The sequence below is a fragment of the Zobellia uliginosa genome, from assembly GCF_900156625.1.
Classification (GTDB): Bacteria; Bacteroidota; Bacteroidia; order Flavobacteriales; family Flavobacteriaceae; genus Zobellia; species Zobellia uliginosa.
Map to the genome: position 1 here is coordinate 1 of NZ_FTOB01000001.1, position 115343 is coordinate 115343.

A 115343-nucleotide genomic window follows, 5' to 3' on the forward strand; every position below is an offset into this window, starting at 1 on the left:
TTTGGCTATAGATGATAGTGAATCTGAAAGCATTTAACTTTTTGGATTCAAAGATCGGCCAATTTTAACCTCTCCACAACTTTTTGTGTTGAGCCATTGTTACCTGTCTACTAATGCATTATCGTAAAGCCCCATCAACTTTTACACACCTTGTCCGTCAGCAATGGAATTACATTTAATACCAGTATCTAAATACGGAAGGAGGTCAGAATGACGTACCATTATGAGAATCCCAATAAAGTAAGCTAAAATAATCATTGTTTAGCAACACAGGCACTTTTGGCTTCCTAACCAAAACGCTTCTTCAAAATAAAAAAGAACTTCACCCCTTTAGTTAGCCTAGTAAGGTTTAGTCAGAAAAACACGTTGAATGCTTGATTTTACAATCTGAACAATACCTGAACATATCTATAAATCCGATAAACTTTGCTAAGGGTTAAGAAGGTTTCCGATTTCGCATAACCTTATTAAAATACAGGAATAGCTATGCATATAGCAAACCTTCGTCATGTTGAAATTCCAAATTCTCAAATTTTAAGAAAGCACATCCCCGAACCAACTTAATATTTACTGCTTTTTGGTTAAAACTGACCAACGACTAAAAATAGAAAAGCTATGTCCAGTTTTTATTGAGGCCATATTTTACAACCCACATTTATAATCTGATAAATTTATCCCATGATTTTTTTCAATAATTAAATACTTAATCCATTTCAATGACATATTACTACTGTCATTTAAATGCCAACTACCTAATTCATTATTATGAAAGGACAAAAACCAAGATTTATGAAAATGAACGCCCTCCTGTTCTACTTCCTATTAGGAATCAGCTGGGCGCACGCACAAGAAACCATTTCAGGTGTTGTAACAGATCAACAAAGAACTCCCTTACCAGGAGTCTCTATTGTTGTAGAGGGCACTAACAAGGGTGCAGTAACAGATTTTGACGGTAAATATTCGATTACCGCCTCGGCGGGTGAAATATTGGTATTCTCTTACTTAGGCTTTAAAACTGAAAAACGTTCGGTTTCTGCCAACAACAACACCATAAGCCTATCTATGGAAGAGGACTCTCAACTTCTAGAGGAAGTTGTTGTTGTAGGTTATGGAACACAAAAGAAAAAAGAGGTAACCGGGGCCGTTGCACAAGTTGCGTCTGAAGAATTGGTTAAAATTCCAGTATCCGATATTGGAGCTGCCATTCAAGGGAAAGTCTCCGGAGTAAACATTCAAGCTGTTAGTGGGCGGCCAGGAGAAGCTGCCAACGTTCAAATTAGAGGTTTGGTATCCATAAATGGCGGAGAGCCCCTTTATGTGGTAGATAATATTCCTCAAGAAGGAAATCCTAACCTTGCTCCAGAACAAATAGAATCCATAGATATCTTAAAAGATGGCGCTTCAGCTTCTGTTTATGGAGTTCGCGCCGCTGGTGGAGTAATCCTGATTACAACCAAAAGAGGTAAAAAGGGTAAAATGAAAATAGACCTAAATACCTTTACTGGCATTCAAAACATTACTTCAGGAACACCTTTATCGAATACGGTAGATTTTCTTTACAACAGAGAAACTACTGCAGAAGTAGGAGGAGATGAGCCACAGACATTTTTATTGGATGCAAACGCACTTGACTGGGATACGAATTTTGTCGATGAAGTCCAAAATGACAATGCCATAATTCAAAATGTATCTTTTAACTTATCTGGCGGGGCAGAAAATTTAACCTATAATTTCAATACCACTTACTACAAACAAGAAGGGGTTTTAATAAGTTCCGATTTTGATCGATTAACAAATAGAATTACCGGACAATTTACTAAAGGTAAATTTAAAGCTTTTGCTTCCGCTAGCTTAACTACCGAAAACAGAAAACAAGAACCATGGAATTTATTCGGTTTTGCCATACAAAATGTACCACATAGTGCCCCTTTTGATCAAATAAATAAAACCGGAGAAAATACCGTACTCATATCTGCTGCCAACGAAATCTTCTATGGTTTTCTTTCAAGGCAATTGGATAATGTTGATGAAAGAGAAAATAAGAGTAATAGTATATCTCTTAATTTAGAATATGAGGTTTTAGATGGTTTAAGTTATAAATTAAATTTAGGTCGTAATGAAGGACAGTATTTTAGAAAGTTCTTTCAGCCACAATACCTTGCTTTAGATAGAAATGGAAATTTAAGTCCTGCAGCCTCTACCCTTAATGCAGAATTAGACTATAACTATTGGTTCTCCAAAAGAGAAACCATTGAACATATTTTGAACTACAAAAAATCTTTTGGGCTACACAACTTTGATCTTTTAGGAGCTGCTTCTTATGAAAAATATAGGTGGCGAAGTCTAAACGTAGGAACTGTATTTGCCGATGATGCGTCTAACGATGTTCAAGTATTAAATGCAGGAGCAGACCCTAAATCCCCTAATGAATTCCAAAACGGTTATACGCTTGCCGGTAAATTGGCCAGATTACAGTACAACTATGATGGAAAATACTTATTATCGGCAAGTTTTAGACGTGACGGTTCTTCTAAATTTTCCCCAGAGACAAGATATGGTAACTTTTATGGGTTTTCTGCCGGGTGGAATGTTACTGATGAAAAATGGTTTAATGTAGACGCCATTAATAATCTAAAAATTAGAGGAAGCTGGGCTCAAACAGGCTTTAACGGAATACCGGATTATGCCTTTATTCCATCTATAGAAGCTGGTGTCAATTATCCCTTTGGTACAGACGAAAATCTTGTAAATGGTCAAATACAACGTAGGTATGCCAACCCAAATGTGGCATGGGAAACTACCATTTCTAGAAACATCGGTTTTGAACTGGGGCTATTTAACAACAAGTTGAACATTACTGCAGACGTTTACCAGAACGATAAAGAAGACATGTTGATCAACGAGCAGACCGCACCTTCTGCAGGTTTATGGCAACCACGTGCCCAGAGCACATATGGTAGCGTAGCCCTTAATGCCGGTAACATGGTAAATAAAGGTGTAGAGTTTGCTGCCAACTACAAAGGAAAAATAGGAGACAAGCTAAACTTTGGCATATCAGGAACATGGACTCTTAACGATAACAAAATTACCAATTTAAATGGCAAGACGCTTGGGCAATCCGGGGGGACTATTAATAGAGATAATACAACCTTCTTAGCCCTAAACAATCCGGCCGGTTCTTTCTTCTTATTACAAAACGATGGTGTAATTAAAACTGAAGAAGAATTAACGGAATACCAACAGTTAGACTTAAGTGCTATAAGCTCTCCACAATTAGGTGATTTACGTTTTAAAGATATAAACGGAGATGGTGCTATCAATGACAAAGACCGTATATTCTCCGGTTCTGGTATTCCTCAATGGGAAGCGGGTCTAAATCTAAATCTAGATTATAATAATTGGGATTTATCCGTACAAAGCTATATGGCTTACGGTACTGAAGTGTACAATGGCAATAAAAATCTAGCCTATATAGGTGGGCGTCACCAAGATCAAGTTTTCCAATGGACACCACAAAACCCAGACTCGGACATTCCTACATTTAGACAAAATGAAGGACATTCCAATGTAAGAGGGTTTTCAGATTGGTTCTTAGAAGACGGAACTTATCTACGAATCCGGTCAATGTCCTTAGGGTATACGATTCCAAACACCCAAGACTACGGAGTTGACAGAATAAGACTCTATTTAAACTCTGTAAACCCTTTCACTTTTACGAATTATACGGGGTATGATCCTGAAGTAGGTGGTGACAGTCTATTTAACAGAGGTGTAGATAATGGCAACTATCCTATTGCTCGCCAGTTTATGCTAGGAGTTCAATTAAGTTTTTAAAAAATCAACTATGAAATCAATGAACAAAATAATAACAAAGAGTCTTGTACTTCTTGCACTAATTATTGCCAGCTGTAATGAAAGTACATTTTTAGACGAAGAAAATCCAAATGCTCTTACTGAGACAAACTTTTGGAAAAACGAAGGACATTTCAACGCTGCGCTCGCAGCCGTTTATGGCGCTTTACAATATCGTTCCGTTAGCGGTGCCGAATTAGTGCAGGAATTTGTGTTAGGAGATATTGCCGGCACAGAATCTTGGTATAGGCCTTATCCGTTTAGAAATTTAACCTATACAAATGGACAAATTCACTTAACGAACAAATGGGAAGAACTGTATGTTGGCATCTTTAGGGCAAATACTATAATTTCTCAACTCGAGGTAGTAGATGAAGAAACTCTTGATGATGAAGCCAGAGCGCAAATAGAGGGCCAAGCTCGTTTTTTAAGGGCTTTCTTTTACTTCCAAGTTGTTCATACTTATGGAGGGGCTATGATACATGATGGTGTAGCGCAATCCATTGAAGAATTGAGTAAACCTATCTCTAGTATAGAAGAAGTAAATACTCAAATAATCATTCCAGATTTAGAGTTTGCCATGAATAATTTACCAGAATCTTGGGAAGCTAACGATGTAGGTAGAGCCACTTGGGGTGCTGCTACTTCATTATTAGGCAAAACATATCTCTATGATGAACAATGGGGGCAAGCAGCCAATTTGTTTAAAGAAGTAATTGATTCTGGAATATATAGCTTGACCAGAAATATTGAAGATAATTTTTGGCATGAAAATGAGTTTAATGAAGAATCAATTTTCGAGGTAAACTATTCTTTCGATATAAAACCTGGCAATAGCGGTTTTGCAGAAGATGATACCACTGTTGGCGGAGCAGGGGCCGAATCCACTACACTTAGCACCGAAGTTGGGCACCTACAATACGGAGCATTTAATACAGTAATAGCTTCTTACAACTTGCACGAAATGTTGGTATACGATGAAGTAGACCCTAACAACCCTATAAACGATACGAACTTAGAGTCTAGAAGAATGAATGCGACCATCGCACCTAGAAATGGTGAAGGTGACTGGTACCTTGCCCCTTTTGCAGAAGCTAAAGCCAGTTGGGGGGGCGGACAAAGTGCCTATCTAAAAAAACACTCCAACTGGTACCATCTAGATGCAGAACCTCCAAGGGGCCGTAGTGGTATTAATTTTAGGCACATACGTTATGCAGATATTTTATTAATGTATGCAGAAGCTATTATAAATGATAGCGGAGATTTTATGACTGCCATAGAATATATAGACATGGTAAGAAGTAGAGCCGGTGTTTATACATTACAACAATATATGGATATGAACGGTGGTATGTTTCCACAGCTCCACGTAAGTAAACAAGTTCATGGAAACCATCCTTTGGTCGCAGCAAATGCACAAACCGTATTAACGCATATTCAACGTGTGGAGCGCGCAATAGAATTATGTTTTGAAGGGCACCGCTATAAAGACTTAGTACGTTGGGGCATTGTTAAAGAAGTTTTTGATGAATTACGTGCCGATGAAATTTGGCGTGAAGCTAATTTGGACGTGACCGGACAAGGTGAAGCCCCACTATTTATATCAGGAAGGGTTAGACCAGATTTCATTCAATCCTCACAAAATTATCGCTCGGCGCAACATGACTACTTTCCAATTCCTACTGGAGAAGTATTAAACAACCCTAATTTAAACAACTAAAACCGCTAGACATGAAAAAATATAATATCCTAAGTGTACTCTTCATCCTAGCTCTGCTTGTCTTCAGTTGCGAAAAAGAAGAGGAGCTGAACATAAGTGATGTGAACCATAGAATTATCGTAACATCCGAAATGGATTTCCAAAATAAAGTAATCGTTGGAGGTCATATAGATTTTGGCGATATCTCTAGAGGAGTTAAAACTAGAACATGGACTTTCCCCGAAAACTCCCGTATTTCAGGAGAAAAAGGTAATACCTCTTCCAAAGAGGTAATAAAAGGTTTTTTTAATAAAGCCGGGGTATATGATGTTAAACTAAGCCAGACTTTTAAGGGCAATGTTTTTCGAAATGACGATAGTACAGTTCCAAGCGACTCTAAGCAGTTAGACACCACCATCGTGGTTACGGTAATTGATTCTATCAAATCTGTCTTAAAGGCTTATCATATAAATACAGATGGGAGTATAGGAGCTGAATTGGATTTGTCCAATGGAGCTGAAAATGAAATAGAAGCCAGTAACTCCATTCGATTAACCTACACCGCAATAGGCGAACCAGAAGCCATTACATGGTCTTCGGAAGGAGGAAAACCTGCCACTATAAATTCTGGGGCAGAAGAAGAGGTAGACATGCGGTTCAATAGGCTAGGGTCTTGGGATCTTGAATTTATTGCCTCAAGGTTTAGACCCACCGATGCGGACACCCTTTCCTTTGAGAAAGTAATAAAAGTAATACCATCTTCCGCTCCGGTAACTCTGGACAGAGTGGCCGAACGTGAAGATAAGGTTGCTTTGGAATTCAGCCGTGAAATTGACGGAAGCACGGTAAATCCAGCCGATTTTACCGTTAGAATAGAAAATAACAGAGATGCAATGAATCCTATCCTGATCAATCCTGTTATATCGGCAGCAACCATAGACAAGAACGAAGCCAATATTGTTATTCTTGATTTAAGTGGAGAACAACTTTACAATGATGATCAAGTTTATGTAAGCTATACTCCCGGAAAACTTACAACCGTAGATGAAGTGGAGTCAGAAGCATTTACCGATGTTCTATTGACAGATTTTGACCAGCTCGCCAACCTTTACCCTTCTACCTCATATGATTATGGATTAGAAACATCAACTACTGATAATTGGGCTTACCTAGGCTGGGGAGGCCATTGGGGCGAATATGATTTGGATATTGGCGTGGTTAACACACGCACCGGAACCAAGAGCCTCGATATCAATTTTAGACCCAACGGTGGTATGATTGTTGAACATAGAGATGCCGGGGGAAACCCTGTTGTTATAACCCTTGAGGAAGGTAAAAGATATGAGTTTGGCTACTGGATATATGTAGAAAGTGACTTATCAGGCGTTCCTTCAGGCACTGAATCCTCTGATATTAGGATATATCCTTCAAACTGGGCTTTTGAACTGATTCCTACCGTATTCACTCCTGACCTACCTACCGGAGAATGGGTATATCAAAAACAAGAATTTGATGCTGGTTTTACAGGTGAAGTTAGTTGGTTCGTCAGAGGATATAATGAGTTTAACCCACAAGCTATTAAATTTTATATAGATGATATGTTCTTAGCAGAAGTACCTGTTAGACCATAAGCCCTCCCCCGAGTCTTAGCCTTTTTTTAATTGTAAAATGGGCAGTCTTTAAATAGGCTGCCCATTTTTAATTAGAAGCTATATATTATTTCTTTTAGGTATTATTTATGGTTCATATTCGATATAGTGTTTTTATATTGTGGACATAAAATCAATAAGATTTTCTCCTTTTTCTAATCCAAGTTTCTTTCTTAACCTATATCTCGACGTATGTACACTTTCTATTGTGATACCCAATAACGAAGACATTTCTTTGCTAGAAAATCCTAACTTTACTAGAGCGCAAAGCTTTAGGTCTGTTTGTCCCAAGTCTGGATATTTACTCCTAATTTTCTTGTAAAAATCCTGATTTATAGATGTAAATCTAGCCTCAAATTCCTTCCAATTTCCACCTGGGGAATTTTGAAAACCTTTGAGCATATTATGAATGGCCTTTGCATCTATCGCATCACTTTTAGAAATATTCTGCTTTAATTTGGAAATAAACTCTTCTTTTTCAATCAATTGAAGAGCAGACGCCGTTAGCTCTCGATTTTTTAACATCATAACCTCATTGGTCTTTTGTTTTTCCAGTTTGTGTTTTCTCCTTAGGTTTCTAAAAAGAAGAACCCCGTACAAAAACATAAAAACCACTACTACGCCCATTAAGATATTTTGTAAGAAGCCAATTCTCTTTTGATCTTCCAACTTCGCTATACGGACCTCTTTAAGTAGCGCCTTTTCCTTTTCTTTTTGAAGTCTATAACGATCCTTTATTTCAAATAAATGCTTATGATTTTTACTTTTTCTTCCAAATATATTTTCGTTTAATTCTTGCGCTTTATTTTTATAAAAAAATGCTTCTTTGAAGTTGTTTTGATTATAGTACAACTCGGACAAAACCTCATAGTTGAATAGCTTGTAACCTAAATGCTTATTGTACATTTCCGAAAACCTAAGCGATTCTTTATAATACCCTAAGCTCTCTTCAAAATCTCCCTTTAGTTTGTGCACCTCCCCTATTAAAAAATAGACAATTGTAAGGTATGAAGGGCTCTTCTTTTCAAAAAAGAGTCTAGACTCGTTTAAGGTGTTCAAGGCGTTTTCATAATTTCCTGCAATGGCATCAAGATAACCCTTCTCCGTTTCAACGTAATACGATTTTTTATTGGGGTCAATTTTTTTTAAGGACAGTTCACAACTATCTAGATAGGTCTTTGCCATTATATAATTATGGTTTACCCTATAACAATTTACAATAGCAAAGTAGTTACTGACCAGATAATCCCGACTTATTTTTTTCTCTTTAAAAAGCTGTTTTTTGAGCTTAAGGGACATATTAAAATAACGCAATGATTCTTCTTCCCTTCTATAAGCCGTATACAGCCAACCTAACTCTTGATAAATACGGGATTTTGAAATATCATCATTGGATAGATCGGCTAAAATCAATGCTTCCCAATATCCATCATAAGATTTTCCATAATCCAATACATTATCATATACCGCAGATAACTGGCACAGATTGTTAATTAAATTTATGGTATCCTTTTGTTCTGCATAATAGTCAATTCCCGCTTTCAGGTAATAGATAGCACTATCTAATTTTTTTGCGGTGAGTTGGTTTGCCTTCTCTATATACTTATTTGTTCCATAAGGTTCTTGGGCCTTGGCATACAAACTGATAAAAAGAAAAACCGTAATAAGCATTAGTGGCAATCTCGAACGCTTCATCATATCTAAATATTCTTATTCCCTAATAAAAATCAACTAAACACCATGAAAGACAAGACTGAACATGTCTTTTGGTGCCGTAGTCCAACTCAATATAATATTTGATGAGTTGTAATTCATGAAAATTGGGTCGGTTTTTAAGAATGTTCAGTTTTTATTCATTAGAAAATAGAAGTTTTTACCCGCTATTAACCAATATTTGTCAAAATACTTGAACGAAAATTATTGATACGTCAATTTTACATCAGGATTCCCCAAACGGAAAAAGTAGAACCAAAATACATGAATTGAAGAGAGAAGGTGAAATAAGCACATCAAAAACCTAAAAAAGATAAATAGACCAACTGGTAAAGGATGCGCTAATTTCAAAACAAATGATGAAAAGCAACATTACCAAACAAAACAACGCGAAAAATTAAAAAACTATTAACGCCTATAATGAAGCTGTTTTTTGCAAAGAAAAACAGGCAACCATTATGCCCCCCGACTTCGAATTAAACCACAAAATCCATATAAATTAAATAACACCCAATACAATGATTTCCAAAACCAAAACAATCTTATATCCGTTTCTTTTTTTCGCTATGCTATCATACCATAGCTATGCCCAGGATACTACATATGACCAGAAGACACTAGACTCACTAGGAGTGACCCAATCTCAAATAGACCATTTGGGTATTACGGATATAAATCACTTAAGCGCCGCTTCTAAAAGGGCCTTAAAATGGCCTACCGATCTTGGCAACGAATGGTTTATTCAGTTTTCAAACTTAAAACCGCTAAAAGGAGATTTAGCCTATGAAGAAGGTGTTGTTCGTAGGGATCCCAGTGCCGTAATAAAGGAAAATGGCAAATATTACGTATGGTATTCCAAAAGTACGGGACCAACGCAAGGGTTTGGAGGCGATGTTGAAAATGACAAGGTCTTTCCGTGGGACCGTTGCGACATTTGGTATGCAACTTCAAAAGACGGCGAAACTTGGAAAGAAGAAGGACTAGCCGTACCTAGAGGCAAAGCTGGGGAATATGATGACAGATCTGTCTTTACCGTTGAAATCATGAAACATGAAGATAAGTATTATTTGAGCTACCAAACCGTTAAATCTCCCTATACCGTACGTGTCAAAAATCAAATTGGCCTAGCTTGGTCCAATTCTCCAGACGGTCCTTGGACAAAAAGTAAGGAACCTATATTAAGTCCTGCCGATAATGGTATTTGGAAAGGCGAAGAACAAGATAGGTTTGCCGTTGAGCGAAAAGGTGACTTTGATAGCCATAAGGTACATGACCCTTGTATTATTCCTTTTAACGGCAAGTTTTATCTGTATTACAAAGGAGAACAAATGGGAGAAGAAATTACATTTGGCGGAAGACAAATACGTCATGGTCTTGCCATTGCAGACAAACCTGAAGGACCTTACATAAAATCACCTTACAACCCAATTAGCAATAGTGGCCATGAAATTTGTGTTTGGCCATACAACGGCGGAATTGCGGCTCTCATAACTACAGACGGGCCAGAAAAAAACACCATTCAATGGGCACCTGATGGTATTAACTTTGAAATAATGTCGGTCATTCCCGGAGTTAGCGCACATGCCATTGGCTTAAACAGAACCGCGGACAATGAAAAAGAACCTACGGAAATATTACGTTGGGGACTATCTCATATGTACAATAGCTGGGATTACCAAAGTATTATGAGCTTTACCTCGGAAAGAAAAACCCAACATAGGGCCAAAGGAGAATAAAATACGAGTTGAGTTTAATTAGGCAAGGACAGTATGTTACATGTAGCTACTGTCCTTTTTAATAAGTTAAATGTCCTTTAAACCTCATATTTACAAAAATGTAACACCCATTTGAACAAAAGATATCCCTAAGAAAATAATAAACCCCACTGTTTTATGACAGCAAAGGCCATAATTATAACTGGAACAAAGATTGTTTTAGCACTGATAATAGTAAGTTTATCCTCATGCCAGCCCAGAGAACCAGAAACCTACGAAAGCGCTTCTTATAAACGTTTTCGAGAAAATCAGATTTCTTACGAAAAGTACAACGAATTCAATACTCAATTTACATTTAAAAAACTGCAAGGATTTGAAGACGGCGCAGAACGCTATTACCCGTCCAGTGTAATAGAAGCTGATAGTAAATATTACATGTGGTATTCAAAGCCCCAATCTAACAGTAAAGTGGTAGGCCCCAATGACGCTACCGATTCACTAAGGGCTTTTCACTGGGATTTGTGCGATGTTTGGTATGCAACCTCTACCGATGGCTTAAATTGGGAAGAACGGGGACTGGCAATTTCGCGTGGCACAGCTGGGCGTTACGACCACCGTAGCGTATTTAATCCTGATATTTTGTTCGTCAATGGCAAGTATTATCTAGTTTATCAAGCTGCAAAAAGTATTGATGATGCACGTTGGTCAAAACAGTTCAAAACATCCGGAGATTTTACGCCCAACGTAATTGGCATGTCCGTAGCCAGCACTCCGGCAGGACCTTGGAAAGCATTGGACGAACCGATTCTAAAACCAGGTCCTGAAGAAAGTTGGGATGCCGAGGTTATACACGAACCCACCTTTTTTGTTAAAGGAGGACAATATTTTCTATACTACAAAAGTCATGGCCGCTTACCATGGACCCCCAATGTATCACCGGGTAAGTTTAATAAAGAGCACGCCGATATACCCTTAGCCACAGGGGTTGCAACAGCCAATGACCCCGAAGGCCCATACATTAAATCTAAATACAACCCTGTTTTAATGGGCGGACATGGTAGCATGATATGGCCATATCGCAACGGTGTATGCGCTACCTTACCAGAAGGACCTGAAAGAAATAGCATCTTATTTTCTGAAGACGGAATAAATTTTTACCCAAGAATCCAAGGTTTGACCATTCCCAAAGGTGGTGGAGCTTACCGCCCTGGAAATTTTACCGATGTAAACACAAGCCCTGGTCTGGGGATAACATGGGGAATTAGCCACGAATTGTACCCCAATTATCATTTTGTGCGTTTTGAATGCGACTTGTCCTTAGAAAAAGGGAATAGGGTACGCGAAGAATATCAAATGGTCAAAGACTACATGGAAAATGACACCTATGACTATAATCCCAAATTGAATACCAGCACCAAATAGGCACCCAACCACTTATTGCGTCCCTAACACTACACCTACTGTTTTATGCCCAATAAGCGGAATATTCAAAGCTTGAACCCTTACCTCTATTCTAAATGAAAAATGAATTTCCCTTAAGTCATTAGGAATATGGTGAACCCGTTTTCCCAGAAGGTATCAAACAAGAACAACAAAGGACGTGCAAAACATAGCTACAAAAAGTAATTAGAAAAGGAAGGGGCCTGGTTTTACCACGCCCCTGATCCATACTAAACTAACTGAAAACTAACTCAAATTAAACAAACTTTTTGCACATTATATTTAACATAGTCCTATACCCATAGGTGGTTAAGCTTACTATTTTTCTTCAAGTTTCCAAGTACGCACCCAATCTACACGCATGGTATTCTTAGAATCGTCATTTAACTCTTCTTTTTGTGGCAAACCTCCTAGGTAACATTCTTCGGACGTCCATAAATCAAATATCAACTCTAGCTCTCTTGTAAAGTCTTGGTTAGTGGTAACGACACCAGCTGGTTCTCCGTTCAAATAAAATTGGACCGTTCTAGCATCTTTCCACCAGGCACCAACAATATGATAGGTTTCATCCCACGTTTTTCCTTTATTGGGATTTGCATCCGATAACATTCTAGTATCAAAATTATCCTCATGTCTTTCCGTAACACCATTTTTAGCAATAAAATACTGTGAGTTCATTTGGGTCGGAAAGTCCCACGGAGTCCATGGGTAGTTACTTGGTTTCGTAGTTTGGTCACTACACTCAGGAGTTGGGTTTGCATTGCTCTCTACAATGTCAATCTCATCCCTATCATTAATATCGCCATTGTTCAGCCAAAAGGTATTGAACGCAGAAATACTTGAGGTTTTCATACTACACTCCGTATACATAGGATAACTTATTTTAGTTTTAGAGTGAACCCTAGCCGTTTGAAACCATTGGGAACTATCCTCATCCAAGGTGGCCTGAATATTTAGTTTGCCATCTACCACGCTAGAGTTTTCACTTCGCATAGACACCGGAGTGTTTCCGTAATTCCAAAAAGAATTAAACCACTTTTCCTCATTCCATGTATCAAACTCATCGGATAGGGCTTCCACCTTTACCCACTCCATTCCCTCCGGGGTATCATCAACTACAGAAACAAACGAAGGTAAATCAGGGTCCAAATCGGAAAGTTGAAAAGGTTCTATCTTGTCTTCCTCCTTATCGTCTCCCTGCACGGGATTTTCAAGATCCTCATCCATTTTCTCTTCATCGGGTGAATTTGACGAACATGCAATAAACGCACTTATAATACTACAAACCAGAAACACATTAATCTTCATATGATACTACCTTTATAATTAGTCTTAATTTAGAAAAGTGCTTTTTGTTGCGTTGTCAGCGAATCAATCTGTCTTATCTTGATATCTTTAAAAAACACCTCTGCAGCTTCACTTTGTAATTGAATTTTCCCTTGGATCAGCGGCACTTCCTTGCCATTTTCATCAATATATCTTGAGTTCTTCAAAATCATAACAACCTCTCCGTTCACGATATGAAGACTCTTACCCTCATAACAGATTAGATCTAGCGTATTCCACTCGTCATGGGGTTTTTCATAATTTCCGCTTCGTAAACAATAGTTGTTATACGGACTACCCATACCAATTGGTAAATACTCTTGCGACTCATGGGCCAATGGATCCATAACAGATTCCGGTTTGTACGCCCTGATGTCTATAGCAGAGTTAGCCTGACTCCAAAAATCTCCCGTATGTCCCTCCATAATTTGGAACTCTTGGGAAAGCATCCATGAACGCCAGTACTCAACGGCCATTGGTCCCACAGAATGGTATAATATTCCTGAGTCTTTCAGTAAATCTTTTCGGTAGGCCCATTTTTTATCACCCCACTTGTACTTTAACTGAAAGTGATAATTTTTATACTCCTTTTTAGTTATAAGACAACCATAGTACTCTCCCGTATTCTTGATAATGGTTTCCTCGCCCTCTTTCACCGTCGAAAAAACGGTGTACTCGCTATTATTTAAACCTATCGGGGCTATTTCTTCCCCATTTTCATCTAGTGGCACGGAACCGTCGTAACCGGGTTGGTGCTGATAACTCAAATAAGTGTCCCACTGGGTTAAATCCTCATCTATTAATTCTTCCCACTCGTATGTTTCGTCAAGATTTTTTTGCTCCTCATTTTTTACCTCAGAACAGGAAATCACTAGAAAGAAAAGTGGTAAATAAAGTGTAAAATGTTTCATAGTATTCATTGTTGGTTATTGCTGTTCGACCCATCACGTTTTCATCTGATTTCAAACGGTTAAAACCATTCTAACAAGTAGGATCTAGGCCTACACAAAGCATGTAAGTATTGTAATTTTACAAAGAAATGTTTGCCCCAACCCATGAATTTCCGACCAATAGTTAATTGTTCAGTTTTTATTGAAGCGCGGTGCAAAATGTCAAAGGTTGCGGTTCTTGAACATTGTAAATGTTCAGTTTTTGTTAAGCTATATTGAGCTTAAGATTATCCTATAATATCATAGTTTTAACAAAACGATATTTATTATGAAAGTTATTATGAAGGCCACTACTAATCACGGAACAAAAAAAAACCACAGTTCACTAAATCCACTTTATAAAATCTGCTTCCTAGTAGCTTTTGTATTAGCAAGCACTAATTATAGCTTTGCCCAAACCTCGGATTCGTCCCCTAAAAGTATTGAGGCTGCCGGTACGGAAGAAGCAAGGGTTACAGGTTTAAAGTACATTAGTGTACACGTATTGGAGCTAGAAAAGACCCTAAAGTTATATCGTGAAATATTGGGTTTTAAAATGGCCGATGCAGAAGTACTTCACGGACCCGGACTTGAAGGAATGCTCGTAATGAAACTAAAAGCCGATGATTTGACCATTGGACTTTCGCTAACGGCTCCTGAATTTATAGACACCATAGGTCCAATAGGAAACACCAACCACAACCACTTTATGCTAAAAGTAAATGACATTGTACCAATTGGAGATAAGCTAAAAGAAGAAGGTTACGAACTGGAAAATGAAAACTACGCTCGTGACAAATACACTTTTTTTGTAGGGCCAAATGGCGAAATTATAGGCCTTTCCGGTTGGGATTGATTTCAATTCGATTGGATGCAATGTGGTAAGTTGAGCACCTGAACAAGGTAGTTTCTATGTCACCCTATACTCATTTTTTAAGTGGGGTAAGATGTATTTCCGACGAATTCAATAGAACCTTCAAATATTTCTATGCGGTTTGTGAAACACTTTATCATTATGGTAGGAAATGATATCCGCTAAGATAAATTCGCTTTTCTTAACGTCGCCTAGGTATTTAAAGTAAACTTAATCAAGAACGAAAGCCAAATCACTCTTACCGTTTATTAAGCAGATTAAAATAAACAATTACAAAATATGGAGACATATGAAACCATGTTGACCATTTCTGAACTGATCAGAATGATATCATAAGCTACCATTTGAAAGCTAAAAAATAATAAAACATTGATAATCGAAATACTATATAGCGTATAGCATCCGTTTGTAAGTCAAAAAGTGACCTCGGCAAGAATCGAACTTGCATCTAAAGTTTAGGAAACTTCTATTCTATCCATTGAACTACGAGGCCAATTTAATAAGAGTGCAAAAATAAATTTTTTTTGCGTGTGCCGAAAAAACTGGGCAACTAATTTTACATTGTTTTTAGATAAAATTGTTGACTTACCATTCTGATTTTTTCCTTTACAAAATTTACGGGCAAAGGCAATGCCGGATAAACCATAAGGTGACCATAGAGAAGGCACAAAAAATAAGATTTCTAATTGTCTTCATAAGGAAATCGGTTTAATCCATGAATAAATTGGGTAAAACCAAGGAAAACCAAGGGAACAAGGTCACCAAGGTCAACACCATAAAACTGACCACCAAAAAGGGCAGTCCCGCCTTACTTACTTCCCCGATAGAGATCTTACCAATGCTTGAGGCTACAAACAGGCATACCCCAACGGGCGGAGTGGTCAAACCGATAATCAGGTTCAGCACGGCAATGACCGCAAAGTGAATGGGATCTACATCTACGGCCAAGGCTACTTTTAATAGGATGGGAAACAGGATCAAAAGAGCGGCAACGGTCTCCATAAAAGTACCCACCACAATCAAGAGAATATTGATCAACAGCAGCACCACATACTTATTATCGGTAAAGCCCAATATTTCACTAGATATGCTTTGCGGAATCTGCTCCGTGATCAAAATATAGCCGAATAAGTTGGCAAAGCCCACCAACACCATAAGTGAGGCCGAGGTTTTCATACTGTCGAGAAAAACAACCTGAATGTTTTTAAGGTTCAAGCGCTTATAGACGAACTTCCCGATAACCAAGGCGTAGACCACAGCGATGATCGAGGCTTCGGTGGGAGTAAAAATCCCCCCAATAATACCGTACAAAATAATGAAAGTCATTAAAAGCGACCAAAAGGTATCTACAAAACCACGTGCCACTTGCTTAAAACTGCTTCGGGCATGTTTAGGATAATTTTTCTTTTTTGATATGAAATAAGCGGTCAACAATAATCCTATTCCTAAAAGTAATCCTGGCAGCGCGCCGGCAAGGAACAATTTGCCAACGGAAAGTCCGCTTAAAGTAGCGGCAATAATCATAGGCACACTAGGTGGTATAATCGGACCAATAGTCGAGGAAGCCGCCGTAACCGCACATGAAAAACCAGTATCATAACCTTCCTTTTTCATTGCAGGGATCATAATAGACCCCATGCTTGCCGTATCTGAAATAGCCGTACCGGAAATACCGGCAAAGAGCATTGAAGCCCCAATATTCACTAAGGAAAGTCCACCTCTAATATGTCCCAACAAATGGTTACAAAAAGTGATGATTTTTTCCGTTAGCCCTCCCTGGTTCATAAGATTTCCTGCCATAATGAAGCCAGGAACACTTAAAAGCACGAACACATCTATGCCTGCATACATTTTCATAGGAATGATAATCAATGGAATACCTTTCACCAAAATATAGCTTAAACATGAAAGTCCCAGCGCAAAGGCTATTGGAAAACGCAGCACAAGACACACGATAAATACAATAACAAGAACCCAAATCATACTTTAGTATTTTTATAATTTTTTTGAATCCTTTTCCACAGGTAATAACTAATAGAAGCAGACATAATGAACATACTAAAAAACGCGATGCCCATATTAAATCCCATACTGGGGGACTTCTCAGGAATACCCAACACTACAAATTGTATAGAATAAATAGCCATGAGCACAAACAAAAGCAAGACTATTACGGGAATAACCTTAACCAACGTACGCTGCATACGTACGGGAAACCTGCTAAAGAACATATCTAAATGCACATAATATTCGCTCTTCATGGCCAGACCGGCACCAAAAGATGTAGCATAGATAAAAAAGAGCCTTGAGGCTTCTTCCGTCCAAGAAGGAGTTGCAAGCGGGGTAAACCTGCAAAAGATTTGTAATAACACCGTGGCAATCAGCCCCCATGTACTTAATAACGCACCCACTTTTAGAATACGTCCGATAGCTTTATGAAGCATCTTTCTCTGTTTTCAGTTGATCGTAAATTTTTTGCATTTCAGGCGAAAGGCTGTTGTAAATGGCTTCCTCACATTTTTGTTGAAAGGCTTCCTTGTCCACTTCTATAAATTCCATACCCTTGGCCTTTAGTTCTTTCTGAACACTTTTTTCGTTCTCCAAAAAAAGATGGTGTTCATAGGCCTGCATATCTTTGGCAGCTTCCATAAAAATTTTCTTTAAGTCAGGAGGCAATCTTTGAAACTGCTTTTCTCCTACTACGGGATATACCCAACTTACGACGTGGCTCGTTAGGTTCAAGTACTTTTGTACTTCGGAAAAGCCTGCATTGTTAATTAATGCAAAAGGGTTTTCCTGTGCCTCTATAGTACCTTGTTGTAAAGAGGTAAAAACTTCGGAAAAGGCCATGGGCGTGGGTTTTGCCCCAAGGGCTTTCCATAGCGTAACAAAAGAAGGAACATTGGGAATTCTTACGATGAGCCCGTTCAAATCGTCCGGATGCCGGATCGGACGGTTTGACGTTAAATGCCTAGGACCACGTTCAAAATGACCCAATGACCGTAGGCCGGCCTTGTTAATCATTTCTTCTTCCATCAATTTACCTATGGGGCCATTGATATACCGGTTCATATCGGTAGAATCTTGCATCAAAAAAGGAAGCTCACAGAAAGTGGCCACCTCAAACCAATTGGTTAGGATAGAACCCGTGGTGGTCATATCGATAACATCGGCCTGAATAAGCCTAATGGCCTCAACCTCTTTGGCCAACTGTTCGGAAGGGTATATCTCTACCTTGATTCGTCCTTCGGTTCGTTCTTCTAGAATCTGCCCGAAATACACAAAAGCTTTGTACCAGGTATGTTCTTCGTTTACCAAAAGGGCCGTTCGCAACAAAAATTCAGGTTCGGGTTTATCGGGTTTGCAGCTATTGAAACACAATAGGGCAAAAAAACATAGCACCGTCTTCTTTAAAATACAACTTAACACTCCTTGATTACGCATAATTTAATCTTCTACCTCAACCACCATTTCTACTTCCACGGCAATATTACCGGGTAAGGAGCCCATGCCCACGGCGGCACGTGCATGTTTTCCCCTTTCACCAAAGACCGCTACCATTAAATCTGAATATCCGTTGATGACTTTGGGTTGATCGGTAAAATCGGGAACGGCGTTTACCATACCGCGCACCTTGACGATACGCTTTACTTTTTTCAGGTCGCCCAACTCCGATTTTAAGACCGAAATTTGATTGATGCCCGTTACCCTAGCCGCCTCATAACCTTCTTCTATACTAAGGTCGGCCCCTAACTTTCCCGTAATATTTTTGCCATCGGTTTTGGTGGGACCTTTTCCGGACAAAAAGATAAGATTTCCGGTACGTACCGCATTTACATAATTGGCCATAGGTGCGGAAGGCTCCGATAGCTCTATACCAAGTTCCAAAAGTCTTGCTTCCGGATCATACCCGGTCTCATTTTGGGCCAATGCGCTGAATGTAGTAAAAACTAAAATCGAGGCAATTAAAGAAAGGGCTTTCATGTCGTCTAAATTCTATCTTAAAGGCACAAGATAAGCATTTCTTACTTTCCCTAACCACCTAAAAAACAGAAAGCAAACGATAAGCCGACTGCTTCCAGTTTCAAATATGAAACCAGTTTCTAAACTCGATGTAACTTATAAGGGTAGACTCCACCGGCGTTCCATTGGCATACGTAAAGGTTTTTATCCCCATCGACACATACGTCATGGCAGTGTTTAAACACGGGACGATCTTGGAGCATTAGCTTCAATTTTCCGTTCTCGTAAGTGGGTTCCGTGCCGCCAGGATTTGAGACCACTTTGTTGTCTTTGTCCAAGACCGTGACAAAGCCTTTGTTCGCCTGTAAATTATAATTGCCCTCTTCCATTCCGAAGCAAACCCCTGAATATACGTTATCTCCATCGATAACGGGCCGACTCACAAAAAGTCCCGGCATATAATAATCTTCAAGGAATTCCCCTTCAAGGGAAAAGCGTTTGAACGAGTTTTTTATGCGGGCCGTACACAGCAAGGTCGGGTTTGAAGGGTCTCTATTATCTAGGGCCACCCCATGCGCTTGTTTGAATTTTTCCTTGGAGAGAAAGCTATCTCCCCCAAATTTGCGAATGAAATTGCCCTTGGAATCGTACTGTAAAATATATTGCGAACCGTAGCCATCGGCCACATAGATATCCCCATTGGGACCTATGGCGGTTTCCGTTGGCCTGAACGGCGCGTGCTCTCCGTAAATTCCCGTCGATACGGGCGATGCCACCTCTAGTACTACCCTACCCTCTAAATCGGTCTTTACGACCCTCCCTAAAGAGGGGTCGGTGATGTATAAAAATTCCGCGCCACCTTCTTCGTGTATGCCCAGACCATGTGCACCCGGCAAATTGAGGGTCCAACTGTGCAACAACTCCCCCGATTTATTATAGACCAACACATTGTTCTTGGCATGGTCGGTAAGCATAAAAACCCTGCCCTTTTTGTCTATTACCATTTCATGGCAATTATTGACAGGATGTTTTTTCGGATCTAGATCGCCCCAACCGACCTCTACCCTATACCTAAAATCTCCATGGCCAATAATTTCCTTGCTCAGGTCTGCCTTCGGATTGTTGATGTAGAATGGTACTGAAGACATGGCCAAAACGCCTCCCGTACCCATACCTGTCTTTTTTATAAAGTCTCTTCTCGTTGTCATACGCATTATGCTAATATATCTTTCACTACATGACCATGAACGTCGGTCAGGCGGTATCTTCTTCCTTGGTGCTTAAAAGTAAGCTTTTCATGGTCTACCCCTAACAAATGCAACAAAGTAGCCTGAAAATCATGTACGTGTACCCCATTTTGGGCAACGTTATAACTAAAATCATCGGTCTCGCCATAGACCATGCCCGCTTTAACCCCGGCACCGGCCATCCACATGGTAAAACAGCCTGGGTGGTGGTCCCTTCCGTAATTATCGGCCGTAAGCCTACCTTGGGAGAAGCTGGTTCTACCGAATTCCCCTCCCCAGACCACTAGGGTATCTTCTAAGAGTCCACGTTGTTTTAGATCGGTAATCAAACCAGCGGTGGCCTGGTCGGTACCCAGTGCCTGTCTTTTTATACCGTTGGGAAGTCCGCCATGCTGGTCCCATCCCATATGGTACAGTTGTATAAACTTCACATCTTTTTCGGCCAGACGTCTTGCCTGCAGGCAATTGGCCGCATAGGTCCCCGGAATTCTGGCATCTTCACCATATAACTCGTAAATATGATCGGGTTCATCAGAGGTATCTACGGCATCAGGCACCGAACTTTGCATACGGTAGGCCATTTCATACTGATTAATTTTAGATTGGATTTCGGGATCTTTCCAGATATCATATTGCTGATTGTTCAATTCCGAAATATGGTCCAATGCCCGTCTACGGTCGTGTTCGTGTACCCCATGTGGATTGTTTAAATACAATACCGGATCCTTTCCGGAGCGAAACTGGACCCCTTGGTGATGGGAAGCCAGAAAGCCATTACCCCAGGCTGCCGAACTCAAGGGCTGGGCACCTCCTCCCTTAGAGAGCATCACAACAAAATTGGGCAGGTCTTTATTGTCGCTACCAAGCCCATAGCTCAACCAAGATCCGATTGAAGGCCTCCCGCTCAACTGTGATCCCGTTTGCATAAACATTACGGCGGGTTCATGGTTGATAGCCTCGGTATACATTGATTTAATGATACAAAGTTCGTCTACCACCCCGGCGGTATGCGGAAAAAGCTCGCTCACCCAAGCCCCCGATTCACCGTATTGCTTAAAATCGAAAATAGATTTCACCAGAGGAAAGGTACTTTGTGAAGTCACCATACCCGAATTACGTTGCATTCCCCTTACGGAATCGGGAATTTCCTGACCGTGCCATTTTTCCAAGGCCGGTTTGTAATCAAACGTCTCGATTTGGGAAGGCCCGCCGCTTTGAAACAAATAAATAATCCGTTTTGCCTTGGCCGGAAAATGGGTTCCGCCCAATGCGCCCCCATTGGCGTTGACCAGTGGTGGGGTTTTGGCCATCAATAAATCATTGGCAAAGGATTCGGTAGGCCCCAATAGACTTGACAGGGCAATGGAACCAAAACCCAAGGACGCCTTCTTTAAAAAGCCCCTGCGGGTATCTTCAAACTTCTTTTGTTCTTGAAAATCTCTCATAAGTTCGTCTTATCGTATGGTAAACCCTTCGGCTGTATTCATAATTCCGTTAATGACCGTGGCCAATGCGGCCACCTTGACCGGGTCAGAGCCACTCTTGATCTTGGTCTCACCCATATTCAAATAGGCTATGGCATCTTCCTTTTTCCCTGAAAACCGTTCCAGCTCTTCATCTAGAAATTTTTTCAATACGGCCATTTCCTTTTGTCGCGCCTTTCTTCCGGTACTCAACTGAAACGCCTTCTGCAACTGTATATCGGCATTGCCGTTGTTTTCCTCCAAAAGATGCTCGGCAAGTATATATGACGCCTCTATAAATTGGGGGTCGTTCAGTAAGACCAAGGCCTGTAAAGGCGTGCTGGTCTCCCTTCTTTTAACGGTACACACACTTCTATCGCCAGCATCAAAAATTTGCATTGATGGCGGCGCGGAGGTTCGCTTCCAGATGGTATAAAGGCTCCTTCGGTACAAGCCTTCACCCGGTTCTTGCTTGTAGCGGTAGCGCCAAGGTTTGTTACTGATTTCATCCCACAGTCCTTCAGGTTGGTAGGGATAGGTACTCGGTCCTCCGATTTTAGGGACCAACAGTCCGCTAATGGCCAAGGCATTGTCCCTTACCATTTCTGCGGTCATACGTCTACTCGGCCCTCGGGCCAACCAAGTATTGTCCGTATCCATTTCCAACAATTCAGGAGTAAGTTCCGAGCTTTGTTGGTAGGTAGCGGACATCACCATCAGCTTGTGCATTTTTTTAATATCCCAACCCGACTCCATAAATTCTACGGCCAACCAATCCAATAATTCGGGGTGCGAAGGTAAATTGCCTTGGTTTCCAAAATCATCGGAAGTGGACACCAAGCCTTGACCGAAGTGCATTTGCCATAAACGGTTTACAAAGACCCGTGCCGTTAAAGGATTGTTTTTATCGAACAACCATTGGGTCAGTCCCAGCCTGTTTCGGGGCAAATCTTTATTAAAGGGCATAACCACTTCCGGCACATCGGGCTGTACTTCTTCCGTAGGGGCATCGTACATACCACGATCAAGTATATAAGTGGGCCTGGGCTCCGGTAAATCGCCCAACACCATAATCTCCTTTATGGGCTCCAACTCATCGAGCTGCTTTTTACGCAGTTCCTGTATTTTTTTTCGTGTAGTTTCCGCATCCTTATCGATGCTTTGAAAATAGAAATCGGTCAATAAGGCTTCATTTTTTTTCTTTACCTCCTCCATGGCCTTATGAGGGGAAAGGCTGTAAAGTACTTCTAGATCGGATAATTGTCGCTCGTATATTTTAAGATTATCGACCCCACCGTCTTTAAAGGATTTAAACTTGCCACTTACTCCTAGCCTGAAACCTCCGAATGCGTAATTATGTAAATTTTTCTTAAACAGGATGGATTTGTACAAGTTGTCTATTTCAATCGCTACCGGTACTTTTCTTCCATCAATATAGATATGCACCCCTTCCGCTTTACCCAGCCCATCATAGGAAACGGTTACGGTATGCCATTCCTTTTCGGGAACGGGATCCTTGGTTCTTAGTTGTATGGAATTAAAGGGCCAAGAACGGGCAATGATAAACTTGAGATGGTTATCCTCCAAGTGCATGGAATAGCCTTTCAACCCCTGTCTAGATTCTTCGCAATGCGTAAAGATGGAGGCCTCTTCATAATTTCTACCCGGTTTAATGGCAACGGAAACCGTAAAGGGATCGGACTGGTCGAACCAACCTATTTTATCGGGCATCCTCAGTGTAGTATAATCTCCCAAGAAAACAGCTTTTCCTTCCAGTCCATCTTCTATTATAGGTTCCCTCACCGCAACCGTTTGCCTATTTCCTCCGCTGTTTTGAACGTTGTACGACTTTTCATCCCGTGCCGCAAACGAATCAAAATTTAAACTGGCCTGCAGTCCCTTCCCTAACACCTTTTGTATTTCGGCCTCTACCACCGAAGGATGGTTCGACCAGGCCTTCACTATCTCAGGTGTTTCCCTTTCAACGGATGCCAATTGCTCTTTGGTTTGATCAATATCCCTATCAATAAACTCCAACACCTTCTTTTCCTCATCGTTAGTCAGTAAGAGTGAAGGTCCCGGCACTTGTCCCGGACCATAAACAGGGGTTCCGATTTCGTTGGTACTGTTAAAAAAGGCAAAAAGTTCATAATGGTCTTTTTGACTTATCGGGTCATATTTATGATCGTGGCATCTGGCACATTCCACACTCAAGCCTAAAAATGCCTTTCCAACCGACAAGGTCCTGTCGGCCACATACTCTACGCGGTATTCCTCAAAGACAATTCCCGCTTCGGAATTCTTTTTGTGCAAACGATTAAAGGCAGTTGCCAAAATACTTTCTTGAGATGGATTTTTAACAAGATCTCCCGCCAACTGCCATGTTACAAATTGCTCGTAGGACATGTTCTCGTTAAAGGCTTTTATCACCCAATCCCTATACGGACTAAAATCGCGATGTTTATCATCCAAATAGCCATCGCTATCCGCATAACGGGCCACATCCATCCATTCGGCAGCCATACGCTCTCCATAGGCGGGAGAAGCCAAAAGCCGGTCTACCACTTTTTCGTATGCGTTGGCAGAAGTGTCATTTACAAAATCTTCGATTTGCCGTAACGTAGGTGGCAGGCCGATCAAATCAAAATTTAGGCGGCGGATCAAGTGTTCCTTTTCCGCTTTCTTTGACGGCTCTACGTTCATGGCCTCCAATTTGTCGACCACAAATCGATCAATGTCGTTCTTTGCCCATTCCTTATGTTTTACTTTTGGCGCCGCTTCCTTTTCAGGAGGTATGAACGACCAATGCGGTTTGTATTCGGCTCCCTGCTCGATCCATTTGGTAAGGGTGGCAATTTCGTTCTTGCTCAAGGCCACGTTAAATTCCGGCGGCGGCATTTTCAGCTCGGGGTCATCGGACAAAATTCGGGCCACTACTTCGCTTTCCCCTGGTTGATGGGGAACAATAGGATGTTTCCCTGACCCGCTTAAAGCCTCGTAGGCACTTTCGGCTATATCGAGTCGAAGACCTGCTTTTTGATTGGCCATATCCGGACCGTGGCAAGCAAAACACTTATCCGATAATATCGGTTTTACATGGTAATTGAAATCCACCTTCTCCGGTAAACGAGTCATTGCTTCCTCGATTTCTTCAGGTGCATTCCATCCGCAACTGCTTAAACACAACAAACAGAGCGTTAAAATTAGTCTCGATAAAAATCGCATTGGTTTGAAATTTTCATCAATATACGCCTCGATTTTAACTGTTAATCCGTTAAAAAACAGTTTTATTAACTGTTAATAATTTTAATTATCTTTAAAAAATTCCTTCTTTGAAGTGATGAACGCTAAGGATTACGGCAATTACGTTAACAAGATAATTTCGAGCAAGTCGTTCGGCAGCTCTACAACCTATGCCAATTTGTTGCGGTACTTGGTACAATGTACCCTCGAAAACGATGTACCAAAAGAAACGACCATTGCCACCGAGATCTTCGCCAAAAAGGAATTCGACCCTTCACAGAGCACACTGATCCGAGTATATATTTACAACCTTCGGAAAAAGTTAAAAGTCTATTATCAGAAGGAAGGCCTGAAAGACCCCGTTCTTCTCTGCATCCCCAAAGGAAGCTATAAGGTCGAGTTCGAACACAGAAAGAAAGAACCTAAAGCCGCTAAAGAATTCCTCTCTAAAAAGCCTCTACTGATTCTTCTTGGCTGCCTACTGGCCCTATCTTTTATTGGAAACTGGTTATTATGGAGCGAAAACCGACAGGCAAACCCCTTTGCCGAATCATATATATGGCAAGATATTTTTAACTCTAAAAATCCGATGATACTCGCTTTGGGCGACCTTTTTATCTATCGTGAGATAGACACCGCTATCCATAAAGAAAAAGTAATCCGAAACTCCCTTATCAATTCGGAAGGCCAACTCTACAATACACTTCCCCAATTTGAGGTCCCAGGTTTTGCTTACGAACCCATGGAGTACAGTTTTTTAATACGGAACAGCATCGAATGGGTAAAAGACGTGAGCAAAGTACTCAACGCCAAAAACAAAGATTTCAACGTACGTACCATTTTACGCTTTAGTCCCAAAGAACTTCCAGAAAATGATTTTATGGTGGTAGGAATGACAAAAACCTTGGGTATTTTTAAAGACTACATCAAAAAAACAAGCATAAGCTACGATCCGGTCGAGGATACTTTTTCCCAAAAAGCCTCGGACACCATATATAAGCCTAGCGGAGATGCCGAGGCTTACCATAAGGACTATGCCATCATTATTAAAGCGCCCGGTCCCAACAACAATACCATATACATTTTTACTGGTTTGTGGGATACGGGGGCATCACAAAGTTTGAAAAACTTCACCAATCCGGTTTTGATCCAACGCTTAGAAACCCGAATGAAAACCGATTTAGGGGAAATACCCCGTTTTTTTGAGGTTTTTATGGAAGTAAGCGGTATAGACCGGATGGAGCTTAGCTCTAAAATACTTCACGTAAAGGCACTAGAACTCGAATAAGATTCGGTCTAGATGCCTTTTAGGCCATAGGCAGCATCGTTCCAACGCAGTTCTTGCTTAAAGCGATAGAGATCCGTTTTTTCATCTATCAATAAAAACTCGATACCCATAATTTCCGCGAAGTCCTCCAATGATTCTGCGTCGATATTCTGACTATAACAAGTATGATGAGCCCCACCACCATAAATCCATGCCGCAGCAGCGGTCTGTAAGTCGGGCTTGGCCTCCCATAGTACACGCGCCACCGGAAGCTTAGGCATATCGTTTTTGATTTCGATAGCTTCAACCGAATTGACCAACATTCGAAAGCGATTCCCCATATCAACAATAGAAGCGTTTAAGGCCCTACCCGCCCCGGCATTAAAGACCAGGCGAACAGGATCTTCCTTGCCCCCTATTCCCAACGGATGTATTTCACACGAAATATCGTCCTTGGCAATCGACGGACATATCTCCAACATATGGGAACCAAGTACCGTTGTATTTTGAGGATCGAAATGATAGGTATAGTCTTCCATAAAGCTGTTACCGCCTTCGAGGCCGGCTCCCATAACCTTCATGGTGCGCACCAATGCAGCGGTCTTCCAATCGCCTTCGCCGCCAAAACCATAACCGCTGGCCATTAGTCTTTGTGTTGCTATACCCGGTAATTGTTTCATTCCATGTAAATCCTCAAAGGTATCCGTAAAAGCGGTATAACCGCCCTCCTCTAGAAAAGCGCGCATACCCAATTCTATACGGGCCGCATCCCTTAAGGAACTGCGCATACTTCCATCGGACTGTATTTGTGCCGCCATGGTATAGGTATCCCCATATTCCTGTATCAAGGTGTCAATTTCCCTTTCGGAAATCCCGTCGATATACTGGACCAGGTCACCTACACCGTAACCGTTTACCTCGTAACCAAATTTCATCTGGGCGGAAACCTTGTTGCCTTCTGTGACCGCTACCTGGCGCATATTATCTCCAAAACGGGCCACCTTCATCCTTTTGGAATCGGCAACGGCAGAGACCACGCGGCACCAATTCGCCACTTTTTGCCGTACGCCCTCATTTTGCCAATGCCCTACCACCACCTTCCGGTTCAAACGCATCCTAGAGGCCAAAAAACCAAATTCCCGACCACCATGTGCCGACTGGTTTAGGTTCATAAAATCCATATCTATCGCATTCCACGGAATATCGCGGTTATACTGGGTATGGAGGTGCAAAAAAGGTTTTTGAAGGGCCTGTAGTCCCGCTATCCACATTTTTGCAGGCGAAAAGGTGTGCATCCACATAACCAATCCGACACAAGCTTCGGTATTGTTCGCCTCTTTGCACAAAGCACTAATCTCGCCGGGGGTTTTTACCACAGGCTTAAAAATCACTTTAACCGGGATTGTTGGGTTGGCATTATAATGTTTCGCGATTTCAGAAGAATGTTCCGCTACTTGGGCCAAGGTTTCCGGTCCGTATAGATGTTGACTACCCGTTACGAACCAGATTTCGTTCTTGCTTAAATCGATCATTATTTTTTAAACTTTAATTCTTAAGAAAAATACACGTACATGCCCACGACAATGGAACATATTACAAAGCCAACGGGCTTGGCAAATTTCCATGGGGTTATATCCACTTGCTCCGTATACACCTGAACATACGCACTCTCTCTTGGCCAAAACTTGCCGATAACGAACATCAATAGCACCACCAAAACGAACAAAATGCCCATAACATGTAGGAAGCTAATGTCTGGTTTAACGATATAAAGCGTGACCAAATAGGTCACCACGGCGAAAACAATACCGATGTTCGCTGCGATACCCGGAACTTTTTTGGTAAGGTAACCCACTAGGATAATGGCCAAGATCGGCACACTGTACGATCCGTTCAATTCTTGGAGGTAATTGAATATGCCCCCTTCGACACCGAACAACAAGGGTGCGATGACCATGGATATAATGGCAAGGAACATCCCGAAGATCTTACCTGCCTTTACCACCTGTTTCTCGGTAGCATCCCTATTGATATATTCTTTGTAAAAGTCAAGTCCGAACAAGGTAACCGAACTATTGAGCGCACTGTTGAAAGAACTAAGTATAGCTCCAAAAAGAACAGCTGCAAAAAAGCCGATAAAAGCGGTTGGCAACACCTTTTTAACCACCATGGGATAGGCTTGGTCCGCATTGGTCAATTCACCATTAAAAATTTGAAAAGCAATAATACCCGGCAATACTACAATGAAAGGACCTAAAATTTTCACGAATGCGGCAAGGCTTAAGCCTATTTGCCCCTCACGTAAGTTCTTGGCACCAAGTGCTCTTTGAATAATTGCCTGGTTGGTTCCCCAATAATAAAAGTTTACAATGACCATACCTGTGAAAAGCGTCCAGAAAGGCACCGAAGAATCAGGTCCCCCCAAGATATCGAACTTTTCAGGGAAATTGGTCGTCAACACGTTCATACCGGTAGTCAGGCTTCCATCACCCACGTACAACAATCCGAATATAGGGATGAGCGAACCACCGATGATCAAACCAATGGCATTAATGGAATCGGACACTGCAACCGCTTTCAGTCCCCCGAAAATGGCATAGATACTTCCGATGATGCCGATGCCCCAAACGGTGACCCATAGGGCCCCCTCTTCTCCCAAGCCCATAGCTTCAGGCAAGTCGAACATTGTATTGATGGCCAAGGCACCTGAATAGAGTACGGTAGGCAGCATGGAAATGGCATATCCTCCTAAAAAGAGAAGGGATACCAAGGTCTTTGTCGATTTTCCATATCGCTTTTCAAGGAATTGGGGAATCGTGGCAATACCTCCCTTTAAGTATCTGGGCAACAATACCAAGGCCGTAAACACCATAGCTATGGCCGCCAAGACTTCATAGGCCATGATAAGGATACCTTCACTATAGGCGATACCGTTCATACCTACGATCTGCTCGGTCGATAGATTGGTCAAGAGCAATGAGCCGGCAATAACCGGTCCGGTAAGGCTACGGCCTCCCAGAAAATAACCATCGGAAGAGGTTTCGTCGGTTTTTCGGGTGGCCAAATACGCTATGATGGCCACGAGAAGCGTAAAGCCGATAAATGATGCAATTCCCATATATATTCAATATTTGTTAGTTAAAAATTAACAGCCTTGGCCGTAATAGGCATCCTTACCGTGTTTACGCTCAAAATGCTTCTTTTTCAAGGCCTCCTTCAAAGGGGCAGCGTTCGGGTTTATCTGCAAGGTCAAATGGGCCATCTTGGCCACTTCTTCACATACGGCACTATTATAAACCGCCTTGGCCGCAGTCGCACCCCAAGTAAACGGGGCATGACTCCCTACCAGTACCATCCCGATCTCGTTATAGTCGAGGCCTCTTTCCTTTAGGCAATCGATAATCTGATAGCCCGTCATATGTTCATAATCGCCCGCAATATACTCGTCTTTCATGGGTGGCGCACAAGGAATATTGGAAATTAAATGGTCGGCATGGGTCGTCCCAAAAATAGGAATATCACGCAGGGCCTGTGCCCAAGCGGTCCCATAAGTGGAATGTGTATGAACCACCCCCCCGATCTTATCCCATTCCTTGTAAAGAACGGCGTGGGTCTTGGTATCGGAGGAAGGTCGCATTTTACCCTCCACGATCTTGGCGTCAAAATCGCAAATGACCATATCCTCGACCTTTAGTTCGGCGTAGGGTACACCACTAGGCTTTATGGCGAACACGCCCTTATCCCTATCAACGGCACTCGCATTGCCAAAGGTAAACAGTACCAGCCCCAATTCGGGCAATTGCATATTGGCCGCATAGGCCTCTTCTTTTAACGATGAATACTTACCCATTGTTCTTGATTTGGTTCATGATATGTTTTTCCATGGTATCGCATAGCCGACCGTATCTTTCATACACCTCGGCATAAGCCCCCACATTGGCCTGGTTCGGTTCGTAAACGACCTCAAAGGCACTTCCCATACGCTCCATGGCTTCGGGAACATTGCCATAGACCTCGGCCGCTACGGCACCGAAGATTGCGGCCCCCAAGGCACAGGCCTGCTCTGAAGCGACCACTTTGATGGGCATGTTAAGCACGTCGGCCATCATTTGCATAATAAAGGGGGATTTTTTGGCCACCCCGCCCAAGGCGATAACCCCTTTAATGGGGATACCTTCCGAGAGAAAGCGGTCTACTATCTTTTTGGCCCCGAAACACGAAGCCTCGACCAATGCCCGAAATATTTTTGGCGAGGTACTGCCCAGGTTGATCCCGGCAATGACCCCTTTTAAGTTCTGATTGGCATCAGGCGTCCTTCTTCCGTTCATCCAATCCAATGCCAATTCACCCGATGCACCTATGGGCTCCTTGCTTGCGGCATTGCTCAACTCAGGAATGAGGTTGCCAAGGGCCTCTTCTATCAATTTTCTTTTGGTAGCCTCGTCGATCAAGCCAGACTTTGAGATCAATTCCTCAATGGGCCATGCCAATACCCTTTGGTACCACGCATAGATATCACCGAAAGCCGATTGCCCCGCTTCAAGCCCTAACATTTGGGGGATTACGGAACCATCTACCTGTCCGCATATTCCCTTGACCAATTTTTCCTCACCTTCTACGGGTGCTACCAAGACATCACAAGTGGAAGTCCCCATAATCTTGGTCAAATAGTAAGGTTCGATCTTCGCCCCTACCGCCCCCATATGGGCATCGAAGGCCCCTACGGAAACCGTAAGGTTTTCGGAAAGCCCTAATCGTTCGGCCCATGCAGCGCTCAAGTTACCGACCGAAACATCGGAAGTGTAGGTTTTATCGAACAGACGCTCCCTAAGTCCATCTAAAAGCGGATCAAGGGCCACAAAAAACTCGTTGGGCGGCAATCCGTTATAACTTTCATGCCAAAGGGCCTTATGCCCTGCAGCGCATCTACTGCGTTTCATTTGTCGCACATCTTCGCCTCCGGTCAACAGAAATGGTACCCAGTCACAATGCTCCACCCAAGAATAGGCGGCCTTGTGTACCGCGGCATCGGCTCTAGACACATGTAATATCTTGCTCCAGAACCATTCGGAGGAATAGATGCCGCCTTCATATTGTGAATAATCGACATCCCATTTTGTGCACAGTTCGTTGATTTCCTGCGCTTCCTGAATGCCCGTATGGTCTTTCCACAGTACGAACATGGCATTGGGATTCTCTTGAAAGCCTTCCAAAAGGGCCAAGGGAGTTCCGGTGGCATCGACCGCTACAGGTGTACTTCCCGTAGTATCAACGCCTATACTGACTATCTGTGCGGCAATCTCCGGGCCTACTTGGGCCACCACGGACCTGACTGTAGCTTCTATACCCTCGATATAATCCAGGGGATGCTGGCGGAAACGGTTTTCGGAAGGACTACAGTATTGGCCCTCCTTCCATCGCTTATAGTAATGTACGGCAGTAGCAAGCTCTTCGCCCGTTTGCGTATTGACCAATAGGGCCCGGACCGAATCCGAACCAAAATCTAAGCCGAGGCTATAGGTGGTTGATGACTTCATTCATATTATCTTTAAAATTTAGGCAGACCAAGTAAAAACCACCCTTGAAAAAGAGACTAATATAGAACTTTTTACAAGTGTTTCAAAAACACTTATTACCTAAATTGTAAAGTTTTTTGATTTAGCGTATTTTTTTTCGTCAAAACGGTATAGAAATGCCCCTTTTTTTGACTCCGACATATCCTTTTCGTTGAGTTTTACGAGAAAATCCATTGTCGCCAGTTTTTTCCGGAAGTTGCGCTTGTCCATTTCCTCCTGAAAAATACCTTCGTACAACTTTTGCAACTGGGGCAGGGTGAACTTCTCCGGAAGCAGATTGAACACAATAGGAAAGGTTCGCACCCGTCTTTGAAGCCGTCGAATGGCCGACTCTACCATTTCCTTATGATCAAAAATAAGATCGGGGAGTTCATCTATGGGAAACCATTTGGCCCGATACTCCTCTATCAGTTCTTTATTGTATTTCTCCTTTAAGATCAATGCACTGTAGGTAGTCGACACCACGCGCTCATAGGGATCACGTTTGGCCTTCCCGAAGGTCCTTACCTGTTCCATATAGACATCCTCAAGACCGGACAAGTCTTTTAAGATTCGATTGGCCGCATCGTCTAAATCTTCGTGATTGCCCACAAAACCACCCATAAGGGACCATCTATCCTTTTCGGGCTCAAATCCCCTGTGCACCAATAGCACCTCCAATCTATTATCATTAAAACCGAATATGATACAATCTACGGCCAGCGTTATTTGCTGTATATCTTTATATGTTCTGTCCATTTTAAACTTAAATAATAGTTAACGCTTCCTTCAAAAATACATAAACAAATCGGGTATAAGTGTATCTCTAACGTTTTCAAATCTATCTTACACGGACTTTCATCGATTAGCTCCTGCCCTACATACCGTAACAAAGAAGGCGCAATGTCACTTTTCAATTTACCCCCACCTTTTCACCAACAGTTTCGGTGCATTTCACGCTCATTAAAATCATGACCATACTGGACGGATTTTTCGGAAAAACGCCTTCGAAATAGAATCCGCCCATAAATTTTCGATATTAGGTCTCTTTTTATCCACCAAACACGGAAAACCCATTTTACCAACCTGTTTTATTGGGGTATCTTGCACACCCTAAACCATTTCCATATTTCTTTCAATCAAACCTAACCATATGATTACGGAGAAAAAGAAAATTCTCATTACCGGTGTAGCTGGTTTTTTAGGCTCTAACTTTTTAGTAAAATGTTTGAGCCAAGGCCATGAAGTTGTAGGTATCGATAATTTATCGATGGGTACACTCGACAATATTGAAAAAAGCCTTGACCATCAAAACTTCCATTTTATAAAGGGTGATGTACTAGACAAAACCTTAATTGACAATTTAGACGACGACTTTGATGTTATCGTCCATTTGGCCGCTTTTAAAATACCACGATACGGCAATGCGGTCGATACTTTAAAGATCAACACCAAGGGTAGCGAAAACATGCTCGAACTGGCCAGAAAACTAAAATGTAAATTTGTTTTAGCCTCAACTTCAGACGTATACGGCATGAGTCCGGATATCCCGTTCAAGGAAGACGGCAACTGTCTTATAGGTGACTCAAAAGTACCGCGATGGGCCTATGCTGTTTCAAAGCTTTTTGACGAACATTTAGCCTTGGCCTATATGGAAGATTATGACTTTCCGGTCGTTATCTTGCGATTTTTCGGTTCTTACGGTCCAAACCAAAACCTTTCTTGGTGGGGTGGTCCGCAATCGGTCTTCATTGACTGTATATTGAACAATAAGGAAATCCCTATACATGGGGACGGAATGCAGACTAGAACCTTTACCTTCGTTGACGACACCGTAGCGGGAATTTATGCCGCTACCATGAAACCGGAGGCCAACGGTGAAATCTTCAACATTGGGGCCAATCAGGAAATCACCATTATTGAACTGGCCAATATGCTAAAGCGCATATCGGACGAGCCTACCACATCTAAAATCAAATTGATTCCATATAACGAAATATCGGCAGGCCGTAAATACCAAGATGTTATGCGTCGCGTGCCCGACACTAGAAAAGCCGAAAAAATATTGGGCATCAAGGCACAGACTTCTTTAGAGGAGGGCCTACGAATTACATTTGATTGGCAGAAAAACGTTTCTTTACAAAAAGTATAATTTTTATGAAAATAGCTATAGTAGGAGGAGGTTTTATGGGCCTTGTTTTAGCCCATAAGATTTCAACCACCACTAATGCCACCGTTAAAGTAATAGAGCGCGACTCTTTACCTGGCGGCCTCTCTACATATCACAACTATGGTGATTTCACTTGGGATAAGTTTTACCACGCCATTACACCTACAGATACCGATTTAATCGACTTCCTTACAGAAATAGGGCTAGAGAAACAAATACAATGGCGACGGTCGCTTACGGGGTTCTACGAGAACAAAAAATTCCACTCCGTAAGTAGCTCCCTTGAATTTTTGTTATTTCCGCTTCTTGGCCCAATTGATAAAATGAGGTTAGGTTACACCATATTAAAAGGTTCCAGAACCGACGATTGGAAATCACTTGAAAAAATCCATGTAACCGATTGGCTTATTAAACTTGGTGGCAAAAAGACCTATGACAAATTCTGGGCCCCTATGTTGCACGCTAAATTAGGAGAAAATCACAAAAAGGTTTCGGCTGTCTTTATCTGGACTTACATCAAGAGATTGTTCAAGGCTCGTAGCTCTGCTTCTAAAAAAGAGCATATGGCCTACGTTAATGGTGGATACAAGACCATTTTTGACCGTCTCGAAGAAAATCTAAAACAGAAAGGTTCAGATTTGCTTTTAGACAGCAAAGTGGAAAATATATCCCCCGATCCTAACGGAGGAATGAACATTAGCTACAATGGCACTACCGAACATTTTGACAAGGTAGTATTTACCTCCCCGTTAAACGTAATGGAAAAGGTCACCGCTCCTGAACTCTATAACATCTCGAAGAGTACCAAACCTATAGATTACCTCGGCGTGGTCTGCCTTATTCTGGTCACAAAAAAACCGATCACCCCGTTTTACGTGCTAAATATAGGAGACAATGACACCCCGTTCACAGGAGTAATCGGCATGAGTTCCCTTGTAGATTTAGAGGAAACCGCTAACCAACACATTACGTATTTTCCAAAATATGTTGGTCAAGACAATGAGCTTTGGTCAAAATCGGATGAAGAAATTACAGCAGACTTTCTAAAGGGCGTTAAATACCTTTACCCAGAATTTGATGAGGCCGATATGATTTCATCTCACGTACACCGAGCATTTAAGGTGCAACCTATGCAGGTACTAAATTACTCTGAAATCGTTCCAAAAGTGAACACACCCCATCCCGATTTTTATGTTCTTAACACTTCGCAATTTGTGAGCGAGTCGGTAAACAACAATTCGGTAGTTACACATGTAGAAAAATTCATGAAGAGTTTCAAAAGCGATATAGAATCATATCCTGAAAAAAGCATAGCCCAATAATATGAGTAAACCCTATTTGAGTCTTTCACTGGACATGGACAACCAATGGTCTTACATGAAGATTCATGGTGAAGAGGGCTGGGAAAGCTACCCTTCTTACCTCGATATTTTTGTGCCCCATGTTCTGAAAGTTTTGGATGAGCTAAACTTGAAAATCACTTTTTTTATCGTTGGTCAAGATGCGGCTTTTGATAAAAACCACAAATATCTACGGGATATTGCAGAGGCCGGTCATGACATAGGAAACCACTCTTTTGTACATGAAACATGGCTTCACCTCTACTCTAGAGAAGAAATGACGGCTGAAATAGACAAGGCGCATAATATCATCGAAAAGGTTACCGGAAAATCCCCCACAGGCTTCAGGGGGCCAGGGTTTAGTTGGAGTCCTACCTTGCTCGAAGTACTTGCCGACAAAGGATACGTTTATGACGCCTCAACCCTGCCGACCGTCATCGGGCCCTTGGCCCGGCTGTACTATTTTAGCACCAGTAATCTTTCAAAAGAAGAGAAGGAAGATCGAAAGGAAATCTTTGGAAAATTCTCGGATGGATTCAAAAAGTTAAAACCCTACCTGTGGAAAACTAAAAAAGATCAGCAGCTATTGGAAATACCGGTGACGACCATGCCGGTATTTCGGATACCTTTTCACCTTAGCTATCTTCTTTACATTAGCAACATCTCTAGCCATTTGATGATCCTGTACCTAAACATAGCCATTTTCTTATGTAAAATTACCAAGACCCAACCTAGTTTTTTGTTACATCCACTCGATTTGATCGGAGGGGACCAGATTACCAGTTTGGCCTTTTTCCCCGGAATGAATATTTCCAGTGACAGAAAAGTGCTCATTTTCAAAAAAGTGATGAAAAAACTTGGGAAGCATTTTACTTTGACCGACATGAACGGCCATGTAGAGAGTATACTTGCCAAGGGTAATCTAAAAAATGTGACCGTACCTAAAAACTGATTCCAGAAAACAAAAACACCACATAAAGCGACTATTTTTATTACGTTAATTACCATACTCCGGCAGATTGGTCGATACTAGTGCCCGCTTTAACGCCCTTCATGCCGAGATAGTCTTTAATTTTAATAATTTTGAAGTAGTTGACACTAGTTTTGTGTTTCGAAAAACCTATTTACCAGGGTACAATTTGTCGTTTAGCCGTTTAAACCGTACGGCCAACACAAGATTACCTACAGCACCGTGCAACCGAAACGCTTATCAAAACCAAACGACCTAAATGACACAGACAATCAGCAAGAACGGTAAAGAAAAGCCCCTTGTTTCTATTATCTTGCCCGCATTTAATGAAGAAGCCATACTAGAAAAAAACGTATCGCTTTTATACGATTATTTGCAAACACTTGATAATTCATACCTGTGGGAAGTTCTAATCATAAATGATGGAAGCACGGACAAAACCAAGGCCATAGCCGATTCATTGGCCGAATCGATAAGCAATTTAAGGGCCTATCACCACATTGTGAATAGAAACCTAGGCACGGCTTTAAGAACAGGGTTTCAACACAGTAAGGGCGATTATGTTATAGTATTGGATATCGACCTCAGCTATTCCCCAGACCATATTGGAAAGCTCTTGTCTGAGATAGAGACTACCCAAGCGGATATGGTAATCGCATCTCCTTATATGAAAGGCGGCAAAAACACCGATGTACCCTTATTAAGACTTTTGCTCAGCAAAACGGTAAACTTTATGATGCGCAAAGCATCACGACTGAATATATACACCTTTACCGGTATGGTAAGAGCATATCAGGGGAATTTTATACGGTCTTTAAATACCAAATCGAGCACCTTCGACATTAACTCCGAAATTATCCTTAAGGCCTATATCTTACGGGCACGTGTGGTTGAAATACCCGCCCACCTCGATTGGTCGGAACAAAAAAAAATGGGCAAGGTACGTACATCGAGTCTGCGTATTGTCATGGGCATATTCAATGGATTGGCCAATAGCTTTATGTTCAGGCCGTACATGTTTTTTTGGGTTTTGGGATTGACGATTTTTATATTATCGCTATATATTATCATCTGGATTTTCATCAACACCTATAATGTATACCCTATGACGGCCGAAATGGCACAAGGTTTTGAAAATCGTTTTTCCCTGGCAGTATCGGAAGTCTTTAGACAACGGCCTTACTCATTCATCGTTGGAGGTACTACCATGATCATTTCCATACAATTATTAGGACTTGGCTTTATATCGTTGCAAAAGAAAAGGTATTTTGATGAGCTATTTCATTTAAATTCGGCCATTCTAAGAAAAACTAAAGGAAACTAGAGTTTTGTTCATATGCACAAACCATTGATACTCCAAAATATAATTCGACTATTACCCCTGTTAGTAGTTTATATAGCTGTTGTTTTCATTTTCTCGTCGAACGATTTTTTCGGTGACGAAAGCAGACATTACCATTATGCGTTGAATATAAGTCAGGGGTTTTATGAGAACGCAGACAACCCTAGCTTTAGAAACGGACCGGGCTATCCCATGATACTTGCCCCCTTTGTGGCATTGGATATGGGTTTTATTGGGGCCAAACTTGTAAATGCGCTATTGCTTTTTTTGGCCCTCGTATATTTCAAAAAAACCATCGACCTTTTTACAAAAAGCCGTTTTAGTCTTGTCTTTGTGTATATGTTAGGGCTTTACCCCCCCATTATAAGATATGTTCCCTTGCTCTATTCGGAACCCTTAGCTTATTTTACTTTTTGCGGCTTGGTCTATCACTATTGCAAAGTATGCCTTACAAAGCAATTCGACTGGAAACAGATAGCCATAGCTTCTGTCTACCTTGGTTTTTTGGTCTTGACCAAAATCATATACCTACAAGTTATTTTAGCGAGCTTTTTCATTTTGGGGGTCGTTTCCGTATGGAAGCGAAACCATGAAACCAAAAAATCAATCTTGGTCCTTTGTGGCGGCTTTTTGTTCATTACCCCTTACTTGTTTTATGCTTATAGCTTAACAGGAAAGATGCTGTATGTGGGCACTGGCGGAGGTGAAATTCTATATCACCGATCTACCCCATTTGAAAACGAATTGGGAAACTGGTTCTCTGAAGAAGATGTGCTCAACGGACAAGACCCCAACTACAAACCTTCCTCCAAGGTTTATCGCGATTTAAGTGAGCTATCAAAAAACCACAGGGACTTTTACCTATCGATAGGACCAATGAGCCATATCGAACGAGATAGCGCCTTTAAAGCCGCCGCAATAGAAAACATGAAAGCCCACCCTCTCAAATATTTAAAAAATACAGTGGCCAATGTGGGACGCTTCACCTTGCACTACCCCTTTTCATATAGATCGCAAAACCTCAATACTTATGGTTTTATGCTTCCGAATGTCTTTTTAATATTTCTTTGGATGCTAAGCTTATACCCATTTTTTGTTGCCCGAAAAAACTTTCCCTTTGCTATACAAGCACTAATGGTTTTTAGTCTTATCTATGCAGGAGGTATCATACTCCTAGACGGCCGGGCAAGAAACTTTGTGATCATGGCCCCGATGCTCATCTTATTTTTCAGCTATGTATATACCCGGGTTTTAAAAATCGAGATTAATTTTGGAACGAATTAGGAACGAGCCGATTAAAAATATCTTGCCATTTCTGACCAATTTTATCTATCGAGAATTTCTCTACATCTTTTGTAGCATTTTGGCCCAATTCTTTTCTCAAAGTCCTATTCTCGATTAGAATGTTCGTTTTCCGAACCATATCATCTACATCTTGATTATTGACCAATAGCCCCGATCTTCCGTCTTGAATTATCTCCGAAGGACCGGAAATACAATCGTACGCAATACAGGCAATCCCTTGGGAAGCGGCTTCCATCAAAACCATGGGTAACCCTTCATATCTCGAGCACAACATAAAGATTTCAGATGTCTGCAAAATCTCTTTTATATCAGATCTGTACCCCGCAAATTCAATCGCTTCCGCAACCCCCAATTCTTCAGCTTTAGCCCGAAGAATAGACAAGCCTTTTGCTCCATCCCCAACAATTTTAAATTGCCAATCCGCGTGTTTCTTTACAACACCGGCCACTATATACATCAGATTGTCAAAACCCTTATGATGAAATCGGTCAAGATTACCAGCTACAACTATGGTCTTATCGCTCCTGTCCTCTAATCCTAAACTCGGCTCGAACGATAAAGGGTTGGGCATGACAATCACATTTTTGTTTCTCTTTTCAAAAAAGGCTTTATCAAAAGAGGTAAGGATCGTAACGGTATCAGGAAACCTATATAAGAAATCCCATAGAATCCTTTTTTTCAAAGAGACTTTAGTAGCTTGGAAATTATTATGTTCCGAAACCACTAATTTGATTCCATATAACCGAGAAATGGGTATAGTGACCAAACCCATAGTGTGAATATGCGAGCTAATAATATCAGGTCTATTAGACTTTTTTCTGTAGAAATCGCTTAAATGCCATGCTGCACGAACCAAATTAGAGTCAAAAATCATAAGAGTATCGTGCAATCTTACCCGTTCCACAGAGGGATTTAATTGATATCTATCCCCTTCCCTAAAAGTAATTATTCGAATTTTATGCCCTTTTTCAGAAAAATAATTTGCCAATGTAGCTACAACCCTTTGTGCCCCATCACTCCCTAAGTTGCTAATTACAAAATCTATCCGCATGTCATTTTTTCAAACTAAAGTTTACACATAATTCCTTTGCCAGCGTGAAAATAACACACTACAAATCAATCACTACAGTTTTTTTATAGAAATTTATCATACAACATAAACGGGCAGCTTACGACCCTAATTTGGCGCTACCCGAGAATAAGAATCAGCACCGTAATTTAGATCCCCAGGTTTTCTTGTTATTATCCTCAAGTCGCTCATGTAGGTTTCCAAATAGCCTATACCTTGGTTCTTCGAAGCTTCTACATTTCCACTATTGGCCCAGGGCCATTTGTAAATTCCCCATTTAGCATTTCCACCCCATGGATAACCCGATAACATGGTCGACACCTGCCTATCATACACTTTCTTGCCATCTATCCAAACTTGTAAGAGGCCATTGGACGAATTTCCCCAAATGGCATGAACGACCACATCTATAGTTTGCCCGGCTCTTGGGACAATTCCCGTTGGATTGAACTTTTCTCCACCTGCCGCGTTGGTAACATAGATTTCACCTGCTTCATGACCTATAAATTGCCCTCCATGAATAATTTCCAATCCAATCTGAGGAGCTTTTCCAACAATACCGTTATGAACTTGAAAGAATTTCCATTGCGAGTTCTCATCTATGATATAATTGTCTCCGAAAGTATAGCTCCAACCAAACCATTCTTCAGTACCACTTTCGTGGCGCACGTCCCAAGGCCCCGTTCGAATTTCGGCCCGCAAATTAAAATCTCTTGAACACCAATCTTCCGTATCGGGTACCGTCGGGTCGACCTTAAATTTTATCCTATTGCCGCTTTTGGTTACTTGTCGTTCGTAGCACTCAGAGTCAATATGCAATTCCCCATTGCTAAAGGCCGCCCCCTTACTTCCTGAATAGCTTGGGATATCAATATTTGCCCAGCACCAAATTTTTTCACCCGAATCGTTGGCAAAACCACCTCTCACACTACAATCTATATTACCAATCGGCACCTGTGCTACCGTAATTGTAAGATTATCGGTATTGACAAGCCCCTCTTCATCGCGTACCGTAAGGTTTACCATATACGTTCCCGGATTATTAAAAGTATGGGAAGGGTTGGTGCTTGATGACGTACCGTCACTGAAATCCCAAGAATAACCCACGATCCCCTTGTCATCGCTCGAATCTCCTCCCGTAAAATCAACTTTTAGTGGGGCTTGACCTGAGAGGACACTTGCCGAAGCTACCGCAGTCGGAGCCTCATTTTGCGGGGCAGTTACTGTAATACTTATATGCTCCACGTCTTTTAGTCCGCCTTTATCGACCACCTCCAATTTAACTGAATATGTTCCCGGAGTATCAAAGGTATGCTTAGGATTCGCTTCAGTGGAAATCGCCCCATCACCAAAGTCCCACTTATAACCGATAATTTCATTATCATCCGTTGAATTGCTACCCGTAAAACGAATTTCTACCGGAGCTTCACCCGATTGGGAACTGGCAGAGGGTTTTGATACCGGGGGATCGTTTTTAGGCTCTTCTACTGTTATCGTAACAGTCTTTTTGTCGATAAGCCTTTCTTCGTCGCCTACCGTAAGTTCGACTACAAAAGTTCCGGCCTTGGCAAAAGTATGGACTGGATTTGCGGTACTTGCCGTTTTTCCATCCTTAAAGTTCCAAGCGTACGTTTTGATTCCTTGGTCATCACTTGACCCACTTCCTGTAAAGCGAACCTCTAGAGGAGCTTCTCCCGACTTTGTATTAGCACTAATTTTTGCGGTAGGCGCTTCATTTTTAGGTGCTGAAACCTTAATGGTAAGTTTACCCGAAGAGGATAATCCTTCTTCGTCCCTTACTTGCAATACAATGTCATAAGTGCCGGCCTCTGTAAAAGTGTGCTCGGGGTTTTTAGAGCTAGCCGTTTCCCCGTCCTTAAAGTCCCACTGGTACGAAACCACGGCTTTATCATCCGATGAATCACCCCCATTAAAACTGACCTTCAACGGCAAGGTCCCTTCCTTGGGAGTGGCACGGACAACGGCGACAGGAGCTTCGTTCGCCGGACTTGTAGGAGGTTCGGGAACCTCGGGGTTTTCCTCCACCGGTTCTTCTTCTGCGGGAGTTTCTTCTTCAACGGAATCATCAATCGGTTCTTCCTCTTCTACAGGAGTCTCTTCCTCACTGGGAGTTTCAACAGGCTCCCCCTCTACAGGAGCCTCTTCCCCAACGGGGTCATCAACAGGTTCTTCCTCTCCTTCTTGTTCGGTATCGTTACCCTCTGGATCCTGACCCTGCCCTTCAGTGGTATCTTCCCCTGGTTCGTCATTTGAGTCCAATTCGCTTTCTTCATTGGCGCCTAGGTTTTCCAATTCCAAAATTTTAGTTCCGACAGGTACTTCATAAGACACGACCAACTTACTCCCTCCTATAGCACTTTCCTTTGAGGCAAAGGCCAAATCGTCCCCATCTTTATGATCTAACACAAGGCTTGTATACCCTGTAGACAGATAGCTTTCATTTAAATCGATACGCACCTCTGAATTAACTCTAAATTCTTGCTCGACCACACCTAAAATATGTTCTATCTCAGGAGCAGATTCTTTGGTAAGATCAGTCTCACTCCAATCATTTGAGCTTCCCTTATAAACATCTATTTCCCCATTCCCATCATCGGAATTTACCACAAAAACCAAATTTGCTTCAGTAATTTTGCCCTTAATAGAATCTATCGGACTTAAATCAAACATAAGATAACTTGTTCTCCGATTTTCCTCAAGCCTCATCAATGGTTCATTATAACCAATTCCGTTTTGAAGATAAGCATCATTGATAGGGTGAAAAACCACCGTTCGAATCTCAGTCTCTTCCTCTGTTAATTGACCCTCTTGCTGACCTTCTCCCAGGTTTTCTTCAATTTCAGACTCCTCACTATCTATTACACTGTCGTCATCAATAGGAATTATGGGCTTGCTAAAAACAGCATCTTTTAAGTGGTCTACGTCTTTACTACAAGCAAGATTCAATAAAAAAGTTACGCCTAAAAAAAAGAAAACAAAGACGAACGTTCGTTTGGGGATAGTGTTCATAAGTAGTTCTGGGGTAGTTGTATTTTAATCCATAAGTTCGCCGCTATATACGATAAAAACACATAGTTTGGTCGACAAAAGGTTCAAAATAACCGATTAACAGATAAAACCAACAACTTTATTCACTAGTGTTCAGAACTTCCTTTAATTGTTCAGGCCTATTTTTAGAATACAGTTCCGGGTCTTTATGATGTAAGCCGTCCTTACTAAACCCATTAGGGTAATATGTAATAGAACTAAAATACTCGCTTAACAACTCCCCTCCCCTATTTACCTCCATTTTTTCAACATAATCTTTATTTGAAACAGGAAGCGGAGGAGAAACTATCTTAAAGTCTATATTATTTCTTCTACAAATCGAATCCATTTTAGCCAAGTACTTAAGGTTGACCTTCGATATATTATAGGGGGCAGCTAAAGTATCGTTCAAAATATCGAATGCATTTTGTAATTCAAAATTGGAAAACTTATACTTTAACAGGTCACGATCAGGAAAAATATGTTCAATATATTTTTTTTCTTCTCTATCTAAGTTTTTGAGAAGTGGACGAAAAGGCTTAATAAAGTAATTATATGTATATGGTTGATTTAGTGACGAAATTAAAGTACGAGGATTGATAACCAATACCAAATTTTGGAATTTAGACTTACGTTTTAGCAAATTCAGCAGAAGCAGATAGTTCCCAGGTATCTCATAACTCTGATTTTCACATAAACAATAAACATCATCATCTTTCAGATTGCCAAAAAACTGGCGACAAACAGAATCACCCAAAAGGATTGTAAAACTATCGACATTATTTTTTTCGGTTTCTTCAACAAGATCATATACCTCTTTCGATTCATTTAAATACAAAGCATATTTCGTATTAAAAAAAACGATTACCAGCCCCATTGGTATGAGAAAAAAAATGAAAATATGTTTAAAAAAATTTTTCAAAACTGAAAATATATAAATGATTTTTCCCCTCCGAACTTAGCCGTTATAAAAACTAATAAAACAATAGTCAAAACGAACCAAAATGATTTGCTCACATGTGCTAAACGTTCATCTCTTCGAAAAATCCATTCTAACAAAATCAAGGGCACTATGTAATAAACAAAATAATATTTATAGGATACGTGAAACGAAAAATCCGTGAAAATCCTTCCAATATAATCAAACGCCTGTAAAGCGTTTTCACTTCTAAAAAAAACCCAGGCAATAACTACGAAAAAAAAGTTTGTACCCATCTGCCAAATTTCTCTCAAAGATGGGAAAACCCTGTTCTCAGCCACTACCTCACTTAGGTACTTCCTATTAGTTTTCAGAACAAACGAGGGTATATATAATATAGCGTGAATCAATCCCCATATCACAAACGTCCAATTTGCTCCATGCCAAAAGCCACTGACCAAAAATATCACAAAAACATTCCTAAGAGACTGCCACTTCCCTGCCCTAGAGCCCCCTAACGGAATATATAGATAATCTCTAAACCAAGTAGACAAGGAAATATGCCATCTTCTCCAAAACTCCCCGATATTACGAGAGAAATAAGGGAATTTAAAATTTGACATGAGTTCAAATCCGAAAAGCTTAGACGTCCCAATGGCCATATCGGAATAACCGCTAAAATCACAATATATTTGAAAAGCAAAGTATACCGCTCCAAGAAAAAGTGTGCCTCCATCAAAAGAGGAGTACCCCGTAAAAATGTTATCGACTATTGGAGCAAGAGAATCGGCAATAACAACCTTTTTGAACATCCCCCAGAGTATTAAACGAAGGCCTTGTTCCGCAGTACGATAATCAAAAACCCTTTTCTTTAGAATTTGAGGAAGCAAATTAGTGGCCCTTTCTATTGGACCAGCAACCAATTGAGGGAAAAAAGAAACAAAAGACGCAAAGGAAACAAAGTCTTTGGTGGGCTTTAGGTTACCCCTATACACATCAATAGTGTAAGACATTGTTTGAAAAGTATAAAAAGATATACCTACAGGCAAAATAATATTCAGCGTCCATTTACTCTCTAGTTGATATCCGAAACCTCGAATGAGGTCAACCCAAGAATCAACAAAAAAGTTATAATATTTAAACACTCCCAAAACCCCTAAATTGAATAAAACACTTATCCAAAGGAATATTTTTTTCATTTTAGGAACTGTCTGCTTTTCAACTTCCAACCCTACGTAATAATCTATAACTGTAGATAGAAATATGAGAAATAGAAAACGATAATCCCACCAGCCATAGAACACATATGAACTGACAAGAACCAACAAGTTCTGATACCTTAGTTTATTACTGAAAACGAACCAATAAAGTAAAAATACTATTGGTAAAAAAATGAGAAATTCTATCGAATTAAATAACACTTCTTAATTGTTAGGACTTCGCCAAACTCCATTTCAAAACAAATTATATTCTGTTTTAAAACTACAAATGGGAGAACATATTTCAAGTGTCAAAACTAAGGCTAATTTCTAAGCTTTTTTATGTAGACACCTATATTTTAATAATAAAACCTTTCCTATCAACTTGTCATATTTGCAAAACATTCGAGCCAATTCAAGGTATTTCAAAAAACTTTTAATTCAACGCTAATTCGGGTCTACCAAAGAATATGCATCCTCCAAATAATCTGAATCACCCGGTTTCCTAGTTACAATTCGCAATGCTCCCATGTAAGTATCCAAACGTTCGATTCCTTGTTGTATAGATTTATCGACCCCTTCCGAGTTTGCCCAGGGCCACTTATAAATACCCCATTTTGCATTACCGCCCCAAGGATGCGAATTCACAATTGTAGATACTTGCTTATTAAAGACAGGCTTGTCGTTAATCCAGACCTGCAGCAGCCCAATTTTCGCGTCGCCATAAACCACATGAACCACTATATTTATAGTTTCTCCCGCTTTTGGCAAAACACCGGTAGGATTGTAATTCGCCGATTCGTCAGCAACAGTAACATAAATTTCCCCAGCTTGATGCCCTTTAAATTGGTTAGCATTAACAATCTCAAGCCCTATTTGCGGAGATTGTCCTACAACACCGTTATGTACTTGAAAAAATTTCCATTGGTTATTCTGGTCAATGATATAGTTATCGCCAAATGTGTAACTCCAACCGAACCACTCTTCCGTACCAAGTTCATGGCGAACATCCCACGGAGCAGTGCGAATCTCGGCCCTCATATTATAATCTCTTGAACACCAATTATTTACAGCAGGGTATATTGGGTTAACAGAGAACTTTATCCGGTCATTTTCAATTATAACCTGTTTTTCATAACATTCCGAATCTACATGAAGATAACCATTACTAAGAGCGACCCCTTTTTTACCCGTATAACTAGGTATGTTTACATCTTGCCAACACCACGATTTTAGTCCTTTATCATCTGCAAACCCACCTTGGGTAAAACAGGGTGTGTTTTTTGGAACAGATATGGTTTGTGTATCTGGAGTCGCCTGCTCTTTATTTTGTAGCAAAGAAGCATCTTTAGAACAGGATACAAACTGTACCATACACAGGGTCAACAGCCCCAATTTCCCGAAACGTACCACCATAGAAATATGCCGACAAAGTGCGAAAAACTTTATCTAAATTGATATTCGACCGCTACAACTAAATAGCTATCGAACAAGGTTAAGTTTATGTGTGAAAATCAACCAGAAAACCATTTAATCTTCTTGGCCAACCCTTAATTTGGTACTATTTAAACGAAGTCGTGTGTGGTTTATTATCTTTCTTCCTACATATAAAATTAAAGGAGGTGTAGATTACATGGCAACTAGCTTAGTAACTATAAAACCGAAACAACCAACGGTCGGAACGATTTCAAAGAAGTCTAATTCTATATTAAAAAAAATCGGAATCCCCCCTCTAAACCAATATCGACCAAAAGAAAGTCGTGAAGGTCAGTCTGGCATTACCTCATGATAAGACGGCTTGAGGTAATCTTTGTCTAGGGGCTTCCTGGTAATTATACGAAGAGCCCCCATAGAGGTACTCAAAGAAGTCACCCCTTGCACTTTCGACTCTTCAATTTTATCGGCATGGGTCCAGTTCCATTTATAAATACCCCATTTTGCATTCCCCCCTACAGGGTTGCCCGCCCTTACGGTTCTTTGTTTTTTGTTGAGGACCATTATTCCATTTATCCAGACTTGCAACAGCCCTCCCGTATGGTCTCCCCATATTACATGAACAACAATCCTAAGTGTATCTCCAGCTTTCGGTATAAAGCCAGTAGGATAATAAAAACTTTTTGAGGCATAGGCATTATTTACCACATGAATCTCGCCCCCTTTTGAACTACCCGGGCCACCTTGGTTCATACTCCATAATGCAATAAGAGGAGGCTTCCCCCATGTTCCTTCATGTACCTGAAAAAAAAGCCAAGGATTTTTTTTATCAATAATATAATCTTCATCAAAGGAATAATCCCATCCAAACCATTCTTCCGTACCCATGGGGTGGTTGACCAACCAAGGAGCAGTCCTTATTTCAGCCCTCATGTTATAAGGCCTTTCACAATTATCGTTAGAAATAGGCTCTTGGGGATTTATATGAAACCTAAGCCGCCCCTCATAAATACTGACCTGATCTGCATTACACTCTGTATCGATTTTCAAGTGATGTTCACCAAGAAATATCTTTTTGCTTCCCACACTACTGAGCGAACATGACATATCCGCCCAACACCAAATTTTACACCCACTTTCATCAGCACGTCCCCCTTGGGTTACGCATCTCGATTTTTCTGTTGAATCGATACCAATGGGTCCCTTTCCATCACTTTCCTTTACCATACCCATATAATCTTCGCTGCCAGAATAGGTCAATTCCCCTATAAGCCCCGATGTTTGCCTTACTCCTTTTTTTCGTATCGAAGTGTCCCCATATTGAAGCGAAAACGATACAAACACAGTTACCACGAATACATAAGCCCAATTCTTTGACATTCTACTTCGGTATAGTTAAAAAGAGAATCACATATTTTGGTACAGGCGCTTATATTCAAGCACAATCTTATCCCAAGTATAACTAGAAGCTACTTTTTTTTGAGCATTAAGTCCCAGCTTATCAAAAGAAGCCCTGTTATTTTCTATCCATTTAATCTTATCCGCCAAGTCACCTACATTTTTATTCTCAAAAAAAAGGACTTCCTCTTGACTAAAGACCTGTGTATTTTCAGGTATATCGCTGGCTAAAATAGGCTTACCCGTCGTGGCCACCTCAAGAAGCATAATAGACATACCTTCCGTTTCCGAAGGAAAAACAAAATACTCACTTCGTTCTACCAAAGCTAACAAGGGAGACAAAGGGCTCACAAAACCCAAAAAATGAACCTTTAGGCCAGTAGCCAGTCTTTTTATTCGTTCTATATATGCGGGATAATTATCCAATTCTCCTGCGATAAAGATATGCCCTTTATAATCCATTTTCTTATATGCCTCAAGCATAGTGTGCAACCCTTTCGTTCCCATAATCCTTCTCGCAGCAAATAACACATAAGGAGTGTCTTGAGGCAGGCCAACAGGCCAAAACTCAATGTCTCCCGAATGTTGTTTTCCTTCGGTAAGATTAATTCCGTTGGGAATAAACAACACATCGACATTGTTTTGTTCTTTATAAAAATCGCAAAGGGGGCGTGAGATAGCCGTTTTTACTCCTTTAAAATTCAAAAACCTTCGTTCGCATACTTTGAAAAAAAATTTTGCCAGTTTACCCCATTTATCTCTTTTATAAGGAGCTTCATGCGCCGTAGCTATAACCTTAGCACTTTTCGACAAACCATTCAAGAAAAAGAAACTATCTATTTTATGCGCATGGACAATATCATACTTGCCCAAAAAACGAATATGTAAATAACACAGAAAATAATATAAGAAAACACCAAAATTGCCAAATTTAATTTCCGGAAATTGAACCACTTCAACCCCTTTTATATGTTTCTTAGCCTGCTCATTTTTGTAACAATAGATAGTAATGTGGTAATCGTCGACCAAGTTTAGTATAATATTTTCAGCTACCCGGCTAGTACCCCCTCGAGAAGGGAAATATTTTATTCCGAAAAAGGCAATTCTTTTCTTGTCTTTCATTTTATTTAATCTCTAAAAAGATCTATCATCAGACCGTTTTTGAACAGGCGTCAGTTTGATTCCTTACCAACATACACCCTTCCTTGATTTCCAAATTGTCAATATGATCGATCAATTTTAGATAATTCGAGCGAAAGGTGTTATAACTAAAATTCGCAGTTAAATGTTCAAGACTCGATTTGCCCATTTTAGATCTCAATGAAGGAGAAAGCACCAATTCCTTGAGATAATTGCTTAGTTTCTCAACATCATCAACTTCTGCTACAAAACCATTCTTGCCATGCAGCACCAACCTTTCATTATCTCCCGCATCGGTAGTTACTATCGGCAACGAACAGTTCATTGCCTCCATAATCGCATTACTCACGCCTTCAAAGGAGGAAGTACATAAATAAATATCGGCAGAAAGCAATAGCTCGAAAATATCCTTAGGCTCGGTAATAAGTTCGACTTCTTGTTCCAAATTTTGTTTTTTTATCTCTGTGCGTATTATTTCTTCACCCGGCCCTTGACCTACAATGGTATAACTAATACTCTTATCAGTGTCACCAAGGTTCTTTTTTAAACGAGCTATGCATTTTAAAGCAACGTCGTACCTTTTTTGTTCAACAAGCCTTCCCAAGCTAATAACCTTAATAACACTTTCTTTTTTTTCGCGATTAGGCACCAGCTTCAATTCTATTCCATTGGAGATAACAAAAACCTTTTTCTTAAAACCGAATTTCAAAGCCGCCCTGTAAGCAGCAAAATTATTGGCTATCGTATAGTCAAGAATAAAATTGTTTGCCCATTTTAGACCTATGAACTTTGCACGGGCTAAATAACTGTTTCTGATACCACCTATTACATACGGAACCCCTACAATTTTCCCTAAAATTGCCGAAAAAATACTATCCGTAGGTAAAAATGAAAAAATTATATCTATCTCATTACACCTTAAAAAACGAATGAAACTCAAACTTTTCAAAACAATGTTAGCTGGCAAAAAAACGTGTTCAATACTTTCCTTTTCGATAAAAGAAATATGCGGCCCATGTATTGGCTTATCACTTAGAACGACAACAGTAACATTATGATTTCCTCTTAAAGCTTTGGCCAACAACAAACATTGCTTTTCTGCTCCTCCCCGGTTAAGTGAGTTGATCGTAATGCAAATATTTTTCATATGTACCTTAACTTTTCAGAATACAAACGAGCAACTCGATTTTCAAATAGAATTACCCGTATAACTTATTTAAATCTTGACGTAAATAGATACGCATGTAAACAGCTTGTCCGACGTTATGTGGCTGATATATTTTCAACAAATTTCCACATGTTTCCACCAAGGGTCCTATAGTCAAATTCTCTACGCCCCATTTCTTGACCCCGCAAGCCTATTTCCTTTGATTTTATCGGGTTTTCAATTATAAATTTCATCTCCTTTGAAAAGGCATCCATATTGTAACTATTAGCTATCAACGCTGTTTTTCCATGTTCAAAATAGTTTTTCACCTCCCCTATATTCGTTGTAATAACCGGATTTCCTGAGGCCAAATACTCCCCTATCTTGTGTGGGAAACGTGCCCTATCTTGAACGGTTGGCCTTAAGGGTATTAATAAGGCTATAGCATTAACGTACAGCTGCACCAATTCAGAATAAGGTATATTGGAAAATAATTTTATGGGCGCAGTTTTATATTGCTTATTGACTTCTGCCTGTAAGTCTTCCGTTTCTTTTACGCTACCTCCGCTTACAATCATGTACAATTTAGTTTCTTCGTTATCGGCTATACGCTCATAAGCGCCAATAACGAAATCGCGCACTTCTTTGTACCTGAAACTACCACAATAAAGGAAGTAAGGCTCGCTATCCTTCCTTTTTACACTAAACTTGTCAAAATCACAAATAATGGGCACTTTCATGTTTGGCTTTCCAGGACAAACTTTGGCATAATACTCATGTAATTTATCACTGATTGGCAATGCTCCTTGATACAATTTAATCACCCAATTATCAAGAAAGAAATCGTTGATTCTTCGAAAAATAGAGGTTCTATGCTGCATTGAAGAAGCCATTTCCACCAAGTTCACAGCCATCGGCACATTCAACAACCTAGAAAATATCCAATAACGCAAAATGTGGACCACTTTCATCTCAGAGACAATAATCATATCTATACCTTGGGACGACTTAAGCGCTTTCAACGTGCGAAACTCACCCAATATACCGGCAATCTTCTGTAAGTTTCTCCTGAGAAAACCTTTCGGTTTAAAAATACTTTGTGAAGTATAGCAATAATCTATTCCTTCAAATTCCCCCCGTAAAGGAAAGTTTGCATTGCCATCTTTAGAATGCACCCCTTTTCTACAAATAACCGTAGACTTAGCCCCAACATGAACAAAGGCCCTAGCCATTAGGGTCAACCTTTGAATTGTTGCCAATCCCAAGGGAAAACCAGATTCCCCCAAAAAAACAATATGTTTACTACCAAGCTTCTTGTTGTGCAAAACACGAAATATTAAATTAATACTAACTAGCCTTCACACCTTAAATAGGTATTCTTGCTATCTCGCCCATATACCCTTGTCACTTTTTGACAAAATTTTACCAACCTGAACAGGTGATACGATGGCCACTGGGATTAAACTAGCTATTGTTCCCAATATGATACCTACTACGCCCAGATCCAATACTTTTACAAAAAAGATAGATGCAGGTATATTAATACATGCCGCAAAAACCCAGGCATACATCTGTAGTTTTACCTTACCTGTACCGTTTAGAACAATGTTAAATATATTCACCCATGTAGTCAGGCTGACCGAAATCGCAACTGCCACTGAAACAACAATAGGAACTTCCAAGTGATCTTGCAACCATAACTTGTACACATACGGTGAAACAACTACCATAATTATTGCAATGACCAATGTACCTACCCAAACCTTCAGTACCGTCTTCAACGATTTTCGCATCCATTCAAAATCCCCTTTAGCATATGCCTCTATATTCGAAGGCCACAACTGATTTGTAATTATAACAAAGAGCATTGTAAAGACGGAAAGATATTTAAATGCTGCCTCGTACTGAGGTACACCTTCCAAAGAGACAAAACTGGCAATTAATATGTTATTGGTTTGATGTATGACAAGCATTGCCATTTTAATGACAAAAAACTTGGTCCCCAAGGAAAATATATCTTTAAAATATTCGCGTTTTGCGTGTTTAAAGGAAGGCCTATACTTAATGAATTTACGTCTAAAATAAAAGATTCCTACCCCTAAAGGAACCAAAGCGAACGTAAGGGCTTTTGCCGATCCAAACAAAAACAAAGAATCCGATTGGATAAAAGGTAATATAAGAATCAGTACCAAAAATGAAAACTTCGTAAGAAAGGTGAAATATTCCACATATGCCATTTTTTGTAGGGCATAAAATATTTCATATACATTTCCTGCAATGAACCGTATACCGAAAGCTACGATAATCACCGCACCAAGCCATTTTACTTCGGGAACAAGAGAACTTTCTATGCTTAACCAATCAGTCCAAGGAAATGCAAAATTAATAATTAACAAAACGGCCACCACAAATACAATTATCATGGCTAGCGCAAAGTATGCCGTACTTACGTATGCAACAGCTTTTTCATCATCATTTTTAGCAACGGCTTCACCGAATTTATTTCTGAGACCTAGGCCAATTCCAATATCAAAATTCAAGAACCAATCAACAACCGACAAAAGGGTAAGATAAATACCAAATTTAACGGCTCCTAAATAATCTAAAGACAATGGAAAATAAAGAAAGCCGATCAAGATACCGAGCCCCTTAATTAAAATAGTAAAAAATATATTCTTTTTAGCCTTTGCAGACCTACTCTTACCTTCTTTTCCAACTAGAGCTTTTACCTTTTCAAATAACTTCATACGTGAATCTTGACCTATTTTAGATGCTCGGTTTTTGAGGTAAATACTCGACTCTCTTCTATTTTGTGTATTCCCATGCCCATACCGATATGTACGGCATAAAGGACGGACAAATAAGATAAGAATAGAAACGTATTGGTCAGGTTTCCAATCATAAATATGATACTTGCCAAAAACGGTATCACAAAATATAGGTTTGTATGAAACGAGCGAGAATAATAATACGCGGACAAAATCACAAATAAAGCAAAACAAACAGCTGCCGGAATACCATATTCAAACAAAGACGAGAAATAACCGCTGTGCAAACTACCAGTTTTGGCGGTTGCCCGGTCACGGTCTTGGGTTATTCTCAGCAAATTAACGTAATAAACTTCGTTTTTGAGCCCTCCAAAGCCTAGCCAAGGTTTCTTGTCGATATTGTCTAAAACCATTGTATAGTAGCCCTTTCTTCCCCCTACCGAATCTGCTAAACGTTCTTTCACCAAGGAACTATTCATAATATCCTGATAATAAAATATTGAAAGAGACAAAACAATTGCCAAACCGGTCAGACCTGCAAATAAAAGTTTTTCCAACGCCACTTTATTAATGAAAATTAAATAGGTCACCAATACCAAGGCTAGTATAATCCAACTCATTCTCATAAACGAGGTTATCACGCCTATAGAAAACAATATGACCAAACCGGTTTTCCATATATTTTTTTTGATGGTAGTAAGCACCCAGACAATCGCAATAATCAAGAAATACGAATTATAATATTCTGCAGTAAAGAGGCCATTTGACCTTAGAACATCACCAAAAGCCAGTCTTTCATCTCCGATTCTAAGAAAATAAGGGTCATAGGCAAATTGAATAATCGCCACAATACTATTAAAAATAGCCCCTATAACAATCGATTTTCCGATCAAATCATAGGTTGGCTGATCGGCCATAAGTTTTAATCCAAAAAGGATGATCACAAAAGCAAATGACTCGAGAACCGTTTTTAAAGCATCGCCCATACCTACATCTTCAATATTGACGCCAATGGAAATGGTCAGCAATATGATGTATAACACTAGAGGAATAATGAACAAAGGTGTTTTTCGGGTGGCTGGAGACGCTAACTTTTCTTTTGACAACCATGTCTTTCTCACAATAAAAAAGAGCAACAGAAGGTATATAAGCCGAAGAGGCTGTATCTCAAAAAAACTGAAGCCGGGAATCTTTATGGTTAACAGGTCATTTATGTTTCCGGTCAAAAAATAAAACGACAACAACAAGCCTTCCAGTTTGTATTTCGACTCGCTTTTATAAGTCAAATAAGAAGCTATGATTCCTGCAATTACAAAGTAGATGTAAAAGTGATGAATCTGAACACCGGTCCAATTAAAATGTTGTTCGTAATTACCCATTCCTATATATTCGGTTCAAAAGTGAGCAAAGTGCTTATAAAGGAATTCAACCCTACACCGAAAAAGACTTATCTATCAATTGTTTTTCCTTGTTCAAACCATATTTTGCCTCGTAACCATATTTATGGTCTTCTTTAAGGGCATCGTTAAAAATGATATAGCTCTTTTTCTTTTTATCCCGAGGAATCAAATTCTCAAGATCCTCTAAAAATTCCACTTTAGAGATATTCCTACGTACCACAAAAAGATTGATATCCATAACATCTAAAAGCAACAAAAAGTCGGACACCAAACCTACTGCCGGAGTATCTAAAATCACATAATCGTATTCTTCCCTGAGTTGCGCTACAATGGTCTTCATTTTATCGCACGACAACAACTCATGAACATTACCTTCTACAATCGATGTTGGTATAAATTTGAGGTTATCGAGTTTATCGTGGGTATAAATTACATCTTGAACTGACTTCACCTCTCCTTTAAGATAATTTGAAAGTCCCCTCCCTTTCACCTTACCTACATGGTCGACCAAACTAGGATTTCGCAGATCGGCATCGATTATAATAGTCTTTTTTCCTGCTTCCGCAAAGGTTATACCCAAGTTGATGGCACTGTAGGTCTTACCCTCTTCAGGCAAAATCGACGTAATGCCAATGACACCTTTATCTTCCGAGTTAACAAGCTTAAGGTTGGTACTTAAGTCTCTAAACGATTCTTTTAGTTTCCATAATGCCACCTCGGAGTCGGCATCGGTAGGTTTCAGATTTTCATTTACAAAATCGAACAGCTTGCTCGTTCCTTTAAATTTTCTGATCCATTTTTCAACCGCCACACCCAAAAAAGGAATGCCGTGGGATTTATCGGTCGAACTATTGTCATAGTGAACAATGCTGGCAATAATAGGCATATCGCTATTGGCCATTACCTGATGAACGTTCTCTATGGTATCGTCAGGAGAAAAGAATATCATCCATCCAAGAGGTATGAGCATACCAAGAACCATGGCCAAGGCCAGCAAAAGTGACTTTTGTGGTGCCACGGGGCCGTTCCCGACCATTCTAGCTTCATCCAATACCCGTGTATCCGAAGTGCTTTCCGCCCTTGCTATACCTGTTTTTGCCAACTCTTGACTTAAGTATTTATACAAGTTTTCATAAAGGGTGTTCTGTCGTTGAATATTGAGGAGTTGTATTTCCCGGGTTGGCAAAGAACTGATTTCCTCATCAATGCTCGAGAGCTGTGAGGTAATCCCTCCCAATGCCGCCTGTGATGACCTTACGGCACTTCTTAAGTTGTTCAATAATAATTCGGTCGCCTCTTGTATCCGCCCATTTAAAATGGCCATTTCCTCATTGTTACTGGTCACATAAAACTTCTTTCTTGAACGTTCGGCATAAAGTTCTTTTAGCTCAAGAATGTTTTGGTTGATAAGTGGGTCTTCTATGCCTATACCCGATGGCATGATAAAATCATCATTATTCCTATTATTTCTTACACTACGCATGATAGAATTATAATAGTTAATGTTCATTTTTATCTTGGCCGCCTCAACTTGTAGATTGTTCGTCTGATCAAGCGCATTAGAAGCCGTAGCCCCAAGATCAACCGCCTTTTTATCAATTTTAAACGCTTCCAATTCTACTTCAAACCGAGTTAAGGAATCCGATATGATCCTTAATTGGTTTCTAATAAAGGCCTCTTTTCCGGCAGCGATTTCATTTCTCGAAGAAAGTTCGTTTTGTACATAGTTTTCAGTCAGCTTCTTAAGAAAATCAACTTCTTTGTTAACGATAGGCCCCGAAGACACAATTTTAAATATACTGGCCTGTATATCAATATTGTCAGCTTCAAGCTTACCCATATAGCCCTTGGCTACATTTTCAATATTGCTAATGACAAAAGTAAAGTCATCCCCATCAAAGTCCTCTATATTGACACTATACTCGGGACGATTAAGGGTAAATGTAAAATACTCGTGTTCGACCATGTCCCCGAATTTATACTCTTGCGAAAAGTCAAAGCTTCTTTCAACCTCACGAACCGAACCGTTCTGTGGATTGGAAACCGCAAATTCATCATCGGCCTCAATAGTCAACCTATAATTATCGCCCCCAAGCAACTCCACTTCAAAAGGAATTCCATAAAGTTGGGGCTTAGACCTGTTTAAAGTGACTTCAAACGGAAAATAGCCATACTTCTCTTGTGAAGAAAACAGACTTTCGGTGTGGTAAGACACGTCAAAATCAAGGTCTTCTATGGTCTGCCTGATAAGACTGAACGACTTTAAAATACCTATTTCATTATATAGGTTCTTCTCCATCTCGATGAGGCTTACACCACCATCAACATACTTACTGTCACCTAAAACACGGTTTCGGCCTTTAGAATCGATCAGTACCGAGGTAGACACTTCATATATAGGCGTTGCTGCAGCTATATAAACCAATGCCAAAAGCAGGAAGAAACCAATACTGGCCATAAAGAACATTTTGTTCTTATATATCTTCCTAAAAAATAATTTTAGGTTAATCTCTTGCTGAGGGTTAACTTGATTATTCTTTTTCTCTTTCATTATATTATCATTATTTTTCTCTCAATACCGTACAACTTTGTCCACACCCGGTTTGGGATGTAATTCCCACCCTATACCCTATAATTAAAGCAACATTGCAGTTAGTTCGAATTGAAACTCAACACCAAAATAGTTGTCGATATAGCAGATAAGACCAGACTGAAGACGCCCAGATTCCTTTGGAAAAGATTTTCTTTTGAAGTCTCTACATACAACACGTCGTTCGGATGCATGAAATAGTAGGGCGACCTTATAATACTTGGGCTAGTCAGGTCTAGATTTACAACAATTGACTTATCCCCTTGTTGGCGAATTAATTTTACATTCTTTCTTTTTCCGGAAATATTAAGGTCTCCTGCAGCACTCAGGGCTTCAAAAATTGTTGCCTGTGTATTATAAATGTAAGTAGTGCCCGGGTTTTTGACATCTCCTAAAACAGAAATCTTGAAACTGGTAAGCTTTACGGAGACCACCGCATTCAACAAGTACTTATCAATTTCACTCTGTACCATATCCCTGATTTCCTCCACGGTCAGATCTTGCACTTTTACCTTGCCCACCACGGCCAAGGTTATAGTACCCTCTTTATCTACCGTATAGCCGTTCAAGAACAAAGACGCAGGGTTCGCCTGTAAATTCTTGTTCTCCACCATTGAATTATTGAAATACATGACTTGATCGGGATCTCTACTTTGCACCTTTACACTTAACACATCATTTGGCTGTACCCCGTATTCGGTGGGACGCAAACGAATGGTCAATTCCTCATCAGGACTTTGCAAATAATTAACCCCTTTTGAGGTATAACAAGAAGTCAACGATAAAGTAAGTAATACTACCATGGTACGCTGTACCGATAATGTGAAAGGCCTACATTTAAAAAAAGTGAACGCTGATTTTCTAATGCTTGGTTTGATTGTCATCTCTTGAATTTTACTTGGTCTTTGTTTTATTGCATTTCAGATGGTATAGAACATACGTTTACAACAAGGTTCTTGATCTATTAAGAAGTAGTTTATTCCTAAAACGCTTTTTTATGATGGCTTCCGAAAATGGTCAAAAAAATAATTTTTGCATCTAACCATGGACTCCAATTTTCAATATACCACAAATCGTGCTTTACACGTTGGCTTTTTTGTTCGTCGGTTATGGTTGGGCCTCTCCACCCGTTTACCTGTGCCCATCCGGTAATACCAGGCTTCACATAGCCTCTTACCATATAATCGTTAACGCTCTTTCTAAAATCGTCTTGAAGATTCACTCGATGTGGTCTAGGACCGATAACACTCATATCTCCCCTGAGCACATTATAAAACTGGGGCAGCTCATCAAGGTCCGTCTTTCTCAAATATTTGCCGATTCGAGTTATACGGGGGTCATTAACCACTGTAGACTTAGCGTTGTGCAAAGGATCTTCGGTTACCGACATGGTTCTAAACTTATAACACTTAAAAGTATCCGCGGCCTCGCCTTTGCGGTAAGGGGTATAAAAAATAGGCCCCTTAGAGTCTAGCCGTATTAAAATGGCAATTATTAAAAAAACAGGAGATAACAAGATGAGTGTTACCAAGGCAAAACAAAAGTCGAACAAACGCTTCAATATGGCCGTACTAAAATGATCTAGCGGAGACTCCCTTAATTTAAAAACCGCCAAATCTCCCATAGCAACGGCTTTGTAGTTTTTCGACATCAACAAGGGGTTGGCAGGAATCAATTTCACCCGTACCCCAAAACTATCCGCAATTTTTATGGTTGCCAGGATCTTTTCATGCTCGACCCCTGACATGGCAATAAATATCTCATCTATCTTTCTATCTTTTAAAATCTTAGAAAGGTCGTCAACAGCCCCAAAAACACTCATATCGAGTTCGTTCTTTACCAGCTTTTTCTTATCTTCAAGATAGCCGATTACATTATAACCATATTGGGTCATAGCATTTGTAAAACCCTTGAGGTTCTCACTATCATAGCCAGAACCAATCAGTAAAGTGTCGGAAAAAAGGTGAGAAGCCCTCTTCTTTAAGTAATGTAGTAAGTATTTATGACTGATCAGATTGAGATATGAAAAGATAAATATGGGAATAATAAAAGTAGATCTCGGAAAATACCTGATCTTCAACAAAATAACCACACTCATTACAAATCCTACGAAGAAAAAGAGCGACGTGACAATGCTCTTAAAATATCCATAATCAGGATTAAAATAAAATTCGTTGTTCCTGATGTAGAGAATTATCACCAACCAAGTTAGGTTGTAAATCCCTATTAACCTTACCATATTTAAAAGTATGGCCGTATCGCTAAACGAAAAATCGGGAAGCCTAAACATAAGGCACACCACTAGCACCACATTTAGCAGAATAAATTCAAACGCTAATAAATTAATAAGTACATACCTATTTTTCGAATTCATGGGGGAAATTTAGTTGGCGATTTGCATAAAATTAACGACTATCACTTATGTGGTGACCAACGACCATCAAAGATAGGAATGAAATAAATAACATTTCGTCAATACAAGCCCATCAAAGACAATCAACCAAATTATTAGTTAATCGACATTTTATCAAACTAATCTATATCAGATATTCAAGCTGTTCGAGCCAATTCTACCCAAATCACTCCATTCTTCCCTTATTCGGAATAACAGCTATCGATACTTCGTAATTGGCAACTGAACAAGATAGAACAAATATTTTCCATTACAGATTATTAATGAGCCATTTACACTTCAAAAGCTAAAAAACAAACCGTACATTCCTAAACAACAGTGTATTTACTAGACTATTCTACCCTACTCAATCTATAAATCACATCACCCTGATTATCAGTCAATATATTCCTGTAAAAATACTACAATTTTACAAAGGAAAAATACTACTTCTATTATTGGGGCTTAATCGCCCCATTCTACTTGCAAAATTTGAATCGAACCTCTTTGCTCCAAAGAAAAAGGGAAGCCATTAGCTTCCCTTTTACCCTATTCAGGTTTCCCTTAATCACATTTTTTTTGTCGCGCCCATCTGTAAAGGCTACGCCATATCATTTATAGCTTCAAACCATAAGAACCTAATTAAATATGATGATCTATGACCTGGTGGGCATCAATTAGTGGCCCACCGTGTATGACCTCGTCCGAAGCCTGGTTAATGAACTTATCGAAATTCAAATGAAAGGAATGGGCCAATTGTATCGCCTTGCTGATATAAGCGCCTTTCTGAAGCCAAGTATTCATAGGGTCCAACAATTCAGTAGGCACATTATGACAATACTTAGGCATGTGCAAACCAAAAATAGGATGCTGTTCATAATCTACCCTTTCCAACTCCCCTTCTAAAATAGAGGAAATCATGGCCCGCGTATATTTCAATTTGATCCTGGAGCCTACCCCATAAGGACCACCGCTCCAGCCTGTGTTCAAGAGCCAGACGTTCACATGGGCCTCGGTCATCTTTTTACTGAGCATTTCGGCATAGACCGTAGGATGTAAGGGCATAAAGGGCTCCCCGAAACAGGCCGAAAAAGAAGGCACAGGTTCGTTGATTCCCGCCTCGGTACCCGCAACCTTCGCCGTGTAGCCAGAAATAAAATGATAAGCGGCCTGCCCCGGTGTAAGCTTCGATACCGGTGGTAAGACGCCAAAGGCATCACAGGTCAAAAAGAAAATGTTCTTTGGGTTACCTCCGTAAGAAGGCACCTGTATGTTGTCGATATGATGGATCGGATAACTCACCCTTGTATTTTGTGTAATGGAACTATCGGAATAATCGACCTCTTTGGTTCCTTCCTTAAATACTACATTTTCCAAAAGTGCCCCAGGTCGTATGGCACGGAAAATATCAGGCTCTTTTTCTTCGGTCAGGTCGATAACCTTGGCATAGCACCCTCCTTCAAAATTAAAAATAATGTTATCGGCAGTCCAACCGTGCTCGTCATCGCCTATAAGCTTACGGTTTGGATCGGCGGACAAGGTTGTTTTACCCGTCCCCGAAAGACCAAAGAATATGGCCGTATCACCGTTCTCCCCATAATTGGCGGAACAATGCATGGGCAAAACGTTCTTCTCGGTGGGCAGAATGAAGTTCAGGGCCGAGAAAATTCCTTTTTTAATTTCACCAGTATAAGCGGAACCCGCTATCAAGACCGTTTTCCTCGTAAAATCAAGAACGGAAAAATTTCCCGCCCTTAGACCACTATTGGCCGGGTCTTTGGCTTCATAGCCGGGAGCACAAATGACCAGCCATTCTTCCTCAAAATTTTCTATTTCATCATCGGCCAGCTGAATGAACATGTTCTTTACAAAGTAATTCGACCAAGGGTATTCCGTAATCGTACGTACGTTCATTCTATACTCTGGTGCCGCACCTACGTAGGCATCACGCACGTACACTTCCTTATTCGACAAATACGCTACCACCTCGTCGTAAAGCTTTTGGAAGTTTTCCGGATCTATCGGTTTGTTTATACGCCCCCACCATACCTTATCCTCGGTATAATTATCCTTTACGATAAAACGGTCTTTTGGCGAACGCCCTGTAAACTTACCTGTATTGACACAAAGCGTACCATTGGCGGTCTCGGTCCCCATACCTTTTTCAAGGGTCAATTTTTGAAGGGTCTCCCCGTCGAGGTTCCAATTGGCCTTTACATTTTTGAGTCCGTATTTTTCAAGATTTGCATTCTTGGGCTTTCGAGATAGTGTTTGCATAGTTCATGTTTTAAGGTTCTCTTCTTTTATAGGCCGATAGGGGAAAAAGCTATTACATCAAGCTCTTTATTCCCTGTCCTAGAAAAATCAAAAGCGATGAAAACGGTCTTTGTTTCGGTTTATGATTTTATAATCGTTCCCTACCAAAGTTAAATAGAGCCTACCGTAAAAAACATGATAGTCGTCATGTATACAAAAATCGAATGGGCAGAAACCGTAATTTACCTTACCCTTTATTAAAAAGGGCCATAAAGGTCAAATGGGTCTTGAAGAAAAATGCTTATCGGGAGCGGAAGCCCTCCCTAGACAGGACAAAAAAAACTTTACAGTTCCGCAAAGCCCTCCTTTTACCTCACCTATTGGACCTCTCGCTATCGCGGGATAGACTCTCGCCCAAGCCCTTGACACAAACAAAAAAAGCCCATACATTTCTGTAAAGGCTTTCTTTTTGCTCCCCCTCTTGGGCTCGAACCAAGGACCCTCTGATTAACAGTCAGATGCTCTAACCAACTGAGCTAAGGAGGAAAATATACCCGCTTTGTTTATCAAAGCGGGTGCAAATATAATTGTTTTTTTTATTGTCCCAAATAAATTTTGCAATCTATTTTCCGGTTAAATATCTATACAGGTCATTTCCGTTGGCAAATAGTATCAAAGCAAGCAATAAAAAGAAGCCGATCATCTGTGCATATTCCAAAAATTTATCGCTTGGTTTTCGTCCGGAAACTATCTCATATAGCAAGAACATTACATGTCCACCATCTAAGGCGGGTATGGGCAAGAGGTTCAACACGCCCAACATTATCGACAAGAAAGCCGTAGTACCCCAGAACACTTCCCAGTTCCAAGTATTCGGAAAAAGTCCGCCAATGGCCGCAAAACCACCTACACCTTTATATGCGCCCGTATCTGGGTTGAAAATTTTCTTCAATTGTTTTAGGTAGCCGGTAAATTTACTCACCCCTTTATTGATTCCTGCAGGAATAGACTGTGCAAAAGTGTATTTTTCCGTTTCCACACGTAAAAGTCCCCTTTGCTCCATATCCTTCATAGAGAGCGACATCGGCCGAACACCTATTTGGGCGGAGTCATTGATCACTACAGGTATCACTTTACGTTCGTTGTTCCCACGAACAACGGTCAAATCTATTTTTTCTCCCTTATGGTTTTCCAGAATAGGTTTTACCTCATCAAAATAGGCTACCTTTTTTCCTGCGATCTCCACCACTTCGTCTTGAGGTTGAAGTCCGGCTTCTTTGTTCAACGACTCGGGCGAAACCTCCCCTATGATAAAGGGAATACGAGGTCCTAAAAACAAAGCACGGTCTTTATCCTCCATCAATGTAGCAATAAAGTCTACTGGAATGGCCTGTTCTATCGTTTGGCCGTCACGCTCTATCGTAATCGAGTTCCCCTCGATTATACTCATAAAGATTCCGTTGAAATCCTTCACTTTGTTCCCGTCAACGGCAAGAATCTTATCCCCTGTCTGAATACCCAGTTCATCACCTATCGTTTTCTCGATGACGTGAACCCCATCTTTCAAACTGTCCGCAGGAATGTATTGGTCACCATACCCATAGGCCATACCGATATAAATGACCAAGGCCAGGATAAAGTTTACCGTTACCCCGCCCAACATAATGATCAGGCGTTGCCAGGCTGGCTTACTTCTGAACTCCCATTCCTTGGGTTCTTCCTTCATTGCCTCGGTATCCATACTTTCGTCGATCATACCGGCTATTTTCACGTAGCCCCCTAACGGAAGCCAACCGATCCCGTAAACGGTCTCACCGATCTTCTTTTTAAATAGGGAAAACTTAACATCAAAGAAGAGGTAGAATTTCTCTACCCGGGTCTTAAATAATTTAGCTGGAATAAAATGCCCCATTTCGTGAAGCACTATCAATAACGAAAGGCTTAAAAGGAATTGTATAGTCTTAATAAGTAACGGACTCATCTATAGTTTTCTATAATTAAAGAACTCATCTTGAATTCAGCCGACAAAAGTACACTTTTACGGCCGCTTAAAAAAAATTACTAGTCAACCTCAATTATTTTTAAGAAAGATTTAGCAGCACTCCGAGGGGTCTAGTGTTGAATGCTCGTAATGTCTAACGTATCTTTGCTAAAAAGATTATGCGCTCTTTTTTCGCCAAATACAAATTTTTCGGCCTTGTACTCTTAGGGATTTCATCCGTAATCGTTTATCTTTTCTACAACGCCCTACAACCCACCAAAATCTTAACGATCTACCAGCCCACCATGGTCAACCCCGAGCTCGTTGACAGCACCCTTCAATACAAAAGAAAATACCATACCATTGCCGATTTTGCACTGACCAATCAAAATGGCGAAACCATTACACAAGATGATTACGCCGATAAAATTTATATCGCCGACTTTTTCTTTACCACCTGCCCTACCATTTGCCCCATCATGACCAAGAATATGGCCGGCATACAGGAACGCATCAAAAATTTTGACGATGTACTGCTTTTGTCGCATTCGGTAACCCCAGAAATCGATTCCGTGGCCCAATTAAAAAAATACGCCATAGAAAAAGGCGTTGACGATGCCAAATGGAATTTGGTAACGGGCGATAAAAAGCAGATATACGAATTGGCCAGAAAATCATATTTAGCGGTCAAAGACGATGGCGACGGCGGACCTTTTGACATGATCCATACCGAAAACTTTATTTTGGTCGACAAGAAAAAACGCATTCGCGGATTTTACGACGGAACCAATCCTGAAGAGATAGAAAAGCTAATGGGCGACCTAGAAATCCTTAGGGCATCGTACGAAAAGAAATAGATTCCCGGCCGAGCCAGTATACGCCAATTTTACTCCCTCTTTCATATCCCTTGTGCTACCGCAGCTTTAAAGAGCGGAAACTTCCCGATTTTTAGGATTTTTTGGGATTACGGAGCCTCATTTTAGGATAAATTATGCTACTTTTGTCCTTACTTATAATCAATCTAAATAAACATTGATAACTACGGTCGCGCAACTTAAAAAAGGACAAAAAGGAATCATCAAAGAATTCTCAGATGATTCGCTCCCCATAAAACTATTGGAATTGGGTTGTTTGCCCGGAAACGAAATAGAGTTAATTCAAATTGCGCCTTTCAAAGACCCCATCTACATCAATGTCAACGGTTCACATATTGCCATTAGGCGCGAAACGGCCCAGCTTATTGAACTCGATATTATAGATGATACCCCGGCGCTATGAGCAAACAAATCAATGTTGCCCTTATAGGCAACCCTAACACAGGTAAAACTTCCGTTTTCAACCAACTGACGGGATTGAAACAAAAGGTTGGCAATTACCCCGGCATTACCGTTGAAAAAAAAGAAGGTATTTGCAAATTACCCCGTGGCGTAAAAGCCCATATTCTTGATTTGCCCGGCACCTACAGCCTTAATACGACCTCTTTGGACGAGAGCGTTGCCGTTGAGCTTTTACTGAACAAAAACGACAAGAACCATCCCGACGTGGCCATAGTGGTTTCAGATGTTGAAAACCTGAAGCGAAACCTTTTGCTGTTCACACAGATCAAAGACCTTAAAATACCGGCCATTCTTGTCATTAACATGGCCGACCGCATGTCGCGCAAGGGAATTTCGGTAGATATTGCACTCCTAGAACAAAAATTGAATACCAAAATCGCCTTGGTCAGTACAAGAAAAGGGGTGGGTATCGACCGTATAAAGGAGCTCATCACCGATTACAAAAACCTCTCTACCGAACAGAACGTTGACATTACGGTAATTTCACCTGAATATTTTGACAAACTCAGGTCGGCATTCCCTAACGAAGACCTCTATAAGTTGTGGCTTGTGATCACGCAAGACGTCAACTTCATGCCCATTGAAAAAAAGCTGTTCAAAGATGCTACATCCTTCGCTACCAAATCAAAATCGGAGCTGAAGCGATTACAGCAAAAAGAAACCATTCTAAGATATCAGTTTATCAACGGCATCCTAAAGGAAACCTACAAAGTCGATTTGGCCGCGGCCAAAGGCTTAAGGGCTTCTTTTGACAAAATACTGACGCATAAAGTATTCGGCTACGTCATTTTCTTTGCCATACTGCTTACCATATTTCAAGCCATATACGATTGGAGTGGATATCCACAAGACTTGATAGAAACCTTCTTTGCGAACGCAAGCGGATGGGTCAAAGATACCCTGCCTCCCGGGGTGTTCACCAACCTCATTGCCGAAGGGGTCTTAACAGGTATCGGCGGCATTGTCATGTTCATTCCGCAAATTGCCTTTTTATTCCTCTTTATATCGCTTTTAGAAGAAACGGGCTATATGAGCCGTGTAGTGTTCTTAATGGACCGCCTAATGCGCCCTTTCGGCCTGAGCGGCAAGAGTGTCGTCCCCCTAATGTCGGGTACCGCCTGCGCCATCCCTGCGGTAATGGCCACCCGTACCATTGAAAATTGGAAGGAACGGCTGATTACCATACTCGTTACGCCTTTTACCACCTGCTCGGCGCGATTGCCGATTTACATCATTATCATCGCCTTGGTCATTCCCGAAGGCAGTATTCTTGGACTGAGCTACAAAGCCTTGACCTTAATGCTCCTATACCTGATCGGTTTTGCGGCGGCCATTCTTTCGGCCATGGTATTGAATAAGATATTGAAAATCAAAGGTCGATCCTTTTTTGTGGTCGAAATGCCCAACTACAAATTACCACTACCCAAAAACGTGGCCTACACGGTATGGGAGAAAACCAGAAGTTTTGTTTTAGGGGCAGGAAAGATCATCTTGGCCATTTCCGTGGTGCTTTGGTTCCTAGGCTCGAATGGTTATGCCGACGATTTTAAGAATGCCGATGAAATCGTAACCAACCGAATCAAGAAAGAAGGGTTTTCCGATTTTAACCAGGCCAATATCCAAAACGAACTATCGGCCTATAAATCGGCCTTAAAAGACAGCATAAGCAACAATATATATACCATTGATGCCGCGGCCCTCTCCGATTCCATAGCACTAAAAAAGACCTTTCTCGAAGAAAGGGCCTTGCACCAAGAGATTTCGAGCTACAAATTAGAGAATTCCTATATGGGCTATATGGGCAAGGCCATCGAGCCAGTGGTCCATCCCTTGGGCTACGATTGGAAAATAGGTATTGCCGTACTCACTTCATTTGCCGCACGTGAAGTATTCGTGGGTACCTTGGCCACCATATACAGCGTGGGCAGTGACGAGGAGCAGACCATTCAAAACCGGATGGCCGCCGAAATCAACCCCAAGACCAAAAAACCATTGTTCAACTTGGCTTCCGGCATTTCGCTCCTGCTATTTTATGCCTTCGCCATGCAATGTATGAGTACGTTGGCAGTGGTCAAACGAGAGACAAACACATGGAAATGGCCCGCCGCACAATTGGTATTTATGAGTTCTTTTGCCTATATTGTTGCTCTGGTCGCCTATCAAATACTAAAATAAAATGGGCGTACTTCAACCCATATTGGTTTATATCGTAGTTGCTATTTCCGCAGCTTATTTAGTGAAGAAATTCCTTTTGCCCAAAACATTGTTCTCCAACAAAAAAGGCAGTAGCAAAGCTTGTGGGCAAGATGGCTGTGGCTGTCATTAACCTTGCTACACCCTTGCCGTACCCGCTACTTATGTAAGTTAATTCGTTAACAAAAGGATAAATCGGTATTAAATAAATCAAAAAAGGCATGCTTTCCTCAATGCTATCGCTTTTTTTTGAATAGCCATTAACGATGATTATGTCAAGAGCATTTGCCTTCCCGTTCGTATTTTGCCTATTATTTAGCGCGGCACAACATGCCCAAAGTTTAAGCTCAACCATTGTAGACTCCGTCTCGAAAAAGCCGGTACCCTATGCCACGGTGCAGTTGAACAACAAAGGGATGATTACCAATGAAGAGGGCAAGTTCAAGTTTTTGCTCAAAGACCGGATAGCGGCTTCCGATTCCCTTTTTATTTCCTGTATCGGATACGAATCTATAGGAAGACCAATTTCAGAATTTACCGACAGCCTGATCTATCTCAGGCCCAAGGCAATCGAACTTCGAGAAGTTATCGTATCGAACAAAAATTACGAGCCCAAGGAAATTATTGAACTCGTTGAGGAAAACATTGAAAAAAACTACAACAGCGGACTTTCCAAAAAGCGTCTTTTCTTAAGGGAAACCTATCAGAACAGTATCATCAAGACCAACTACGAAATCAAAAAATCGACCATTGATGCCTTCAACAAAAATTTCATCGACAGCGTAATACAGACCATTCCCAAAAACAATGTGTACTATACCGAAATGTTGGGCGACCTCTATGTTTCCGACGATGCCGAAAAGCAAAAACTAGACCTTATAAAGGCTTCCGAACTGTACGACAAGAGCAAAGACCTCGATATAGAAATGCTCGAAAAAAAGTTTAATAAAATTGCCAAGGAAAATATTAAAACCGACTCCTACTTTAAGATAAAATCAGGACTCTTCGGGACCAAGGTAGATGCCGAAGACATAGGCGATGTTTTTAAGGAGGAAGTTGATTCTACCGATGTTGCCGCCCTAAACAAACATATTGAGGAAGAGAAGAAAAACAAAGAGGAAAGACGTGAATTTTTTCTTGAATACAAACGGAAAACCTTGGGCAATCTTTTTCAGAACCTTCCCATTTTTAAGGATAGCGACTACAACGTTATTTACAAGCCCAGGCGTTACGAACTCACGCTTGAAAACCACACTTACATTGGCGACCAGGCCGTATATGTCATTCGCTTTGTGCCCGATGGCTCCCCTGAATTTGAAGGCGTGCTCTACATCAACTCCGATGACTTCGCCTTGATTCGAATGGACTTCGAGAATACAAAACCCCTACGCGATTTTAAATTGCTCGGTATTTCGGTGAACGAATATCTGGCCAAAGGAAGCATTCTGTTCGACAAGGGCCCCGACCAAAAATACTACTTACGCTACTACAACATTATAAAAGGCGTTCGCGCTGGAATTAAAAGGCCCTTGACCATTATCGAAAAGAACAAACACGTTAAGGGAAGGCGAAAACAGAACGAACTGGCCCTAAAGATCGATGCCTCCTTTGGCAATATCAACCGATACGAGCTGGTGGTTTTTGATGAAGAACCCATCAATTCGGGCCAATTTGATGCCTTTAAAGAAAAAACAGACGTACTTCCCACCTATATGCCCGACTATGACCCCAACTTTTGGAAAGGTTACGACATTATAGAGCCTAATCAGGCCATTAAGGAGTTTACTTCAGAAGTACAATCGGAGTCGGAGTACTAGACCCAGTTCCGAAGAAAGCTGTACAACAACAGGGCCCAACCACACACCAACAATAAGCCGCCAAGGGGAGTTACAGGCCCTAAAAACCGAAGTTTCCTTCCTTTGGCAGCGCTAATCACCAAAGCGTATATACTAAAGGAGAACAAGAAGGTGCCTATTACGAAACTATAGACCATATACCCCTGAAAGGCAACATCCATATTAAAGTTGAATCCGATGAGAAGCAATACTATCGCATGGTACATTTGATATTTCACCCCGGTCTCAAAACTTTTGAGCTGATCTTCGGAAAGCAACTTCTTAAGGGCATGGGCGCCAAAGGCACCAAACACAACCGCTAAAAGACCATATAATGCACCAATAATTTGAGCCAGTAGAACCATGAATGAATTTTAAAACAAAGATAGGCCTTAAGCCTTCTAAAAGCAAAGAGCCGCCCTACAGTAGAACGGCTCTTGCAATATAAATTTTGAAAACTATCTATCCCTTGTCATCGTAGAAGAACTGCTCTTTTACAATTTTACCTTCCTTCACTTCGTATACCGCTATTTCCGACATGCTCGAACGCTGCCCCGATGGCTTATGGGTGGTATCCATGGTAAATTTTACCGAAAACCAGTTGTCTGCCACTACCGGGTTTGAGGCCTTACTACTGTGCACCTCAAAATTCTCGCGCCACCACTCCCCTTTTTTCTTAATGCCTTCGAAGCCTTCAACATAGGCTCCTTCGCCTTTACCATCGTTTTCTATACTGACGATTTTTTCACTGTACAATTCCTTGTACGGCTTTTCAAAATCACCTGAATTGCACCATGCGACCAATTTTGCCGCAATTTCATCTGTTTCCATAACTGTTCGTATTATTGATTCCACAACAAAATACGACACATTCACCTGAATAACAAAACCCTGCGAACGATTTAAAGCAGACTTAATACGGAAAGCAAATAAAAAATCCTGTGCGGTAGGCTAATTCGGTTCTACGGGCAACTTGCTCGAAAGCAAATCGAACAATTGCTGGGTTTCTGTAGAATCTTTAAGGTTGATAAAGAGTTTTAACGAATCGTGATGTACGATCTTTATCTTTTGGTTTTCAAGGTTATCGATATATACGTATACCTTTTTATCGGTAAGCGAATCTTTAAATTCCCTAAAAACACCTTTTTCCTTTTGGAAGGCGGAAAAGCCGTTAAGCCGTACCATGGGAGGTATTCTCTCGACTAAATCAACACTGTCTAAAGCGGAAAACGGAACTTTTTGTAGATAGAAGCCAGAAACGACCCGCATTCCGGTTGCATCGGTTTTGGTCCAGTTTTTAAAATGTAAAACAAAGACCGAAAGACATACAATTACCGTAAGTACGCCCAAAATGTTCCACAATAGATGTCCTTTTTTCTGCATATTCAAGTAATTTCCCGATTTTGACCATGACCGACAAAACCATCTGCCAATCACTCTATGAACGCACAAAATTGATGAAAATTTCCGATAGTGCTCAAAATTTTACCACACCGGTCATTTATATTTTGTGAGCAGCCGTTTATATGTCTAAATTTAAGTAAAATTATAAACTGGTTTTTATCGGGCAGACTACGGCACATTTGTACGGTAGTTCAGGTCGAAAGGGACAACTTTCCATAAGCAATAAATACAATATGACCCATATCACCAAAGAACACCAAAGACTTGACGACCATTACAACAAGAAGAAAGATTGGCTGAAATGGGGCCCTTACTTAAGCGAAAGGCAATGGGGAACGGTTCGCGAAGATTACAGCCCTAACGGTGATGCATGGAACTATTTACCCCACGACCACGCCCGAAGCAGGACCTACCGCTGGGGCGAAGACGGTATTGCCGGTATTTCGGACCGTTATTGCAATATCTGTTTTTCGGTGGCGCTTTGGAATGGCAAAGACCCTATTTTAAAAGAACGCCTCTTCGGACTTACCGGTCCCCAAGGCAATCACGGCGAAGATGTCAAGGAACTCTATTATTACTTAGAGAACACCCCTTCACATTCGTATATGAAACACCTTTACAAATACCCTCAAAACGAATTCCCGTATAACGATTTAGTTGAAAAAAACCGAAACATAGGCAAGCATGATACGGAATACGAACTGCTAGACACGGGCATCTTTGACAATGACGAATACTTCGATGTATTTACCGAATACGCCAAGGCGGAAAGTGAAGACCTATTGATCAAGATTTCCGTTTGTAACCGCGGACCCAAAACCGCAACGGCCCATGTATTGCCCACGCTCTGGATACGAAATTTCTGGAGCTTCACCGGTATGCCCGAAAAACCGATCATCACCCAAAAAAAGGGCAATACCTCACCTTATATTTCCATTGACCACAGTTACGTCGGCCAATACAATCTCTATTTCGACACGCCCAAAAAAATACTGTTCACCGAAAACGAAACCAATATGGAACGGGTTTTCGATGGTACCAACGAACACCCCTTTAAAAAAGATCTATTTCACGACGCCGTAATCAATAATGACTTTACTCTGGCGGAACAGAACAAGAAAGGAACAAAGTGTGCCCCACTCTATACCCTCGAAATCGCCCCTGGCGAAACCCAAGTGATAAAACTTAGGCTAACGAAAGACAAATTAGAAGCTCCCTTATCGAATACCTTCGACTCCACCTTCGCCCTGCGCCAAGAAGAATCGAAAAACTTTCTACATGCCATCACCGATAAATCATCGGAGGAAGAGCGGGAAATACAAAAACAGGCCTTTGCCGGTCTTCTGTGGACGAAGCAATATTACAATTACGAGGTAGACCTATGGTTAGAGGGCGACCCTGGTACGACCCCGCCCCAAGAGCGCCTAAACGGTAGGAACAGTACATGGAAAACTTTCCGTAACCACGATATCCTATCGATGCCCGATGCTTGGGAATACCCATGGTTCGCGGCATGGGACTCGGCCTTTCATTGTGTCACTTTCTCGATGGTAGACCATGAATTCGCCAAAAAACAGCTTTTGCTCTTTACCAAAGAATGGTACATGGCGCCGAACGGTCAAATACCCGCCTATGAATGGAACTTTAGCGATGTAAACCCTCCCGTTCAAGCTTGGGCCGCCATTCAAATCTATCAAATGGAACAGCGAAAAACCGGCAAGGGCGATATCAAGTTCTTAAAACGGATGTTCAATAAATTGGCACTCAACTTCACGTGGTGGGTAAACAGGGAAGATAGCCTAAACAACAACGTATTTGAAGGTGGATTTTTGGGCCTTGACAATATCGGGGTCTTTGACCGTAGCAACGGCGTGCCCGGAGGAGGTGTTCTTGAACAGGTAGACGGCACTTCTTGGATGGCCCTCTACTGTCTGAACATGCTGGAAATAGCACTAGAGATCGCACAAGACGACGACACCTTTGAAGACATGGCCCTAAAGTATTTTGGCCACTTCGTTTTCATTGCCGAAGCACTCAACAAAATTACCAAAGACTCCATGAATTCATGGGACGAAAAGGAAGGCTTCTTCTATGACACGCTTATCTTGCCCAATGGCCAAAAAATCCCCATTAAGGTAAGGTCTATTTCCGGGCTACTTTCGTTGACCGCCGTGCTCAATATAAGAAAAGGATGCCTCGAGAAGTTGCCCCGGTTCAAGGCCAGTATGGAATGGTACCGAAAATACCGTATAGAACGCCAACAGTACCAAGTAATTGAAGAATACGGCCCCGACAACGATGTTCTGCTCTCATTGGTACCGAGGAAAAGGCTCGATATCTTGATCCATAGTATACTCGACGAATCGGAGTTCTTGGCCGAGTACGGCATTCGTTCGCTATCAAAAGAACACGAAAACAGGTATGAAGTAGAAATCAACGGAGCTACGTATGGAATCGAATATGAACCTGCCGAATCATCTACAGATTTGTTCGGAGGAAATTCAAATTGGCGCGGGCCCATATGGATGCCCATGAACTACCTATTTATCAGCACCTTTAAAGAATACCACAATTATTTTGGCGACAACTTGAAGTATGCTTATCCATCAGGAAGCGACAATCAACTCAATTTAAAAGAGATAGCCTTTGAGATAAGCAAAAGACTCATCGGTATTTTTCAGAAAGACGAAAATGGAAAACGTCCGGTAAACCTCTTGCACGATAAAAAATATACCGACAAGTATTTTAAAGACCTTATTCTGTTCTATGAGTACTTCGATGGTAACAACGGACGTGGCGTGGGTGCTTCCCACCAAACCGGTTGGACGGCCCTAGTGGCAAATCTTATAGAGGAAATCAATCGATGACACCTATAGCCTTACCTTTTTAGGTTAATCAGGCTAGTGAAGGACTCATATGATGGGCTGCTTTTATCGTAAAGGTAAAGGTAGCACCTTCACCTACTTTTGAGCTGACCATAACTTGACCACCAAGTCCTTCCACCACTTTTTTTACGGTAGCCAGGCCTATACCGGTACCCTTTTCGCCGAATCTGTCCTTAGGTGAAACAATCTCAAAAATTTTAAAGATTTTTTCTTGGTCTTCCTCGTTGATTCCGGGGCCGTTATCCCTTACGGAAAACTCGTAGTGAGCGTCGTTTTCCCTGACATCGAGGTTTATTTCAATTTTGGGTTTGTCATTATACTTTATGGCATTGGCAATCAAGTTGATCAAAATCTGTTCAACCGCCACCTTATTGGCATAAATGGAATCCAACTCACTGTTTACCTGTATGGAGCATTCTTTATGGGCACCAAAAAGCTCGGTAATATTTTTATGCAGTTCGGTCAAAGTTATACGCGTCTTATCGTGGCTATTAAACTGTCCTGATTTACTATAATCCAAGAGACCCGTTATCAGTTTTCGCAATGTTTCCGACGAACTTCTGATAAATTCAATGATCTGCTTCCCCTCATCATCGACCAAAGGCGCATAATCTACGTACAAGCAGTTAGAGAGGGTTAAGATATTGTTCAAGGGCGACTTAAGGTCATGTGCGGCAATAGCGGCAAAATTGTCGAGTTCATGGTTGGTGCGGGCCAATTGTTCATTAGCCTTTTCCAATTCCATCTTTTTCTTTCGAAGATCAAGCAAATTCATAATTTGATCCGACAATATCTTCAGTGCATTGACTTGACTTTTTGTAAGGGCCCTAGGTTTGGTATCTATGACACAGAGGGTACCTAAAGGCAGTCCGCCCGCACCTTTGAGCGGTACGCCCGCATAAAAAATAACGTTGGGATCACCTTGGACCATGGGGTTATCATGAAAACGCTCATCGATACGGGCATCTTCAATAACAAATATACTATCGGAGGCATTTATGGTATGGCCGCAAAATGAATACTCCCTTTCGGTTTCTCTAACATCGATACCATGATAGGCCTTAAACCATTGGCGATCTTTATCTAAAAGCGTTACTACGGATATCGGGGTTCCACAAATTTCAGAGGCCAATGCTACTAGGTTTTCGTAATCTTCCTCTAAAGGAGTATCAAGAATACCATATGATTCAAGCAACGCTAGTCTTTCAGCCTCTCTCTTATGTTTTTCGGGAGCAATCATAAAATATAGTTTTGAGATAGCCATAGGTATTTACACTTCTATTGGCTTGCTGTACTACAACGCTAAAGCATCTAATATCTTGTATTCCAAAGGTTAAAACTTTGGCTATGCTATTCTTGATCACCCACTAAGATCCATCACGAAAAACAAGTACAAACCCTTGTTTATCAGATCTCAATATATTGCCGAACAGTATTGTGTACCGCTTATCCCAAACCTACATCAAGGGTCATCATAATAATAAATCCACCTATAAAACCCATGGTGGCAATATCGGTGTATTTGTCTTGCTGTGTTTCGGGTATTACCTCCTCTACCACGACAAATATCATGGCACCGGCGGCAAACGACAGGGCATAAGGTAAAATCGGCTGAAAGGTCATGACCGCCCAGGCTCCCAAAACCGCAGCTATAGGCTCTACAATTGCCGAGGCTTGGCCATACATAAAGCTTTTATAACGGCTAAGCCCCTGCCTTCTAAGCGGCATAGCCACGGCAAATCCTTCCGGAAAATTCTGAAGACCGATACCTAAGGCCAAAGCTACGGCCCCACCGATACTCGCCCCTTCAAATCCGGCGGCCACACCTCCAAAAAGAACCCCTACGGCGAGCCCTTCGGGAATGTTGTGAAGCGTAATGGCCAAGGTCAGCAAGGTGGTGCGGTGCCAAGGGGTTTTAATCCCTTCCTTTTCGCTTTCCTTAAAATTGATATGGAGATGGGGCAACACCTTGTCCAATCCGAAAATGAACAACGAGCCCATAAGAAAGCCAACTGCGGCGGGAATTACTTTAACAAAACCTTCTCCCGGGCTCATTTCTATGCCCGGGGCCAAGAGGCTCCAAAAACTGGCCGCCACCATTACACCGCCGGTAAACCCCAGCATACCATCTAAAAGCGCCCGGTTCATACCCTTAAAGAAGAAAACCAATGCAGCCCCTGCAGCCGTAAGGCCCCACGTAAACAATGTGGCATAAAAAGCCGCCAAAACCGGATCTATCGATTCAAAATAGTCAATTATCTCTTGCATATCATTCGGTTATTTTAAGATACAAATTGGCCGCTATTTGATTAGAGATGTGAATACTCTTCCCTTTCACCTCAATATGTAACGACCCGTCAAATTCTTCTTTTTCCAATACCGTTATAGCATCGCCCAAGGCAATTTTATTCTTATCGAGAAATTTCAAGAAAGGCGCCGAAGAATCCTTGACCCCAACACATGTACCACTGGCCCCTACCGGCACCTCGTTCAGTAATTTTTTTACCGCTTTTTTAAACTCGCCGGTTTTAGACGGTATGGGATCGCCGTGCGGGTCGACCTCAGGATACCCGAGTAGTTTATCAAGCCTATCCGTCAATTTTTCGCTCTTAATATGCTCTAACTGCTCGGCTACCTCATGGACTTCATCCCAAGCAAAGTTGAGCTTGTCGACCAAGAATACCTCCCATAACCTATGCTTTCTGACCAAGGTCAAGGCTAGTTTTTGGCCGTGTTCAGTAAGGCACACGCCCTTGTATTTTCTATAGTTGGCCACCCCTTTTTCCGATAGTTTTTTAATCATATCGGTTACCGACGAAGGCTTCGTACGCATCTGCTCCGCTACCTCGTTGGTCGAGACCATGCTATTCTCACCCTTTCCTAGATGATAAATGGCCTTTATATAATCTTCTTCTGAAAGTGTCATAAAAAATTTGAGTTACGCAAAAATACGTTTTTATATCTAGAAACAAATATTTAGATTTGCCTAAATTTTAATTTACTCCAATGAAAATAAATTTAAAGGCTAACCTACATTTACTCATATGTGTTTTAGGCACAACATTGAGCAACGCCCAGAACAATCAAATTAGCGGCACCATCACCGATAAAAATGGCTCCGTTCCCTTCGCTAATATTTATCTAAAAGACACAAAAATTGGCACCTCGGCATTAGACGATGGATCTTATATTTTGAAAAACATACCTTCCGGCACCTATAAATTGCAGGTTTCCGTACTAGGATATCAAGATTTCTCCACTAAAATCACTTTGAAAGGAAGCGAGAACAAAGCGCTTGACATCACGATTATTCCAGCTTCGGAACAATTGGAGGAAATGGTAGTTACCGGAACCTTAAAAGCGGTCAGTCGCTCGGACAGTCCGGTCCCAGTTGAAGTATATAGTCCTACTTTTTTAAAAAAGAACCCTACTGCCAGCATATTTGAAGCGTTACAAAACGTAAACGGCGTACGACCACAGATCAATTGCAACGTTTGCAATACGGGCGACATTCATATTAACGGGCTCGAAGGCCCATACACCTTGGTCTTGATAGACGGAATGCCCATTGTTAGCGGATTGGGAACCGTTTACGGCCTTTCGGGAATACCCAATTCCCTCATAGAGCAGATTGAAATTATAAAAGGCCCGGCCTCCACGCTTTACGGTAGTGAGGCTGTAGGCGGATTGATCAACATTATTACCAAAAATACTTTAGACGCCCCTGATTTCTTTGCGGATACCTTTGTCAGCGGTTGGGGGGAATACAATATCGATCTTGGCACAAAAATCAATGTAGGCCAAAAGGCGGATATGCTTTTGGGCCTCAACTACTTTAACTATGACCATCCTATTGACAACAACGGCGACAACTTTACCGACCTCACCCTCCAGAACCGTATTTCGGTGTTTCAAAAATGGAATTTTCAGCGAGAAAACAATCGCATACTTTCACTGGCAGGGCGATTTTTCTACGAAGATCGTTGGGGCGGGGAAATGCAATGGACCCCAGAGTTTAGGGGTGGAAACGAAATTTATGGAGAAAGCATATATACCCGTAGATGGGAAATTTTAGGCAAATACCAATTGCCCATTGAAGAAAACGTCTTGTTTTCATTCTCGTACAACGACCACAGCCAAAACTCGGTATACGGAGATGTGCCCTACATTGCCGATCAGCGTATAGGTTTCGGACAGTTTACTTGGGATAAATCCCTCGAACACCACGACCTTCTCATCGGTACCGCCCTTCGGTACAATTACTATGATGACAACACTACAGCAACCGCTTCGGCAGACGAAGTCGTCATACCAAGCCTATTCGTTCAAGACGAGATCGCCTTGGCCGACAAACATTCCTTATTGCTTGGCATGCGCTATGACTACGACAAAAGGCACGGCAGTATCTACACCCCTAGAATGGCCTATAGGTATAAAATGGCGGACAACGATATTATCCGCCTTAACGCGGGTACCGGGTTTAGGGTAGTAAACCTATTTACCGAAGAACACGCCGCCTTGACCGGAGCTCGTGATGTTGTCGTAACCGAAGAACTCAAACCTGAGCAGTCGTTCAACATAAACCTAAATTACCTTAAAAAAATATATGCCGACAATGGCACCTTTGTCAGTATAGACGCTTCACTTTTTTACACCAATTTTAGCAATGCCATCTTACCCGATTACGATACGGACCCAAATAAGATCATCTATGACAACCTAAATGGCAAGTCCGTTTCAAAAGGCGTTAGTGCCAATGTCGACTTTTCTTTTCCTAGCGGGTTTAAATTTTTGATCGGGGCTACCTTACAAGATGTGAGCCAAACCGAAAATGGTGTTACCGAACGCCAAATACTAACGGAAAGCTTCACGGGTACCTGGAATGCATCGTACGAAATCAAAAAAATCGACTTATCAATAGATTACACAGGGAACATTTACGGCCCAATGCGTTTGCCGACCCTTGGCGAAAGCGACCCTAGAAGCGATTTCTCACCTACTTGGAGCATTCAAAACATTCAGTTTACCTGGAAAGGTCTCGAACGGTTTGAATTCTACGGAGGCATCAAAAACCTGTTGAATTGGACCCCCAACCGCGGAAATCCTTTTATCATTGCCCGTGCCAACGATCCTTTCGACAAGAACGTAACTTTTGACACCGATGGAAGCGTAGTAGCCACCCCGAATAACCCCAATGCCCTAACCTTTGACCCATCATACGTGTATGGCCCCAATCAAGGCATTCGCGGTTTCCTAGGGCTTCGCTATCGCATCAATTAAAAATGAAATGCGCTCAAATAGAATCGCTATTTTTGAAAAAATAACGATGCCGCAAGCCCTTGGAAAAAATCACACAATTTGACTATATCATAATCGGCGCCGGCGCAGCTGGTCTAATGCTCGCCAGCGCCCTCGTCAATGATGATTTTTTTAACAACACGTCTATTTTACTATTGGATAGGGATGCCAAAAGGTCTAATGACAGAACTTGGTGCTTCTGGGAAAAAGGTGAGGGAAGTTTTGAGTCTATTGTTTCCAAAACATGGAATCATATTTATTTCGGAAGCGAAAACTTCTCAAAAGACTATTCCATTACCCCATACCAATACAAAATGGTTCGGGGAGCCAATTTTTACAAAGCTTATTTTGACGGGTTAAAAGGCAAGTCGAATATTACCTTTCAGCAAGAAGAGGTTGCCGAGATAGTCGACATGGGTTCAAAAGTAAAGGTTACAACCCATCGTTCCACCTATTCGGCATCAAAGGTCTTTAGCAGTAGTTTCGATTATACAATGGCCACCCATCAAAAGAAATACCCTGTACTGCAACAGCATTTTCTAGGGTGGACGGTAAAAATCGAAAAGCCCGTTTTCAATCCCGACCAGGCCACTTACATGGATTTTTCCATTCCGCAGAAAGGGAATACCCGGTTTATGTACCTCCTTCCATTTTCAAAAAACGAGGCCTTAGTGGAATACACCTTATTCTCTAAAAATCGCTTGCCCAAGGAAGCATATGAAAATGCTATAATCCACTATTTGGAAAACCATCTAAAATGTGGCAGGTATAGCATCACCGAAACGGAACAAGGCAGTATACCCATGACCTGCTATGATTTTAGCGAACACCACACCGAAAACATCCGCTATATCGGAACAGCGGGTGGATGGGCCAAGCCAAGCACGGGCTACACGTTTATGAGTACGGCCAAGAAAATTCCCGTATTGGTAGATTTTATCAAAACCGGAAAACCTCTGAATACACTAAGCTTTAAGAACAGGTTTTGGTTTTACGACCTGCTATTCTTAGACGTATTGGCCAAACACAATGACCAAGGCCACAAAATATTCGAGTCGCTCTTCAAGAAAAGCGACCCACAACTGATCTTTAGATTTTTAGACGAGAAGTCTTCCTTTAGGGAAGATATCGACTTCATTCTAAGCTGCCCTAAAAAAATATTTATTGAAGCCTTTTTCAATAGGATTTTCAAAAGATTTCGTTCCCCTAAACCTAAGTGACTTTACTTTCCTTAGACCTGTCGCATCATCAGGCTACTTCCAAAATTCTCTAAAATAGCCTTTTTGTCTTCTGAAATGTTTAGTTCGGCCAATACCGAAAAGGCCTTTTCTGTATACTCGGCTATCGCTTCCTGCGTTTTTTCCGCCGAACCGCTATCCTTAAAGATTTCCTTTATCGTATCGACTTTGGCCGAAGGGTCTTTGGGCTGTATGGAATACATATCCATTAGCTCTTTTTTTTGTTCGGCACTACCTAACTCTAAGGCATTAAGGTATAAATAGGTCTTTTTGTTCTCTATAATATCGCCCCCCACTTGCTTACCGAAAGTTTCCGGATCACCGAAGGCATCTAGATAATCGTCTTGTAGCTGAAAGGCTATTCCCAGATTCAAGCCGAAATCATAAATAAGCTTCTGCTCCCCTTTCGACGCCATTGCGACTATGCCGCCCATTTGCAGTGCGGCAGCCACCAAAACGGCCGTCTTATATTCGATCATCTTCAGGTATTCGGACAAGGTAACGTCATCCCTATCTTCAAAATCAATATCGTATTGCTGGCCCTCACATACTTCCAAAGCCGTCTTGCTAAAGAGCTTTGCCAAGTTTTTAAAGGTATCCCCGTCATAATTTTCAAATAATTGGTATGCCGTTATCAGCATGGCATCCCCCGAAAGGATTCCCGTATTGATATCCCATTTTTCGTGCACCGTGGTTTTTCCCCTCCGCAATGGGGCATCGTCCATAATATCATCATGGACCAATGAAAAATTGTGAAAAGTTTCTACGGCCAAGGCTGCATCTAGGGCCTTGCGATAATCACAACCAAAAATTTCGGCCGACAATAAGGTAAGAACCGGCCTCAATCGCTTTCCTCCCAACCCTAAAATATAAGTAATCGGCTCATAAAGGTTCTTGGGCTCTTTGGTATGTTCATGCCGCTTCAAGTAATCGAGAAACTGGCTACGATAGAATTCTATAGATTGCATTCAACAAATTTTCCCCAAAAATACATCCATTTGATCAAAATAGGCCCCTTTCCTTCATTTTGTAAAAAAAATAACCAAGAACATGCAATAGTTTTGATTTCCTTCGTCTTTACTCTTGAAGACTTTTGACAACAGCCACGAAATGACCCCAGAAACGGATAATTACAACAAGCTTAAACTCTTTTTTGACGAAGAGTACCGTTCGCTCAAGGCTTATGCCAAATCACGTATTGACGATGCCGCCGATCGCGATGCCGAAGACGTGGTTCAAGAGGTGGCCTTAAAGATATTCTCTAGGGCCAACAACTTGTCGCCCATAGACAATATTGCGGGTTTTGTTTACAATTCTATCCGCAATAAGATTATCGACCTGATGCGCACCAAACAAAAAGGGGTACCCTTCGAGCAGGAAATGGAGGAAAAACTGATTGAGTTTACGGAGTTGGTGTATGGCAAGACGGCCAATGCGTATTCCGACACCATGAAAACGAAGCTTAAAAAGGCCATTGCCCAACTAAAACCAGTGTACCGCAACATTATAATAGCCATTGATTTTGAAGGTTACACCTATACCGAACTGTCACGTGAGACCGGTATCCCAATGGGCACACTAATGTCAAGGCGCCACCGGGCCCTGGCCATATTATTAAAAGAACTAGAAATCAAAAAAACAGATCATTAACTAAAAAAAATCTACAATTATGGAGAAACATATAGAGCATAAAGTAAAAGGCAAAGCTGAGAAGTTTATAAAGAAAACCGTAAAAATAATATTCTACGCCCTTGCCGCTATCGCCTTTTTTGTACTGTTCGCCTACATTTTTATGTATTTATGGAATTGGTTGATGCCCGAAATATTCGGACTAACGACCTTGGACTTCTGGCAAGCGGGGGGACTTCTGGTTCTGGCCAAGATAATTTTCGGAAACTTCAGCGGCGGTAAGGACGGCGCCAACAAGGGAAAGAAAAAGAGAAAAATGCAACGCGCCTGCAAGAGCAATGGTAGTCGTATGTGCCGGGATGATTTTTCGAAATGGAAATTCTATGACGAGTTCTGGAAGGAAGAAGGGGAACAAGCTTACAACGACTATTTGGAGCGAAAAAAAAATGATTCCGATCAGCCACAATCTTAAAAAGATGTTAAACTAAGGTAAAACTTTGGAAACTTTTAGTGTTTTTAAAGTTTCCTAGATTACATTTGCAGTCCTTATGAAGACTAAAATTCTAAACAAAGCGACGGATATGTTCCTGAACTACGGGTTTAAGAGTGTTACCATGGACGATTTGGCCAATGAAATGGGCATCTCAAAGAAAACCATATACACTCATTTCGAGAACAAGACCAAACTCGTGGAACAGTGCACCACACATCTAGCGGAAAGCATATCAAAAGGAATCAATGCTATCTGTGCCTTGAACAAAAACCCTATTGAAGAACTTTACGAGATAAAAAAATTCGTGATGATCAATCTCAAAAACGAAAAATCATCACCACAATACCAATTGCAGAAATACTATCCGAAAATACACAACTCGATTTCAGCATTTCAATTTGAAACCATGCAAGCCTGTGTAAGGGAAAATATTCAACGCGGGGTAAGCCAAGGCTTTTACAGGGACAACCTAGATATCGACTTTATAAGCCGTATTTATTATTCGGGTATGACAAGCACGAAAGACCATCGTCTTTTCCCCCCAGACAAATTTCCGGTGACCACTTTAATGGACAATTATTTAGAATACCATATCAGGGGGATTGTAACCCCACTAGGAAGAAAAGTATTGAACAAAATTATCAACTCAAATCCAGAATAACGATGAGAAACCTATTTATACTAACACTGATGCTCTTCATCACCGCACCAGTCTTTTCTCAAGATCCAAACCCCTTGAAAACCTATAGTTTTACCTTGGAAGAAGCCATAGAGTTCGCCCTTGAGAACAACTACAGCGCCATTAATGCCGAGCGCGACCTGATCGATGCCCGAAAACAAAAATGGGAGACCATTGCAGACGGTCTTCCACAGATCAATGGTTCCGTTAGCTACCAAAATCAATTAAAACAGCCGGTTTCCTTGATTCCCGCCGAATTTGCCGGAGGAACACCTGGGGAGTTTGTGCCGATCGTTTTTGGCCAAGCCCATCAAGCGACCGCTACGGCGACACTTACCCAAAAGATTTTCGACGGTTCTTATATCGTTGGTGTACAGGCAACGAAATCGTTTCTAAGCTACAGTGCCAACAACGAAGAAAAAACCGATCAAGAAGTACGTAAATCGGTGGTCGAAGCCTATGGAAACGTATTATTGGCCAAAGAAAGTGTGGCCATTTTCGAGAAGAACAAGGCCAATCTCGAAAAGAACCTATTCGAGACCAATAAACTGTATGAAAACGGATTGGCCGACGAAGAAAGTGTCGAACAACTACAAATTACCCTTTCATCCGTAGAAAATCAATTAAAAAATGCCATCCGACTAGAGAACATTACACTGCAAATGCTCAACTTGGTCATGGGTATTGCTATTGACGCCCCCACCAAATTAGAAGACGACCTTGACCAGTTGGCCACGGCCCAGATCGACTTTTCTTTAATGGAATCGGACTTTAACATCAACAATAACGTCGATTACAAACTCGCCCTAAACTTGACCGAACAACGATTTTACGAGTGGAAATTGGCAAAAAGCCGGGCCCTCCCAACCTTAAGCAGTTTCATCAACTACGGTTCATCTGCTTTTTCCGATGACTTTAGCTTTTTTAAAAGCGACCAAGATTGGTTCGACTCATCGGTCTTAGGTTTCGACCTCAGTATTCCCCTGTTCAGCTCCGGTAAGCGTAGTGCCGGTACCGCACGGGCCAAAATCGCCATGCAAAAGGCAAAAACCCAATTATCGGAAGCCGAAGAGCAAATACGGCTTCAGCTCGAAAAGGCCAAGAGCGACTATATTCTTGCTATAGAAGAATATGAAACGGCAAAGCAAAACCTTGGTTTGGCCGAACGCATCGAAAACAAGAACCAAATTAAATACGCCGAAGGCATTGCGAGCAGCTTTGAACTTAGGCAAGCGCAAACACAACTCTATGACGCACAACAAAGCTACCTTCAATCAATGGTCGAGGTCATCAATAAAAAGACGGAGCTCGAACTTATCATAAACGAACCCAATTCTAACCCAAAGTAATAAGGCAAACTACAAACAAACTTTTAAGATGAAAAAAATACTATATCTAGCGACCTCGGCCCTACTCTTCTCCGCATGTGGAGGGAAACAGAACTCTGTGATCGATATTATTTCCGAGGGAAACATCGAAACCATACGGGCGAAGAAAACCGAACTTTCGGAAAAGCAAAGAGTCCTTGAAACCGAATTACAAAAGCTTGATTCGGCCATTAGCAGCATGAGCGGCGAAGAAAAATTGCCTCTGGTCACCACCGTCGTGGCGAAGGTCGGAAAATTCGAACACTACTTAGAACTACAGGGCGATGTCAAGACCAAGCAAAACGTTTTGATCTACCCTGAAATGTCAGGTACCCTACAGCGTGTTTATGTGAAAGAAGGACAGCGTGTGACAAAAGGCCAAGTCTTAGCAGTTATTGACGACGGAGGAAGAAGCAGCCAATTATCGCAATTAAAGTCGCAAGCCGCACTCGCCAAGACCACCTTTGAACGCAGAAAACGCCTATGGGAGCAAAAAATAGGTTCTGAAATAGAGTATTTATCGGCACAAACCAATTATCAGGCCGCCGAAGATGCCGTAAAACAAGCCGAAAGCCAACTGGGCAAATCGTCGATAAGGGCACCTTTTTCAGGTATCATAGACGACGTCATCAAAGATCAGGGAACCGTTGTATCTCCGGGCCCTGGATCTGAAGTTTTTAGGATCGTAAACCTTTCCGACATGTACATTGAGGTCGATGTACCGGAAACCTACCTAGGCGGTATAACAAAGGGCAAAGAAGCCAAGGTCTATTTTCCCGTTCTTGGCGATTCGATCTTGACCAAGGTGCGTCAGACCGGAAATTTCATCAATCCGAGCAATCGCGCATTTAGCGCTGAGGTTCCGGTACCAAATAAAAAAGGGAATATCAAACCCAACCTTTCCGCCAAAGTAAGCATTAACGATTACACCAATGAGAATGCCATAGTCATTCCCCAAGGTATCATTTCGGAAAACGCCGAAGGCGAGCAATACGTTTATGTAGCCGAGCCCACAGATGGCGAAAACGAGGCCTTATTGAAGAAAAGTATCATTCAAACAGGAAAGACCCAGGGCAGCCATATCGAAGTCCTCTCCGGTATATCCGACGGTGACCATATCATTGAAGAAGGCGCCAGAAGCGTAAAAGACGGCCAAAAGGTTAAAATTCTAAACGACCAGACCGATGAACAGTAAACAACAGAAAAACGCGAATAAAGAGTTTAGCCTTGCATCGTGGGCCATTGACAATCCCTCGGTCATCTATGTGATGATCGCCATTTTTCTATGGCTGGGATTGAAGTCATATTTTGCAATGCCCCGTGAAGATTTTCCTGAAATTGTAGAGACCAAAATCTATATCAGTACCATTTACCCAGGTAACACGGCAGAAGACGTAGAACGTTTGATTACCGACCCTCTGGAAGATCGACTTAAAAACGTAAGTAATGTAGTTGAGATAACCTCAACTTCACAAGAAGACTATTCGATAATTACGGTCGAGTTCGATGAAGACCTAACGGTAGAACAGGCCAAACAGAAGGTCAAGGATGAGGTAGATAGCGAAAAGGCCGGAGAAGACTGGCCCACCTTTAACAATGCCAAGGTCGAACCCAATGTCTTTGACCTTAACCTGTCGGAGTCATTTCCCATCATGAACGTGAATTTCACAGGCGACTATCCCGTTGAAAAGCTAAAGGAATTTGCCGAATACCTGCAAGATGAAATTGAAGACTTGCCCGAGATTAAAGAGGTAAACATTCGCGGGGCACAGGAGAAAGAGGTAGAAGTGGCCGTAGATGTCTATAAAATGATGGCCTCAAAAGTCAGCTTTCAAGATGTTATCAATGCCATTAGCAATGGCAACTCTACCATGTCGGCCGGTAACATTCAATCGGGCGGCCAACGCCGGACCATACGTATTTTGGGTGAAATCGACGACCCTAAGGAACTGGATGATTTTGTGGTAAAGTCCGAGAACGGTGCGGTATACCTAAAAGACATTGCCGAAGTAAGTTTTTCGGAAGAGGAGAAGACCACGTATGCCCGAGAGTTCGGTAAAAACGTGGTAATGCTCGACATCAAAAAACGATCGGGCAAAAACATGATAGAAGCGACGACCAAGGTCCGCGAAATCGTAAAAAAGGAGCAGGAAAGCTATTTCCCGGCCGACCTGAACATCACCATTGCCAATGATTCTTCAGGCAGAACACTGAACCAGGTAGATGATCTTGTCAACAACATCATCTTTGGTATCATCTTGGTCGTAACGGTACTGATGTTCTTTTTAGGCTTTAGAAATGCCCTTTTTGTGGGCTTCGCCATTCCGATGTCAATGTTCATGTCGTTTATGATCTTGAACAACTTGGGCTATACCTTAAATACCATGATCCTTTTCGGTATGATTATGGGACTGGGTATGATGGTCGACAATGGAATCGTGGTCGTTGAGAACGTCTATCGTTTAATGAGCGAAGGCATGTCGCGCACCGAAGCCGCCAAAAAAGGTATCGGTGAAATTGCATTTCCTATTATTATTTCAACATTGACCACCGTGGCAGCCTTTGTACCCCTCGGTCTATGGCCCGGTATATTCGGCCAGTTTATGATCTATTTCCCGATTACCTTGTCGGTCGTTCTGGGCTCGTCACTTTTCGTAGCCATCTTCATGAACTCCATGTTGGTTTCCCAATTTATGGAAATCGGTGAAAAAGAACTTACCGTCAAGCAACTCATCCGTATTAGTACCATATTGGGCGGTTTCGGACTTTTTATCTTAATTTTCGGTGGAACCATGAGGGGCTTGGGCTCTGTAATGATCCTAACGGCACTGATGTTCTGGATATACAAATACGCGCTTAAAAAGTGGGCCATAAGCTTTCAGAACGGCGCCATGGTGCGTTTTGAGAATTGGTATGAAAAACGTATCGCACATTCCCTTAGAGGTAAAAACGTATACTGGTACTTCGGTATTACTTTCGCTCTTTTGATTGCCGTATTCATGGCTTTTGGAGCTTCGTTGGGCAGTGGACGTACGAAGGTGGAATTTTTCCCCGACAACAAACCCAATGAAATCTATGCCTATATAGAATATCCGCAGGGAACGTCTATTGAAAAGACCAATAAACTTACCAAAGAAATCGAAAAAAGGGTATTCGAGGTGGCCAACCAAGACAAGTACACCGATGGGGAACACAACTTTTTGATTGAATCGGCGGTATCACAGGTGGGTGAAGGCGCCGGTAACCCCCAAACCGATGGAGGGTCGGCGGCAGAAATGCCACATCGAGGTAAGGTCACCTTGTCAATGCGCGAATTTAAATACAGGAACGGACTCGATACCGAAGTACTGCGTGGTGAAATTCAAGATGCCTTGACCGGAATATTTCCCGGAGTAGCCATCTCGGTAGAAAAGGAAGCCAACGGACCACCGGCCGGATATCCTATCAACATAGAGCTGGAAGGTAAGGATTACACCGAATTGATCAATACCGCCGAAGATATTCGAAACTTTATCAATACCAAGAACATAGCCGGTATCGAAGAGTTGAAAATCGACGTAAACAAGAGCAAGCCTTCCATGGAAGTTGTAGTGGATCGCGAAAAAGCAGGTGAGCTAGGCGTATCCGTAGGCCAAGTCGGACTACAACTGAGACGTTCGCTTTTTGGCGAAAAAGCAGGTGTATACAAATTGGATGGTGACGATTACGATATTAACGTTCGCTTTAATGAGGATATCCGGTACAATAAAAATGCCCTGTTCAACCAGAACATCATTTTTAGGGATCCCGCAAACGGCCAAATCAAGGAAATTCCTGTCTCGGCCGTAGCCAAGCAGAAAAACTCCTCAGGCTTTAGCGCCATAAAACACAAAGACAAGAAAAGGGTAGTTACCATTTACTCTCAATTGAAACCTGGTTTTAGTGATGCCGGAGCGATCGTGGCCGAGATACAGAAAGAAATGGACAATTTCAAACAGCTTCCTAAAGATGTAAGAATCGATTTCACGGGCCAGATCGAAGAACAAAACAAGCAAATGCAGTTTTTGGTCGGCGCATTTTTCTCTGGACTAGGACTGATAATGCTCATATTGGTATTTCAATTTGGCGGGGTATCCAAACCACTGATCATTATGATCGCCATTTTCTTAAGCTTTATAGGGGTCTTTGGCGGATTAATGATTACCGGATGGTCTTTTGTTATTATGATGACCATGATGGGTATTATCTCCCTCGCCGGTATCGTAGTGAACAACGGGGTTGTGCTATTAGATTACACACAGATACTTATCGACCGTAAGAAAGTGGAACTCGGACTGAGCGACAAAGACCTTATCTCATTGGAAGAAGTTACCGAAATCATTACCAAAGGAGGTAAAGCAAGGTTACGCCCTGTAATTCTAACGGCCATTACTACCGTTTTAGGACTAATTCCTTTGGCAATAGGTCTCAATATCGATTTCTTCTCCCTGTTCTCTGAGTTTGACGCCAAAATCTATATGGGAGGAGACAACGTAGTGTTCTGGGGTCCATTGGCATGGACGGTTATCTTCGGATTAATCGTTGCCACGTTCTTGACCTTGATTATCGTACCGGTATTGTTCAACATTACCTATCGCATAAAAATTGCGGTTTGGGGAAGAAAAAAGGAACGCCCTATAAAGGCAGAAAACCATCTGGAAGCTTCCGCTTAAAACACCAGATCAGAAACATACCCTAATAAAAAACCCCGCCAATTGGCGGGGTTTCTGCTTGTTATTTAAGATACAGTAAAAGAATTATTACTGATTCTCGGTTAATGGAATTGGGAACATCGTCCAAACATCATCATCCGGTCTATCTTTAGGCAGTTCATCCAATCGACCATACCTTCTCATATCTATCCATCGATGTCCTTCCGCATAGAGGGAATACCTTCTTTGGTTTAGTACCTCATCGATTAAAGAAGCTGAATCGGTATTACCCGTATAGGCAGGTAAACCGGCACTTTCACGGATAAGGTCGATAGCGGCAACGGCCTCAATCGGATCTACCGTAATATTTGCCTCGGCGTACATCAAAATTAACTCCTCGTTACGAATCATCGGAATAGGATCTGTATCGGTTTTATACAAAGCCACCGCATAGCCTCCCGTTAATCCATCCTGGGTCAAAGGTTCGCTACGCTCCGCAACCTTACTTAACCTATTGTCGCCGGCCTCGGCATCGGACAAAAAGGTCGGTTGGGCTATTCGCGCACCGGCCGCCGTTGCTTCAACAGGGAAGTACATAGGGTTAAGTGCATCTGTCTGGTCTTCGGAAAAATTATAGTAAAGACCGGTACTTAAATCATCTTGAGCAGAAGTCAAATTCATAAACGAATTCTCCAAAAAGGATAAAGTTGCCGCTGCATCCCCTTGATATGTTGCCACCCTTGCCGCAATAGCTTGGTTGGCCTCAAGAAATGTAGCCGGGGTATCAAAACCATCAAAGCCCGAAGGAAGGAAAAAAGGAAAAGCATCCCCTCCATTGCCAAGATCTGTAGCCGCTTCTTCTAAAACGGTACGAATACCGCTCAAAGCTTCGGATTTTGAAACAAAAGGTCCTAGATTCTGCTCATCGGCGACATCAAGACGGATACCGTTCTCATCGGTCAGGTTCAAATTCAACAACAGTTCGTATGCTATAAAGGTTTTAAGAAAGCCTTTAGTAGCATTCAGTTCTTCATCGGAAAACTGGTCCGACTGATCTGGGCCATCAATAAAGCCCAAAATCAAATTCGCGTTTTTGACCGTTCTATAACGTGCGGCCCAAGGGTTTGTAATATAGAAGGTGTTATTGTCAAGAGTATTGGTTCCTCCTCCCAATAAATCCCCGGTCAAACGCGGATCAGAGGCAGAAAATCGAAAAAATTCCCTTCCGATTACTCCGGTATCATCAAAATAATTCCCCAAGTTGACTCTCGAACTGTATAGTATTCCGCCCACAAGGTCCGGTAGGTCACCCCTTGTGATATTCTCTTGAAACGCCTCTACTTCCGGGCTGTTCAAATCGGAAAACTCTTGGACTTGGCATGATCCTAGCCCTAAAAGGACCAAGGAACAAAGTAAAAATTTGTTTTTATATAATTTCATGGTTCTTCTTTTAAAAGTTAATCGCTACGTTGAACATATACCTTTTGGAGGAAGGAAAGGGGGTTACCTCAACTCCTGTAAAAATTGTTCCTCCACCGAAGTTGGACACCTCTGGATCATAACTATTGTAATCAAAGATATTGATCAAATTGGAACCCGAAAGACCGAACTTAACACTCTCTACATAGTCTCCAAAAACATTGGGCAAGTTCTCACTGTCTAAAGTATAGTAGAGTCCGATTTCCCTTAACCTCAAATAGGAAGCATCCTGAACAAAGACATCGGCATTCGCATCAGGCCTATATTTTCCGTTAGGAGTTACACCAGCTGGGTCTAAAGTAATATCGTCATAGTCGGCACTTGTTCCGTTCAAATCGGACAACAGGTTGGTCAGGTTGATATTATCCCCGCCCTGTTTCCATTGCCATAAGAAGGACAACTGAAGCTTTTTGTAGCTTAGGTTATTACTGAAACCCATCTGAAAGTCAGGTTCACCATCACCAATTACCCTAAGTTCATCTCCATATGAGCCTACAATTTGGGTAGCACTCTTACCTTCTTCAAGCCTGTAACTTCCTAAACCTGCACCAAAGGCCCCTGTATTATAGGCAGGTACGTCAAGTTGGGTAACTTCGGAAGCATTCTTGAAAAAATTGACGCCCAAATCCCATTGAAAACTTTCCGTAGCAATAGGAACCGTATTCAAAGAAATCTCTATACCCTTATTACGAAGACTTCCCGCATTAACGTATCTCTGCGTATATCCCGTAGAAGGCTCTAAGGAAGCCAACAAAATTAGATCGTCAACCATTTTGATGTAATAGGTTGCAGACAATCCTAAACGGCCATTGAAAAAATTCAGGTCAGTACCAAATTCCAATTCCTTTTGACGCTCCGATTTCAGTTCACTATCCCCTCTTCTTCCTATTAAGCTGATGCCTAAAATTCCATCTGTGGAAAAGGCGTTATAAGAAGTAAACAAGGCACCGGAAGGAGGAAAATTACCTGCCTCACCATAAGCGACCCTTAATTTTAATTGGTTCCAAAAAGAATCTTCTTTCCAAAAATCGAATTCGTTAAGGCTAAGCGCCAAAGACGCCTTGGGATAATAGGCCATCTCATTGGCATTGCCATTGTTCGATGACTTATCTCCCCTTAAACCAACGGTGGCGATAATTTTGTCTTGAAAATTGACTTCCTCCTGTACAAAGAATCCCGCATCTTCTTGACGCACCCGTGTTTGGTCGATCCCTGTATTGGCCGCTTGATCAACATTGGTTTCAGAAGCCACGAGACCGGTTGCCGTAATCAAGTCTGTATTTCGGTCAAAAAATTCATTGGTCAAACCTGCCTGTGTACGAAAACGAAGGTTGTTTTCAGTAAAGTAGTTATGCACTAAAAAAGCCGAAAGGTTGTAGTTTTTGTTAATGGTTTCCCCTTGAACGGATACCCCGTTACGACCTCCATTGGAAGGCTTTTGAAACTGTAGTTCCTTAGGAAAGATGGCTCGGGTCTGCAATTGATAAAAATCAAGACCTCCTCTTAAAATCAATTCTAAATTTGATTTTTCAGCTTTGTAAATATCAAGGTTGGCCGTACCTCCCATGATTACCCTATTAATTTTTTCATTGTTGGTCACCTGATCACGGGTCTGCAAAATATTGGAAGCCCCAAGCGCGTAATCTGGATATACACCATCTGCATTTGGAAACAGGTCATACCACGGATATGTGGAAACTAAACCAACCCCGATAGTTGCACCGGTGTTATCATTGTTGTAAAAACCCCTATCCGATGAAGAATAAATATAATTCGAACTCAATGCAAATTTCAAATAGTCGGTAGCTCGATGATCGAGATTAAGTCGTATCGAAGCTTTTTCATACCCCGTATTTTTTACGATACCGTTTTCATTGTTATAGGTAATCCCAGAAAAAAACCTTGTCTTTTCGTCACCACCGCTCATACTAAAATTGGTAATACTGATAAGCCCCTTCTCTCCAAATATCTCCTTTTCATAATCAATAAGTCCCCCAGAGTTTTTTGCCTGTGAAAATAGGGCTACCTGAGCATTGGCAGCATCACGGGAAGACTGATCTTCTGAAGGATCATCACTTGGGGAGTAAAACAAATCAAAGACCCGGTCTTCGGTATAGTTACGTAGTCCAAAAAGGCGGATGGCCTGACTAAAACCCGTCGATTGCGAAAATTTGAATTTTGTTTCTCCTGCCACCCCTTTCTTGGTAGTAATGATTACAACACCCGCGGCAGCCCTTGACCCGTATATGGCCGCAGCCGAGGCACCTTTCAATATTTCGATATTCGCTATATCTTCCGGATTGATATCGGCAATACGGTTCGACGGGTTATCTTGGTTGGCATCACTTCCCTGCCCTGCTGCCTCGGAGACCACATTTAATCCACCAGCAATGGAAGAGTTGTCAATATATACACCATCAACTATATATAAGGGTTGTGTATTACCCGTTATGGAAGTTGCACCACGCAATTTCACGGAAATACCACCACCGGGAGCACCCGAGTTAGAATTGACCACGGCACCGGCAAATTTTCCATACAAGGCTCCATCAAGGGTAGATGGAGGTGTTCTACCCGTAAGTTCCGCGGCCGAAACCGAGGCAACGGCATTGGCGGAATTCGATCGTTTTACCGAAGTGGCCAAACCTGTAACAACTACCTCATCAAGACCCGTAGCCGATTCTTTTAAGGCAACATCCAACGTTGAAGTACCGGTAACCTCAACTTCCTTATCGGCATATCCCAAGTAAGAAAAAACTAGGGTCGCAGGAAAATTATTTACCCGAATCTCATAAATACCGTCAAAATCACTAGTAGTTCCGTTCATTGTTCCTTTAACAACGACATTAACCCCAGGAAGCGGCATCCCACTCTCATCTGTAGTATTTCCTTTAATTGTCCCCTGCGCCAAAACCACGGTCGGCAGCACAAAAAACAGCAAGAAATACAACTTTCCAAATAAAGTTTGTTTCATTTTTAAAAGTTTTGAATTAGTTATTTTAAAAGCAAGATAGTTAAGAATTATTAAATTTTTAAAATATATGTTAAATTTTAGCGTCCTTAACAAAACAGCATCTCTGGGTATACCACAAAAAGGACACTCGAATTTTTTAGCCGTTACCATCATAACTTCTTACATTTGCGCTTTCAAATAGACTTATACATGTACAGAAGCCATACCTGCGGAGAATTACGCGAATCAGATATAAATACCAAGGTTACCCTATCGGGATGGGTACAAAAAACACGTGACAAGGGTTTTGTGGTCTGGGTAGACCTGAGAGACCGTTACGGTATAACCCAATTGGTCTTTGATGAAGACAGAACCTCTTCCAAATTACTCGAACAGGCCAGAAGTTTAGGCCGTGAGTACGTGGTTCAGGTAACTGGCGAGGTCATTGAAAGAACCTCTAAAAACCCCAATATCCCAACAGGGGGCATCGAAGTACTGGTCGAAGAGGTTATTCTCCTTAACAAGTCGAAAACCCCTCCATTCACCATTGAGAACGAAACCGACGGCGGTGAAGACCTTCGAATGAAGTACCGCTATCTTGATATTAGAAGAAACCCCGTAAAGAACAACCTTATTTTCAGAAGTAAGGTAAGTATGGAAGTACGAAAGTACCTTAGCGACCATAGCTTCGTTGAAGTCGAAACCCCATACTTAATAAAATCAACACCGGAAGGGGCCCGCGATTTTGTAGTGCCCAGCCGGATGAACGAAGGGCAGTTCTACGCCTTGCCACAATCTCCACAAACTTTTAAGCAATTGCTTATGGTTGGCGGTATGGACAAATATTTTCAAATCGTAAAGTGTTTTCGCGACGAAGACCTAAGGGCCGACCGTCAGCCAGAATTCACACAAATCGACTGCGAAATGGCCTTTGTTGAACAAGAGGACATTCTCGACACCTTTGAAGGCCTTACCAAACATTTGCTAAAGGAAATCAAGGGGGTAGAGATATCGGCCTTCCCAAGAATCACCTACGATGACGCCATGCGCATTTACGGAAACGACAAACCCGACATTCGCTTCGGCATGGAATTTGGCGAGCTTAACGCGGTTACCCAACACAAAGACTTTGGCGTATTCAACTCGGCAGAGCTAGTAGTGGGCATTGCCGTACCTGGTGGGGCCAGCTATACCCGTAAAGAATTGGACGCCTTGGTGAACTGGGTCAAAAGACCTCAAGTCGGCGCCAAGGGAATGGTCTACGTAAAATACAATGAAGACGGAAGCTTTAAATCTACCGTAGATAAATTTTACGACCAAGAAGACTTGGCCAAATGGGCCGAGATTACCGAGGCCAAACCGGGAGACCTTATTTGCGTGCTCTCTGGGGACGCCAACAAAACCCGAACCCAACTCAGTGCCCTAAGAATGGAACTTGCTGAAAGACTGGGCTTGCGTAACCCCAATGAGTTCGCCCCATTATGGGTTATTGATTTTCCGTTATTGGAACTCGATGAAGAAACAGGAAATTACCATGCCATGCACCACCCTTTTACCTCTCCAAAACCAGGTCAATTGGAATTACTGGAAACCGACCCTGGCGCAGTGCGTGCCAATGCCTATGATTTAGTATTGAACGGTAATGAAATAGGAGGAGGTTCCATTCGTATTCACGACAGGGAGGTACAGAGCACAATGTTCAAACACCTTGGCTTTACCCCCGAAGAAGCACAGGCCCAATTTGGCTTTCTTATGGATGCCTTTCAGTACGGTGCTCCACCACATGGAGGTATCGCCTTTGGTCTAGACCGATTGGTATCTATTTTGGGAGGACAAGAAACGATAAGGGATTTCATTGCTTTTCCAAAGAACAACAGCGGACGTGACGTTATGATCGATGCCCCGGCGGCTATTGACCAAGAGCAACTTAATGAACTAAAGCTCAAATTAGATATTGAAGCGTAATAAAAGTAAATCCCGCCTTGGTGCGGGATTTTTCATATTTTAGATAGCAAACCTGTATAATGCCCACTAAACTACAAAGACTATCTACCAAATTTTTAAAATGGCGATATAAAAATATCTCCAACAAGACTTTTACACACATTATGAGTGTTTTGGTGGGACTTCTGGCAGGTTTAGCCTCGGTCACTCTTAAAAACATCGTGTACTTTATCGAGGTTTCCCTAGAGCAAGGCATTTTAATATCGAGCAACAGCCTGTACTTTATTTTACCTATCATCGGACTTACCTTGGTCTACCTCTACGTGAAGTACATTCACAAAGAACAGCTTCAACATGCAGTTTCTTCCATTCTCTTTTCGCTTTCCAAAAAAAAGGGAATCATCAAACCAAAACACATTTACACCCAACTCATTGCAGCCCCTCTCACCATTGGTTTCGGGGGCTCTACAGGATTATTGGGACCCGCTGTAGCTTCGGGCGCGGCCATTAGCTCCAACATCGGGCGTTTTTTTCATATTAATGCCAAAACCCGATCGCTTTTAATCGCATGTGCGTCGGCCGGCGCCATAGCTTCCATATTTCAATCGCCCATTGCGGCCATTGTTTTTGCGGTAGAGGTCTTTAGCCTTGATTTTACCATGCTATCCATGCTCCCTCTTTTGCTCGCATCGATATCTGGGGTACTCACCTCTTATTTCTTTTTGGGAAATGAGGTCCTGTTTAACTTTACCCTGTCGGAAAACTTTGAGGTCAAAGACACTTTTTTTTATATCATTTTAGGTATAGGTACCGCCTTTGCATCGATTTACTTCACGCGTATGTATTTTGGTATACAGAAGTTGTTCTCCCGTCTAAAAACACCTAAATACAAGTTACTTGTAGGAGGCGCATCCATAGGCGTTATGCTCTATTTTATTCCACCCCTCTACGGTGAAGGTTTCAGCTTCATCAATGACCTCTTGCACGGAAACCATATAAAAGCCTTAGGCAAGACACCCTTTGATTCATACATCACCAACATCTGGGTGGTCATTGCCCTATTGTTCGGTATTACCATTTTCAAGGCCGTGGCCATGACCACTACCTTGGCAGCCGGTGGTGCAGGAGGCATTTTCATTCCGACTATGGTTATGGGCAGCGCCCTCGGAAATGTCATGGCCAAGGTCATCAATCACTCGGGCATAGGTTTTTCCGTTTCAGAAAGCAACTTTACCCTGATCGGTATGGCCGGACTTATTGCGGGTGTGTTGCACGCCCCATTGACTGCTATTTTTTTGATTGCCGAAATTACCGGAGGCTATGAGCTTTTTGTACCTCTAATGATTACATCTTCAATATCGTATCTCATTACAAGAAATGCCATTGACTATACCATATATACCAAGGAATTGGCCCGAAGCGGATCTTTGTTGACTCACAATAAAGACCAATCGGTACTAACTTTGATGAAACTTGACGATGTCATTGAAACCAATTTTAAAACCGTATACCCAGATATGACCTTGGGCGAAATGCTTCATAAATCCGTAGCAAAATCCACGCGAAATATCTTTCCCGTAGTCGACAAAAATAAGGCCCTGGTAGGTATTGTACTCCTAGACGATATTCGCGAATTTATGTTCGACACCTCACTTTACGAAAACACCAAGGTGGAAACCTTTATGCACAATGCCCCAGAACACATATTCTACGAAAAGGACAGTATGCAGGTGGTAATGAAAAAATTTCAACACAGCGGAGCCTGGAATTTGCCCGTCATTAAAAAAGGACAGTATATCGGTTTCGTTTCCAAATCAAAATTACTGACGGCTTATCGCAGGGAACTCATTAACTTTACCGGCTAAGCTTCTGTTTCATAACCTTCTCAATCAAGATTATCAAAATGAAATATCTCATCGTTTGTATTACACTAGCCTGCTTTGGGTCGATTTTCTACGGCTTTTATATTCAAGAGGAAAATTTGGCCCTTGGCCATAAATTCATCGGATCGGGTACTGTCGGACTCTTTTTGGTGGCCATGCCGCTTTTCTTATTTGTATACAGTAAAGGAAAGCAAATGAAAGACTACATGCTAACCGAGGAAAACATAAAAAAAATGCGGGAAAAAGAAATAGAAAAGACTGATAATCAATAATCTTTGTAGGATTATTTATCACATTTTAAGCCAGCCTAATCAAAAAATTTATAAATTAGATGGAAACTTTTATCAACTAATTTCTTTTAACATGACTGGCACAGTAAAATTTTTCAATGAGTCCAAAGGCTATGGATTCATTACCAACGACGACACAGGGAAGGACATTTTTGTACACGCCACAGCACTTAACGGTACAACTCTTAATGAAGGGGACAAAGTAGAATATGAAGAGGAAGAAGGCCGTAAAGGCATTGTTGCCGCCCAAGTTCAAGTGGTAGGCTAAATATAGACATTCAGTTATCATTACAACGACCCTAGCACCTCCATGTTAGGGTTTTCTGTTTTCAAAATACCAATGACAAGACCTCAATTGAGGTTTCTCTTCTGAATAAAAAAACGCTTGATCAACGCACTGGCCTCTTGCTCAAGAACACCCCCTAACATTTTGGTTTTCGGATGAAGCTTGGTTCCCATAACCCCGCAGCCCCGCTGTTCATCTTTCGCCCCGTAAACTATTCTCGATATTTGGCTCCAATACAGGGCCCCGGCACACATTTGACAAGGCTCTAGGGTCACATAGAGTGTACAGTTTTGCAAATACTTACCTCCCAAAAAATTGGCCGCTGCGGTAATTGCCTGCATTTCGGCATGGGCCGTAACATCGTTCAATTGTTCGGTAAGGTTGTGCGCCCTAGCGATGATACGGTCTTCAATAACGATTACCGCACCTATCGGCACCTCCCCTTTTTCAAAGGCGGCCTCTGCTTCTTGCAGGGCTTTTTTCATGTAATAACTATCATCAAAGGGCTCTAACATGGCAATGGTTTAACACAAATTTATGGCATACTTTATAAAAGATGTATATAATTTACACATATTACGCCTTCTTAGTGCTAAATGGCATCGAACAAACTTTATTTCAGTGCAATACATGATCAAAAAGAATTGGCCTAGCTCACTCAATCACCTATTTTTGCATTTTAAGCCACTATCTTGAAATCACTCTTAGACCATATTACCTATCCTGATGATTTACGCCAGCTTGTCCTGGAGCAATTACCACAGCTTGCCAAGGAACTGAGGGAATTCATAATCGATATTGTTGCTACCAAAGAAGGCCACCTAGGCGCCAGCCTTGGGGTCGTAGAACTCACTATCGCCCTCCACTACGTATTTAACACCCCCCATGACAAGCTTATATGGGACGTGGGCCACCAAGCCTATGGCCACAAAATACTCACAGGAAGAAAGGAAATCTTTGAGACCAATCGTCAATTGGGTGGAATTAGTGGGTTTCCGAAACGTTCAGAAAGTGAATATGACGCCTTTGGTACAGGACACAGTTCTACTTCCATATCGGCTATTTTAGGTATGGCCATGGCCTCTCAGCTCAAAAAGAACGATCACATTCAGCACATTGCGGTAATCGGGGATGCTTCCATCGCAAGTGGCATGGCTTTTGAGGCCCTAAACCATCTGGGTTCTACAAATTCGAACGTATTGGTCATCTTAAACGACAATGCCATCGGAATCGACCCCAGTGTAGGAGCGTTAAAAAAATATCTGACCAATGTAAAAAAGGGCACGGCCAAGGACGAGAATATCTTTGAGTGCTTAAACTTTCACTATACCGGTCCAATAGACGGGCACGACCTTGAAGCATTGATCAGCGAATTAAAGCATTTAAAATTGGTAGCAGGGCCAAAATTATTACACGTCATTACCACCAAGGGAAAAGGCCTTAAAAAGGCTGAAGAAAACCAGGTTACCTACCATGCCCCCGGTAAATTCGACAAACACACAGGTGAACTCTTAAAAAAGAGTCCGGCTGTCAATGAGCCTCAAAAATATCAAGATATCTTCGGCCACACCTTAGTCGAGCTTGCCGATAAAAATGAGGCCATTGTTGGAATCACACCCGCCATGCCCACCGGAAGCTCCTTAAAGTATATGATGCAAAAAATGCCACATAGGGCCTTTGATGTGGGTATTGCCGAGCAACATGCGGTAACCTTGGCCGCGGGGATGGCCGCCGAAGGCCTTATCCCCTTTTGCACTATCTATTCTACTTTTCTACAAAGGGCCTACGACCAGGTCATACACGATGTAGCCCTTCAAAACCTGCCGGTAATCTTTTGCTTGGACCGAGCGGGACTTGTCGGCCAAGACGGTGCAACCCATCACGGAGTGTACGATATTGCCTATTTAAGGTGCATCCCCAACTTGTGTATTTTTGCCCCGATGAACGAAACCGAACTGCGCAACATCATGTATACCGCGCAAATGGGACTATCGCGGCCTATCGCCATCAGATATCCTAGGGGCCAAGGCGTACAAACAAACTGGCAAACGCCTTTTGAAGCCCTAGAACTAGGCACGGCCCGCCAACTAAAGAAAGGTTTCACAATTGCGGTGTTGACCCTAGGGCACATAGGAAACGTCGTAACAGAACTCATAGACAGGATGGCCGAAGGTGAAAAAATAGGCCATTACGATATGCGATTCGTAAAGCCTTTGGACCAAAAAATGCTTGCCGAAATATTCAAACAGTACCGAACTATAGTTACCATTGAAGATGGAAGTAAAATGGGTGGTTTTGGCTCCGCTGTACTTGAATGGGCCAACGAGCACGGACACACCCAAAAGATCAGCATTCTAGGCCTTGACGATGTCTTTATTGAACATGGCACGGTCGAGCAGCTACACCAACAAGCAAAAATAGACACACTAAGTATCGAGAAACACTTAAAAATGTTATTAAATGAATAAGCGCCTTACCTTTTCATGTTCCTTCGTTCTTTTCTTTAGCCTGTTCACCTGTTCACTTTTCGGCCAGGTACAAGATTCTATCCCGAGCGAGCGGGAAATTGACATCGACTCCATGATTATCGACACGACGGTGGTAGATACGGTCGTTATCAGAAAGACACAAAAGCGAATCAAATTCGTGCCCCGTGGCGTTAATTTGATGAACCCGGTAATCTCATTCAAACGCACCAAAGCGCTAAACAAGAAACCGAACCGATTTAGGGTCCCTTCTTTTTGGACGAACATTAACAAACTGGGGGCAAATTTCAACGAAGTAGCCTTTGTAAACTGGAACGCAGGGGGTAACAACTCTATTGCCGCCTTGGGAAATGCCCGGTTTGAGCGTAATTACAAATTTCGATACATACAGTGGGACAACTATATGGAAATGCGCTATGGCCTGAACGTTCAAGACGAACAGAAACTAAGAAAAACCGACGACGCCTTGCGTTTTAGCTCTACTTTCGGCTTTCAGCGCGATACCATTAGCAACTGGTACTATTCGGCAAAAGCGAATTTCAACACCCAATTCTCCAACGGTTACAAATATCCCGATAGAAGCACACCCATATCGCGCTTTATGGCACCAGGTTATTCCTTCTTGGGCGCAGGAACATCGTACATTACAAAAGATCAAAAATTTAACCTCTACATCTCCCCTATAACACAAAAGGCCACATTTGTTCTAGACGAAGAATTGGCGAACAAGGGTGCCTTTGGGGTTAAAAAAGCGGTTCTAGATGCCGATGGAAACGTTATTGAAGAAGGAGAAAAAGTGTTTTTGGAATTCGGATTTTTAGTGACCAATAAATACGAGACGGAAATCTATAAGAACATGAACTTAAAACACCGCCTCAGTCTCTACACCGACTACCTGCAGAAATTCGGCAATATTGATGTGGACTGGGAGCTAAACTTCGACCTAAAGGTCAACAAATACGTGGTTACCTCTATCGGCACCCACATTATTTATGATGACGACATTCTTTTTGACGAAAAAAAGGATGCCGATGGCAAAATAACCGATTCGGGTGTCCCAAGATTGCAGTTTAAACAGCTGCTCGGGGTGGGTGTTTCCTATGCCTTCTAAAGTTGCTTGCCCATAATTTTGTTGTGTATGTGAACCGCCGCACTATCGGAAAGGCTAGCTACATAACAACAGGTATTCAACAGTATATGATACACCGAATCTTCGGTATCCCTATAGAATTCAGGCAATGTCTTAAGCATTAAGGCATCGTAATTCGATGCCCGGTTTTCTTTTTTACGTATCAATGCGTTTATGTAAACATCAAGTATATCCGAAATGATCTTATAACCCGCAATTTCTTTCTCGATGACCTCTTGAGACCTATATATCTTATTGACACTTAATGAAATAATATCCTCTATCTGCGCCTTGAACACACTCCGGTCTAAAAGACTGGTATCAAATGTACCGTTCAGTATTTCATCTTCGTGCTCAACAAAAACAGAGATGGCATCCCTAATCAGGGTGTTGATAGCTAGTGCCCTTAAATAACTAAGCCGGTCTTCCTTATATTTTAGGGAATTGTATTTTTTGGTATTGATACTATCCTTGACTAATTTGATAAGGTATTCCAAGGCGAAATCTTCGGAAATAAGTCCGAGGTTAATACCATCTTCGAAGTCGATGATCGTATAACAGATATCATCTGCTGCTTCCACCAAAAACGTCAATGGATGGCGTGAGAAAGATATGTCTTCTCCATTTCGCGTCTGAATCAGACCCAAGTCTGCCGCAATTTCCTGAAAGGACGTCTTTTCGGTTTGAAAGAAGCCAAACTTCTTATCGGCAATATGCTTGGTCGGCTTCTTGGGAAGCGATTCTTTCGGGTATTTCATAAAGGCCCCTAATGTGGCATAACTTAGCCGAAGCCCCCCGGCAACCCCTTCCCTAGACTGGGTCAACAATCGAAATCCGTTGGCATTTCCCTCAAAATCAACAATATCACGAAACTCCTTATCAGAAAGAACCGATTGGTATTTTTGTCCGTTGCCCGTTATGAAATACTCTCCTATAGCTTTCTCACCACTGTGTCCGAAAGGCGGATTACCAATATCATGGGCCAAGGCCGCTGCCGCTACGATAGCCCCAAAATCATTAAACCTATAGCCATGGATCTCGCTTAAAAACGGATGCTTTTCAAGAATCTTTTTTCCTGCAATACGCCCTAGGCTCCTTCCCACTACGGACACTTCCAAACTGTGTGTCAGTCGGGTATGTACAAAATCGGTCTTCGACAACGGAATAACCTGTGTCTTATCCTGCAAACTCCTAAAAGCACTTGAAAATATAATTCGATCATAATCTACTTCAAAACCCAGTCGGGTTTCGTCTTGTTCCTTTCTAAGTCTTTTATGCGTGTCGCCTTGCCGTTTTAGAGAGAGTAAATTTTCCCAGTTCATTGTGTGTTTTTAAGTCCCGCAAGTTACATTTTTTCAAGATCAAAACGCTTCAGGGCCTAAAAGAAGCCCCGATTATTTAACCTTAAGGGAATCATCTATTAAACTTTAGATAACCCTACCTTAACACCACATGGTTTTCTTTGCAAAGAAAATGAGAACCCATGAAAATAGCCGCTTTTTGCCTTATCCTATTCTGTACATTTAACCTTTCCGCACAACAAGAAGTGATAATTAAAGGCAACATATTCGATATTGAGATGAACAATGAACCTCTGTTGTTCGCCGATGTCAAGGTCAAAGGTTCACAAGTAAAGACCCAGACCAATTTTAGGGGCAATTTTGAAATTAACGGACTTGAACCAGGAACCTATATTTTGAAGGTGAGCTTCCTTGGATATGAAACAAGGGAAATTCCAGTTGAAGTCTCCGCTTCGCATACCGCATATATTTCAGAGGGACTACAAGCCGAATCCATAAGCTTGTCCGATGTGGTTATGGCAGAAGAAAACACCTTGCCAAACACGACCACCTTAGCCTCGAGTATAGAGAAATAAACGGGCAACGTTTTGTAATTAATAAAAAAAGGGGGACTCACCGTGTGAATCCCCCTTTTCCTAATAAAATAGTATATCAGTCTTTTGAAACGACGCCAGATTTTTTCTCCTTGCTGATAACGTTAGCTATTACATTGTTATCGAACTCAACTTCCTTAACGGTACCATCTGCGTAAAAATACCACTTTCCGGTTCTAACACCCTTATTGTAAGTACCTTTTGATATCTTTTGACCTGCTTCATCAAAACTTACCCACTGACCGTGCAACTTTCCTGCAAGGTCAAAAGTCCCCTTTTGACTTACTTCCCCATTATCGTGAAAGTAGGTAGCCTCTACAAGGTTCGTTTCTTTATTCAATTTTACTTCCTTCTCCTTTTGGGCATAGCCCGCAGTAACGGATAAAGCAAGTGCTAAAAGTATGATTATATTTTTCATGTCATTTGTTTTTTAAGTGGTTTTGTGATGAATTGCTGTTTCAAATATAGTCAAAATTTACATTAAATACATGATTACTTAACATTAAATTTACATTAGAAACGATTTACGAACCACAAATATTGTTTAAGAAGGATAACTTCATATAAATATGCTGCCCTTCTTCCCATTAAATCGTAACAAAAACCTTAATTTACCATCGCTTAGACCTTTAAAAATCAGCAGTTTTAAAGATATGGGCAAAACGTACCGTTTTTCACCGTTTTTATGGGTCAATTTCAATGCCTGAAACAACTGATAAGATCACTTCATAACCTTATTTTAACGTGATTAATAAATTATAATACCAATTTTGTGCACATTTAAATAGCGATGGGCGAGAATCTTTACCTTTTCATGATTATAGCATTGGCCGTACTAGCCATAACCGATTTGGTAGTCGGGGTAAGTAACGATGCCGTGAATTTTTTGAACTCCGCAATCGGGTCAAAAGCTATTTCTTTTAGAACGGTCATGATCGTGGCCAGTATAGGTATAGCCTTTGGTGCCATTTCATCGAGCGGAATGATGGAGGTGGCCCGTAAAGGTATTTTCAACCCTGAACATTTTGTGTTTGCCGAAATCATGATCATTTTTATGGCGGTCATGATTACCGATATTCTCCTTCTAGATTTTTTCAACACCTTGGGTATGCCCACCTCTACTACGGTATCTATCGTCTTCGAGCTTCTAGGGGCAGCGGTAGCCGTATCCTTGGTGAAAATTATGGGGGACGGCGAAGGCGCTTCAAGTCTTTGGATGTATATCAACACCGATAAGGCCACAGAAATTATCCTGGGCATTTTGCTTTCGGTGGTCATAGCTTTTACCGTAGGAGCCTTGGTCCAGTTTATATCGCGCTTGCTGATTTCCTTTAAATTTGAGAACAAACCAAGTTGGGTAGGTGCCATATTCGGTGGTTTTGCCCTGACCTCGATTATCTACTTCATTCTTGTTAAGGGATTGAAGAGTGCCTCAATTTTAAGCCCTGAAATTCTTGAGACCATAGCCAACAAACAGTTTCTTTTTATTCTAAGCAACTTTGTGGTATGGACTTTACTCTCATGGATGATTACCACCTTAACGCGTATCAGTATATACACCATAGTAATTGTCATGGGAACCTTTGCTTTGGCCATGGCCTTTGCCGGTAACGACTTGGTGAACTTTATCGGTGTACCCTTGGCCGCCTTGGAATCATATACTTCATGGAGCACTTCCGGAATAGATCCCAACGTATACACCATGGAAGGATTGTCCACTGCCGTCAAAACTCCCCAATACCTATTACTTTTATCCGGTATGATTATGGTGGTGACCCTCTGGTTTTCATCAAAAGCCAAAAACGTAGTCAAAACGAGTGTAGACCTATCGCGACAAGATGAAGGCGATGAGCGTTTTCAACCCAACTTTCTCTCCCGTCAAATTGTTAGGTTTTCAATAAAGGCTTCAGAAAATATTGCGGCCCTTATTCCTGATATCATCGTAAGAAAGATGGACACCCGATTTGAGAAGCCTTACGTATACGTTCCCAAAAGCAGGGTTCAAGACCTTCCCGCATTCGATTTGGTACGGGCTTCCGTCAACTTAATGGTAGCGAGCGTACTTATCTCACTGGCCACCTCAATGAAACTACCGCTTTCCACTACATATGTAACCTTTATGGTCGCCATGGGCAGTTCCTTGGCCGATAGGGCGTGGGGTGCGGAAAGCGCAGTATATCGCGTGGCAGGGGTATTAAATGTAATAGGCGGATGGTTTTTTACGGCCATTAGCGCCTTTACCGCCGCAGCACTAATAGCCTATATCATTCATTTAGGAGGAATATGGGCAATTGGCGTACTACTGATCATAGCATCTTTCTTAATCGGAAAAAACTACCTGACCCACACCAAGAAGATGAAGGAGACCAAATTGGAAGAAAAACTGGAAAGAGCTGAAAGCAATTCCATCATCGGCGTAATAGAGGAAAGCGCGGCCAACATTTCATTGGCCATAAAAAGAGCCAATAAAATATATACCCAGAGTATCGACGGCCTGGCCAAACACGATATAGAGACCTTGAGAAAAAGCAAGAAGGGAATCTCTAAATTCGATAAAGAGGTAGAAGATCTTCGCGACAATATCTTTTACTTTATCAAGAACCTAGACGAATCTAGCGTTAGCACCAGTAACTTCTATATTGCCATACTAAGCTATCTACAAGACATGACCCAGTCTTTGGAATATATTGCCAAAGCAGGATATAAGCACGTACATAACAACCATAAAAAATTAAGGTTCAACCAAATTAAGGACCTTAAGGAAACCGATGGTTACCTAGACCAGCTATTTACCGATATACAAACGATTTTCGAGACCAAGGATTTCTTAAAGCTTACCGAACTTATCATCGGCAAACAAGAACTCTTCAAGAAGGTAGACATGAAGATCCACAAACAAGTGGAGCGCACCCGTACCGACGAATCAAGTCCTAAAAACACGGCCCTCTATTTCAGCCTGCTCTTAGAGACCAAAGATTTATTGGTGGCTACAATGAACTTGCTGGAGACCTACGATCAACATGCCAATACTAAAATTTAGTAAAAAAAAATCGACGAACGGTAATTTTTTAAAAGCGACGTTCACTTCATCGAAAAAAATATACCTTTCCCCTGATTCATGCGTTAGCAAATAAGAATACTAAATCTTATCTAATGCACTTATTACGACAAATCCTGCCTGCTGTTTGCTGTATGACCCTATTTTTTTCATGCAGTAAAGATTCAGACACCATAGAAGACGAAACCTTAACGTCACAACTTGACCCAACCGAAAGAGCGGCGGCCAAAAAACTTTACGAAGATTATTACGTAGCCTCAAAAAACGAGGCTTCGGATGTGGCTTGGTCAGGCGATGAACCAAGTTGTAACGCCGGTAGTGTTCCTGAAAATATCAGAACCAAATTAATCATGCGGATCCATTATTTCAGAAAGGCTGTGGGACTTAACAATACCATTACCGAAAACCCTGCCAAAAGTGAAAAATCACAACAGGCCGCTTTGATGATGCATGCAAACGGCACCTTGGACCATTCCCCCCCGGAAAGCTGGAAATGTTTTACCACAGAAGGAAAGGAAGGAGCCGGAAATTCACTGCTTACCTCTACAAAAAATTCCGTAGCCATTGATTCATATATGCGCGACCAAGGTTCGGAAAACTATCCGGTAGGACATAGACGCTGGTTGCTATGGCCCAGACTACAGGAAATTGGCATTGGAAATACCAGTCAGTATAATGCTTTATGGGTTCTTGGTAATCCCGGCACTACACCTGAAGACGCCCCCGAATTTGTGGCTTGGCCACCAAAAGGCTATCTACCCAAACACTTGGCCTATGAACGTTGGTCTTTCTCAATACCCAAGGCCGACTTCTCACAAACCAGCATCAAAATGAAAACTCTTAAGGGCACAAATATCCCTCTAGAAATCGAGGAACTCGATGATGCTTACGGTGATAGAACCATTGTCTGGAGGCCTGATATAAACGTTTATGATACTATGGAAGATGCCACTTACAAGGTCAGTATAGAAAATGTCCTTATAGATGACACCCCTCAAGACTACGAATATGAGGTAACTTTGTTCGACCCGGATAACTAACCTGAAAAAAATATAAAAAAACCCATACTTTTGTTTTATTTATAACATCGCAATCGATTTCGAACGTTTAAATCGTATCTTGTTTAAAGAGACACTTTATGGAAACAATTGTTCCTGCCAGAACCAAGCTATTGGCGCAACGTGATTTTGGCATTGCAAAGTTTTGGTACTACCCCAATTTTTTAGTGGGAGAATTTGCAGAAGGCATGCACGTAACTAAAGAGAATGCCCTTCAACCCATTCGTTTCGCCAAACAGTTCTATGGAGACACCCCTATAATCTATATATCGCACAGACGAAATTCGTATTCCATGGATACTGTAGGTTACAAGGATGTCGTAGACATGTTCCCCAACTTTATCGGCTTTGCCGTAGTTTCAAAAAATAAATACCAGCGAATGCTCGTCCATTTAGAAAAAATGTTCATTAAAAGACCGATCGGTGTTTTTTTTCAGCTAGACGAAGCCTATGCCTGGGCCGAGGAAGAACTGGAAAAACATCAACATCACTCTTTTCGTCCCTAGTTTCAATACCACCTACTGATTCGGTCCCAAAACTAATATCAGCCTTCCTACTTCAGAGATGTCAAGCTTGACTTGAACCTTATCGACAAGCCTTCGCCCTTAATTGCGAAAAGGGCCTATAACGCCGTTCGCTAAGGTCAAGTCGCAACCAATTGTTTCACCTAAAGCCGCTCTCATGAAAAACCTGTCCTTATTTCTCCTTCTTCTATCCGTGGTACATTCCATACCCGCACAAGACGACCTATTGTTAAAAGATTTTAGGCCCGAAAGCATTTATAATACCTCCAATACCGTAATCGAACGGGCCAAATACCCTGTCATCGATTTTCATGCACACCCCAATGCCGCCACGGTCAAGGAATTGGAAGAATGGGTATCTACCATGAAAGGACACAATATTGAAAAATCGATTATTCTCACCTACTCCACAGGACGACGCTTCGATAGTATCTATGACATGTATGCCCAATACGGTGCTCAGTTCGAGCTCTGGTGCGGTTTTGACTACACAGGGTACAATGAGCCGGGATGGACTAAAAAAGCCATTAAAGAGCTTGAAAGGTGCTTTGCCAAGGGCGCAAGGGGTGTGGGCGAATTGGGTGACAAGGGACTAGGGCTTTTCTATTCAAAACCCTCAGAGGCTCCAGGACTACATATAGACGATCCGCGCATACAGCCCCTCTTAAAACGATGCGGCGAATTGGGCATGCCCGTAAGCGTACATGTTGCCGACCCTTATTGGATGTACCTACCCATGAATGAAAGGAACGACGGCCTAATGAACGCCTACACCTGGAAAATAGATCAGTCGAAAAAAGGTCTTCTCTCCCATCAAGAACTACTGACTTCTTTATCGAATGCCGTCAAAAACAACCGAGGTACTACCTTTATCGCATGCCACTTGGCCAATTGCAGTCACGACCTTGAAATTTTGGGCAAGCTATTGGACGAACACCCTAATTTATATGCAGATATCTCAGCACGATATGCCGAAGTAGCACCGGTACCCAGGCGTACAAAACGCTTTTTTGAGGAATATAAAGACCGATTGGTATATGGAACGGATATGGGTATGGACGACACCATGTACCGGACTACCTTTAAAATTCTGGAAAGTGCCGATGAACATTTTTATGCCTGGGATTACTTTTCGTATCATTGGCCTTTGAACGGACTTGACCTCAACGATGAAACCCTGAAAAAGATCTATCATGAAAACGGCCGTAAGCTCCTAAAACGATAATCTAACGATAAAAATTCATTTCATCCATATACTTCCATACCGAATCGGTAAGCAAGGGACGGATATTCTTACCTTCCTTGTGGCTTTTGCGAATAAAGGTCGAAGAGATTTCCATGATAGGAGCATCTACCTTGTGAATCTTGGGATGTCCTTTAAAGCGGTGCTCAATTTCCCCTTCCGAAATTCTGGGGTATACATATACATCGTAATCGCTCAAAATAACTTCATAGTTTTTCCATTTATGGAAGCCCTTGAGGTTATCCTCTCCCATAATCAGGCAAAATGCATGGTCTGAACCATATTTCTCGTTCAGATGAACCAAGGTATGGATGGTATAGTTCGGCTGGGGCAAGCCGAATTCTATGTTACTCGGTTTCAACTTCGGATAGTCTTTTGTAGCCTCGTACACCATCTGGTAGCGATGATTGTCGGCGAGCAAGGACTTTTTGGCCTTAAAAGGACTCTGTGGCGTAACCACGAACCAAACCTCATCAAGGTCTGAAAATTCCACCATATGATTGGCAATGATCATATGCCCTATATGTATAGGGTTGAAGGTGCCGAAATAGAGACCTATTTTTTTCATATTCAAGAACCGCTTCCTTTGTTTCTTTTAGCCTACTTCTCAATTTTCGCCCCTACAAAATCAGCCACCAACTCGTGCGCTTCCTTTAAGGCGGTATCAAGGTCATAATTCTTGATAATTTTATCGAATTGCGGAGCGGTAGCCAACTCTACCGATGCCTTCGCTATTCGCATATTGATTTTATCCTCGCTTTCGGTGCTGCGCTTTTTAAGACGTATCTTAAGCTCATCTACACTCGGCGGCTTTACAAATACGGCCAGGGTCTCTTCCGGAAACTTTCGTTTGATACGTAGTCCTCCTGCCACATCTATGTCAAAAATAACATTTTTGCCTTCGGCCCAAAGCCGCTCGATCTCGGTTTTTAAGGTTCCGTAGAAATTATCGCGGTACACCTCTTCCCATTCGAGAAAATCATCGTTCTTGATATGGTTTTTAAACTCTGAAATCGACATAAAATAATAATGTTCCCCTTGCTTTTCCTTGGCCCTACGCGGCCGTGAGGTGGCTGAAACCGAAAATGCAAGATTGAGTTCGGGCTGCTCTAGCAAATGTCTAACAATGGTTGTTTTACCGCTTCCCGAAGGTGCCGAGAATATAATTAATTTACCGCCTTTCATGATTTGACTGATTTTGAATTGCCTTGCCTAGAGCACATTAAGCATTTGCTCTTTTATTTTTTCGAGTTCATCTTTCATCTGCACTACCAATTGCTGCATGGGCGCATAATTGGCCTTCGAGCCTATGGTATTGATTTCACGCCCGATCTCTTGTGCTATAAAGCCCAGTTTTTTACCGTTGGAATCATCTGATTTTAATGTACTCGTAAAATAGTCAAGATGATTGGCCAGACGTACTTTCTCTTCCGTGATATCGTATTTTTCCAAGTAGTAGATAAGCTCTTGTTCAAAACGGTTGGCGTCAAGGTCGGCCTTGAGGTCGCTAACAGCCTTGTTCAACCGTTCGCGAACATCGGTCTGACGGTCGGGATCCATAACCACAACCTGCTCCAATAACTGCTGCAAATTCTCAATACGTTGAAGAAAATCTTTCTCGAGTACCTCTCCCTCTTCCGAACGAAATTTATTTATCTCTTTTAGGGCCTCTTGAACCGCAAGTTTTATCGATTCATATTCGTCCTCATCGATATCTTCACGTTCCGTCTTTAGGGCATCGGGCATTCTAAGTGCCATATCAAGCAACTTTAGGTCGTCGCCATCGGCAATGGCCTTTAGTTGTTTCATGTAGTTTTTTACGGCAGCCTCGTTCACCTCGGCCGAAGTCTCACCGCTGGTAAGTTCAATATATAGTCCGAAATCGACTTTACCGCGCATCAACGCACTTGCAATAGTTTTGCGTAGTTCTAGCTCTTTTTCACGATATGCGGAAGGCATACGTGCATTTAAATCAAGACTTTTACTGTTTAGGGATTTGAGCTCTACGGTAATCTTTTTTGTCGAAAGCTGAATAACATGCTTACCGAAACCGGTCATGGACTGAATCATAAATTGCTGCGAATTTTGGCAAATATAACGTAATTACAGAAAGTAGAAGCCCCTACCCTCCATTACTGCCCTCCTTAATCCACAAACATCGCGCCTAGGAAACACGGAATGATTTCAAAAATGGCCCTCTTGGCTGAAATTAGTTCGCATTACAAGTTAAAAAACACCATTCCTTCCCCAAAAAAAGCAAGGTATACAATGAATAACCTAGAGCGCAACTACTATAGTTCCCTGATTTTTATATTCCTGAAAGCCACTTGGTCTCCATGGTCTTGCAAGCCGATCTTTCCTGTAGTGAATTTTCCGAAATACTCCCAGTCAGCAAACTTCGATTTTGACACCATTTCCTTCCACATTTCATTTCCCACAGGAAACTCAACGATAAGCTTTCCATTCATGGCAATACTTCCTTTTTCCTCTTTATGGTTTATGGTAATCACCATCGTGTTCCATTCCCCTACGGCATTGGTCACATCTTCCGAAGGCGCCACCATATCGTATAGGGACCCCGCTTGGTGGGTCGTACCGTTTTTGGCATCGGGATGTTTCTCGTTATCCAAGACCTGCACTTCAGGTCCGGTCTGATATGCTTCCGAAAGTTCAGGATTTTCACTTACGCCCCAAAATACCCCACTGTTACCCCCTTCGGAAATTTTCCATTCCAAAGACAACACAAAATCGGTGTATTCCTTTTCAGTGACCAAATTAAAAGCCTCCCCTTTTTTTCTGTCCTTTGGAGGATAGAAAACCATGGCCCCATCTTCCAATTTCCAATTCTCGGAAACTCCTTCTTTATTGTATTCCTTCCAACCGTCAAACGAAGAACCGTCAAAAAGAACCGTCCACTCTTGAACCGGCTTCTCCACCTCGGTCTCAGCTACGACTTCGGCTTCCGTTTCCGCTTGTTTTTTTTCGGCCTTTTCCTTACATCCAAAGGCAACAACTGCGGTAAAAAGGATAAGTAACAGATTCTTCATAGGTCTTGATAATTTATGTGTTAGTTTTTCGAATACGGAAGAAAAAATGTTTCTCTTGCCAGAAGACAAGAGAAAACATTCTTCATTATTTTAAAAAAATATGTCCACTACTCAATTTTGGACTAAAGCCCTAAAATTTTCTTGAGCATTTCCTTATCTACAGCTGCACCGGCAAAATCGTCAAAGGTCTTTTCCGTAGCTTCGATAATATGATCTTGAATAAAGACCGCTCCTTCACGGGCCCCTTGTTCAGGACTCTTAATACAGCATTCCCATTCCATTACGGCCCAAACATCGCAACCGTACTGGGTAAGTTTAGAGAAAATAGTTTTGAAATCGATTTGGCCATCGCCCAAAGAACGGTACCTACCGGCACGATCACCCCAATCATTATAACCACCAAAGGCCCCTTTCTTACCTGTTGGATTGAACTCGGAATCCTTCACGTGAAACGACTTGATGAACTCATGGTAGTGGTCTATATATTCAATATAATCCAGTTGTTGCAATACAAAATGACTTGGATCGTAAAGGATATTTACACGCTTATGGTTTCCTGTAGCGGCAAGAAAACGCTCAAAGGTATCCCCGTCGTGCAAGTCTTCTCCCGGATGTATTTCGTAACACACATCAACACCTTGTTCGTCAAAATGGTTCAGAATGGGCATCCATCTTTTGGCCAATTCCTCAAAACCCATTTCAACCAAGCCTGCTGGTCGTTGAGGCCATGGGTGCCATGTATGCCAAAGTAATGCCCCTGAAAAGGTAGCATGGGCATTAAGACCTAACCTTCTACTGGCCGTAGCGGCTTTTTTAACTACGTCTACCGCCCATTCGGTACGGGCTTTCGGATTGTTCTTTACGGCATCGGGAGCAAAACTATCGAACATAAGGTCATAGGCCGGATGAACCGCGACCAATTGACCTTGGAGATGTGTAGAAAGCTCAGTGATCTCAAGGCCGTATGAATTTACTTTTCCCTTAAGCTCGTCACAGTAATCCTGGCTTTCGGCAGCCTTGTCCAAGTCTATTAAAAAACTCTCCCATGTAGGTATCTGAATACCCTTGTACCCTAAATCTGCAGCCCATTTACACATGCCGTCCAATGTATTGAACGGTGCTTTACTGTCTACAAATTGCGCTAAAAATACGCCGGGTCCTTTAATTGTTTTCATACTTTTATTGTTTGTATTAGTAACAGGTTTCTTCCTTTTGTATATCCTTATAAAGAAAAACCCTATATTTAATTCTCGTAAATAGTCAAAACGACTTGCCTTAGGAAAGTTATAAATATAGGCATTACATCAGGTTTAAAACAAGAAATACTATTGTGAATAAAGAAGAAATATTCGATGCCATTGTTGTCGGAACAGGAATTAGCGGTGGTTGGGCCGCTAAAGAATTATGTGAGAACGGATTAAAAACTTTAGTACTTGAACGAGGACCTATGGTGCGGCATATCGAAGATTACCCCACCATGCACGATGACCCTTGGGACTACCCCCTAAAAGGCGAGCTCTCAAAGGCCGACAAAGAGAAATACCACATCCAATCTCGAGTAGGCTGGGCCCCAAAGGAAGATTCAAAGCATTTCTTCGTGAACGACCTTGACCATCCCTACGTAGAAACCAAGCGTTTTGATTGGATCAGGGGCTACCAAGTCGGTGGCCGCTCCTTGACCTGGGGCAAGCAGAGCTACCGTTGGAGCGACCTTGATTTTGAAGCCAATAAAAAAGAAGGTATAGGCGTAGACTGGCCCGTACGCTATAAAGATATTTCACCTTGGTACGATAAGGTGGAAAAATATATTGGAGTAAGTGGAGAAAATCTGGGTCTACCCCACTTGCCCGATGGTATCTTTCAGCCCAAAATGGACCTGAACTGTGTTGAAGAGGAATTTAAGGCCTCAGTGGCCGAAAAATTTGACGATGGCCGTTTGATCACCATCGGTCGTGCGGCACATATCACCGACCCCAATGCCGATTTTGAAGGCAGGGGAACATGCCAAAATAGAAATAGATGCTGGAGAGGCTGCCCATTTGGGGGATACTTTAGCAGTAATTCTTCTACCTTGCCCGCTGCGGAACGTACCGGAAATATGACACTACGGCCTAATTCCATCGTATATGAAGTGATATATGACGACACTACCAAAAAGGCTACTGGCGTGAAGATTATCGATGCCGAAACCAACGAGAAGATTGAATTTAAGGCGAAAGTGATTTTTCTATGTGCCTCATCAATGGCATCGGTCGGTATCCTTTTGCAATCGAAGAGCGAGCGTTTCCCCAATGGCTTGGGCAACGACTCCGACGCACTTGGCCGTGGCATTATGGACCACCATTACAAATTAGGTGCCTCGGCAAAAGTAGACGGTTATTTAGACAAGTACTACAAAGGACGAAGACCCAACGGATTCTACATTCCCAGATTTGTCAATTTAAACGAAGAGACCAGACGCGAAGGCTACCTGCGCGGCTTTGGCTACCAAGGCAGCGCCAGCAGACAAGACTGGTCGGCCTCAATCGGAGAAATGGGATACGGAAAAGACCTAAAAGAATCTATTCTAAAACCCGGGCATTGGCAAATTGGCGTTACCGGTTTTGGCGAATTTTTACCCTATGACGATAATCGCGTAACCCTTAGCCGAACCAAAAAAGACAAATGGGGACTACCCCAACTGGATTTTGACGTTGAGTTCAAGGAAAACGAATATAATATGCGCGAGGACATTAAAAAGGAAATCGTTGCCATGTTCAAAGCGGCGGGCTTCAAAGATGTACAGCCTTATGACGAAGTAACCGGTCCGGGCTTGGGCATTCATGAAATGGGAGGCGCACGTATGGGGCATAACCCCAAAACGTCAATAGTGAACAAACACAACCAATTACATACCGTTCCCAACGTATATGTAACGGACGGGGCTTTCATGTCATCGTCAAGTTGTGTCAACCCTTCGTTGACCTATATGGCGTTTACGGCAAGGGCCGCTAACCATGCCGCCGAACAATTAAAGTCCGGAAAACTTTCATAATCATGTATAACGACCGATAAATCAATCTGATATTCTAAAATATCACCTAATATTGTTCGCTCGTTTGTATATTGTTAACCTAAATTTTTCGCTAATACCGTGAAAAACTAGCTAACCGCAATAACTATATGGAAAACGCTTCAGCCCGAAATTTGTGGGGAGATTACCTTGACAAACATTTAGAACATGCTTTTGTCGATGCCC

At 41.7% G+C, this 115343-nt stretch carries 86 protein-coding genes and 2 tRNA genes (1 of these 88 running past the window's edge); 38 read left to right on the forward strand and 50 right to left on the reverse strand.

The features are described from left to right. The first annotated feature begins 765 nt into the window (after positions 1-765). The 3 genes from BW980_RS00005 to BW980_RS00015 all read left to right on the forward strand — a co-directional run bounded on the left by BW980_RS00005 (position 766) and on the right by BW980_RS00015 (position 7182). The gene (locus BW980_RS00005) at positions 766-3834 is read left to right on the forward strand and encodes a SusC/RagA family TonB-linked outer membrane protein (RefSeq protein WP_076452938.1); all 3069 of its coding nucleotides are present in this window, start codon (positions 766-768) and stop codon (positions 3832-3834) included. Between the two features lie 10 nt (positions 3835-3844). Next, positions 3845-5572 (forward strand): RagB/SusD family nutrient uptake outer membrane protein, encoded by a 1728-nt coding sequence (locus tag BW980_RS00010; RefSeq protein ID WP_076452939.1) that lies wholly within the window; start codon positions 3845-3847, stop codon positions 5570-5572. Between the two features lie 101 nt (positions 5573-5673). Next, complete coding sequence (locus tag BW980_RS00015) at positions 5674-7182, forward strand: hypothetical protein (RefSeq protein ID WP_139327558.1); 1509 nt, start codon at positions 5674-5676, stop codon at positions 7180-7182. Positions 7183-7314: 132 nt separating this feature from the next. On the opposite strand, the gene BW980_RS00020 is transcribed toward BW980_RS00015, so the two are convergent. Further along, positions 7315-8652, reverse strand: a complete 1338-nt coding sequence (locus BW980_RS00020) for a tetratricopeptide repeat protein (RefSeq protein WP_139327559.1) — start codon at positions 8650-8652, stop codon at positions 7315-7317. Positions 8653-9479: 827 nt separating this feature from the next. Between BW980_RS00020 and BW980_RS00025 the strand changes: the two genes are divergently transcribed. Next, positions 9480-10649, forward strand: a complete 1170-nt coding sequence (locus tag BW980_RS00025) for a glycoside hydrolase family 117 protein (protein WP_076452942.1) — start codon at positions 9480-9482, stop codon at positions 10647-10649. 156 nt (positions 10650-10805) lie between these two features. Further along, complete coding sequence (locus BW980_RS00030; RefSeq protein ID WP_076452943.1) at positions 10806-12050, forward strand: glycoside hydrolase family 117 protein; 1245 nt, start codon at positions 10806-10808, stop codon at positions 12048-12050. A 336-nt stretch (positions 12051-12386) separates the two neighbouring features. Here the strand turns inward: BW980_RS00030 and BW980_RS00035 are convergent, their stop codons facing one another. Next, entirely contained in the window at positions 12387-13376 is a 990-nt protein-coding gene (locus tag BW980_RS00035; RefSeq protein WP_076452944.1) for a LamG domain-containing protein, read from the reverse strand. 29 nt (positions 13377-13405) lie between these two features. After that, positions 13406-14305, reverse strand: a complete 900-nt coding sequence (locus tag BW980_RS00040; RefSeq protein ID WP_076453737.1) for a 3-keto-disaccharide hydrolase — start codon at positions 14303-14305, stop codon at positions 13406-13408. Positions 14306-14612: 307 nt separating this feature from the next. Between BW980_RS00040 and BW980_RS00045 the strand changes: the two genes are divergently transcribed. Then, entirely contained in the window at positions 14613-15179 is a 567-nt protein-coding gene (locus BW980_RS00045) for a VOC family protein (RefSeq protein WP_245799912.1), read from the forward strand. A 439-nt stretch (positions 15180-15618) separates the two neighbouring features. On the opposite strand, the gene BW980_RS00050 is transcribed toward BW980_RS00045, so the two are convergent. From BW980_RS00050 to BW980_RS00085, 8 genes are all read right to left on the reverse strand, one after another. Then, positions 15619-15690: transfer RNA gene (locus BW980_RS00050), tRNA-Arg, on the reverse strand. A gap of 215 nt (positions 15691-15905) precedes the next feature. Then, on the reverse strand, positions 15906-17180 hold the full coding sequence (locus BW980_RS00055; RefSeq protein WP_076452945.1) for a TRAP transporter large permease: 1275 nt from the start codon (positions 17178-17180) through the stop codon (positions 15906-15908). Continuing rightward, positions 17177-17641, reverse strand: coding sequence for a TRAP transporter small permease (locus BW980_RS00060; protein WP_076452946.1), 465 nt, complete (start codon positions 17639-17641; stop codon positions 17177-17179). The genes BW980_RS00055 and BW980_RS00060 overlap by 4 nt, the downstream gene beginning before the upstream one ends. Next, complete coding sequence (locus tag BW980_RS00065; RefSeq protein WP_076452947.1) at positions 17631-18641, reverse strand: TRAP transporter substrate-binding protein; 1011 nt, start codon at positions 18639-18641, stop codon at positions 17631-17633. Before BW980_RS00065 ends, BW980_RS00060 begins: the two co-directional genes overlap by 11 nt. A gap of 3 nt (positions 18642-18644) precedes the next feature. Further along, positions 18645-19181, reverse strand: coding sequence for a RidA family protein (locus BW980_RS00070; RefSeq protein WP_076452948.1), 537 nt, complete (start codon positions 19179-19181; stop codon positions 18645-18647). 119 nt (positions 19182-19300) lie between these two features. Further along, positions 19301-20368 carry a twin-arginine translocation signal domain-containing protein gene (locus tag BW980_RS00075; RefSeq protein ID WP_076453739.1) on the reverse strand — a complete coding sequence of 356 codons (1068 nt, stop codon included), beginning with the start codon at positions 20366-20368 and terminating at the stop codon, positions 19301-19303. A gap of 5 nt (positions 20369-20373) precedes the next feature. Further along, positions 20374-21852 (reverse strand): DUF1501 domain-containing protein, encoded by a 1479-nt coding sequence (locus tag BW980_RS00080; RefSeq protein WP_076452949.1) that lies wholly within the window; start codon positions 21850-21852, stop codon positions 20374-20376. 9 nt (positions 21853-21861) lie between these two features. After that, positions 21862-25005 (reverse strand): DUF1553 domain-containing protein, encoded by a 3144-nt coding sequence (locus tag BW980_RS00085; RefSeq protein WP_217694782.1) that lies wholly within the window; start codon positions 25003-25005, stop codon positions 21862-21864. A gap of 202 nt (positions 25006-25207) precedes the next feature. Here BW980_RS00085 and BW980_RS00090 point away from each other — a divergent pair, with 202 nt between their 5' ends. Continuing rightward, on the forward strand, positions 25208-26401 hold the full coding sequence (locus BW980_RS00090; RefSeq protein WP_139327560.1) for a hypothetical protein: 1194 nt from the start codon (positions 25208-25210) through the stop codon (positions 26399-26401). Positions 26402-26409: 8 nt separating this feature from the next. On the opposite strand, the gene araA is transcribed toward BW980_RS00090, so the two are convergent. The 5 genes from araA to BW980_RS00115 all read right to left on the reverse strand — a co-directional run bounded on the left by araA (position 26410) and on the right by BW980_RS00115 (position 32694). Beyond that, entirely contained in the window at positions 26410-27912 is a 1503-nt protein-coding gene (gene araA / locus BW980_RS00095; protein WP_076452952.1) for an L-arabinose isomerase, read from the reverse strand. Positions 27913-27932: 20 nt separating this feature from the next. Continuing rightward, on the reverse strand, positions 27933-29498 hold the full coding sequence (locus BW980_RS00100; protein ID WP_076452953.1) for a solute:sodium symporter family transporter: 1566 nt from the start codon (positions 29496-29498) through the stop codon (positions 27933-27935). Positions 29499-29525: 27 nt separating this feature from the next. Beyond that, entirely contained in the window at positions 29526-30230 is a 705-nt protein-coding gene (locus BW980_RS00105; RefSeq protein WP_076452954.1) for an L-ribulose-5-phosphate 4-epimerase, read from the reverse strand. Further along, complete coding sequence (locus tag BW980_RS00110; RefSeq protein WP_076452955.1) at positions 30223-31917, reverse strand: ribulokinase; 1695 nt, start codon at positions 31915-31917, stop codon at positions 30223-30225. The genes BW980_RS00105 and BW980_RS00110 overlap by 8 nt, the downstream gene beginning before the upstream one ends. A gap of 99 nt (positions 31918-32016) precedes the next feature. After that, a complete protein-coding gene (locus BW980_RS00115; protein ID WP_076452956.1) occupies positions 32017-32694 on the reverse strand; it encodes an NUDIX hydrolase in 678 nt (225 codons plus the stop codon). Positions 32695-33088: 394 nt separating this feature from the next. Here BW980_RS00115 and BW980_RS00120 point away from each other — a divergent pair, with 394 nt between their 5' ends. From BW980_RS00120 to BW980_RS00140, 5 genes are all read left to right on the forward strand, one after another. Beyond that, positions 33089-34087 carry an NAD-dependent epimerase/dehydratase family protein gene (locus BW980_RS00120; protein WP_076452957.1) on the forward strand — a complete coding sequence of 333 codons (999 nt, stop codon included), beginning with the start codon at positions 33089-33091 and terminating at the stop codon, positions 34085-34087. Positions 34088-34092: 5 nt separating this feature from the next. Then, positions 34093-35427 (forward strand): NAD(P)/FAD-dependent oxidoreductase, encoded by a 1335-nt coding sequence (locus tag BW980_RS00125; protein ID WP_076453740.1) that lies wholly within the window; start codon positions 34093-34095, stop codon positions 35425-35427. A gap of 1 nt (position 35428) precedes the next feature. Next, positions 35429-36397: a polysaccharide deacetylase family protein gene (locus BW980_RS00130; protein WP_076452958.1), complete on the forward strand. Its 969-nt coding sequence runs from the start codon at positions 35429-35431 to the stop codon at positions 36395-36397. A gap of 277 nt (positions 36398-36674) precedes the next feature. Further along, complete coding sequence (locus tag BW980_RS00135) at positions 36675-37739, forward strand: glycosyltransferase family 2 protein (RefSeq protein ID WP_083690308.1); 1065 nt, start codon at positions 36675-36677, stop codon at positions 37737-37739. Positions 37740-37880: 141 nt separating this feature from the next. Then, positions 37881-39041, forward strand: coding sequence for a hypothetical protein (locus BW980_RS00140; protein ID WP_139327561.1), 1161 nt, complete (start codon positions 37881-37883; stop codon positions 39039-39041). Here BW980_RS00140 and BW980_RS00145 read toward each other — a convergent pair. The 17 genes from BW980_RS00145 to rseP form a co-directional block, all read right to left on the reverse strand. Continuing rightward, positions 39022-40113, reverse strand: a complete 1092-nt coding sequence (locus tag BW980_RS00145; RefSeq protein ID WP_076452960.1) for a glycosyltransferase family 4 protein — start codon at positions 40111-40113, stop codon at positions 39022-39024. The two genes, BW980_RS00140 and BW980_RS00145, sit on opposite strands and share 20 nt — an antisense overlap. A 126-nt stretch (positions 40114-40239) precedes the next feature. Further along, positions 40240-43098: a PKD domain-containing protein gene (locus BW980_RS00150; RefSeq protein ID WP_175609824.1), complete on the reverse strand. Its 2859-nt coding sequence runs from the start codon at positions 43096-43098 to the stop codon at positions 40240-40242. Positions 43099-43279: 181 nt separating this feature from the next. After that, complete coding sequence (locus BW980_RS00155) at positions 43280-44101, reverse strand: hypothetical protein (RefSeq protein WP_076452962.1); 822 nt, start codon at positions 44099-44101, stop codon at positions 43280-43282. Further along, a complete protein-coding gene (locus BW980_RS00160) occupies positions 44098-45519 on the reverse strand; it encodes an MBOAT family O-acyltransferase (protein ID WP_076452963.1) in 1422 nt (473 codons plus the stop codon). Before BW980_RS00160 ends, BW980_RS00155 begins: the two co-directional genes overlap by 4 nt. A 225-nt stretch (positions 45520-45744) precedes the next feature. Then, a complete protein-coding gene (locus BW980_RS00165) occupies positions 45745-46671 on the reverse strand; it encodes a heparin lyase I family protein (protein WP_175609825.1) in 927 nt (308 codons plus the stop codon). 393 nt (positions 46672-47064) lie between these two features. Beyond that, positions 47065-48111, reverse strand: a complete 1047-nt coding sequence (locus BW980_RS00170; RefSeq protein WP_076452965.1) for a heparin lyase I family protein — start codon at positions 48109-48111, stop codon at positions 47065-47067. 27 nt (positions 48112-48138) lie between these two features. Further along, positions 48139-49251, reverse strand: coding sequence for a glycosyltransferase family 4 protein (locus BW980_RS00175; RefSeq protein ID WP_076452966.1), 1113 nt, complete (start codon positions 49249-49251; stop codon positions 48139-48141). A gap of 28 nt (positions 49252-49279) precedes the next feature. Then, positions 49280-50416, reverse strand: a complete 1137-nt coding sequence (locus tag BW980_RS00180) for a glycosyltransferase (protein ID WP_076452967.1) — start codon at positions 50414-50416, stop codon at positions 49280-49282. A 116-nt stretch (positions 50417-50532) separates the two neighbouring features. Further along, a complete protein-coding gene (locus tag BW980_RS00185; protein WP_076452968.1) occupies positions 50533-51741 on the reverse strand; it encodes a glycosyltransferase in 1209 nt (402 codons plus the stop codon). A 57-nt stretch (positions 51742-51798) separates the two neighbouring features. Next, the gene (locus tag BW980_RS00190) at positions 51799-53163 is read right to left on the reverse strand and encodes a lipopolysaccharide biosynthesis protein (protein WP_076452969.1); all 1365 of its coding nucleotides are present in this window, start codon (positions 53161-53163) and stop codon (positions 51799-51801) included. Between the two features lie 14 nt (positions 53164-53177). Beyond that, positions 53178-54290 carry an O-antigen ligase family protein gene (locus BW980_RS00195; RefSeq protein WP_175609826.1) on the reverse strand — a complete coding sequence of 371 codons (1113 nt, stop codon included), beginning with the start codon at positions 54288-54290 and terminating at the stop codon, positions 53178-53180. Between the two features lie 325 nt (positions 54291-54615). Continuing rightward, positions 54616-57135: a GumC family protein gene (locus tag BW980_RS00200; RefSeq protein ID WP_076452971.1), complete on the reverse strand. Its 2520-nt coding sequence runs from the start codon at positions 57133-57135 to the stop codon at positions 54616-54618. 101 nt (positions 57136-57236) lie between these two features. Then, positions 57237-57977 carry a polysaccharide biosynthesis/export family protein gene (locus BW980_RS00205; protein WP_076452972.1) on the reverse strand — a complete coding sequence of 247 codons (741 nt, stop codon included), beginning with the start codon at positions 57975-57977 and terminating at the stop codon, positions 57237-57239. A 179-nt stretch (positions 57978-58156) separates the two neighbouring features. Then, positions 58157-59548, reverse strand: coding sequence for an exopolysaccharide biosynthesis polyprenyl glycosylphosphotransferase (locus BW980_RS00210; RefSeq protein ID WP_076452973.1), 1392 nt, complete (start codon positions 59546-59548; stop codon positions 58157-58159). Positions 59549-60208: 660 nt separating this feature from the next. Further along, on the reverse strand, positions 60209-61843 hold the full coding sequence (gene pckA, locus BW980_RS00215; RefSeq protein ID WP_076452974.1) for a phosphoenolpyruvate carboxykinase (ATP): 1635 nt from the start codon (positions 61841-61843) through the stop codon (positions 60209-60211). A 451-nt stretch (positions 61844-62294) separates the two neighbouring features. Next, a tRNA-Asn gene (locus BW980_RS00220) sits at positions 62295-62368 on the reverse strand. 76 nt (positions 62369-62444) lie between these two features. After that, positions 62445-63803, reverse strand: coding sequence for an RIP metalloprotease RseP (gene rseP, locus BW980_RS00225; protein ID WP_076452975.1), 1359 nt, complete (start codon positions 63801-63803; stop codon positions 62445-62447). 179 nt (positions 63804-63982) lie between these two features. Here rseP and BW980_RS00230 point away from each other — a divergent pair, with 179 nt between their 5' ends. The 4 genes from BW980_RS00230 (at position 63983) to BW980_RS00245 (ending at position 69150) form a co-directional block, all read left to right on the forward strand. After that, positions 63983-64660 (forward strand): SCO family protein, encoded by a 678-nt coding sequence (locus BW980_RS00230; RefSeq protein ID WP_076452976.1) that lies wholly within the window; start codon positions 63983-63985, stop codon positions 64658-64660. A gap of 175 nt (positions 64661-64835) precedes the next feature. After that, the gene (locus BW980_RS00235; protein ID WP_076452977.1) at positions 64836-65081 is read left to right on the forward strand and encodes a FeoA family protein; all 246 of its coding nucleotides are present in this window, start codon (positions 64836-64838) and stop codon (positions 65079-65081) included. Beyond that, positions 65078-67315 (forward strand): ferrous iron transport protein B, encoded by a 2238-nt coding sequence (gene feoB, locus BW980_RS00240; protein WP_076452978.1) that lies wholly within the window; start codon positions 65078-65080, stop codon positions 67313-67315. Before BW980_RS00235 ends, feoB begins: the two co-directional genes overlap by 4 nt. 290 nt (positions 67316-67605) lie before the next feature. After that, positions 67606-69150 (forward strand): carboxypeptidase-like regulatory domain-containing protein, encoded by a 1545-nt coding sequence (locus BW980_RS00245; protein WP_076452979.1) that lies wholly within the window; start codon positions 67606-67608, stop codon positions 69148-69150. Here the strand turns inward: BW980_RS00245 and BW980_RS00250 are convergent. The 3 genes from BW980_RS00250 to BW980_RS00260 all read right to left on the reverse strand — a co-directional run bounded on the left by BW980_RS00250 (position 69147) and on the right by BW980_RS00260 (position 70551). After that, positions 69147-69533: a DUF423 domain-containing protein gene (locus BW980_RS00250; protein ID WP_076452980.1), complete on the reverse strand. Its 387-nt coding sequence runs from the start codon at positions 69531-69533 to the stop codon at positions 69147-69149. The two genes, BW980_RS00245 and BW980_RS00250, sit on opposite strands and share 4 nt — an antisense overlap. Before the next feature lie 97 nt (positions 69534-69630). Beyond that, positions 69631-69999 (reverse strand): nuclear transport factor 2 family protein, encoded by a 369-nt coding sequence (locus BW980_RS00255; RefSeq protein WP_013993321.1) that lies wholly within the window; start codon positions 69997-69999, stop codon positions 69631-69633. 120 nt (positions 70000-70119) lie between these two features. Further along, positions 70120-70551, reverse strand: a complete 432-nt coding sequence (locus BW980_RS00260) for a hypothetical protein (protein WP_076452981.1) — start codon at positions 70549-70551, stop codon at positions 70120-70122. A 254-nt stretch (positions 70552-70805) separates the two neighbouring features. On the opposite strand from BW980_RS00260, the gene BW980_RS00265 reads away from it, so the two are divergent. Next, the gene (locus BW980_RS00265; RefSeq protein WP_076452982.1) at positions 70806-73439 is read left to right on the forward strand and encodes an MGH1-like glycoside hydrolase domain-containing protein; all 2634 of its coding nucleotides are present in this window, start codon (positions 70806-70808) and stop codon (positions 73437-73439) included. Positions 73440-73467: 28 nt separating this feature from the next. Here BW980_RS00265 and BW980_RS00270 read toward each other — a convergent pair whose 3' ends face one another. The 3 genes from BW980_RS00270 to BW980_RS00280 form a co-directional block, all read right to left on the reverse strand. Then, a complete protein-coding gene (locus tag BW980_RS00270; RefSeq protein WP_076453742.1) occupies positions 73468-74697 on the reverse strand; it encodes a sensor histidine kinase in 1230 nt (409 codons plus the stop codon). 206 nt (positions 74698-74903) lie between these two features. Further along, positions 74904-75725 carry a ZIP family metal transporter gene (locus BW980_RS00275; RefSeq protein ID WP_076452983.1) on the reverse strand — a complete coding sequence of 274 codons (822 nt, stop codon included), beginning with the start codon at positions 75723-75725 and terminating at the stop codon, positions 74904-74906. A 1-nt stretch (position 75726) separates the two neighbouring features. Continuing rightward, entirely contained in the window at positions 75727-76383 is a 657-nt protein-coding gene (locus BW980_RS00280; RefSeq protein WP_076452984.1) for a metal-dependent transcriptional regulator, read from the reverse strand. An 80-nt stretch (positions 76384-76463) separates the two neighbouring features. Between BW980_RS00280 and BW980_RS00285 the strand changes: the two genes are divergently transcribed. After that, a complete protein-coding gene (locus BW980_RS00285) occupies positions 76464-78737 on the forward strand; it encodes a TonB-dependent receptor (RefSeq protein WP_076452985.1) in 2274 nt (757 codons plus the stop codon). Positions 78738-78796: 59 nt separating this feature from the next. Continuing rightward, positions 78797-79975, forward strand: coding sequence for a lycopene cyclase family protein (locus BW980_RS00290; protein ID WP_076452986.1), 1179 nt, complete (start codon positions 78797-78799; stop codon positions 79973-79975). An 11-nt stretch (positions 79976-79986) separates the two neighbouring features. On the opposite strand, the gene BW980_RS00295 is transcribed toward BW980_RS00290, so the two are convergent. Beyond that, the gene (locus tag BW980_RS00295; protein ID WP_076452987.1) at positions 79987-80961 is read right to left on the reverse strand and encodes a polyprenyl synthetase family protein; all 975 of its coding nucleotides are present in this window, start codon (positions 80959-80961) and stop codon (positions 79987-79989) included. Positions 80962-81103: 142 nt separating this feature from the next. Here BW980_RS00295 and BW980_RS00300 point away from each other — a divergent pair, with 142 nt between their 5' ends. The 6 genes from BW980_RS00300 (at position 81104) to BW980_RS00325 (ending at position 88852) form a co-directional block, all read left to right on the forward strand. Then, a complete protein-coding gene (locus BW980_RS00300; protein ID WP_076452988.1) occupies positions 81104-81643 on the forward strand; it encodes an RNA polymerase sigma factor in 540 nt (179 codons plus the stop codon). 19 nt (positions 81644-81662) lie between these two features. Next, positions 81663-82094, forward strand: a complete 432-nt coding sequence (locus BW980_RS00305) for a hypothetical protein (protein WP_076452989.1) — start codon at positions 81663-81665, stop codon at positions 82092-82094. A 76-nt stretch (positions 82095-82170) separates the two neighbouring features. Further along, the gene (locus BW980_RS00310; RefSeq protein WP_076452990.1) at positions 82171-82776 is read left to right on the forward strand and encodes a TetR/AcrR family transcriptional regulator; all 606 of its coding nucleotides are present in this window, start codon (positions 82171-82173) and stop codon (positions 82774-82776) included. Positions 82777-82778: 2 nt separating this feature from the next. Then, a complete protein-coding gene (locus tag BW980_RS00315) occupies positions 82779-84143 on the forward strand; it encodes a TolC family protein (RefSeq protein WP_076452991.1) in 1365 nt (454 codons plus the stop codon). A 28-nt stretch (positions 84144-84171) separates the two neighbouring features. After that, positions 84172-85356, forward strand: coding sequence for an efflux RND transporter periplasmic adaptor subunit (locus tag BW980_RS00320; protein WP_076452992.1), 1185 nt, complete (start codon positions 84172-84174; stop codon positions 85354-85356). Further along, the gene (locus BW980_RS00325; protein ID WP_076452993.1) at positions 85346-88852 is read left to right on the forward strand and encodes an efflux RND transporter permease subunit; all 3507 of its coding nucleotides are present in this window, start codon (positions 85346-85348) and stop codon (positions 88850-88852) included. The genes BW980_RS00320 and BW980_RS00325 overlap by 11 nt, the downstream gene beginning before the upstream one ends. An 87-nt stretch (positions 88853-88939) precedes the next feature. On the opposite strand, the gene BW980_RS00330 is transcribed toward BW980_RS00325, so the two are convergent. Continuing rightward, positions 88940-90271, reverse strand: coding sequence for a RagB/SusD family nutrient uptake outer membrane protein (locus BW980_RS00330; protein WP_076452994.1), 1332 nt, complete (start codon positions 90269-90271; stop codon positions 88940-88942). A gap of 10 nt (positions 90272-90281) precedes the next feature. Next, a complete protein-coding gene (locus BW980_RS00335) occupies positions 90282-93284 on the reverse strand; it encodes a SusC/RagA family TonB-linked outer membrane protein (RefSeq protein WP_076453743.1) in 3003 nt (1000 codons plus the stop codon). A gap of 189 nt (positions 93285-93473) precedes the next feature. Here BW980_RS00335 and aspS point away from each other — a divergent pair, with 189 nt between their 5' ends. From aspS to BW980_RS00355, 4 genes are all read left to right on the forward strand, one after another. Further along, complete coding sequence (gene aspS / locus BW980_RS00340) at positions 93474-95228, forward strand: aspartate--tRNA ligase (protein ID WP_076452995.1); 1755 nt, start codon at positions 93474-93476, stop codon at positions 95226-95228. Between the two features lie 59 nt (positions 95229-95287). Next, on the forward strand, positions 95288-97072 hold the full coding sequence (locus BW980_RS00345; protein WP_076452996.1) for a chloride channel protein: 1785 nt from the start codon (positions 95288-95290) through the stop codon (positions 97070-97072). A gap of 38 nt (positions 97073-97110) precedes the next feature. Further along, positions 97111-97362 (forward strand): hypothetical protein, encoded by a 252-nt coding sequence (locus BW980_RS00350; protein WP_076452997.1) that lies wholly within the window; start codon positions 97111-97113, stop codon positions 97360-97362. A 91-nt stretch (positions 97363-97453) separates the two neighbouring features. Further along, positions 97454-97648 carry a cold-shock protein gene (locus tag BW980_RS00355; RefSeq protein WP_013993299.1) on the forward strand — a complete coding sequence of 65 codons (195 nt, stop codon included), beginning with the start codon at positions 97454-97456 and terminating at the stop codon, positions 97646-97648. Positions 97649-97731: 83 nt separating this feature from the next. Here the strand turns inward: BW980_RS00355 and BW980_RS00360 are convergent, their stop codons facing one another. Then, positions 97732-98181: a nucleoside deaminase gene (locus BW980_RS00360; protein ID WP_076452998.1), complete on the reverse strand. Its 450-nt coding sequence runs from the start codon at positions 98179-98181 to the stop codon at positions 97732-97734. Between the two features lie 177 nt (positions 98182-98358). Here BW980_RS00360 and BW980_RS00365 point away from each other — a divergent pair, with 177 nt between their 5' ends. Both BW980_RS00365 and BW980_RS00370 read left to right on the forward strand, forming a co-directional pair. Next, complete coding sequence (locus BW980_RS00365; RefSeq protein WP_076452999.1) at positions 98359-100134, forward strand: 1-deoxy-D-xylulose-5-phosphate synthase; 1776 nt, start codon at positions 98359-98361, stop codon at positions 100132-100134. Continuing rightward, on the forward strand, positions 100127-101263 hold the full coding sequence (locus BW980_RS00370) for a DUF3078 domain-containing protein (RefSeq protein WP_076453000.1): 1137 nt from the start codon (positions 100127-100129) through the stop codon (positions 101261-101263). The genes BW980_RS00365 and BW980_RS00370 overlap by 8 nt, the downstream gene beginning before the upstream one ends. On the opposite strand, the gene BW980_RS00375 is transcribed toward BW980_RS00370, so the two are convergent. Next, positions 101260-102603, reverse strand: coding sequence for a deoxyguanosinetriphosphate triphosphohydrolase (locus BW980_RS00375; RefSeq protein ID WP_076453001.1), 1344 nt, complete (start codon positions 102601-102603; stop codon positions 101260-101262). The genes BW980_RS00370 and BW980_RS00375 overlap by 4 nt on opposite strands. 161 nt (positions 102604-102764) lie before the next feature. On the opposite strand from BW980_RS00375, the gene BW980_RS00380 reads away from it, so the two are divergent. Further along, positions 102765-103157: a carboxypeptidase-like regulatory domain-containing protein gene (locus BW980_RS00380; RefSeq protein WP_076453002.1), complete on the forward strand. Its 393-nt coding sequence runs from the start codon at positions 102765-102767 to the stop codon at positions 103155-103157. Between the two features lie 76 nt (positions 103158-103233). On the opposite strand, the gene BW980_RS00385 is transcribed toward BW980_RS00380, so the two are convergent. Next, positions 103234-103593: a toxin-antitoxin system YwqK family antitoxin gene (locus BW980_RS00385; protein ID WP_076453003.1), complete on the reverse strand. Its 360-nt coding sequence runs from the start codon at positions 103591-103593 to the stop codon at positions 103234-103236. Positions 103594-103965: 372 nt separating this feature from the next. On the opposite strand from BW980_RS00385, the gene BW980_RS00390 reads away from it, so the two are divergent. The 4 genes from BW980_RS00390 (at position 103966) to BW980_RS00405 (ending at position 109040) form a co-directional block, all read left to right on the forward strand. Next, positions 103966-106215 carry an inorganic phosphate transporter gene (locus tag BW980_RS00390; RefSeq protein WP_076453004.1) on the forward strand — a complete coding sequence of 750 codons (2250 nt, stop codon included), beginning with the start codon at positions 103966-103968 and terminating at the stop codon, positions 106213-106215. Between the two features lie 113 nt (positions 106216-106328). After that, complete coding sequence (locus BW980_RS00395) at positions 106329-107273, forward strand: CAP domain-containing protein (protein ID WP_083690310.1); 945 nt, start codon at positions 106329-106331, stop codon at positions 107271-107273. 98 nt (positions 107274-107371) lie between these two features. Further along, positions 107372-107797, forward strand: a complete 426-nt coding sequence (locus BW980_RS00400; protein WP_076453006.1) for an STAS/SEC14 domain-containing protein — start codon at positions 107372-107374, stop codon at positions 107795-107797. Positions 107798-107972: 175 nt separating this feature from the next. Continuing rightward, positions 107973-109040, forward strand: a complete 1068-nt coding sequence (locus BW980_RS00405; protein WP_076453007.1) for an amidohydrolase family protein — start codon at positions 107973-107975, stop codon at positions 109038-109040. Position 109041: 1 nt separating this feature from the next. Here the strand turns inward: BW980_RS00405 and nadD are convergent, their stop codons facing one another. The 5 genes from nadD to BW980_RS00430 all read right to left on the reverse strand — a co-directional run bounded on the left by nadD (position 109042) and on the right by BW980_RS00430 (position 113280). After that, positions 109042-109626 (reverse strand): nicotinate (nicotinamide) nucleotide adenylyltransferase, encoded by a 585-nt coding sequence (gene nadD / locus BW980_RS00410; protein WP_076453008.1) that lies wholly within the window; start codon positions 109624-109626, stop codon positions 109042-109044. Between the two features lie 32 nt (positions 109627-109658). Beyond that, positions 109659-110243 (reverse strand): guanylate kinase, encoded by a 585-nt coding sequence (gene gmk / locus BW980_RS00415; protein ID WP_076453009.1) that lies wholly within the window; start codon positions 110241-110243, stop codon positions 109659-109661. 27 nt (positions 110244-110270) lie between these two features. After that, entirely contained in the window at positions 110271-111128 is an 858-nt protein-coding gene (locus BW980_RS00420) for a YicC/YloC family endoribonuclease (protein ID WP_076453010.1), read from the reverse strand. Between the two features lie 221 nt (positions 111129-111349). After that, positions 111350-112105 (reverse strand): 3-keto-disaccharide hydrolase, encoded by a 756-nt coding sequence (locus tag BW980_RS00425; RefSeq protein WP_076453744.1) that lies wholly within the window; start codon positions 112103-112105, stop codon positions 111350-111352. A gap of 122 nt (positions 112106-112227) precedes the next feature. Continuing rightward, complete coding sequence (locus BW980_RS00430; RefSeq protein ID WP_076453011.1) at positions 112228-113280, reverse strand: sugar phosphate isomerase/epimerase family protein; 1053 nt, start codon at positions 113278-113280, stop codon at positions 112228-112230. Positions 113281-113435: 155 nt separating this feature from the next. Here BW980_RS00430 and BW980_RS00435 point away from each other — a divergent pair, with 155 nt between their 5' ends. Continuing rightward, a complete protein-coding gene (locus BW980_RS00435) occupies positions 113436-115139 on the forward strand; it encodes a GMC oxidoreductase (RefSeq protein WP_076453012.1) in 1704 nt (567 codons plus the stop codon). A 128-nt stretch (positions 115140-115267) separates the two neighbouring features. Continuing rightward, positions 115268-115343: the 5' end (the start) of an ASCH domain-containing protein gene (locus tag BW980_RS00440; protein ID WP_076453013.1), read on the forward strand. Its footprint extends 389 nt past the window's final position; 76 of the gene's 465 nt are visible here — the first part of the coding sequence; it begins with the start codon at positions 115268-115270; its stop codon lies beyond the right edge, outside the window.

Bases quoted from the DNA above. Each gene is read 5' to 3' on its own strand.
- BW980_RS00275 (WP_076452983.1), bottom strand. From the start codon at position 75,725: ATGCAAGAGATAATTGACTATTTTGAATCGATAGATCCGGTTTTGGCG.
- BW980_RS00105 (WP_076452954.1), bottom strand. From the start codon at position 30,230: ATGGGTAAGTATTCATCGTTAAAAGAAGAGGCCTATGCGGCCAATATG.
- BW980_RS00175 (WP_076452966.1), bottom strand. From the start codon at position 49,251: ATGAAAGACAAGAAAAGAATTGCCTTTTTCGGAATAAAATATTTCCCT.
- BW980_RS00125 (WP_076453740.1), top strand. From the start codon at position 34,093: ATGAAAATAGCTATAGTAGGAGGAGGTTTTATGGGCCTTGTTTTAGCC.
- BW980_RS00280 (WP_076452984.1), bottom strand. From the start codon at position 76,383: ATGACACTTTCAGAAGAAGATTATATAAAGGCCATTTATCATCTAGGA.
- pckA (WP_076452974.1), bottom strand. From the start codon at position 61,843: ATGCAAACACTATCTCGAAAGCCCAAGAATGCAAATCTTGAAAAATAC.
- BW980_RS00300 (WP_076452988.1), top strand. From the start codon at position 81,104: ATGACCCCAGAAACGGATAATTACAACAAGCTTAAACTCTTTTTTGAC.
- BW980_RS00400 (WP_076453006.1), top strand. From the start codon at position 107,372: ATGGAAACAATTGTTCCTGCCAGAACCAAGCTATTGGCGCAACGTGAT.
- BW980_RS00305 (WP_076452989.1), top strand. From the start codon at position 81,663: ATGGAGAAACATATAGAGCATAAAGTAAAAGGCAAAGCTGAGAAGTTT.
- BW980_RS00120 (WP_076452957.1), top strand. From the start codon at position 33,089: ATGATTACGGAGAAAAAGAAAATTCTCATTACCGGTGTAGCTGGTTTT.
- BW980_RS00360 (WP_076452998.1), bottom strand. From the start codon at position 98,181: ATGTTAGAGCCCTTTGATGATAGTTATTACATGAAAAAAGCCCTGCAA.
- BW980_RS00430 (WP_076453011.1), bottom strand. From the start codon at position 113,280: ATGAAAACAATTAAAGGACCCGGCGTATTTTTAGCGCAATTTGTAGAC.
- BW980_RS00265 (WP_076452982.1), top strand. From the start codon at position 70,806: ATGACCCATATCACCAAAGAACACCAAAGACTTGACGACCATTACAAC.
- BW980_RS00075 (WP_076453739.1), bottom strand. From the start codon at position 20,368: ATGACAACGAGAAGAGACTTTATAAAAAAGACAGGTATGGGTACGGGA.
- BW980_RS00145 (WP_076452960.1), bottom strand. From the start codon at position 40,113: ATGCGGATAGATTTTGTAATTAGCAACTTAGGGAGTGATGGGGCACAA.
- gmk (WP_076453009.1), bottom strand. From the start codon at position 110,243: ATGAAAGGCGGTAAATTAATTATATTCTCGGCACCTTCGGGAAGCGGT.
- araA (WP_076452952.1), bottom strand. From the start codon at position 27,912: ATGATCGATTTAAGCAAGAACGAAATCTGGTTCGTAACGGGTAGTCAA.
- BW980_RS00350 (WP_076452997.1), top strand. From the start codon at position 97,111: ATGAAATATCTCATCGTTTGTATTACACTAGCCTGCTTTGGGTCGATT.
- BW980_RS00070 (WP_076452948.1), bottom strand. From the start codon at position 19,181: ATGAAAGCCCTTTCTTTAATTGCCTCGATTTTAGTTTTTACTACATTC.
- BW980_RS00200 (WP_076452971.1), bottom strand. From the start codon at position 57,135: ATGAAAGAGAAAAAGAATAATCAAGTTAACCCTCAGCAAGAGATTAAC.
- BW980_RS00385 (WP_076453003.1), bottom strand. From the start codon at position 103,593: ATGAAAAATATAATCATACTTTTAGCACTTGCTTTATCCGTTACTGCG.
- BW980_RS00330 (WP_076452994.1), bottom strand. From the start codon at position 90,271: ATGAAATTATATAAAAACAAATTTTTACTTTGTTCCTTGGTCCTTTTA.
- BW980_RS00165 (WP_175609825.1), bottom strand. From the start codon at position 46,671: ATGGTACAGTTTGTATCCTGTTCTAAAGATGCTTCTTTGCTACAAAAT.
- BW980_RS00110 (WP_076452955.1), bottom strand. From the start codon at position 31,917: ATGAAGTCATCAACCACCTATAGCCTCGGCTTAGATTTTGGTTCGGAT.
- aspS (WP_076452995.1), top strand. From the start codon at position 93,474: ATGTACAGAAGCCATACCTGCGGAGAATTACGCGAATCAGATATAAAT.
- BW980_RS00325 (WP_076452993.1), top strand. From the start codon at position 85,346: ATGAACAGTAAACAACAGAAAAACGCGAATAAAGAGTTTAGCCTTGCA.
- nadD (WP_076453008.1), bottom strand. From the start codon at position 109,626: ATGAAAAAAATAGGTCTCTATTTCGGCACCTTCAACCCTATACATATA.
- feoB (WP_076452978.1), top strand. From the start codon at position 65,078: ATGAGCAAACAAATCAATGTTGCCCTTATAGGCAACCCTAACACAGGT.
- BW980_RS00335 (WP_076453743.1), bottom strand. From the start codon at position 93,284: ATGAAACAAACTTTATTTGGAAAGTTGTATTTCTTGCTGTTTTTTGTG.
- rseP (WP_076452975.1), bottom strand. From the start codon at position 63,803: ATGAGTCCGTTACTTATTAAGACTATACAATTCCTTTTAAGCCTTTCG.
- BW980_RS00025 (WP_076452942.1), top strand. From the start codon at position 9,480: ATGCTATCATACCATAGCTATGCCCAGGATACTACATATGACCAGAAG.
- BW980_RS00115 (WP_076452956.1), bottom strand. From the start codon at position 32,694: ATGGACAGAACATATAAAGATATACAGCAAATAACGCTGGCCGTAGAT.
- BW980_RS00055 (WP_076452945.1), bottom strand. From the start codon at position 17,180: ATGATTTGGGTTCTTGTTATTGTATTTATCGTGTGTCTTGTGCTGCGT.
- BW980_RS00130 (WP_076452958.1), top strand. From the start codon at position 35,429: ATGAGTAAACCCTATTTGAGTCTTTCACTGGACATGGACAACCAATGG.
- BW980_RS00420 (WP_076453010.1), bottom strand. From the start codon at position 111,128: ATGATTCAGTCCATGACCGGTTTCGGTAAGCATGTTATTCAGCTTTCG.
- BW980_RS00270 (WP_076453742.1), bottom strand. From the start codon at position 74,697: ATGATTGCTCCCGAAAAACATAAGAGAGAGGCTGAAAGACTAGCGTTG.
- BW980_RS00380 (WP_076453002.1), top strand. From the start codon at position 102,765: ATGAAAATAGCCGCTTTTTGCCTTATCCTATTCTGTACATTTAACCTT.
- BW980_RS00005 (WP_076452938.1), top strand. From the start codon at position 766: ATGAAAGGACAAAAACCAAGATTTATGAAAATGAACGCCCTCCTGTTC.
- BW980_RS00310 (WP_076452990.1), top strand. From the start codon at position 82,171: ATGAAGACTAAAATTCTAAACAAAGCGACGGATATGTTCCTGAACTAC.
- BW980_RS00210 (WP_076452973.1), bottom strand. From the start codon at position 59,548: ATGAATTCGAAAAATAGGTATGTACTTATTAATTTATTAGCGTTTGAA.
- BW980_RS00135 (WP_083690308.1), top strand. From the start codon at position 36,675: ATGACACAGACAATCAGCAAGAACGGTAAAGAAAAGCCCCTTGTTTCT.
- BW980_RS00100 (WP_076452953.1), bottom strand. From the start codon at position 29,498: ATGGGAATTGCATCATTTATCGGCTTTACGCTTCTCGTGGCCATCATA.
- BW980_RS00230 (WP_076452976.1), top strand. From the start codon at position 63,983: ATGCGCTCTTTTTTCGCCAAATACAAATTTTTCGGCCTTGTACTCTTA.
- BW980_RS00320 (WP_076452992.1), top strand. From the start codon at position 84,172: ATGAAAAAAATACTATATCTAGCGACCTCGGCCCTACTCTTCTCCGCA.
- BW980_RS00250 (WP_076452980.1), bottom strand. From the start codon at position 69,533: ATGGTTCTACTGGCTCAAATTATTGGTGCATTATATGGTCTTTTAGCG.
- BW980_RS00355 (WP_013993299.1), top strand. From the start codon at position 97,454: ATGACTGGCACAGTAAAATTTTTCAATGAGTCCAAAGGCTATGGATTC.
- BW980_RS00205 (WP_076452972.1), bottom strand. From the start codon at position 57,977: ATGGTAGTATTACTTACTTTATCGTTGACTTCTTGTTATACCTCAAAA.
- BW980_RS00255 (WP_013993321.1), bottom strand. From the start codon at position 69,999: ATGGAAACAGATGAAATTGCGGCAAAATTGGTCGCATGGTGCAATTCA.
- BW980_RS00315 (WP_076452991.1), top strand. From the start codon at position 82,779: ATGAGAAACCTATTTATACTAACACTGATGCTCTTCATCACCGCACCA.
- BW980_RS00080 (WP_076452949.1), bottom strand. From the start codon at position 21,852: ATGAGAGATTTTCAAGAACAAAAGAAGTTTGAAGATACCCGCAGGGGC.
- BW980_RS00405 (WP_076453007.1), top strand. From the start codon at position 107,973: ATGAAAAACCTGTCCTTATTTCTCCTTCTTCTATCCGTGGTACATTCC.
- BW980_RS00030 (WP_076452943.1), top strand. From the start codon at position 10,806: ATGACAGCAAAGGCCATAATTATAACTGGAACAAAGATTGTTTTAGCA.
- BW980_RS00285 (WP_076452985.1), top strand. From the start codon at position 76,464: ATGAAAATAAATTTAAAGGCTAACCTACATTTACTCATATGTGTTTTA.
- BW980_RS00060 (WP_076452946.1), bottom strand. From the start codon at position 17,641: ATGCTTCATAAAGCTATCGGACGTATTCTAAAAGTGGGTGCGTTATTA.
- BW980_RS00010 (WP_076452939.1), top strand. From the start codon at position 3,845: ATGAAATCAATGAACAAAATAATAACAAAGAGTCTTGTACTTCTTGCA.
- BW980_RS00345 (WP_076452996.1), top strand. From the start codon at position 95,288: ATGCCCACTAAACTACAAAGACTATCTACCAAATTTTTAAAATGGCGA.
- BW980_RS00425 (WP_076453744.1), bottom strand. From the start codon at position 112,105: ATGAAGAATCTGTTACTTATCCTTTTTACCGCAGTTGTTGCCTTTGGA.
- BW980_RS00390 (WP_076453004.1), top strand. From the start codon at position 103,966: ATGGGCGAGAATCTTTACCTTTTCATGATTATAGCATTGGCCGTACTA.
- BW980_RS00245 (WP_076452979.1), top strand. From the start codon at position 67,606: ATGTCAAGAGCATTTGCCTTCCCGTTCGTATTTTGCCTATTATTTAGC.
- BW980_RS00035 (WP_076452944.1), bottom strand. From the start codon at position 13,376: ATGAAGATTAATGTGTTTCTGGTTTGTAGTATTATAAGTGCGTTTATT.
- BW980_RS00040 (WP_076453737.1), bottom strand. From the start codon at position 14,305: ATGAAACATTTTACACTTTATTTACCACTTTTCTTTCTAGTGATTTCC.
- BW980_RS00375 (WP_076453001.1), bottom strand. From the start codon at position 102,603: ATGAACTGGGAAAATTTACTCTCTCTAAAACGGCAAGGCGACACGCAT.
- BW980_RS00170 (WP_076452965.1), bottom strand. From the start codon at position 48,111: ATGTCAAAGAATTGGGCTTATGTATTCGTGGTAACTGTGTTTGTATCG.
- BW980_RS00065 (WP_076452947.1), bottom strand. From the start codon at position 18,641: ATGCGTAATCAAGGAGTGTTAAGTTGTATTTTAAAGAAGACGGTGCTA.
- BW980_RS00295 (WP_076452987.1), bottom strand. From the start codon at position 80,961: ATGCAATCTATAGAATTCTATCGTAGCCAGTTTCTCGATTACTTGAAG.
- BW980_RS00045 (WP_245799912.1), top strand. From the start codon at position 14,613: ATGAAAGTTATTATGAAGGCCACTACTAATCACGGAACAAAAAAAAAC.
- BW980_RS00180 (WP_076452967.1), bottom strand. From the start codon at position 50,416: ATGAAAAATATTTGCATTACGATCAACTCACTTAACCGGGGAGGAGCA.
- BW980_RS00370 (WP_076453000.1), top strand. From the start codon at position 100,127: ATGAATAAGCGCCTTACCTTTTCATGTTCCTTCGTTCTTTTCTTTAGC.
- BW980_RS00260 (WP_076452981.1), bottom strand. From the start codon at position 70,551: ATGCAGAAAAAAGGACATCTATTGTGGAACATTTTGGGCGTACTTACG.
- BW980_RS00085 (WP_217694782.1), bottom strand. From the start codon at position 25,005: ATGACTCGTTTACCGGAGAAGGTGGATTTCAATTACCATGTAAAACCG.
- BW980_RS00190 (WP_076452969.1), bottom strand. From the start codon at position 53,163: ATGAAGTTATTTGAAAAGGTAAAAGCTCTAGTTGGAAAAGAAGGTAAG.
- BW980_RS00395 (WP_083690310.1), top strand. From the start codon at position 106,329: ATGCACTTATTACGACAAATCCTGCCTGCTGTTTGCTGTATGACCCTA.